Source organism: Pseudomonas sp. NEEL19 (assembly GCF_028751975.1).
GTDB lineage: Bacteria > Pseudomonadota > Gammaproteobacteria > Pseudomonadales > Pseudomonadaceae > Aquipseudomonas > Aquipseudomonas juntendi.
Map to the genome: position 1 here is coordinate 3,043,514 of NZ_CP081491.1, position 114,375 is coordinate 3,157,888.

96 protein-coding genes and 2 pseudogenes (2 of these 98 only partly in view) are annotated in these 114,375 nt (G+C 63.6%); 46 read left to right on the forward strand and 52 right to left on the reverse strand.

What is annotated here, in order from left to right:
- Nucleotides 1–107: the 5' portion of a LysR family transcriptional regulator gene (locus K4A76_RS13530; protein ID WP_274410467.1), read on the reverse strand. It extends 775 nt beyond the left edge of the window; the window shows 107 of its 882 coding nt (coding positions 1–107); its start codon is at nt 105–107; the stop codon falls past the left edge of the window.
- Nucleotides 108–298: 191 nt separating this feature from the next.
- Here K4A76_RS13530 and argC point away from each other — a divergent pair, with 191 nt between their 5' ends.
- Together argC and K4A76_RS13540 are read left to right on the forward strand one after the other, a co-directional pair.
- The gene (argC, locus tag K4A76_RS13535; RefSeq protein ID WP_236186345.1) at nt 299–1,240 is read left to right on the forward strand and encodes an N-acetyl-gamma-glutamyl-phosphate reductase; all 942 of its coding nucleotides are present in this window, start codon (nt 299–301) and stop codon (nt 1,238–1,240) included.
- Between the two features lie 81 nt (nt 1,241–1,321).
- Complete coding sequence (locus K4A76_RS13540; RefSeq protein ID WP_274410468.1) at nt 1,322–2,008, forward strand: GNAT family N-acetyltransferase; 687 nt, start codon at nt 1,322–1,324, stop codon at nt 2,006–2,008.
- A gap of 60 nt (nt 2,009–2,068) precedes the next feature.
- Here K4A76_RS13540 and K4A76_RS13545 read toward each other — a convergent pair whose 3' ends face one another.
- From K4A76_RS13545 to K4A76_RS13565, 5 genes are all read right to left on the reverse strand, one after another.
- Complete coding sequence (locus K4A76_RS13545; protein ID WP_274410469.1) at nt 2,069–2,824, reverse strand: ABC transporter permease; 756 nt, start codon at nt 2,822–2,824, stop codon at nt 2,069–2,071.
- Nucleotides 2,824–4,029 carry an ABC transporter substrate-binding protein gene (locus K4A76_RS13550; protein WP_274410470.1) on the reverse strand — a complete coding sequence of 402 codons (1,206 nt, stop codon included), beginning with the start codon at nt 4,027–4,029 and terminating at the stop codon, nt 2,824–2,826. The genes K4A76_RS13545 and K4A76_RS13550 overlap by 1 nt, the downstream gene beginning before the upstream one ends.
- A complete protein-coding gene (locus tag K4A76_RS13555) occupies nt 4,016–4,837 on the reverse strand; it encodes an ABC transporter ATP-binding protein (protein ID WP_274410471.1) in 822 nt (273 codons plus the stop codon). The genes K4A76_RS13550 and K4A76_RS13555 overlap by 14 nt, the downstream gene beginning before the upstream one ends.
- Complete coding sequence (locus K4A76_RS13560; protein WP_274410472.1) at nt 4,834–5,898, reverse strand: acyl-CoA dehydrogenase family protein; 1,065 nt, start codon at nt 5,896–5,898, stop codon at nt 4,834–4,836. Before K4A76_RS13560 ends, K4A76_RS13555 begins: the two co-directional genes overlap by 4 nt.
- Before the next feature lie 98 nt (nt 5,899–5,996).
- Entirely contained in the window at nt 5,997–6,557 is a 561-nt protein-coding gene (locus K4A76_RS13565; protein ID WP_009685599.1) for a carboxymuconolactone decarboxylase family protein, read from the reverse strand.
- Between the two features lie 101 nt (nt 6,558–6,658).
- Between K4A76_RS13565 and K4A76_RS13570 the strand changes: the two genes are divergently transcribed.
- Together K4A76_RS13570 and K4A76_RS13575 are read left to right on the forward strand one after the other, a co-directional pair.
- Complete coding sequence (locus K4A76_RS13570) at nt 6,659–7,570, forward strand: AraC family transcriptional regulator (protein WP_274410473.1); 912 nt, start codon at nt 6,659–6,661, stop codon at nt 7,568–7,570.
- A gap of 276 nt (nt 7,571–7,846) precedes the next feature.
- The gene (locus tag K4A76_RS13575) at nt 7,847–9,472 is read left to right on the forward strand and encodes a methyl-accepting chemotaxis protein (RefSeq protein ID WP_274410474.1); all 1,626 of its coding nucleotides are present in this window, start codon (nt 7,847–7,849) and stop codon (nt 9,470–9,472) included.
- Between the two features lie 247 nt (nt 9,473–9,719).
- Here K4A76_RS13575 and K4A76_RS13580 read toward each other — a convergent pair whose 3' ends face one another.
- Complete coding sequence (locus K4A76_RS13580; RefSeq protein ID WP_274410475.1) at nt 9,720–11,126, reverse strand: purine-cytosine permease family protein; 1,407 nt, start codon at nt 11,124–11,126, stop codon at nt 9,720–9,722.
- A 316-nt stretch (nt 11,127–11,442) separates the two neighbouring features.
- On the opposite strand from K4A76_RS13580, the gene K4A76_RS13585 reads away from it, so the two are divergent.
- The 10 genes from K4A76_RS13585 to K4A76_RS13630 all read left to right on the forward strand — a co-directional run bounded on the left by K4A76_RS13585 (nt 11,443) and on the right by K4A76_RS13630 (nt 20,661).
- On the forward strand, nt 11,443–11,928 hold the full coding sequence (locus K4A76_RS13585) for a flavin reductase family protein (protein ID WP_274410476.1): 486 nt from the start codon (nt 11,443–11,445) through the stop codon (nt 11,926–11,928).
- Between the two features lie 74 nt (nt 11,929–12,002).
- Nucleotides 12,003–13,043: an LLM class flavin-dependent oxidoreductase gene (locus K4A76_RS13590; RefSeq protein WP_274410477.1), complete on the forward strand. Its 1,041-nt coding sequence runs from the start codon at nt 12,003–12,005 to the stop codon at nt 13,041–13,043.
- A 253-nt stretch (nt 13,044–13,296) separates the two neighbouring features.
- Nucleotides 13,297–13,893 (forward strand): amino acid synthesis family protein, encoded by a 597-nt coding sequence (locus K4A76_RS13595; RefSeq protein WP_029613156.1) that lies wholly within the window; start codon nt 13,297–13,299, stop codon nt 13,891–13,893.
- A 68-nt stretch (nt 13,894–13,961) separates the two neighbouring features.
- Entirely contained in the window at nt 13,962–14,795 is an 834-nt protein-coding gene (locus K4A76_RS13600; protein ID WP_029887620.1) for an alpha/beta fold hydrolase, read from the forward strand.
- Nucleotides 14,792–16,273: an aldehyde dehydrogenase gene (locus K4A76_RS13605; RefSeq protein ID WP_054912259.1), complete on the forward strand. Its 1,482-nt coding sequence runs from the start codon at nt 14,792–14,794 to the stop codon at nt 16,271–16,273. The genes K4A76_RS13600 and K4A76_RS13605 overlap by 4 nt, the downstream gene beginning before the upstream one ends.
- 13 nt (nt 16,274–16,286) lie before the next feature.
- Nucleotides 16,287–16,772: a flavin reductase family protein gene (locus tag K4A76_RS13610; RefSeq protein WP_047150252.1), complete on the forward strand. Its 486-nt coding sequence runs from the start codon at nt 16,287–16,289 to the stop codon at nt 16,770–16,772.
- Between the two features lie 366 nt (nt 16,773–17,138).
- Nucleotides 17,139–17,528 carry a carboxymuconolactone decarboxylase family protein gene (locus tag K4A76_RS13615; protein WP_009683727.1) on the forward strand — a complete coding sequence of 130 codons (390 nt, stop codon included), beginning with the start codon at nt 17,139–17,141 and terminating at the stop codon, nt 17,526–17,528.
- Nucleotides 17,529–17,618: 90 nt separating this feature from the next.
- A complete protein-coding gene (locus tag K4A76_RS13620) occupies nt 17,619–18,365 on the forward strand; it encodes a GntR family transcriptional regulator (RefSeq protein WP_009683726.1) in 747 nt (248 codons plus the stop codon).
- A 22-nt stretch (nt 18,366–18,387) separates the two neighbouring features.
- Nucleotides 18,388–18,951, forward strand: a complete 564-nt coding sequence (locus tag K4A76_RS13625; protein WP_047150251.1) for an NUDIX hydrolase — start codon at nt 18,388–18,390, stop codon at nt 18,949–18,951.
- A gap of 297 nt (nt 18,952–19,248) precedes the next feature.
- Nucleotides 19,249–20,661: a purine-cytosine permease family protein gene (locus K4A76_RS13630; RefSeq protein ID WP_047150250.1), complete on the forward strand. Its 1,413-nt coding sequence runs from the start codon at nt 19,249–19,251 to the stop codon at nt 20,659–20,661.
- Nucleotides 20,662–20,799: 138 nt separating this feature from the next.
- Here the strand turns inward: K4A76_RS13630 and K4A76_RS13635 are convergent, their stop codons facing one another.
- A complete protein-coding gene (locus K4A76_RS13635; RefSeq protein ID WP_047150249.1) occupies nt 20,800–21,504 on the reverse strand; it encodes an NUDIX hydrolase in 705 nt (234 codons plus the stop codon).
- A gap of 138 nt (nt 21,505–21,642) precedes the next feature.
- Between K4A76_RS13635 and K4A76_RS13640 the strand changes: the two genes are divergently transcribed.
- Together K4A76_RS13640 and pncB are read left to right on the forward strand one after the other, a co-directional pair.
- Nucleotides 21,643–22,293: an isochorismatase family protein gene (locus tag K4A76_RS13640; protein WP_009683721.1), complete on the forward strand. Its 651-nt coding sequence runs from the start codon at nt 21,643–21,645 to the stop codon at nt 22,291–22,293.
- Nucleotides 22,290–23,489 carry a nicotinate phosphoribosyltransferase gene (gene pncB / locus K4A76_RS13645; RefSeq protein ID WP_054882070.1) on the forward strand — a complete coding sequence of 400 codons (1,200 nt, stop codon included), beginning with the start codon at nt 22,290–22,292 and terminating at the stop codon, nt 23,487–23,489. Before K4A76_RS13640 ends, pncB begins: the two co-directional genes overlap by 4 nt.
- Before the next feature lie 165 nt (nt 23,490–23,654).
- On the opposite strand, the gene K4A76_RS13650 is transcribed toward pncB, so the two are convergent.
- From K4A76_RS13650 to K4A76_RS13660, 3 genes are all read right to left on the reverse strand, one after another.
- Nucleotides 23,655–24,917: an OprD family porin gene (locus K4A76_RS13650; RefSeq protein ID WP_115294230.1), complete on the reverse strand. Its 1,263-nt coding sequence runs from the start codon at nt 24,915–24,917 to the stop codon at nt 23,655–23,657.
- A gap of 96 nt (nt 24,918–25,013) precedes the next feature.
- Nucleotides 25,014–26,366 (reverse strand): MFS transporter, encoded by a 1,353-nt coding sequence (locus tag K4A76_RS13655; RefSeq protein ID WP_029887978.1) that lies wholly within the window; start codon nt 26,364–26,366, stop codon nt 25,014–25,016.
- 758 nt (nt 26,367–27,124) lie between these two features.
- Nucleotides 27,125–27,997: a LysR family transcriptional regulator gene (locus tag K4A76_RS13660; RefSeq protein WP_274410478.1), complete on the reverse strand. Its 873-nt coding sequence runs from the start codon at nt 27,995–27,997 to the stop codon at nt 27,125–27,127.
- A gap of 110 nt (nt 27,998–28,107) precedes the next feature.
- Between K4A76_RS13660 and K4A76_RS13665 the strand changes: the two genes are divergently transcribed.
- On the forward strand, nt 28,108–29,169 hold the full coding sequence (locus K4A76_RS13665) for a YeiH family protein (RefSeq protein WP_274410479.1): 1,062 nt from the start codon (nt 28,108–28,110) through the stop codon (nt 29,167–29,169).
- 127 nt (nt 29,170–29,296) lie between these two features.
- Entirely contained in the window at nt 29,297–30,670 is a 1,374-nt protein-coding gene (ppnN, locus tag K4A76_RS13670; protein ID WP_054913755.1) for a nucleotide 5'-monophosphate nucleosidase PpnN, read from the forward strand.
- 349 nt (nt 30,671–31,019) lie between these two features.
- Here ppnN and K4A76_RS13675 read toward each other — a convergent pair whose 3' ends face one another.
- Nucleotides 31,020–32,165 (reverse strand): GGDEF domain-containing protein, encoded by a 1,146-nt coding sequence (locus K4A76_RS13675; RefSeq protein ID WP_274410480.1) that lies wholly within the window; start codon nt 32,163–32,165, stop codon nt 31,020–31,022.
- 285 nt (nt 32,166–32,450) lie between these two features.
- The gene (gene pssA / locus K4A76_RS13680) at nt 32,451–33,779 is read right to left on the reverse strand and encodes a CDP-diacylglycerol--serine O-phosphatidyltransferase (RefSeq protein WP_274410481.1); all 1,329 of its coding nucleotides are present in this window, start codon (nt 33,777–33,779) and stop codon (nt 32,451–32,453) included.
- Nucleotides 33,780–33,959: 180 nt separating this feature from the next.
- Here pssA and K4A76_RS13685 point away from each other — a divergent pair, with 180 nt between their 5' ends.
- Nucleotides 33,960–34,967 (forward strand): GlxA family transcriptional regulator, encoded by a 1,008-nt coding sequence (locus K4A76_RS13685; RefSeq protein ID WP_274410482.1) that lies wholly within the window; start codon nt 33,960–33,962, stop codon nt 34,965–34,967.
- Between the two features lie 58 nt (nt 34,968–35,025).
- Here K4A76_RS13685 and K4A76_RS13690 read toward each other — a convergent pair whose 3' ends face one another.
- The 3 genes from K4A76_RS13690 to katG form a co-directional block, all read right to left on the reverse strand.
- Nucleotides 35,026–36,360, reverse strand: coding sequence for an MFS transporter (locus tag K4A76_RS13690; RefSeq protein ID WP_274410483.1), 1,335 nt, complete (start codon nt 36,358–36,360; stop codon nt 35,026–35,028).
- Nucleotides 36,361–36,501: 141 nt separating this feature from the next.
- Entirely contained in the window at nt 36,502–37,713 is a 1,212-nt protein-coding gene (locus K4A76_RS13695) for a M24 family metallopeptidase (protein WP_274410484.1), read from the reverse strand.
- A 156-nt stretch (nt 37,714–37,869) separates the two neighbouring features.
- On the reverse strand, nt 37,870–40,128 hold the full coding sequence (katG, locus tag K4A76_RS13700) for a catalase/peroxidase HPI (RefSeq protein WP_154211648.1): 2,259 nt from the start codon (nt 40,126–40,128) through the stop codon (nt 37,870–37,872).
- Between the two features lie 363 nt (nt 40,129–40,491).
- Here katG and K4A76_RS13705 point away from each other — a divergent pair, with 363 nt between their 5' ends.
- Nucleotides 40,492–41,400: a LysR family transcriptional regulator gene (locus K4A76_RS13705; RefSeq protein WP_054913790.1), complete on the forward strand. Its 909-nt coding sequence runs from the start codon at nt 40,492–40,494 to the stop codon at nt 41,398–41,400.
- Nucleotides 41,401–41,412: 12 nt separating this feature from the next.
- Here K4A76_RS13705 and K4A76_RS13710 read toward each other — a convergent pair whose 3' ends face one another.
- Nucleotides 41,413–42,291, reverse strand: coding sequence for a DMT family transporter (locus tag K4A76_RS13710; protein WP_009682408.1), 879 nt, complete (start codon nt 42,289–42,291; stop codon nt 41,413–41,415).
- Between the two features lie 247 nt (nt 42,292–42,538).
- Here K4A76_RS13710 and K4A76_RS13715 point away from each other — a divergent pair, with 247 nt between their 5' ends.
- On the forward strand, nt 42,539–43,363 hold the full coding sequence (locus K4A76_RS13715) for an aldo/keto reductase (protein WP_054913791.1): 825 nt from the start codon (nt 42,539–42,541) through the stop codon (nt 43,361–43,363).
- A 22-nt stretch (nt 43,364–43,385) separates the two neighbouring features.
- Here K4A76_RS13715 and K4A76_RS13720 read toward each other — a convergent pair whose 3' ends face one another.
- The 6 genes from K4A76_RS13720 to tpx form a co-directional block, all read right to left on the reverse strand.
- Nucleotides 43,386–43,880, reverse strand: coding sequence for a GNAT family N-acetyltransferase (locus tag K4A76_RS13720; RefSeq protein ID WP_274410485.1), 495 nt, complete (start codon nt 43,878–43,880; stop codon nt 43,386–43,388).
- A 65-nt stretch (nt 43,881–43,945) separates the two neighbouring features.
- Complete coding sequence (locus tag K4A76_RS13725; protein WP_110679799.1) at nt 43,946–45,436, reverse strand: efflux transporter outer membrane subunit; 1,491 nt, start codon at nt 45,434–45,436, stop codon at nt 43,946–43,948.
- Nucleotides 45,433–48,540 carry an efflux RND transporter permease subunit gene (locus K4A76_RS13730; RefSeq protein ID WP_125855353.1) on the reverse strand — a complete coding sequence of 1,036 codons (3,108 nt, stop codon included), beginning with the start codon at nt 48,538–48,540 and terminating at the stop codon, nt 45,433–45,435. The genes K4A76_RS13725 and K4A76_RS13730 overlap by 4 nt, the downstream gene beginning before the upstream one ends.
- Nucleotides 48,537–51,635: an MdtB/MuxB family multidrug efflux RND transporter permease subunit gene (locus K4A76_RS13735; RefSeq protein WP_274410486.1), complete on the reverse strand. Its 3,099-nt coding sequence runs from the start codon at nt 51,633–51,635 to the stop codon at nt 48,537–48,539. Before K4A76_RS13735 ends, K4A76_RS13730 begins: the two co-directional genes overlap by 4 nt.
- Complete coding sequence (locus K4A76_RS13740) at nt 51,632–52,951, reverse strand: MdtA/MuxA family multidrug efflux RND transporter periplasmic adaptor subunit (protein WP_110679796.1); 1,320 nt, start codon at nt 52,949–52,951, stop codon at nt 51,632–51,634. Before K4A76_RS13740 ends, K4A76_RS13735 begins: the two co-directional genes overlap by 4 nt.
- 286 nt (nt 52,952–53,237) lie before the next feature.
- Nucleotides 53,238–53,738, reverse strand: a complete 501-nt coding sequence (tpx, locus tag K4A76_RS13745; protein WP_054881982.1) for a thiol peroxidase — start codon at nt 53,736–53,738, stop codon at nt 53,238–53,240.
- A gap of 564 nt (nt 53,739–54,302) precedes the next feature.
- On the opposite strand from tpx, the gene K4A76_RS13750 reads away from it, so the two are divergent.
- The gene (locus K4A76_RS13750; RefSeq protein ID WP_274410487.1) at nt 54,303–55,490 is read left to right on the forward strand and encodes a Bcr/CflA family efflux MFS transporter; all 1,188 of its coding nucleotides are present in this window, start codon (nt 54,303–54,305) and stop codon (nt 55,488–55,490) included.
- A 72-nt stretch (nt 55,491–55,562) separates the two neighbouring features.
- Here the strand turns inward: K4A76_RS13750 and K4A76_RS13755 are convergent, their stop codons facing one another.
- The 3 genes from K4A76_RS13755 to K4A76_RS13765 form a co-directional block, all read right to left on the reverse strand.
- On the reverse strand, nt 55,563–56,843 hold the full coding sequence (locus K4A76_RS13755) for a serine/threonine transporter (RefSeq protein WP_182390170.1): 1,281 nt from the start codon (nt 56,841–56,843) through the stop codon (nt 55,563–55,565).
- Between the two features lie 238 nt (nt 56,844–57,081).
- On the reverse strand, nt 57,082–58,278 hold the full coding sequence (locus tag K4A76_RS13760; protein WP_054912301.1) for an amino acid aminotransferase: 1,197 nt from the start codon (nt 58,276–58,278) through the stop codon (nt 57,082–57,084).
- A gap of 339 nt (nt 58,279–58,617) precedes the next feature.
- Nucleotides 58,618–59,643 (reverse strand): Ldh family oxidoreductase, encoded by a 1,026-nt coding sequence (locus tag K4A76_RS13765; RefSeq protein ID WP_274410488.1) that lies wholly within the window; start codon nt 59,641–59,643, stop codon nt 58,618–58,620.
- Nucleotides 59,644–59,785: 142 nt separating this feature from the next.
- Between K4A76_RS13765 and K4A76_RS13770 the strand changes: the two are divergent.
- The 7 genes and pseudogenes from K4A76_RS13770 to K4A76_RS13795 all read left to right on the forward strand — a co-directional run.
- A pseudogene (locus K4A76_RS13770) lies at nt 59,786–60,000 on the forward strand (hypothetical protein); the annotation flags it as partial.
- 88 nt (nt 60,001–60,088) lie between these two features.
- Nucleotides 60,089–60,205: pseudogene (gene glnQ, locus K4A76_RS23895) on the forward strand (glutamine ABC transporter ATP-binding protein GlnQ); the annotation flags it as partial.
- Between the two features lie 466 nt (nt 60,206–60,671).
- The gene (locus K4A76_RS13775) at nt 60,672–61,475 is read left to right on the forward strand and encodes a gamma-glutamyl-gamma-aminobutyrate hydrolase family protein (RefSeq protein ID WP_029886748.1); all 804 of its coding nucleotides are present in this window, start codon (nt 60,672–60,674) and stop codon (nt 61,473–61,475) included.
- Nucleotides 61,476–61,862: 387 nt separating this feature from the next.
- Nucleotides 61,863–62,774, forward strand: a complete 912-nt coding sequence (gene kdgD, locus K4A76_RS13780) for a 5-dehydro-4-deoxyglucarate dehydratase (protein ID WP_054912304.1) — start codon at nt 61,863–61,865, stop codon at nt 62,772–62,774.
- A 104-nt stretch (nt 62,775–62,878) separates the two neighbouring features.
- Nucleotides 62,879–64,243 (forward strand): MFS transporter, encoded by a 1,365-nt coding sequence (locus K4A76_RS13785; protein ID WP_009687017.1) that lies wholly within the window; start codon nt 62,879–62,881, stop codon nt 64,241–64,243.
- A 78-nt stretch (nt 64,244–64,321) separates the two neighbouring features.
- The gene (gene garD / locus K4A76_RS13790; protein ID WP_274410489.1) at nt 64,322–65,875 is read left to right on the forward strand and encodes a galactarate dehydratase; all 1,554 of its coding nucleotides are present in this window, start codon (nt 64,322–64,324) and stop codon (nt 65,873–65,875) included.
- A gap of 57 nt (nt 65,876–65,932) precedes the next feature.
- Nucleotides 65,933–67,513 carry an aldehyde dehydrogenase (NADP(+)) gene (locus K4A76_RS13795; RefSeq protein ID WP_274410490.1) on the forward strand — a complete coding sequence of 527 codons (1,581 nt, stop codon included), beginning with the start codon at nt 65,933–65,935 and terminating at the stop codon, nt 67,511–67,513.
- Nucleotides 67,514–67,534: 21 nt separating this feature from the next.
- On the opposite strand, the gene K4A76_RS13800 is transcribed toward K4A76_RS13795, so the two are convergent.
- Nucleotides 67,535–68,284, reverse strand: a complete 750-nt coding sequence (locus tag K4A76_RS13800) for a FadR/GntR family transcriptional regulator (RefSeq protein ID WP_009687013.1) — start codon at nt 68,282–68,284, stop codon at nt 67,535–67,537.
- 193 nt (nt 68,285–68,477) lie between these two features.
- Here K4A76_RS13800 and K4A76_RS13805 point away from each other — a divergent pair, with 193 nt between their 5' ends.
- Nucleotides 68,478–69,128 carry a DUF998 domain-containing protein gene (locus K4A76_RS13805; protein WP_274410491.1) on the forward strand — a complete coding sequence of 217 codons (651 nt, stop codon included), beginning with the start codon at nt 68,478–68,480 and terminating at the stop codon, nt 69,126–69,128.
- A gap of 74 nt (nt 69,129–69,202) precedes the next feature.
- Nucleotides 69,203–69,532 carry a hypothetical protein gene (locus K4A76_RS13810; protein WP_047149831.1) on the forward strand — a complete coding sequence of 110 codons (330 nt, stop codon included), beginning with the start codon at nt 69,203–69,205 and terminating at the stop codon, nt 69,530–69,532.
- Between the two features lie 121 nt (nt 69,533–69,653).
- On the opposite strand, the gene K4A76_RS13815 is transcribed toward K4A76_RS13810, so the two are convergent.
- The 3 genes from K4A76_RS13815 to K4A76_RS13825 all read right to left on the reverse strand — a co-directional run bounded on the left by K4A76_RS13815 (nt 69,654) and on the right by K4A76_RS13825 (nt 72,912).
- Nucleotides 69,654–70,868 carry a YeeE/YedE family protein gene (locus K4A76_RS13815; RefSeq protein WP_274410492.1) on the reverse strand — a complete coding sequence of 405 codons (1,215 nt, stop codon included), beginning with the start codon at nt 70,866–70,868 and terminating at the stop codon, nt 69,654–69,656.
- Between the two features lie 326 nt (nt 70,869–71,194).
- Entirely contained in the window at nt 71,195–72,487 is a 1,293-nt protein-coding gene (locus K4A76_RS13820) for a PQQ-dependent sugar dehydrogenase (protein WP_274410493.1), read from the reverse strand.
- Nucleotides 72,484–72,912 carry a DUF2231 domain-containing protein gene (locus K4A76_RS13825; protein ID WP_029885640.1) on the reverse strand — a complete coding sequence of 143 codons (429 nt, stop codon included), beginning with the start codon at nt 72,910–72,912 and terminating at the stop codon, nt 72,484–72,486. Before K4A76_RS13825 ends, K4A76_RS13820 begins: the two co-directional genes overlap by 4 nt.
- Nucleotides 72,913–73,309: 397 nt before the next feature.
- On the opposite strand from K4A76_RS13825, the gene K4A76_RS13830 reads away from it, so the two are divergent.
- Nucleotides 73,310–73,723, forward strand: a complete 414-nt coding sequence (locus tag K4A76_RS13830) for a histone-like nucleoid-structuring protein, MvaT/MvaU family (protein ID WP_232892957.1) — start codon at nt 73,310–73,312, stop codon at nt 73,721–73,723.
- A 234-nt stretch (nt 73,724–73,957) separates the two neighbouring features.
- Nucleotides 73,958–75,247, forward strand: coding sequence for an MFS transporter (locus tag K4A76_RS13835; protein WP_443218426.1), 1,290 nt, complete (start codon nt 73,958–73,960; stop codon nt 75,245–75,247).
- Between the two features lie 83 nt (nt 75,248–75,330).
- Here K4A76_RS13835 and K4A76_RS13840 read toward each other — a convergent pair whose 3' ends face one another.
- The 3 genes from K4A76_RS13840 to K4A76_RS13850 form a co-directional block, all read right to left on the reverse strand.
- Entirely contained in the window at nt 75,331–76,146 is an 816-nt protein-coding gene (locus K4A76_RS13840; protein ID WP_274410495.1) for a sugar phosphate isomerase/epimerase family protein, read from the reverse strand.
- 23 nt (nt 76,147–76,169) lie between these two features.
- Nucleotides 76,170–77,222 carry a Gfo/Idh/MocA family protein gene (locus K4A76_RS13845; RefSeq protein ID WP_274410496.1) on the reverse strand — a complete coding sequence of 351 codons (1,053 nt, stop codon included), beginning with the start codon at nt 77,220–77,222 and terminating at the stop codon, nt 76,170–76,172.
- Nucleotides 77,223–77,359: 137 nt separating this feature from the next.
- Nucleotides 77,360–78,136, reverse strand: coding sequence for an IclR family transcriptional regulator (locus K4A76_RS13850; protein ID WP_054912314.1), 777 nt, complete (start codon nt 78,134–78,136; stop codon nt 77,360–77,362).
- Nucleotides 78,137–78,331: 195 nt separating this feature from the next.
- Here K4A76_RS13850 and K4A76_RS13855 point away from each other — a divergent pair, with 195 nt between their 5' ends.
- Nucleotides 78,332–80,044, forward strand: a complete 1,713-nt coding sequence (locus K4A76_RS13855) for an FAD-dependent oxidoreductase (RefSeq protein WP_274410497.1) — start codon at nt 78,332–78,334, stop codon at nt 80,042–80,044.
- Nucleotides 80,045–80,082: 38 nt separating this feature from the next.
- On the opposite strand, the gene K4A76_RS13860 is transcribed toward K4A76_RS13855, so the two are convergent.
- Genes K4A76_RS13860 through K4A76_RS13870 form a run of 3 tightly spaced genes read right to left on the reverse strand, consistent with a single transcriptional unit; the run spans nt 80,083 to nt 83,877 of the window.
- Nucleotides 80,083–81,576: an aldehyde dehydrogenase gene (locus K4A76_RS13860; protein WP_274410498.1), complete on the reverse strand. Its 1,494-nt coding sequence runs from the start codon at nt 81,574–81,576 to the stop codon at nt 80,083–80,085.
- Nucleotides 81,577–81,611: 35 nt separating this feature from the next.
- Nucleotides 81,612–82,994 (reverse strand): aspartate aminotransferase family protein, encoded by a 1,383-nt coding sequence (locus K4A76_RS13865; RefSeq protein WP_009685103.1) that lies wholly within the window; start codon nt 82,992–82,994, stop codon nt 81,612–81,614.
- A 40-nt stretch (nt 82,995–83,034) separates the two neighbouring features.
- Nucleotides 83,035–83,877 (reverse strand): helix-turn-helix transcriptional regulator, encoded by an 843-nt coding sequence (locus K4A76_RS13870; RefSeq protein WP_054912317.1) that lies wholly within the window; start codon nt 83,875–83,877, stop codon nt 83,035–83,037.
- Nucleotides 83,878–84,156: 279 nt separating this feature from the next.
- Between K4A76_RS13870 and K4A76_RS13875 the strand changes: the two genes are divergently transcribed.
- Complete coding sequence (locus K4A76_RS13875; RefSeq protein WP_274410499.1) at nt 84,157–85,542, forward strand: APC family permease; 1,386 nt, start codon at nt 84,157–84,159, stop codon at nt 85,540–85,542.
- Nucleotides 85,543–85,611: 69 nt separating this feature from the next.
- Nucleotides 85,612–86,547, forward strand: coding sequence for a LysR family transcriptional regulator (locus K4A76_RS13880; RefSeq protein WP_009685106.1), 936 nt, complete (start codon nt 85,612–85,614; stop codon nt 86,545–86,547).
- On the opposite strand, the gene K4A76_RS13885 is transcribed toward K4A76_RS13880, so the two are convergent.
- Nucleotides 86,517–87,728: an MFS transporter gene (locus K4A76_RS13885; protein ID WP_274410500.1), complete on the reverse strand. Its 1,212-nt coding sequence runs from the start codon at nt 87,726–87,728 to the stop codon at nt 86,517–86,519. The two genes, K4A76_RS13880 and K4A76_RS13885, sit on opposite strands and share 31 nt — an antisense overlap.
- 194 nt (nt 87,729–87,922) lie before the next feature.
- Here K4A76_RS13885 and K4A76_RS13890 point away from each other — a divergent pair, with 194 nt between their 5' ends.
- Nucleotides 87,923–89,296: an 8-oxoguanine deaminase gene (locus K4A76_RS13890; protein WP_274410501.1), complete on the forward strand. Its 1,374-nt coding sequence runs from the start codon at nt 87,923–87,925 to the stop codon at nt 89,294–89,296.
- Between the two features lie 81 nt (nt 89,297–89,377).
- On the opposite strand, the gene K4A76_RS13895 is transcribed toward K4A76_RS13890, so the two are convergent.
- The 6 genes from K4A76_RS13895 to K4A76_RS13920 form a co-directional block, all read right to left on the reverse strand.
- Nucleotides 89,378–90,715 carry an MFS transporter gene (locus K4A76_RS13895; protein ID WP_274412295.1) on the reverse strand — a complete coding sequence of 446 codons (1,338 nt, stop codon included), beginning with the start codon at nt 90,713–90,715 and terminating at the stop codon, nt 89,378–89,380.
- 168 nt (nt 90,716–90,883) lie between these two features.
- Complete coding sequence (gene aroE, locus K4A76_RS13900; RefSeq protein ID WP_274410502.1) at nt 90,884–91,702, reverse strand: shikimate dehydrogenase; 819 nt, start codon at nt 91,700–91,702, stop codon at nt 90,884–90,886.
- Nucleotides 91,699–92,931 carry a CaiB/BaiF CoA transferase family protein gene (locus K4A76_RS13905; protein WP_125855225.1) on the reverse strand — a complete coding sequence of 411 codons (1,233 nt, stop codon included), beginning with the start codon at nt 92,929–92,931 and terminating at the stop codon, nt 91,699–91,701. The genes aroE and K4A76_RS13905 overlap by 4 nt, the downstream gene beginning before the upstream one ends.
- Complete coding sequence (locus tag K4A76_RS13910) at nt 92,928–93,383, reverse strand: MaoC family dehydratase (RefSeq protein ID WP_029886074.1); 456 nt, start codon at nt 93,381–93,383, stop codon at nt 92,928–92,930. The genes K4A76_RS13905 and K4A76_RS13910 overlap by 4 nt, the downstream gene beginning before the upstream one ends.
- Complete coding sequence (locus K4A76_RS13915) at nt 93,380–93,778, reverse strand: VOC family protein (protein ID WP_274410503.1); 399 nt, start codon at nt 93,776–93,778, stop codon at nt 93,380–93,382. The genes K4A76_RS13910 and K4A76_RS13915 overlap by 4 nt, the downstream gene beginning before the upstream one ends.
- On the reverse strand, nt 93,775–94,722 hold the full coding sequence (locus K4A76_RS13920; protein WP_274410504.1) for a ketopantoate reductase family protein: 948 nt from the start codon (nt 94,720–94,722) through the stop codon (nt 93,775–93,777). The genes K4A76_RS13915 and K4A76_RS13920 overlap by 4 nt, the downstream gene beginning before the upstream one ends.
- Before the next feature lie 92 nt (nt 94,723–94,814).
- Between K4A76_RS13920 and K4A76_RS13925 the strand changes: the two genes are divergently transcribed.
- The 3 genes from K4A76_RS13925 to K4A76_RS13935 all read left to right on the forward strand — a co-directional run bounded on the left by K4A76_RS13925 (nt 94,815) and on the right by K4A76_RS13935 (nt 96,975).
- Entirely contained in the window at nt 94,815–95,762 is a 948-nt protein-coding gene (locus K4A76_RS13925) for a LysR family transcriptional regulator (protein WP_274410505.1), read from the forward strand.
- A 74-nt stretch (nt 95,763–95,836) separates the two neighbouring features.
- The gene (locus K4A76_RS13930; RefSeq protein WP_274410506.1) at nt 95,837–96,427 is read left to right on the forward strand and encodes a biliverdin-producing heme oxygenase; all 591 of its coding nucleotides are present in this window, start codon (nt 95,837–95,839) and stop codon (nt 96,425–96,427) included.
- Nucleotides 96,428–96,600: 173 nt separating this feature from the next.
- Nucleotides 96,601–96,975, forward strand: a complete 375-nt coding sequence (locus K4A76_RS13935) for a hypothetical protein (protein WP_225786268.1) — start codon at nt 96,601–96,603, stop codon at nt 96,973–96,975.
- Nucleotides 96,976–97,000: 25 nt separating this feature from the next.
- Here the strand turns inward: K4A76_RS13935 and K4A76_RS13940 are convergent, their stop codons facing one another.
- Complete coding sequence (locus K4A76_RS13940; protein ID WP_009685121.1) at nt 97,001–97,156, reverse strand: DUF2986 domain-containing protein; 156 nt, start codon at nt 97,154–97,156, stop codon at nt 97,001–97,003.
- A 204-nt stretch (nt 97,157–97,360) separates the two neighbouring features.
- Between K4A76_RS13940 and K4A76_RS13945 the strand changes: the two genes are divergently transcribed.
- Nucleotides 97,361–99,112 (forward strand): phosphoethanolamine transferase CptA, encoded by a 1,752-nt coding sequence (locus K4A76_RS13945; RefSeq protein WP_274410507.1) that lies wholly within the window; start codon nt 97,361–97,363, stop codon nt 99,110–99,112.
- Nucleotides 99,113–99,142: 30 nt separating this feature from the next.
- Here K4A76_RS13945 and K4A76_RS13950 read toward each other — a convergent pair whose 3' ends face one another.
- Together K4A76_RS13950 and K4A76_RS13955 are read right to left on the reverse strand one after the other, a co-directional pair.
- Nucleotides 99,143–99,868: a hypothetical protein gene (locus K4A76_RS13950; RefSeq protein WP_274410508.1), complete on the reverse strand. Its 726-nt coding sequence runs from the start codon at nt 99,866–99,868 to the stop codon at nt 99,143–99,145.
- Between the two features lie 79 nt (nt 99,869–99,947).
- Nucleotides 99,948–100,250, reverse strand: a complete 303-nt coding sequence (locus K4A76_RS13955; RefSeq protein ID WP_274410509.1) for a DUF3077 domain-containing protein — start codon at nt 100,248–100,250, stop codon at nt 99,948–99,950.
- Nucleotides 100,251–100,441: 191 nt separating this feature from the next.
- On the opposite strand from K4A76_RS13955, the gene K4A76_RS13960 reads away from it, so the two are divergent.
- Nucleotides 100,442–101,065: a glutathione S-transferase family protein gene (locus K4A76_RS13960; RefSeq protein ID WP_009685126.1), complete on the forward strand. Its 624-nt coding sequence runs from the start codon at nt 100,442–100,444 to the stop codon at nt 101,063–101,065.
- Between the two features lie 14 nt (nt 101,066–101,079).
- Here the strand turns inward: K4A76_RS13960 and K4A76_RS13965 are convergent, their stop codons facing one another.
- Nucleotides 101,080–102,258, reverse strand: a complete 1,179-nt coding sequence (locus K4A76_RS13965) for an MFS transporter (RefSeq protein ID WP_274410510.1) — start codon at nt 102,256–102,258, stop codon at nt 101,080–101,082.
- Between the two features lie 96 nt (nt 102,259–102,354).
- On the opposite strand from K4A76_RS13965, the gene K4A76_RS13970 reads away from it, so the two are divergent.
- Both K4A76_RS13970 and K4A76_RS13975 read left to right on the forward strand, forming a co-directional pair.
- Complete coding sequence (locus tag K4A76_RS13970; protein WP_274410511.1) at nt 102,355–103,254, forward strand: LysR family transcriptional regulator; 900 nt, start codon at nt 102,355–102,357, stop codon at nt 103,252–103,254.
- Between the two features lie 66 nt (nt 103,255–103,320).
- The gene (locus K4A76_RS13975; protein WP_274410512.1) at nt 103,321–104,298 is read left to right on the forward strand and encodes a D-2-hydroxyacid dehydrogenase family protein; all 978 of its coding nucleotides are present in this window, start codon (nt 103,321–103,323) and stop codon (nt 104,296–104,298) included.
- A gap of 224 nt (nt 104,299–104,522) precedes the next feature.
- On the opposite strand, the gene K4A76_RS13980 is transcribed toward K4A76_RS13975, so the two are convergent.
- The 3 genes from K4A76_RS13980 to K4A76_RS13990 form a co-directional block, all read right to left on the reverse strand.
- A complete protein-coding gene (locus K4A76_RS13980; protein WP_029887815.1) occupies nt 104,523–105,518 on the reverse strand; it encodes an IS110 family transposase in 996 nt (331 codons plus the stop codon).
- Between the two features lie 409 nt (nt 105,519–105,927).
- Nucleotides 105,928–107,160: a 3-(3-hydroxy-phenyl)propionate transporter MhpT gene (gene mhpT / locus K4A76_RS13985; RefSeq protein ID WP_274410513.1), complete on the reverse strand. Its 1,233-nt coding sequence runs from the start codon at nt 107,158–107,160 to the stop codon at nt 105,928–105,930.
- 33 nt (nt 107,161–107,193) lie between these two features.
- Nucleotides 107,194–108,585, reverse strand: coding sequence for an alginate export family protein (locus K4A76_RS13990; RefSeq protein WP_274410514.1), 1,392 nt, complete (start codon nt 108,583–108,585; stop codon nt 107,194–107,196).
- 249 nt (nt 108,586–108,834) lie between these two features.
- On the opposite strand from K4A76_RS13990, the gene K4A76_RS13995 reads away from it, so the two are divergent.
- Both K4A76_RS13995 and K4A76_RS14000 read left to right on the forward strand, forming a co-directional pair.
- Entirely contained in the window at nt 108,835–110,517 is a 1,683-nt protein-coding gene (locus K4A76_RS13995) for an arylsulfatase (protein ID WP_274410515.1), read from the forward strand.
- The gene (locus K4A76_RS14000) at nt 110,514–111,536 is read left to right on the forward strand and encodes a formylglycine-generating enzyme family protein (protein WP_274410516.1); all 1,023 of its coding nucleotides are present in this window, start codon (nt 110,514–110,516) and stop codon (nt 111,534–111,536) included. The genes K4A76_RS13995 and K4A76_RS14000 overlap by 4 nt, the downstream gene beginning before the upstream one ends.
- On the opposite strand, the gene K4A76_RS14005 is transcribed toward K4A76_RS14000, so the two are convergent.
- Nucleotides 111,520–113,250, reverse strand: coding sequence for an acyl-CoA dehydrogenase family protein (locus K4A76_RS14005; RefSeq protein WP_274410517.1), 1,731 nt, complete (start codon nt 113,248–113,250; stop codon nt 111,520–111,522). The two genes, K4A76_RS14000 and K4A76_RS14005, sit on opposite strands and share 17 nt — an antisense overlap.
- 14 nt (nt 113,251–113,264) lie before the next feature.
- Nucleotides 113,265–114,375: the 3' portion of a thiolase family protein gene (locus K4A76_RS14010; protein ID WP_274410518.1), read on the reverse strand. 128 nt of this gene lie beyond the right edge of the window; 1,111 of the gene's 1,239 nt are visible here — the last part of the coding sequence; its start codon lies beyond the right edge, outside the window — the gene reads right to left on this strand; it ends in the stop codon at nt 113,265–113,267.

Here is a 114,375-nt window from a genome sequence, read left to right on the forward strand (position 1 = left end):
CTGATGGTGGGCGGCGCCAGGTTGAGCTGGCGAGCCGCCTCGGCAAATGAACCCAGGTCGCTGATGACCACCAGCGTACGCAGGCGGTCGAGGCTGATTTCGCGCATGGTCGCTGCGGCTTCCTCACAAAACAAAGACTGACGGCTGAGTGCCAAGGCAGCTTTCAGGGGCAGGTTCACCGCCAAAAGGCCAGCACATCGTTCAGAAAATCTGAATGCGGTGGTCATGATATTCAAATTTTCTTTATCAACGCCACCCGCGAACATAGGCCATCCCCTCCCCAACCCGGACCCCGACCATGCATACCCCTGTTGTCTTCATCGACGGCGACCAAGGCACCACCGGCCTGCAGATCCACGCTCGCCTGCAAGGCCGCAGCGACTTGCGCCTGCTGACCCTGCCCGAAGCCGAACGCAAAGACCCTCGACGGCGTGGCGAGGCGATCAACAGCGCCGACATCGCCCTGCTGTGCCTGCCCGATGCCGCCGCGCGCGAAGCGGTGGCCGCCATCCACAACCCGCAGGTGCGGGTAATCGACGCCAGCTCGGCACACCGCACCAGCCCAGGCTGGGTGTATGGCCTGCCCGAACTGGACCCGCACCAAGCCGAACGCATTGCCCAAAGCAAGCGCGTCAGCAACCCCGGCTGCTACCCCACGGGCGCCATCGCGTTGCTGCGCCCGCTGGTCAAGGCCGGCCTGCTGCCTGCCGATTACCCGCTGAACATCCACGCCATTTCCGGCTACTCCGGCGGCGGCCGCGCGGCGGTAGAACGGCATGAACAGCCCGCTGCCGACAAAGCCCCGGCCTTGCAACTGTACGGCCTGGACCTGGCGCACAAGCATGTGCCCGAGATCCAGCAGCACGCCGGGCTCTCGGCACGGCCCCTGTTCATGCCTGGCTACGGCGCCTACCGCCAGGGCATCGTGCTGAGCATCCCGCTGCAACTGCGCCTGCTGCCCGGACAGGTCAGCGCCGAACAGCTGCAAGCCTGCCTGGAACAGCATTACCAGGGAGCCCGCCATGTTCAGGTAATGCCTCTGCACCAACAAGGTGGCGCGGCCAACCTCGACCCTGAAGCCCTGAACGACAGCAACGACCTGCGCCTGGCGCTGTACGCCAACCCTGAACACGGCCAGGTACTGCTCACCGCCATCTTCGACAACCTGGGCAAAGGCGCGTCGGGTGCGGCGGTGCAAAACCTGGACTTGATGCTCGGCGCACTACAGGCGCGCGGCTGATGGGTCAAAACCGGTTAGACTGTACAGCCCGCGCCCTCCCGGTGCGGGCTGTACAGTCCAACCCCCGGAGCCTGCCCCCCGATGTTCATCCTGAGCCGCCTTGACAGCGTGCCGCCCGAGTCTTTCCAGAACCAGATCCGCGAGCTGGTGATTCACAACGTCGGTGAATTGAGCAGTGTCGCGATCAGTGCAGACAACCCGCTGTACCCGCTGTACCAGTACGGCGTCGGCATGGAGGTGCATCAGTACCTGCAAGCCCTGGACGGTAACCGCGGCCTGGCCGTGGCACTGACCCTGGCACTGGATGCCGAAGCGCCTGACCAGTTGTTGGGCTTTGCTTTGTCGCTACCCGCCGAGGACGATGAGCAGGCCTGTGCGCTGGCATTCATGGCCGTACGCGCCAGCCATCGCCGCCAGGGCATCGCCCGGGCGCTGTTGGGCGACCTGCAGGCGCGCCATGCCTGCGTCGAGCTGAACGCCTTCGCCAACCAGGTACCGTGGTTCGAAGCCATGGGTATGCAGGTGGTGGCCGCCAATGGTCCGCAGGTGCTGATGAGCAGCACCGGCCAGGCCAGCGGGGCACTGATCGGCCGCCTGGACATCGCCCCCATCTACCAGACCGCCGAGGTGCTGCAGATTCATACCTACCTGCTCAACCAGCAAGGCGAGGATGCGATGATCGAAGCGGAGCAGATGCGCGACGAGCGGCTGGACGCGCTGACCGCACAGGCGCAGGAGTGTGTGCGCCAGCGCCAGCACGTGCACTGATCGCACCGTCAAGCACAACGCTCAGGGCCGCACCGCTCAAGCTCGGCGCGGCCCGGCGGCTCAGCCATGCACCCAGCGCCGGTGCAGCCCGCGCGCCAGGGCATCGAGCAGAAAGCCCAGCACACCGATCAACAGCACCATGGCCATCAGCTCGGAGTACGCCAGGCGGTCGCGGGTATCGAGAATGAAATAGCCCAGCCCTGCACTGACCCCCAGCATCTCGCAGGGCACCAGCACGATCCACAGGATCCCGATGGCCAGGCGCACGCCCGTCAGCACATGGCCAATCACCCCCGGCACGATCACCTTGCACAAGGTTTCCCAGCGCGTGGCACTCAGGCTGCGGCTCAACTGCAGCCAGCGCGGGTCCAGTTGCCGCACCCCAGCGGCGGTGTTGAGCAGGATCGGCCACAACGCGGCGAACGCCAGCAAAAAGTAGATCGGCTGGTCACCCACGCCCATCAGCATCACCACCACCGGCATCCACGACAACGGCGAGATCATGCGCAGGAACTGGAATGCCGGCGTGGTCGCCGCCTCCAGGCGCCGGTAGCTGCCTACCAGCAACCCCAACGGCACACCAATCAGCAACGCCAGCAACAAACCGACCAGGATGCGCTTGAGGCTGACCCAGATATGCCCGTAGACCTCGCCCTGCCCCAGCAGCTCGACCAGGCTGGCCAACGTGGCCTGCGGTGCAAACCGGGCCGACAGGCCATCAGCCTGGCCGAACACGGCGACCCCGGCCCACCACAGTGCCAGCAAGCCCAGCAACCCGACCAGGCCCAGCCCGGCATGTACCACATGCGTACGCATCAGACGGCGAACTCCTCGCTGCGCTCGTAGTTGTCGGCTATGCCGAACACCGAGGGCCCGCCCACGGCGGCAATGGCGTTACGCACGAAACGGTCATCCACCAGGTCGCGGGCAGTCTGCGCCGGGTCCAGGCCGGCGAGGAACGCGTGGTCACCTTCGATCAGGGTGCGCTGCAAGCGCTTGACCAGTGCTTCGGTGTAGCTCGGGAACGGGTAAGGCTGGAAATCGATGCGCTTTTCGTCCCACTGCTGGTGGCGAATAGCGCCGCTGGCGATGTAGCCGGCACGGTCCTCGGCCGCCGGGGCAAGGACCTTTGCCAGCACCGCCGGGTCATGGGGCGTGTACTTGTTGGCGCCAGCACGCGACAGCAAGGCTGCTGCTTCGGCGCGGTGGTCGCGGGTCCAGTGCTGGGCCTTGACGATGGCATTGACCACCTTCTGCGACCACTCGGGGCGGTTGTCGAGGTCGTGTTCGTGCATGAACACCACGCAGCAGGCATGGTTGCGCCAGACATCGCCCGTGAAGCGCTGCACGCGGCCAACCTTGAGGTTCTCGGCCAGGGCGTTGAACGGCTCGGCGACGATGTAACCGGCTATGCGCTTGCTGGCCAGGGCCGGTGGCATGTCGGAGGGCGGCAACACCAGCAGGTTCACTTCATTGTCTGCCAATGCCGCACTGGCCGGCTTCGACACCGGTGTCAGGCCGTTGTCGTTGAGCATCTGCTGCAGCACGACATTATGGATCGAGTACCAGAAGGGTATGGCCACGGTCTTGCCACCCAGTTGCTTCATGTCGCTGATGTCGGGGGCGACGGTTAGGCCCGAACCGCCCACGTGGTTCCACGCCACCACCTTGGCCGGCACCTTGCTGGCATAGCGCGCCCACACGGTCATCGGCGACAGCAGGTGAATCACGTTCACCTGGCCAGAGATGAACGCCTCGATCACCTGTGCCCAACTGCGCAGCAATACCGGGCGTTCGGCCTTGATACCCTCGGCTTCGAACAGGCCGTTGTTGTGCGCCACCAGCAAGGGCGTGGCGTCGGTGATCGGCAGGTAGCCGATACGTACCGGCGCGTCCGGTTCGGCAGCGGCGCGGGCCTGCAGGCTCGACAGCAACGGCAGTGCACCGGCGGCGGTGAGCATGGCGCCCAGCTTGAGAAAATCACGTCGTGAAGACGAGGAACAGCAGTCATCCATGCACATGGACAGCCTCCGAGGCCTGTGGGGTTGGGGTGGGTTCGACCGTGCGGCTTGCTCGCCGGAGCGTCTTGAGGATTTCGATGCGCAAGGCGCCCAGTTCTTCTACCCGCTGCGTGCGCGGCTGCGGCAGGCCGATCTGCCACTGGCCGAGGATGTGCGCTGGATGGTCGCCCAGCAGCAGCACACGGTCGGACAGCAACAGGGCTTCGTCGATATCGTGGGTGATCAGTACCGCCGCCGTGTTGTGGGTGGCGATCAATTGCAGCAGCAATTGCTGCATGTCGGCACGGGTGACTTCATCCAGCGCGCCGAACGGTTCGTCGAGCAACAGCACTTCGGGCTGCCGTGCCAGGCAACGGGCCAGCGCGGTCCGCTGGGCCATGCCGCCAGACAGCTGCGCCGGGTAATGGCTGCGGGCGTGGCCCAGGCCCACGGCGGCGATAGCGTGGTCGATACGTGCACGGCGTTCGGCAGCCGCCAGCTTGGGCTGGCGGGCGAAGTCCAAGCCGAAGGCGACGTTTTTCTCCAGGCTCAGCCAAGGCAGCAGGCTGGGGTCCTGGAAGGCTACCGCCAGGCGCGGGTGTGGGCCCTGCAGCGGCTGGCCATGCAGCCGCACGCTGCCACCACTCGGCTGCTGCAGGCCGGCCAATACCCGCAACAGGCTGGACTTGCCAACGCCGCTGGGGCCCAGAATGCTCACCACCTCGCCGCGCCCCAACTGCAGGTCGAACTGCGCCAGCACTTGCTGCCAGCCGCCCTCGCCCGGGTAGCCCAGGCTGATGTCACGGGCTTCGAGCAACATTGCACTCATGCGGCGCCTGCCTGGCGGTGCAGCTCGGCCCGCAGCTGCACCAGGCTGGGCGTGACGATCGGCACGAACGCCGATTCGCGCCAGCGGCGGGCAAAGCCTTCGCCATACTCGCTGAGGTAGGCTTTGCCACCACTGGCCTGCAATTCCAGTTGCACCGCGTCGGCGGCACTTTCGGCCAGGGTGATACGCAGCTTGAACAAAGCTGCCGGTTGTTGCAGGAAGCGGCCGTCGAGCAAACCTTGCTTGAGTTCGCTGACGGTATTCTCCAGGCGCTCGCTGAGCACCTGGCGGGCTTCGTCCAGGAATGAGGCACGCCCCTGCAGGTGGGCCTGCACTTCGTCTAGTGCCCGGCGCGCCAGGCCAATGGCCATGCCGCACTGCAACGCCAGGAAGGCCGGGCGTACCTGCGGCAGGAACGCGCGGGCATTTTCGTGCAGCAACCAGTCACGTGCCAGCGGCACCTGGTGGAAGGCCAAGGCAGCGGTGTTGCTCGACTGCAAGCCCATCAGTTGCAAATCGTCGGAACGTTGCAGGCCCTGGGCATCCGAAGGAATGGCCAGTACGAACGGAGCACCGCCCGCGTCGTCCTCGATGGCCGCCGCTACCACGAACCCACTCTTGCGCAGGTTGGTCACCCAGTGCAGGCGGCCCTCCAGGTGCCAGCCATCGCCCGCCGGACGGCCGCGCACTTGCAGGGCTTCGATGCCAGAGAGGAACTTCATGGCATTGGACAGGCCGGTGGCACCGGCCAGCTCGCCGGCCAACAGCTGTGGCAGCAAGCGCGCGCGCAGCGGCTGGTTGGGGCTTTGCAACAGGTACTCGATAAAGGCGCGCTGGCCCCAACACACGAAAGCGGCAGCCAGCGAGCGGCTGGCAATGGCAGCGATGGCCTCGACGGCGTCGGTCACCTGCCCACCCGTACCCCCCAGGGCCGGGTCGACGCCCACGCGCAGCAGTTGCGATTCGGCGATTTGCGCCAGCACGTGCTGCGGCTCGCACAGGCCCCGATCTATGGCCTCGGCATTGGCATCCAGCCACTGTCGAAATGCACAATCCTGCATGGTCTTGCTCCTTTGAGAACGCCGGGCCGCCTAACGGCCCCTTTGCGGCACATGGCCACTCCTACAACTACCGCTGTACCGCCGCTAGCAGGGGCAGATCATGCAGTGGGCTGCCAGCGGTACTTGCCAAGCTCGTCATTGAGCGGCGTTTGGGCGAACACATTAGCAAAGTTGCACAGGGTTGCGAGGCTCACGCCAAGAATCACTTCCAGCGCATTGCCTTCGCTGAAGCCGGCATCCCGGAATGCCTGGTAAGTGGCCTGGCTCACATTGCCGCGGGTCGCGATCACTTCGCGGGCGAAGGCGGCCAGGGCTTCGTAACGGGCATTGGGCAGCTCGCCGCGGGCCCGCAGGGCATCGACCACCTCCTGCGGCAGCTTGGCCTTGTTCAACGCCACGGCGGTGTGCCCCGCCACACAGAAATCACAGCCATGTTGGGTGGCGGCAATCAGTTGCACCACTTCGCGGTCGGCCAGGCTCAGGTCGGACTTGCCGTTCAATGCCGAAACGGTCACGTAGGTTTCCAGTGCCGCTGGCGCGTTGGCCAGCACGCCGAGCAGGTTGGGGATGAAGCCCGAATTCTTCTGCGCGTTCTCAAGGAACGGGCGCGCTGCTTCCGGGGCGCTTTCCAGGGTGTGTAAGGTAATGCGCGAGGACATGGAGTGGTCTCCCTGATGGATGTCACTACAGTCTGGTGGTTATAAGAAGTACCCTCCATATTCATCAGTCGCCTTTCCTTGCTCCTGAGTCTTTGCATTAGATGATTTCGTCCGCCGCGCTCGTCGATTGGTTATTAGAAGGCCTGGAGCTGGATGCCAGCCTGTTTCATGTCGGCCGCTACTGTGGCGGCTGGCACGCCAGCACCCAGGGTATGGGCCATGCCAGCTTCCACTTGGTGGTGCAGGGCGATTGCTGGCTGCACCTCGACGGCCAGGCGCAGCCGGTGTGCCTGAGAAAAGGCGACGCCGTATTCCTGTTGCGCGACCTGGGTTATCGCCTGTCCAGCGACAAGGACGCGGCAGGCGCCTGTGCGCAACCGCGTCAAACCATGCAGGCGCTGGACAGCGCCGCCAGCGATGGGGTCGGCCTGGTCTGTGGCTTCTTCCGTTTCCAGTCGGGTTTGTCTTCGCTGATTGTCGAGGGCCTGGCCGACTGGATCCTGCTGCGTGCCGAAGACCCCGCCGGGAGCGCGGCGGGGGCGTTGTTCGGGCTGATCCTGGACGAATGCCAACGCCAAACCGGGCCTTCGCAAACCTTTCTGGAGCGCCTGACGCACTTGCTCTTTCTGTATGCACTGCGCCAGCAAGTGCATGCCGGGCAGCCCCTGGGCGGGCTGATCGCGCTTGCTCGGCAGCCGGCGTTCGCCGGGTTGCTCGAGCAACTGATCGAGCAACCCGGCCAAGCCTGGACACTGGAGAGCATGGCGGCCTGCACCGGGTTGTCGCGCTCGGCTTTCTTCAAACGCTTCAGCGAGCTGGCCGGGCAGTCGCCAGGCCAAGTGCTGCTGGCGTTGCGCATGCGCCATGCTTGCCGGTTGCTGCAGGCGGGCAACACGGTGGAGCAAGTGGGTGCACAGGTGGGGTACCAATCGGTGGCCGCTTTTACCCGGGCCTTCGCCAAGGCAGTAGGCATACAGCCAGGGGCCTACCGGCGCGGCCACGAAAGGCGTTAAGCGGCTCTACTGCGCCGCAAGCCGGCTTGCAAGGCGCCACGTTGAAGCTGATTTCCCGGATAAAACCGATAATTTTCCTTGGGTTTATCAGCAGATCCCGTAACTTGAATGCCTGTTCAAGAATGATGGCCATATGGCATCATCGCATCCAAAAACAGTAAAGAGGGTGAGACCTACAATCGACTTTGCGGTGCATCCCGAGCCTGGCGCCACTGCGGTGACACCGGTAGCCGCCTGCGTTCTCGAGGCCTGCACGCCACCATCAAGGAGTACCTCATGCAGTTAAGGAATTTGAAGATCGGCATTCGCGCAGCAAGCGCATTCACCCTGTTGGGCGTTCTGGTGCTGGTGATGGGCCTGATCGCACTTTACGAAACCCGGCAGATGGACAGCGCTACGGACGAGATCCGGGTGACCTGGATGCCGGCAGTGGTAGCCCTCAATGGAATCAGCACCGACCTGGGCCGCGCCCGCGCCCTTACGTTACGTGCCGCGCTCGACGACAACAGCGATGATCGCAAGCGCAACCTGCAGATGCTGGACAGCATCAACATCGAGCTTTCCAAGGGCTTGAAGCATTACGCTGGCATGGTAGCTGCCACCGATGACCAAACCCTGTTTAACGCTTTCATGACTGCCCATCAGCAGTATTCCGACGTACAGGGGCGTGTGCTGCAGGGGCTCACCAGCGGGCGGATGGACGACGCCAGGCAACTGATCAGCGGGCCGCTGACCCAAAGCGCCGATAGCATGATGCAGGCCATGACCGCGCTGATTGCCTACAACGGCACAAGTGCCGAGCAAGCCTCGCAGCGCAGCAGCGATGTGGCTGACGAAGCGTTCCAGGCGCTGATAGGCGCGCTGTTGGTGATTGTTCTGGCGCTTGCCGCCATCGCCACCCTGCTCACCCGCAGTATCGTGCGGCCGCTGGCCGAGGCCGTGGCCGTGGCTGAACGCGTGGCCACCGGCGACCTGACTCGCGAAATACAGGTGGTGGGCCGTGACGAACCGGCCTTGCTGCTGCGCGCGTTGAGCCGCATGCAGACCAGCCTGCGCGATACCATTCGGCAGATAGCCGCCTCGTCCGACCAACTGGCCTCGGCGTCCGAAGAGCTGCACACCGTTACCGAAGACACCAGCCGCGGCTTGCACCAGCAAAGTGCCGAAATCGACCAGGCGGCCACGGCCGTGAACCAGATGACCGCGGCGGTCGAAGAAGTGGCCAACAACGCGGTGAGCACCGCAGACGCTTCCAGAGGTGCCGACCAGACTACCCGCGATGGCCGCGACCGGGTCAACCAGGCGCTGGCCTCCATCCAGCACCTGGTGGCGGACGTGACCGGCACTTCCAGCGAAATCGAACAGCTGGCCAGCAATGCCAACGAGATCAGCCGGGTGCTGGATGTGATCGGTGCAATTGCCGGGCAGACCAACCTGCTGGCGCTCAACGCCGCCATCGAAGCCGCCCGCGCCGGTGAGGCAGGCCGTGGCTTTGCGGTGGTGGCGGACGAAGTTCGTGCCCTCGCCCACCGCACCCAGCAGTCGACGGCCGAAATCGAGCAGATGATTGCCGGGATCCAGAACGGCACCGAGCGCGCGGTGACCGCGATGCACAGCAGCCAGGGGCGTGCCACGGGCACGCTGGAAGTGGCCGAGGGCGCCGGGCAGGCGCTGGAGGTGATTGCCGAAGCGATGGCCTCGATCAACCAGCGTAACCTGGTGATAGCCAGTGCCTCGGAACAACAGGCGCAGGTGGCCCGTGAGGTGGACCGCAACCTGGTGAATATCCGTGACCTGGCCATGCAGACCTCGGCGGGGGCCAACCAGACCAGTGCGGCAGCGCAGGACCTGTCGCGCCTTGCCGTGGACCTGAATGGCATGGTGGCACAGTTCAAGGTCTGATCTGAAATAGCCGGGGCCGCATCGCGGCCCATCGCAGGCAAGCCAGCTCCTACAGAGGTTGCGTCAAGGCCAGGGTTTGCGCGGTACCTGTGGGAGATTCTATGGTTTCTGGCAAGGGTACCCGCAGCATCTCACAGGCACTGCATATCTTGTGACAAACACCTATCAGCCCTGATGCGACCCCTGTGGGAGCTGGCTTGCCTGCGATGGGCTGCGAAGCAGCCCCTGTTGCAGCCTCACGTGACTATCAGTCGTTCACACTCAAAACCCGCCCCGCCTTCTCGCCAGCCTTGCTGCGCGTGGCCAGGCAGTAGTACAGCGGCACCGTCACCAGCAAGCCGAACAGCCAGGACAGGTCGGCGCCTTCGACCAGGTTGGAGTACGGCCCGACATACAGCGAGGTATTGGCAAACGGCAGCTGCACCAGGATGCCGCAGGCATAGGCAACGATCGCATGGTGATTGAAGCGGCCATAGATGCCGCCGTCGGCACTGAAGATCGAGGCGATGTCGTACTGGCCCTTCTTGATCAGGTAGAAGTCGATCAGGTTGATCGAGGCCCACGGCACCAGCACCAACAGCAGCGCCAGGATCAGGCCGATGAACTGGCCGATGAAGTCTGCCGAGGCGTTCAGCGCGACCATACCGCAGCCCAGCAGTATGACCGAGGCCAGGATCACCCGAACCTTCACGCTGGGGGTCCACTGGGCAAAGAAGGTCTGGATTGCAGTCACGATCGACAGCACCGCGCCATACAGGTTGAGGGCGTTGTGGCTGATGATGTTGAGCAGGAACAGCACCATCAGGATCGGCCCCAGCCAGCCGGTGGCCTGCTTCACCGCGTCCATCGCATCGGTGCCTTGCGGCACGCACAGCACCGCCACCGCACCGAAGCTGAAGCACAAGATGGTGCCCAGGGTAGCGCCGAAATAAGTCGCCCAGAACGGCTTGGCAATGCCGACTTCACGCGGCAGGTAGCGTGAGTAGTCGGAGGTATACGGCGAGAAGCTGATCTGCCAGATCACACCCAGCGAGACGGTGGCGATGAAGCCCGACAGGTTGAAGGCGCCGCGGCTGAAGAAATCGGCAGGCAGGTCCTGGATGAACATCATGATGAAGCCGGCCAGCAGTGCCGAGCCCATCACCCAGGTGCCGATACGGTTGAGGATGTGGATGAAACGGTAGCCGACCACGCCGATGGCGGTGGCGCTCAAGGCGCCGATCACGATCGCCCCTGGCATCGGCACGCTCGGGCTGATGCCGTGGATGGTCTTGCCGGCCAACACGATGTTGGAAATGAAGAAGCCAACATAGATCAACGCCGTGAAGAACACGATCAGCAAGGCGCCATAGCGGCCGAACTGGCCACGGCTCTGCACCATCTGCGGAATGCCCAGCTGCGGTCCCTGCGCAGAGGCCAGGGCGATGACCACGCCCCCTACAAGATGGCCCAGCACGATGGCCACCAGCCCCCACAACAGGTTCAGGTGGAACACCTGTACCACCATGGCACCGGTGACGATCGGCAGTGGCGCAATGTTGGTGCTGAACCAGAGGGTGAACAGGTCGCGCGCCTTCCCATGGCGCTCGGCAGGTGGCACATAATCGACCGTGTGATTCTCGACAAACTGGTGTTGCGACGACGGTTGGGACATGGTTTTCAGCTCGAAAGGTCGTTTTTATCGTTGTAAGGAAACCGCATCTAGGCGGCCTCTCAGCTGCGGACCATATTATGGTATTCCAAACTTTTGACAACACTGATCCGCACGAAAAAGCGGCCACTGTTCTGCTTGAAAAACCCCTGCGACAAACCACCATACCGAGCAAAGCCCCGTATTCCGTGGCCTTGCGCCGCTCATCGTGAAAATGTGCGGCTGAAAATTCTGCTTGCAAAAAAGGTATTACGGTATACCATCAGACACATCAACGATAAAAACCGCGGACCACCGCAGCCTTTTAGAGGTAAACCCGATGATCGACGCAACCGTCTACAAGAACGTCCTGGGCTCCTTCCCGTCCGGCGTTACCGTCATCACCACCCTGGACGACGACGGCTCGGTCGTCGGCCTGACCGCCAGCGCATTTTCCTCCCTGTCGATGGAGCCGCCGCTGGTGCTGTTCTGCCCCAACTACAGCTCCGATTCCTACCCGATACTGATCAAGCAGAAGCGCTTCGCCATTCACCTGCTCTCGGGTGAGCAGCAGGCACACGCCTATGCGTTCGCCAAGAAAGGCAAAGACAAGGCCAACGGTATCGAGTGGACCCTCAGCGAGCTGGGCAACCCGATCCTGGCCGGCGCCACGGCGGTCATCGAGTGCGAACTGTGGCGCGAATACGAAGGTGGCGACCACGCCATCATGGTCGGCAAGGTGCACAACCTGATCGTTCCAGCCCAAGCGCCGCGGCCGATGGTGTATTGCCGCGGCAAGATGGCCAGCCTGCCGGCCTTGGCCTGAAGCCCATGGTGAATCGAGACAGCTGGCGCCACCCTGCCTGGCGCCAGCCCCTTTCAAGCGTTGAGGAAAGCCCCATGAAATTTTCGTTGTTCGTACACATGGAACGTTGGGATGAACAGGTCAGCCACCGCCAGTTGTTCGAAGACCTGACCGAACTGACCCTGATGGCCGAAGACGGCGGTTTCAGCACCGTGTGGATCGGCGAACACCACGCCATGGAATACACCATTTCGCCAAGCCCGATGCCGTTGCTGGCGTACCTGGCGGCACGCACCGAAAAGATCCGCCTGGGTGCCGGCACCATCATCGCGCCGTTCTGGAACCCGATTCGCGTGGCAGGTGAATGTGCCCTGCTCGACGTGATCAGCAACGGCCGCATGGAAGTGGGCCTGGCCCGTGGCGCGTACCAGTTCGAATTCGACCGCATGGCCGGTGGCATGTCGGCCACCGACGGCGGCAAGGCCCTGCGCGAGATGGTGCCGGTGGTGCGCAAGCTCTGGGAAGGTGACTATGCCCACGACGGCGAAGTCTACAAATTCCCCACTTCCACCAGCGTACCGAAGCCGTTCAACGCTACGCCGCCCATGTGGATCGCCGCCCGCGACCCGGACTCGCACAACTTTGCCGTGGCCAACGGCTGCAACGTCATGGTCACGCCGCTGATGAAGGGCGACGAAGAAGTACTCGACCTGAAGAACAAGTTCCAGGCCGCCCTGGACAACAACCCCGACGTACCGCGCCCGCAATTGATGGTGCTGCGCCACACCCACGTGCACAGCCCGGCCGAGCCGGACGGCTGGAAGGTCGGCGCCCAGGCCATTTCGCGCTTCTACCGCACCTTCGATGCCTGGTTCGGCAACAAGACCACCCCGGTCAACGGCTTCCTGGAGCCAAGCCCGGAGTCCAAGTTTGCCGAAGTGCCGGCGTTCCAGCTGGAGAACATCCGCAAGAACACCATGATCGGCACCCCGGAAGAGATCATCGCGCGTATCCGCTATTACCAGGAGCTGGGTGTCGACGAGTTCAGCTTCTGGTGCGACAACAGCCTGCCCCACGCCGAGAAGAAGAAGTCCCTCGAACTGTTCATCAAGGAAGTGGTACCGGCGTTCGCCTGAATTCCCATTGCCTGAAACATTGCGGGACACAGCCCGCTCCCGTGGGCCCATGCGGCTTGCGCGAGCGGGCTTTTTTAGCGGCAAGCTACAAGCAGAAGCAGAAGCAGATCTGCTTTCGACTTTCGACTTGCAGCTTACGACCAGCAACCTCCCGTCCCCCCCGCAAGAGAAATTTCCACCCCCCTCTTGCACAACAAATATTATGGTATACCATCAGACAACAAGAGCTGATAACCCTCACCAGGAGCCACCCATGAGTTTCGAAATCCGCAAGATCGTCACCTACTCCGAAGAGACCCGCATCGAAGGCGGCAAGGCCACCGACAAGCCGGTGACCATGGTCGGCCTGGCCGTGGTGATCAAGAACCCATGGGCCGGTCGCGGTTTCGTTGAAGATCTGAAGCCGGAAATCCGCGCCAACTGCTCGGAGCTGGGCGCGCTGATGGTCGAGCGCCTGACTGCCGCCATTGGTGGGGCCGACAAGATCGAGGCCTACGGCAAGGCCGCCGTGGTGGGTGCCGATGGCGAAATCGAGCACGCTTCGGCGGTGATCCACACCCTGCGCTTTGGCAACCACTACCGCGAAGCGGTACAGGCCAAGAGCTACCTGAGCTTCACCAACAAGCGTGGTGGCCCAGGCACCTCGATCCAGATCCCGATGATGCAGAAAGACGACGAGGGCCTGCGCTCGCACTACATCACCCTGGAGATGCAGATCGAAGACGCACCGCGTGCCGATGAAATCGTCGTGGTGCTGGGCGCTGCCGACGGCGGCCGCCTGCACCCGCGCATCGGCAACCGCTACATCGACCTGGAAGAACTGGCTGCCGAAAAAGCCAGCGCTCAATAACAACAACCAAGACGGGCCGGGGCGTGGCGTGCTTACCCGCCGCGCCCGACCTTCAAGGAGCGCCCTCCATGATTCAGCCTGTCGCTGAACGCACACCTGCCGGCACCAGCTACCTGTCCGTCGGCCAGGGCCAACCCGTGGTACTGATCCACGGCGTGGGCCTGAACAAGGAAATGTGGGGCGGTCAGTTCGTTGGCCTGGCCAACGACTACCGCGTCATCGCCTATGACATGCTCGGCCACGGGCAAAGCCGCGTGCCGGCTGCCGATACCCCGCTGGAAGGCTATGCCGACCAGCTCGCCGAACTGCTTGACCACCTGCAAATCGCCCAGGCCACGGTAATCGGCTTTTCCATGGGCGGCTTGGTTGCCAGGGCCTTTGCCCTCAACTACCCGCAGCGCCTGGCGGCACTGGTGGTTCTCAACAGCGTGTTCAACCGCAGCCCCGAGCAGAGCGCCGGCGTTATCGCCCGCGCCGCCCAAGCCGCAGAACTGGGCCCCGACGCCAACGTCGACGCCGCCCTCGAGCGCTGGTTCAGCCGTGAATACAAGGCCGCCAACCCGGCCCAGGTCGCCGCTATCCGCCAGGTACTGGCGAGCAATGACCCGCAGGGCTACCACACCACTTATTCGCTGTTCGCCACCCAGGACATGTACCGCGCCAGCGACCTGGGCAGCATCCAGGTGCCGACACTGATCGCCACCGGCGAGCTCGACTCGGGCTCCACACCGGCCATGACCCGCCAGCTCGCGGCGCGCATCCCAGGTGCGCACAGTGTGGTGCTGGCCGAGCAACGGCATATGATGGCGGTGGAAGCACCGCGTGAAGTCAACAAGATGCTGCTGGACTTCCTCGCGCAAGCCCGCACCCTTACCGAATCCGCCAAGGGGATTGTTGCATGACCCTCGTTCGTTTCCAGATGTGCATCGACGGCCAATGGCGCGATGCCCAGAGCGGCAAGACCTTCGACAGCCTCAACCCGGCCACCGCCCAGGCCTGGGCACAGTTGCCCGATGCCGACGAGGCCGATGTGGAGCTGGCCGTGCAGGCCGCCCAGCGTGCCTTCGACAGCAAGCAGTGGCGCAGCATCACGGCCACCGCGCGCGGCAAGCTGCTGCGTCGCCTGGGTGACCTGATTGCCGAGAACAAAGAGCACCTGGCGCAGCTGGAGAGCCGTGACAACGGCAAGCTGATTCGCGAAACCCGCGGCCAGGTCGGTTACCTGCCCGAGTTCTTCCACTACACCGCCGGCCTGGCCGACAAGCTCGAAGGTGGCACCCTGCCGCTGGACAAGCCCGACCTGTTCGCCTACACCGTGCACGAGCCGATCGGTGTGGTCGCCGGCATCATCCCGTGGAACAGCCCGCTGTACCTTACAGCGATCAAACTGGCCCCGGCCCTGGCGGCCGGCAACACCATCGTGCTCAAACCGTCCGAGCACGCTTCGGCGACCATCCTGGAGCTGGCCCGCCTGGCCCTGGAAGCCGGCTTCCCGCCGGGTGTCGTCAACGTGGTCACCGGCTACGGTCCAAGCACCGGCGCGGCGCTGACCCGCCACCCGCTGGTGCGCAAGATCGCCTTCACCGGCGGTGCAGCCACTGCCCGCCACGTGGTGCGCAGCAGTGCCGAGAACTTCGCCAAGCTGTCGCTGGAGCTGGGCGGCAAATCGCCGAACATCATCTTCGCCGATGCCGACCTGGACAGCGCCATCAACGGCGCTGTGGCCGGCATCTATGCCGCCTCAGGGCAAAGCTGCGTCGCCGGCTCGCGCCTGCTGGTGCAGGACGAGATCTTCGACGAGTTCGTCGAGCGCCTGATCGCCCGCGCCAAGCGTATCCGCATCGGCAACCCGCAGGACGATGCCAGCGAAATGGGCCCGATGGCGACCGCGCAGCAGTTGGCCGTGGTCGAAGGCCTGGTCGCCGCGGCCAAGGCTGAAGGCGCCAAGCTGCACATGGGTGGCAAGCGGGCCGAGGTCGAAGGCGAAGGCTGGTTCTACGAACCGACCCTGTTCGAGTGCGACAGCAACTCGATGACCATCATGCAGGAAGAAGTGTTCGGCCCGGTCGCGGCGGTCATCCGCTTCAAGACCGAGGAGCAGGCGCTGGAAATCGCCAACGACTCGCAGTTCGGCCTGGCGGCCGGTATCTGGACCCGCGACCTGGGCCGCGCCCACCGCCTGGCCCGTGACGTGCGCTCGGGCATCATCTGGGTCAACACCTACCGCGCCGTGTCGGCCATGGCCCCGATCGGCGGTTTCAAGAACAGCGGCTACGGCCGTGAGAGTGGCATCGATTCGGTGCTGGCCTATACCGAGCTGAAGACCGTGTGGATCAACCTGTCCACCGCGCCCATGCCCGACCCGTTTGTGATGCGCTAAGAGGTAGCACGAGATGATCGAACCTGGCATCTACAAAGACGTGATGGGCTCCTTCCCGTCCGGCGTCACGGTTGTCACCACCCTGGACGCCGACGGAGGCATCGTCGGCATCACCGCCAGTGCCTTCAGCGCCCTGTCGATCGACCCGGCGCTGGTGCTGTTCTGCCCCAACTACGCCTCTGACACCTACCCGATCCTGCGCGACAGCAAGCAGTTCGCGATCCACCTGCTGTCGGCCGAGCAAACCGCCGAGGCCTATGCGTTTGCCGGCAAGGGCAAGGACAAGGCCAAGGGCATCGAGTGGCACCTGAGCGAGCTGGGCAACCCGCTGCTGGCGAAGGCCACGGCGATCATCGAGTGCGAACTGTGGCGCGAGTATGACGGCGGGGACCATGCGATCATCGTGGGTGCGGTGAAGAACCTGGTGCTACCCGAGCAGCCGGTAACGCCGATGGTTTACCACAAGGGCAAGCTGGGCGCCCTGCCGCCTTTGGGCTGATAGACCTTTGAGCCGGCGTTGGCTTCTTCGCGGGCTTGCCCGCTCCCACAGGGACGGCGCAGTTCCTGAGACCTGCGCATTACCTGTGGGAGCGGGCAAGCCCGCGAAGAAGCCACCGCCGATGTCCCTGTTTCATTCCGGAGCACTGCGCATGAGCAATGCCAAGTACGATTTACCACAAGGGCAAGCTGGGCGCCCTGCCGCCTTTGGGCTGATAGATCTTTGAGCCGGCGTTGGCTGCTTCGCGGGCTTGCCCGCTCCCACAGGGACGGCGCAGTTCCTGAGACCTGCGCATTACCTGTGGGAGCGGGCAAGCCCGCGAAGAAGCCACCGCCGATGTCCCTGTTTCATTCCGGAGCACTGCGCATGAGCAATGACAAGTACGAGAAAGGCCTGCAAATCCGCACCCAGGTACTGGGCGAAGACTACGTCAACCGCTCGATTCAGAACGCCGACGACTTCACCAAGCCGTTGCAGGAACTGGTCACCGAATACTGCTGGGGCCACGTCTGGGGCCGTGAAGGCCTCTCGCTCAAAGAGCGCAGCATGATAAACTTGGCCATGATTTCCGCGCTCAACCGGCCCCACGAGCTCAAGCTGCACATTCGCGGCGCATTGCGTAATGGCCTGAGCCGTGAACAGATTCGCGAGATCCTGCTCCAGGTCGGCATTTATTGCGGCGTGCCCGCGGCGGTGGACAGCTTCCGCCTGGCCCGCGAAGCGTTCGCTGAAGCCGATGCGGAGCCAACCCGTTAACACCGGGCTGTTCGAACCCACGCAAGGAGCACCCAAGGTTCGTGGTGCTATTGCGGTTGCGGCCGGGCAGCCTCTTTAAGAGCGCACTTGATGAAACGCCAGCCACTCGACGACAGCTTCAAGGTCAACCGCAACCCCGTTACCCTGCGCGAAATCGTGCTAGACAAGCTGCGCGCGGCGATCATGAACTTCCACCTGCTGCCTGGCGACCGCCTGGTCGAACGCGACCTCTGCGACCGCCTTGGGGTCAGCCGTACCTCGGTACGCGAAGCGCTGCGTCACCTGGAATCCGAAGGCCTGGTGGAATTCGCCGACGCCAAGGGCCCACGGGTGGCCATCATCACCCTGGAAGACGCCCGCGACATCTACGAGCTGCGTTGCGTACTCGAAGGCCTGATCGTGCAGCTGTTCACCCTCAACGCCAAGGCCAAGGACATCCGTGCCCTGGAACGCGCGCTGGAGGTCAACCGCGAAGCCTTGGAAGAAGGCGAGTTGCAGCAGGTGCTGGACTCGGTTCAAGGCTTCTACGACGTGCTGCTGGAAGGCTCCGGCAACCAGGTAGCGGCGCAGCAGTTGCGCCAGTTGCAGGCACGCATCAGCTACCTGCGCGCCACCTCGGTGTCGCAGGAAAACCGCCGTGGCGCCAGCAACCGCGAGATGGAAAAGATGGTCGAGGCGATCAAGGGTGGCGACCCGCTGGTTGCCCACCAGGCCTCGGTCGACCATGTGCGTGCGGCTGCCAAGGTAGCCCTGGATTACCTGCGCCAGAAGCAGGAAGACCACGTCAAGGTGCGCGACATCGTCGAGCCCCTGGCGCTGAAGGATCCACGTATTTAACGCCACCCACAGGCCGCTGATCATGCCTAACGCCCCGCGCTACTGCCCGCACTGCACCAAGGAACTGGCCCGGGGCGTTCCTGCAGGTGACACCCACGAACGCCTGCATTGTGGCGGCTGCGGCTACATCCACTACATCAACCCGAAGATCATCGCCGGGTGCATCATCGAGCGCGACGGCAAGTACCTGCTGTGCCAGCGTGCCATCCCGCCACGCCCCGGCACCTGGACCTTGCCGGCGGGCTTCATGGAGGCTGGCGAGACCACCGAGCAGGCGGCGCTGCGCGAAGTGTGGGAAGAGAGCGGCGTGCGGGCCGACATCATTTCCCCGTACTCGATTTTCAGCGTGCCGAAAATCAGCGAGGTCTACATCATCTTCCGCGCCATCGTGACCGAAGAAACCGGGCAATACGGGCCGGAAACGTTGGCGTACAAGTTCTTCGCACCGGATGAGATCCCTTGGGATCAGATCTACTACCCGGCGATCCGGCAGATTCTCGAACGTTACATCCTGGAGCGGCAGGCTGGGGTGTATGGCATGTACATGGGTAATGACGATACCGGCAAGGTGCACTTCATGCGTTAGCCGGTGCTGGCCCTGTGCCCCAAAAATGCCCGGGTCGCACCAGCAAAGCTCACCCATCACCGCCCACACAACGCGCACCCCCTCTACCCCAAGCCCTTCAGCCAACTGGCACCCTCCTTGCTACCGTCAGCCGCTTAAGCTTTTGTCAGCCTTAGGTTTTTTAAGGCTTAAAGGTACATATTTACTAATTTCCCGTTACCCCAGCGGCCCGCATCATCGCTCCAACAAGAACGCGTCGCCCATCGCCGGCACGCACCCGGGCAGTTGCCAATGCCCTACCTTGCCTTGGAGTCAGTCATGACCAGTGCAGCCAATTCGGCACCCCTCATAGAAAAACACACGATCGGCTATGTGCCACCGCAAGACCGCCATGGAAAGGTAAGGGATCTGTTCACGCTGTGGTTCGGCGGCAACATTGCGCCGTTGCCCATCGTCACCGGCGCGTTGGGCGTGCAGCTGTTTCACCTGAACCTGGTATGGGGCATCGTCGCCATCCTGGTGGGCCACCTGCTCGGTGGCGTGCTGATGGCCCTGCACTCGGCCCAGGGCCCGCAAATGGGCATCCCGCAGATGATCCAGAGCCGTGCCCAGTTCGGTACCTTGGGCGCGCTGCTGGTGGTAGTGATTGCCGGGGTCATGTACATCGGCTTCTTCGCCTCCAACATCGTGCTCGCCGGCAAGTCTTTGCACGGTGTGGTCGACGCAGTACCGGTGCCGGTCGGCATCGTCATCGGCGCGCTGGGTTCGGGCATCATCGGCATCATCGGCTACCGCTTCATCCACGTCCTCAACCGCATCGGCACCTGGGTGCTGGGTATCGGCATCGTGGTCGGCTTCGGCTATATCTTCACCCATGTGCAGAGCGACGACTTCCTCAGCCGCGGCAGCTTCAACTTGGCCGGCTGGCTGGCCACCGTGTCGCTGGCGGCGCTGTGGCAAATCGCCTTTGCGCCCTACGTGTCGGACTACTCACGCTACCTGCCGGCAGACGTGAAAGTCAGCTCGACCTTCTGGACCACCTACCTGGGCTCGGCCCTGGGTTCGAGCCTGTCGTTCATCTTCGGCGCCGTGGCGGTACTGGCCATTCCGGCCGGCATGGACACCATGGATGCGGTCAAACTGGCCACCGGGACCCTCGGCCCCGTCATGCTGGTACTGTTCCTGCTCAGCGTCATCAGCCACAACGCCCTCAACCTGTATGGCGCGGTGCTGTCGATCATCACCTTGGTGCAAACCTTCGCCTACCGCTGGATCCCGACCGCCAAGAGCCGCGCGGTACTGTCGCTGATCGTGCTGTCGGCGTGCTGCGTGGTCGCCGTGTTCGCTTCGGCGGACTTCATTGGCCACTTCGTCGACATGGTGCTGGTCTTGCTGGTGGTGCTGGTGCCGTGGACGGCGATCAACCTCATCGACTTCTATGCCATCCACAAGGGCGACTACGACATCCAGTCGATCTTCCAGGTCGATGGCGGTATCTATGGCCGTTACAACCCGCAGGCACTGCTCGCTTATGCGGTGGGTATCGTGGTGCAGATCCCGTTCATGAACACGCCGCTGTACGTGGGGCCGATTTCCGAGCACATCAACGGCGCCGACCTGTCGTGGCTGGTAGGGCTGGCGGTGACTTCGCCGCTGTACTGGTGGCTGGCCAGCCGTGACAGTGCTTACCGGCGCCGGCAGCTGAGTGCCAAGTTGGCCATGGGGCACTGAGTTTGCTGCGCCGGCAAATCCCAGCAGATGGTTGTGCACCATCGCTGGGAGCTCCGATGCCGGAAGCTGACCCATACATGACCGAGCACCGCAGGTGGGGCGCTCGGTCGCAGCGCCCCCTGCCCCTCAAGCCGAACTCTAACCTCCCTCCGGCAACAAGCTGCGATCAAACATGAACACCCGCCCACCCAGCGGCGTGTGCTGATACAACTGCTGTGGCCGGCCCAGCCTGGGCTGGTTCTTCTCCCCGGTGTCCTTCACCCACCCCAGCTCACGCAAGCGCTCCAGGCGCTTACGCAGCGAGGTGCTGTTCACCGTCTGCCCCAGGCATGCCTGAACCGCCCCCAGGGCATCGAGCACGGTGAATTTCTCCGCCAGCAGGTACAGCGGCAGGCTGCTGTACACGGTCTTTGCCGCCAGCCGCTCGCGGGCCCGCTCCACCAGCAACGTGTGGTCGAAAGGCAAGAGCACCTTGCGCGCCAACACACTGTCCAGGTCGAAAAACGCCAACTGCTCACCCAAGGCTGCCTGCCCAGGGCCGATCAAGGCGAGGTAATAGGTGCTCAGCGACCAGCCCCGCGGATCGCGAAACGCATTGCCCTCGGTACCCACCTGCTCCATGTAGCACGGCACCAGCCGGGTTTTTTCGCGTAACGCGCGCTCGGCCGCGGCCTCCAGGCTGATGTCAGGGGTTCGACCATTGACGATCACCCCCGGCAACGCCCACTGGCCGGCGTGCGGCTCGCGCTCACGGCGGTGCAACAACACTTGCAGATGCTGCGCATCGGGGGCCAGGCGCAGGGTCACGATATCGACACTGGCCAGGACTTCAACTGTACTCACCGGGTTGCTCCTCGTTCACTGGCCTAATAATCCACCAGAGACACTAAGTAAATCAACAAGCAAATCCATAGGGATAGACGCTTGACATACTTAGATCACCAGGTAGATTATGTGGAGAGTCCAGCAAGGAGAACCGCCATGAAAATCGCCAGTTTCGATGTCGATGCGCAGAACGGCTTCACCGGCAACGCGCCGCAGGAACTCCCGGTTCCCGAAGGCCATGAAATTGCGGTTGACCTCAACACCATGGCCCTGCGCGCCGACCTGCGCCTGGGCAGCAAAGACGCCCACCCGGCCAATGCCGCCTGGGTTGTCGCCGACCCGGCGCACATGCTGCAGCCCCTGCAAATGGCCAACGCCGACCTGACCTGGGTCAGCCACTGCGTCCCCGGCACCCCTGGGTTCGAGCTGCTGCCTGGCCTGCCGGCGCCCATCGATTACGACTACTTCGTGTGGAAGGGTGTCGAGCCCGACCTGCACCCCTACGGCGCCTGCTATCACGACCTCGCCGAGCGCCGTTCCACGGGGGTCATCGAATACCTCAAGGTGCAGCAGGTCGGCGCGGTGATCGTCGGCGGCCTGGCCCTGGACTACTGCGTCAAGACCACCGCCCGGCAACTGCGCCAGGCCGGCTTCGAGGTGCTGCTGTACCTGCCGGCCTGCCGTGCGCTGACTCAGGCAGGCGCTATCGAGGCGTGCGGCGCCTTGGCCGCCGAGGGGGTCATCCTCTGCGGCGACGAAGCCGCGCTCGACCACCAGCTTGCCCTGATCAAGGAACAACGCCCATGAGCGAAAGTGTTTTCGGCCCACGCATCATCCAGAACCTGCTGGACACCGACTTCTACAAGATCACCATGATGCAGGCAGTGCTGCACAACTACCCCAACGCCGAAGTGGAGTGGGAGTTTCGTTGCCGCAACGACGAAGACTTGTCTCCCTACCTGGCTGAAATCCGCTACCAGGTAGAACAGCTGGCCGAGGTCACGGTGACCCACGACCAGTTGGCCTATCTGGAGAAAATCCCCTTCCTCAAACCGGATTTCATTCGCTTTCTAAGCCTGTTCCGTTTCAACCTGCGCTATGTACAGGTGGGCCTGGACGCCGCCGGGCAACTGGCAGTGCGCGTCCGCGGGCCCTGGTTGCACGTGATTCTCTACGAGATCCCGCTGCTGGCGATCATCAGCGAGGTGCGCAACCGTTACCGCTACCGTGACGTGGTGATCGAACAGGTCGGCGAGCGCTTGTACCAGAAGCTCGACTGGCTGAAAGCCGAGGCCAGTGCACAAGAGCTGGCCGGTTTCCAGTTGGCGGACTTCGGCACGCGTCGGCGCTTCTCCTACCGGGTGCAGGAAGAAGTGGTGCACATCCTCAAGCATGATTTCCCGGGGCGCTTCGTTGGCACCAGCAACGTGCACCTGGCGCGTGAGTTCGAGCTCAAGCCCCTGGGTACCATGGCCCACGAATGGTTCATGGCACACCAGCAGTTGGGCCCGCGCCTGGTCGACAGCCAGGCCGCTGCGCTGGAATGCTGGGTCAGGGAGTACCGTGGGCTGCTCGGCATAGCGCTGACCGACTGCATTACCATGGATGCCTTCCTCGGCGATTTCGATCTGTATTTCGCCAAGCTGTTCGATGGCTTGCGGCACGACTCTGGCGATCCACTGGCGTGGGCGGAAAAAGCCATTGCCCACTATGAGCGGCTGGGGATCGACCCAAAGAGCAAGACCCTGATTTTCTCCGATGGGCTGGATTTTACCAAGGCGCTGGGGCTGTATCGGGCGTTGCATGAGCGGATCAATGTGAGCTTCGGCATTGGTACCCAGCTGACGTGCGATATCCCGGGGGTAGCGCCGATGAACATGGTGATCAAGATGACCGCGTGCAATGGGGCGCCGGTGGCGAAAATTTCCGATAGCCCTGGCAAGACCCAGTGCCGGGACGAGAATTTCGTGGCCTATATGAAACACGTTTTCAAGGTGAATTGATGGCGGCTGTGCCGGCTTCATCGCGGGTGATCTTGCGCCCACCAGGCCGGCACTGTCAGTCCACCTGCGGCCCCTCCTGTCCCCCACCCTAGGAAGCTGCCAATAAACCCTCCGGCGGCATAAGCTGAAACGGGCCGACTAATCTGTGCGGCCCGCCTTAACACGTTAGAAATTGAAGGTATAACGCATGATCAATCGATTTTCATTGGCGCTGTCCGCATAGGTCGATCGGTTCGTAGCGTTACGCCATTGAAAAGAGACGCCTTTGGCTGGGCCACTCTGGATGACATAAGAGAGGTCGGTCACTCGCTCCCACTCTTCACCCTCGCTCCCATTTTGACGAAGTGAAGCGGCTTGGCGGGTTGTTAGCAGAGCAGGATCAATATCATCGCCTTTCGTATATCGGGTGGTGAAAAGCAATCCAGGCACGCCCAACGCGGCGAAGTCATAATCGTATCGGGCGAACCAGACACGCTCGTTGGGCGCAGTGAATGTACTGACCAGCGACTCACCGAACAGGTAGGTATCTGTGCCGTTTATGAACGCAAATGGCGTGTCGCCCCACGCCTTCTGATAGCCGCCCCCGATAATGTGCCCATTTATGCTATAAGCAACGTAGCTACTCAGTGTCCGGTTATCTACGCTACCCAGTTTTTTGGCGCCGGTTTCGCTGGCATCGAAAAAGCGAACATCCGCAATGACATCCCCCTTCAAAAACGGCCGACTGACTTTGATTTCGCCGAAGTAGGACTTGTAGAGATCATCAAGTTCGGCGGCGTGCAGGCTAAGTCGCATGTCCTTATCAGCTTTGTAATCGAAGGCAATGTAATTGTAATGGTCAGCTTCGACCGGGGCATAGCCAAATACCGTGAGTGATTCGAAATCGGTAGAGTTACGCTGTTTCACAGCGTTGACCCTTGTGGCCGTAACCGTCAATGCATCAATATCGTTGACCGTCAGAGAACCCCCGCGAAAAACCTGAGGCAAAAGGCGACTGTTATTGCTCCAGAGTAAAGGCATCAGAGGACTTAGCCCTCCTACTCTCAACTCAGTCTTGCCTACCCTGGCTTTGGCGGTGGCCACGAATTTTCCATACTCGTCTTCCACGTTTCTGTCGGAATCGAAGGGCAATAGTCCAGATCCCGTTCTGTCAGGGCTAGCGTCAAGCTTGACCCCCAACAAGCCCATGGCGTCGATACCGAAGCCCACGGGGCCTTCTGTGAAGCCGGATTGCAGGTTCAGGATAAAGCCCTGTGCCCACTCATCGCGCTTGGACTGCGCAGCCCCATCATTACGGAAATCGCGATTGTAATAAAAGTTTCGAAGTTCGAGACCACCTTTGAAATCTTCCACGAACGCAGCAGAAACATAAGGCGTCACCAGCAGAGCAGCAGAACAGGCTAATGACTTTTTATTAAAACCACCCATCACAGGCACCCTTATTATTGTTGTGTGTTTGTGCATGAGCCGCAGGTCACCCCCATGCAAATGATGAACGTTGACCCCCTGCCTACAGCGCCGATATCAGGTCAGATCGTGTGAAACAATGACCTTGTTCCTCACCACCGTGGAGTCCGCGCGCGACTGGTTGATCAGGGTCACAGCAACAGCACCTACCAGACCGGCAAGGCCGATTGCCATGAAGTTCTGCTCCAGCGGCAAGGCCATCGATACGAGTGCCCCAATCAAAACGGGCGCGACTATCGCTCCGATACGACCGACCCCCGACGCAAAGCCCACACCCGTTGAACGGATGGTGGGGGGGTAAAAATCCCCGGCATACGCATAGGCCAGAAGTTGGGTACCGAGCGTGGAGCCACCCACGATGAACACGACGACGAAGAGCAGTTCAGTAGAACGCGTGTAACCCATTAGCGTGAGTGCAACTGCACCGACCACGTAAAACACCACCAACACCTGCTTGATGCTGAATTTATCGCTGAGCCAGCCACCGAAAAGTGCACCGAATATCGACCCGAGGTTGAACACAATAACGAAATTCAGGGCGGAACCGAGGCTGAAACCCGCCATGGCCATGAGCTTGGTGAGCCATGAGTTGAGCGCATATACCATGAAAAGCCCAGTAATGAACGCCAGCCAGATCATGACGGTGCTGTAGGCACGCCCTTCCTGGAAAAGGCTTCGTACAGGCTTGTCTTGCTCGGCAACAATATGAGGGTTACCGACAAGCGTAGTGTCATCCTTGATCATAAGTTCGGGACGAAGACGACGTGCAATGATTTTCAACTCGTCTTCCCGACCTTGCTTCAACAGGAAGCCGATAGAGTCGGGCATGGTCTTCAATATGAAAGGAATCAAAAAGACTGGTAGGGCTGCTACGTAGAAAACATATTGCCAGCCGTAGCTTTCAATCAGTTGCTTACCCGTGAGCGCTACCAAAATTCCGCCCACCGAATAGCCCGCGAAAACGAGGGTCACCAAGCGGGTGCGAACCTTCATGGGCGAGAACTCTCCCATCTGCGCCGTGCAGATAGGCAACACACCGCCGATCCCCAACCCTGCGATAAAGCGCAGGATGCTAAAGGTTAACGGATTGTCAGTAAAACCGGCGGCAGCAGTGAATAGGCTGAAGAGAGCCACACAGATTGCAATCATCTTTGGCCGACCTATACGGTCTGCCAGCGTCCCCAGGAAAATTGCCCCCAGCATGGTGCCAAACAAGGCTGAGCCAGCCATAACGCCGGCACTGGTTGCGTCAATTTGCATATCAACCATGATGGCTGGCAGTGCTGCCCCCACCACCGCCAAGTCGTAACCATCAATGATCAGTATCAGCACGCACCAAAAAAGAATCAACCCATGAAAGCGATTGAACTTAGACTCTCCGGCCAACGTGAACACATTCAAAGCACTCATACCGTATCTCCTTCAATCTTATTTTTTTCTACTGAAGTGTACTTACGTGTCGCGATCGCAGGCCAATCCAACATGCTCGACTGTCTGGATGAAACTGCCAGGACTGTCTTTCAGACCAGGCACAATTTACGCACCAGCCCCATGCCTGAAGCCGAAGTACTTGCGGTAACTATTTTGATAAACGCGAGGTAGCGAGCCAGCACTTGGCGCTGACACGGTCAGGGACATTCTTTCCGGCCACCACAACCACTCACGTCACGCCTGTTGGTCTCGAACGGTGATGATGGAGAGGCAGAAGTCGAGTTCGCCTAATTCGGGCGTTTGGGAGAGCAATCATTAAAACGGGTGCGGGCAATCAGGTCTTCAAATGTGCAGTGTGTACTGACACCGTGAGAGCCTTCGCCAAAGAGGTCGCTTTGGTCAGCTTGAGCATTGCAATCACAGCGTTCAATACATGCACTCACAGACAACCAGGGTCCACATGTCTGAAGATCAACAACATGCTGATAGCCAAAGCTAGGTAACGCAGGAAAGTTACAAGGCATCACGATGCGTCCCTCTGATTTGTTCTTATTGGGGAGAAGTCGCTGAAGCGTCAGAAAAATAATCGCCTTCGAATGACGTGCGTGACAATGGTAAAAGCGCCCAAAATCTGTGACCGGATTTGCCACTCACGATCGATAACTTCAGAAGGATTGTCCACTCACTTGCAGTGATAGAGCGGTGAGGGGGAGTATCGGTGCGGGCGACGTTTTGTGCTATGCCATGCACAACGCCAGAAACCGCGCCGCCGCCCGCGAGGGCGTAGCGGCGTGCGGCATCAATATGGAAAAACGACGCACCAATGCATGGGGATGCACCTGCAACCGTTGCAAAGCACCGTCTTCGTGGCGTATGGACATGGCTGAAACAAAGCCGATGCCCATGCCGGCACGCACCGCTTCCTTCACCCCCTCCACACCGGCGATTTCCAGCGCCACACGCATGGCTACGCCATCACGTGCGAATGCCCGCTCAACGACCTGCCGCACCCCCGAGCCGCTTTCACGCAACACCAACGGATAGGCCCCCAGCGCCGCCAATGGCTGCTTGCGCGTGCCTGCCAGGGGATGCCCGCGCGGCACGATCGCCACGATTTCGTCCTCGTGCCACGGCGTGGTGTGCGTGCCCAGGGGCAACTCATGGCCGGGTGGCCCCTCGATCAGGGCGATATCAACGCTGTCCAGTGCCGCCACGATCTCCGCCGTGTTGCCATGCGAGGTCGTCACCAGCACGTCCGGGTACTGCCGATGAAAATCGGCAATCAGGTAAGGCAACAGGTAACTGGCGGGCGTGGTGCTGGCGCCAATGCGCAAGGTGCCGCGCTCCAACCCGCGCATGGCCTCGCGCAGGGCTTGGGCCTGGCGGAAGGTATCGCGCAGGCGCTCGGCGTGTGCGAGCAGTTGCTCGCCAGCCGCTGTCAGGCGCACGCCACGACCGGCCCGTTGGTAGAGGGGTTCGCCGAACGCCTCCTGCAGCAGCTTGAGCTGCCCGGAAACCGCAGGCTGCGACAGGTGCAGGGCCTGGGCCGCATGGCTGATGTTGCCATGCTCGGCAACGGTGGCGAATGTTATCAGCTGTTCTGGGGTCATGAACTCAAAATATCAGCAAAGCGGATATTTGCCATCCCAAATTACGATTTTTTATAAGCTTATAACCGGATTAACGTAGGCCTCGTCGAATCATTGCCCGGAGGACTCACATGGCCACGGTACCGTCCCATCCTGCCTACACCCCTACCCTTTCTACCAAAGGGCGGCTCAATGGCATCCTGTTCGTCGCGCTGTTCGCACTGGCTGTCACGCAACTGGCGGCCATACCCGCCATCGCCAGGCTTGGCATCAGCCCGCTGATTGTCGGCATCGTCGCCGGTGCGCTGTATGGCAACGCGCTGCGTGACGGCGTGCCGGCAAGCTGGGCCGCGGGTATCAATTTTTCCGCTCGCGGCTTGTTACGCATTGCCGTGGCGTTCTTCGGCCTGCGGGTGAGCCTGCAGGAAATTGCCGAGGTAGGCTGGTCGGGGCTAATCGTCTCGCTGCTGGTGGTTGGCAGCACATTGCTGATCGGCCTGTGGTGCGGCATGAAAGTCTTCAAGCTCGACCGCGACACCGCGCTGCTGACGGCCGCCGGTAGCGCCATCTGCGGGGCAGCCGCCGTGCTGGCATTCGAATCGGCGCTGCGCAGCGCCCCGCACAAGAGCGCCATGGCGGTGGGCAGTGTGGTGCTGTTCGGCACCTTGTTGATGTTCGTCTACCCCTTGGCGATCAACGCTGGCTGGCTGCACCTGGACACCTTGGGTGCCGGCCTGCTGCTGGGCGGCACCATCCACGAAGTGGCCCAGGTGGTCGGCGCCGCCAGCAACGTCAGCCCGGAAGTCACCCACATCGCGACCATCGTCAAGATGACCCGGGTCATGCTGCTGGTACCCGTGCTGCTGGTGGTCGGCCTGTGGATCAGCCGTTCGCGCCAGGCTGGCCAGGGCAAAGGCAACGGCCGCATCGCCATGCCCTGGTTCGCCTTCGGCTTTCTCGGCCTGGTGCTGGTGAACTCGCTGCAGGTGCTGCCCGACAGCGTGACCCAGGCGCTCAACGGCCTGGACACCTTCGCCCTGACCATGGCGATGACCGCGCTGGGCATGGAGACGCGCTTGAGCCAGATTCGTCAAGCCGGGCCACGGGCGCTGGCGACCGGGGCGCTGCTCAACCTGTGGCTGGTTGGCGGCGGCCTGGCAATCACCCTCGGGGTGCAGAAGTTGTTGAGCTGATCGGCAACCGGGCGGCGAAGCAGGCGTAGCCCTGCAAAGGTTTTTCACCGCCCCCCTCGTGGCCGCCCACATTTCTCGGTATGGTGTTGTCCAAGAAGGATGTTTTACCCGCACAGGAAAGACTTAGATGCCTCAACGCCATGTCATCAATGCATCCGTCAGCCCCAAAGGCAGCCTGGAGACGCTGTCACAACGTGAAGTGCAGCAACTGAGTGAAGTCGGTACCGGTAGCCTTTACACCTTGTTCCGCCAGTGCGCCCTGGCCATCCTCAACACCGGCGCCCATGTCGACAACGCCAAGACCATCCTCGAGGCTTACCGGGATTTCGAGGTGCGTATCCACCAACAGGACCGTGGCGTGCGCCTGGAGCTGCAGAATGCCCCGGCCGACGCCTTTGTCGATGGCGAGATGATCGCCAGCACCCGCGAAATGCTGTTCAGCGCCCTGCGTGACATTGTCTACACCGAAAGCGAACTGGCCAGCCAGCGCATCGACCTGGAAAGTTCCCAGGGCATCACTGATTACGTGTTCCACCTGCTGCGCAACGCCCGCACCCTGCGCCCGGGTGTGGAGCCGAAGATGGTGGTGTGTTGGGGCGGCCACTCGATCAGCAGCGAGGAATACCAGTACACCAAAAAGGTCGGGCACGAACTGGGGCTGCGCAAGCTGGACGTGTGCACCGGTTGCGGCCCGGGCGTGATGAAGGGCCCGATGAAGGGCGCGACCATTGCCCATGCCAAGCAGCGCATGCATGGCAGCCGCTACCTGGGCCTGACCGAGCCGGGCATCATTGCTGCCGAAGCGCCCAACCCGATCGTCAACGAACTGGTGATCCTGCCGGACATCGAGAAGCGTCTGGAAGCCTTCGTGCGGGTCGGCCACGGCATCATCATCTTCCCCGGTGGCGCCGGTACGGCAGAGGAATTCCTCTACCTGCTGGGTATCCTCATGCACCCGGACAACCACGACCTGCCGTTCCCGGTGGTGCTCACCGGCCCACGCAGTGCCGAACCCTACCTGCAGCAGTTGCATGCCTTTGTCGGTGCCACGCTGGGCGAGGCGGCACACCGCTTGTACGAGATCATCATCGACGACCCGGCAGAAGTTGCCCGGCACATGGTCGACGGGCTCAAGGCGGTTAAGCAGTTCCGCCGCGAGCGCAACGATGCCTTCCACTTCAACTGGTTGCTGAAGATCGAGGAGAGCTTCCAGCGCCCCTTCGACCCTACGCATAAGGCGATGGCAGAACTGGACTTGCGCCGCGATCTGCCACCGCACGAACTGGCGGCCAACCTGCGCCGGGCGTTTTCCGGCATCGTGGCCGGCAACGTCAAGGACAAGGGTATCCGCCTGATCGAGGAGCACGGCCCTTATCAGATTCGTGGCGACAGTGCTGTGCTCGATCCGCTGGGGCGGTTGCTGCAGGCGTTCGTCGACCAGCACCGGATGAAGTTGCCGGGCGGGGCGGCGTATGTACCGTGCTATCAGGTCGTGACCTGACAGCGACGTGTTTACCACAAGATATGCAGCGCCTGTGAGGTCGAGCGCCGCCCGCGCGGCGCTTCGCGGGTAAACCCGCTCCTACATTTGTTTCGGGCCAATTATGCCTGTGGGATTTGCGCGCGAACGCCTTGGCGCCCACCACGATATCGCGTCGTAAAAACAAGGCGGTCGCGCGCGCCTGTCACAGGCAATACTGGCCCGAAACAAATGTAGGAGCGGGTTTACCCGCGAAGCGCCGCGCGGGCGGCGCTCGATCTCACAGGCGCTGAAGATGCTCCGGCTACCCTTGCCAGAAACCATAGAATCTCCCACAGGGATCGCCTCAGGGCTGACCAAGGCTGAAGCCTCACTGGCCAACCCCCGCCATCGACCGCTCGACAAAACGAATACTGTCCCGCCCACCCCGCTTGGACTGATACAACGCCACATCACCCTGCTCGATCAGTGCCGCCAGACTCGCCGGCGGCTGGTCGAACAGGTTGGCGCCAATACTGAGCGTCACCGCCTCCGGCGTCGGCACCGTCTTGCCCGCATACAGCTGGAACTGTTCCCGCAAGATCCCACCCAGGTCCAACACCCGCTCATTGCTGGTGCCACTGAGCAATATGACAAACTCGTCCCCGCCCAAACGCGCCGCCAACGAGCGCTCCGGCAGCACCGTACGGATCATCTCGCTCAAGGCGACCAGCAACCGATCCCCGGCAATATGCCCATGCAGGTCATTGACCAGCTTGAAATTGTCGATGTCGATCAGCAGCAATGCACCAGGTTGGTTTGGGCTGACGTCCTTGAAAAAAGGTGCTGCCCGCACTTCCAGGGCCCGCCGGTTGTACAGCGCGGTCAGCGGGTCGCGTGCCGCCAACCGGGCAATCCGCTCCTCGCGTCGGTAACGCACGGTGCCAGTCATCGACAAGGCAATCAGCATGATCGCCATCGCCCCCTCCACAAGCGAAACCTGAATGATCAGCCCGCCAAACGTGACCAGGTCGATCAAGGTACCCGGTGCAATCGCAATGATTGCCTTGACCACGTAGAACACACCATGGAGCAACAGCACGTAGCGCAGCTGCACCGCGCCAACGCTCAACGACTTGCCATGCGGCCGCAACAGGAAGCTCGCCTTGAGGGTCAGCGCCGCTACCAGCAACGAGTTGACCATCAACATCACCTTCGACCACTGCGGCCCCACGGGCAACAGCAGCAGGGCGAACCAGACCAGCACGATGACCAGCCAGGCCCGTGACAAACGCTCCTGGGTAAAGCGCAGCACACCCCACAAGAAGAACCCATGGGCCACTACCAGCAAGCCATTGGCGAACCAGATGCCAATGAACAGCAAACCGATCCCGCGCAACAAGGCCAGCACGCAACCGACCGTGATGGTGGCGAAGCCTGCGCTCCAGAACAGTAGCGAGGACTCGCGAACACTGCGCCACTCAATTGCCAAATACAGGGCAGCCGCTGCTGCCAGGGCAACCGAAATGGTCAGCATCGTAGGTGGATCTAGCGCCATATACGCTTTGGCCTATCTGGTTAACAAGGAAAAGGGCGCGATTGTATGCGCTTGTGATGACTTTTCAGAGGGGCCCTGGTCGGGAGCCCGTAAATCATAGCTCAACCGCAGGAACGCCTGCGGTAGCATCATATTGATATCATCGCAGGCTGAATAGCTGACCTGACGATCAGTCAGCTTCCCTTCATGAAGCCCTCGGTCAGGCCCAGGCAGCCATTTCCTTGCGCCAGATCGTTGCGCTACCGCGCCGTGCTTCAGCCGGTGTCACAACACCCGCTTGATCAACGGTTCCAGGCGGCTGTAGCGCAAACGCCGCAGGAACCGGCGCACTTCCTTGGGGTGTTCGGCCTTCACCCCCAGGGCCTCCAGCGAATCGATCGGCGGCGCGAAATGGCGCAACCCGTCGAGCTCCGCTTCACGCGGCGCCAACCATTGCCCATGCGGGTCGTCGATCAGCAAGCCGTTCTCCAGGTCCAGGTTGAACCCCCGCGGGTTCAGGTTGTTGCCGGTCAGCAGCGAATAACGCTGATCGACCCACACCCCCTTGGCATGAAACGTATGCCCCGGATCGTTCCAGATGCGCACTTGTAGCTGCCCGCTGGCTATCGCCGCCTGGCGGCGCCGAACGAAGGCGCGCAAGGTGTCCTCGTACAGGTAAGGCAACGCGCCACTGGCGCTGAATGGTTCGCCTGGGGGGATATAGAAGTCGTTCGCTGTGCGGTCGCCGACAATCAACTCAACCCGCACCCCACGTGCCAACGCCTGGTCAAGCTCGCGCATCACGACACGTGGCGGGTTGAAATACGGCGTACTGATGATGATCTGCGCCTGCGCCGCCGCCAGTAATGCGCACACGGCCCGGTTCAACCGGTTGCCTCGACCCACGCCCAGCAGCGGTATGACCCGCAGGCCCTGCCCTGGCTCAGGGGCCGGGGCCTGATAGGCCATGCGCCGCATCCGCGCGCGCAGGCGCCGGATGTCACCGCGCAGGCTACGGGTAGAAGGTGGCGCCGGCAGATCGAGACGCGGCGTGGCGGCCGGATGCAGCAGGCGCTGCACCAGGTCGGCCATGGCGTCCGCCAGTGCCGGTGACTGGAACAGGTGATAGCGGTCCAGGCGGTAACGATCGAAACGGTGCAGGTACACGTTGTTCAGGCTGGCACCGGTATAGATCACACAGTCGTCGATGATGCTGCCCTTGAGGTGCAACACCCCAAACAGCTCGCGGGTCTGCACCGGCACCCCATGGATGGCGATCTCCAGCCCGTGCAACTGGCGCTGGGCCTGGTACCAGGCCGCATTGCCCGGCTGACGCCCGGCCCCCAGCAGCCCGCGGCGGGCGCGGAACCAGTCGACCACGACGGTGATTTGCAGGCCTGGGCGCGCGGCCTTGGCCTGGTACAAGGCGTCCAGTACTTCCTGGCCTGCCTCGTCTTCCTGCAGGTACAGGGCCACGATGACAATGCGCCGGGTGGCCATGCCGATACGCTCGAGCAGGCAGGCACGGTAGGCCTTGGCATCGGGCAGCACCTGAATCGACTCAGGTGCGATAGCGTAGCCTGGCAGGCTTGCCAGCAAGGTTTCGGGGTTCACTGACAATCACCTTCTCTATGCGATCACTGTCGGCCCTGCCAACGGGCAGAGCCATTCCTGGCCGCTGCGCCCTGGGTGTAAGATCGACCCGGCAACGACCTATAACAACAAGCACCACGCGAGGCCCTGTTTTTCACTGCCCCTGACAAACCACGGCTCAGCTTGCACAGGTACAGCGCAATGGTCCACCCCGTTTCTGCAAACCCGCCGCTTTCAAGTGTAAAGCGTTGTTCGGTCAAGACCTTCGGCTTTCTGATTTTGCCCAATTTCACCACGATCGGCCTGGCATCGGCCGTCGAACCCCTGCGCATGGCCAACCTGGCCGCACATCAAACCTTGTTTCGCAGTGTGTTGATTGCGGCGGATGAGGCACCGGTGGTGGCCAGCAACGGCATGCGCGTACTGCCCGACTACAGCATCGCCAACGCCCCTGCCCTGGACACGCTGCTGGTGGTAGGCGCCAACCCGATCGACCGTGGCCGCGGCAACCGCCCGCTGATCGAATGGCTGCGCCACCTGGCACGGCAACACCTGCCCCTGGGCGGTATCTGCACCGGCAGTTACCTGCTGGCCAGGGCCGAGCTGCTCACCGGCTACCGCTGTACCATCCACTGGGAAGACCTGCCAACCCTGCAAGCGCATTTTCCCGGCATTGTCATCTCCAGCCAGCTGTTCGAGCTGGACCGCGACCGTTATACCTGCTCGGGCGGGGTGGCGGCGATGGACATGATGCTGCAACTGGTAGCCCGCGAGCCCGGTGGCCAGGCTATCGCCGCCAAGGCGGCAGAACTGCTGCTGTGCGATCGCGTGCGTGGCGAGCGCGACCGCCAACGGGTGCCGTTGCGCACCCTGCTCGGCAGTGCCCAGCCCAAACTCAGCCAGGTGGTGGCGATCATGGAGGCCAACCTCGAGGAACCGCTGACCCTCGAAGAGCTGGCCAGCCTCAACGAGGTGACCGTGCGCCAGCTCGAAAGGCTGTTCCACAAATACCTGCAACGCACCCCCAGCCAGTACTACCTGGAACTGCGCCTGTCACACGCACGGGAGCTGCTGCTGCGCAGCGATGTGCAGGTGCGCGAAGTGGCGCTGGCGTGCGGGTTCAGTTCGCCAGCGCATTTCTCCAAGAGCTACAGCCGGTTCTTCGGCTTGTCACCACTGGGCGAGCGGCGGCAGGCCTCGTTGCACTGACCGGGGTCATGGGCTAGGTCAGGTTCGCACCCTTTGCGCGATGTGGGGGCCAGGTGATTCAATCTTCCAGCGCAGCGTGGGCTGTTTCCCGGCACATCAGCATGGCCACCAGCGCCACCAGTGCCGCTGCCAGCAAGTAACCCGCCGGCGCCAGTTTGCTGCCGGTCACCTGGATCAGCCAAGTGGCAATGAACGGTGCAGTGCCGCCAAACAGCGCATTGGCCGCATTGAAACTCAAAGCAAAACCGCTGAACCGCACCCGCGTGGGAAACAGCTCTGCCAGCAGGCACGGCAAGGTCCCGTCGTTCATCGCCAGCATCGCACCGAACAGGATCTGAATCGCCAGGATCACCAGCAGCGGTTGCCCGTCCAGCAGGCTGAACAGCGGCACGGTCAGGCCAAGGAACAACAGCGATGCCACCACCAGCATGGTCTTGCGTCCAAACAGGTCAGACAGCCGCCCCATCAGGAAAACAAGGCCGATATAGGTGGCCAGCGACACCGTCGACGCAATGAATGAATCCCGCTCGCTCATGCCCATTTCAGTGGACAGATAGGTCGGCATGTAGCTGAGCAGCAAATAGAACGCCACCGCGTTGAGGCAGGTAACCCCCATGCCGATAGCCAGGCTGCGGCGATGCTGGCCGAGCAGTTCGCGCAAGGGCGCCGGAGCCATGCCGGCCTTGTTTTCCAGGCGCTGCTCCATTTCCAGGAACTTGGGCGTGTCCTGCAAGCTGATGCGGATATAGCGCCCCACCAGGCCAAATGGCGCCGCCAGCAGGAACGGGAGGCGCCAGCCCCAGGTGTGCAAGGCTTCACTGCTGAGCCCTTCATGCAACAGCGCGACGAACGCTGCCCCGAACAACAGGCCCGCCGCGGTACTGGCCGGCACAATGCTGGTGTACAAGCCACGCCGGCCCGGCGGCGCGTACTCGGCCAGGAACGCTGCTGCACCGGCATACTCACCCGAAGCGGAAAACCCCTGCACCAGGCGAATCAGCAACAGCAGCGCCGGTGCCCATAGACCGATCTGGGCGTAACCGGGTAGCAAGCCGATGCAGAAGGTGGACAGCGACATGATCAGGATTGACCACGACAGCGCCGTGCGCCGGCCATACCGGTCGCCGAAATGGCCCCAGACGATGCCGCCCAATGGGCGTACCAGAAACGACAGGGCGAACACTGCAAAGGTTGCCAACAGGCTGGTGGCCTTGTCGGCCTGCGGGAAGAAGGTGGCGGCGATGATGGTGGCCAGGTAGCCATAGGCTGCGTAGTCGAACCATTCGACGAAGTTGCCCATGAAACTGGCCCGGGCAGCCCTGCGCAGGGCTTGGCGTTCGGCGCTGTGCGAAACGCCAGCGACGGCGGATGGGTCAAGGGTGGTGCTGGACATGACGGGTACCCCATGGTTGTTCTAATTGGAGGCAGGGCGTGGTGGTCATACGGGATATTGTTGTTGTGTGTAGTGGCTTTGGCCCCGACACACCGGCGCCCACAGGGCGCTGGGGTGCCGGCGCCAAAGCCGGCATCAGTCTTATTTGCGAATGATGTTGTGCTCCGGCCCATACGGGAACCGGGTGATGTTTTCGGCACCGCTGTCGTGGACGATCAGGATGTCATGCTCGCGATAGCCACCAGCCCCAGGCCGGCCTTCGGGCAGCATGATCATCGGCTCGATCGACACCACCATCCCCGGCTCCAGCACTGTGTCGATGTCTTCACGCAGTTCAAGCCCGGCCTCGCGGCCGTAGTAATGGCTCAAGGTGCCGAATGAGTGGCCATAGCCGAAGGTGCGGTATTGCAGCAGGTCATGGCGCAGGAAAATGTCATTCAGTTCACGGGCAATGTCGCTGCAGCGCATGCCTGGGCGCACCAGTTTCAGCCCGGCTTCGTGCACCTCGACGTTGGCCTGCCATAACCGCAGGTGCGCCTCCGGGCAGTGGTCGAGGAACAGCGTACGCTCCAGTGCGGTGTAGTAGCCGGCGATCATCGGGAAGCAGTTGAGGCTCAGGATCTCCCCCTTGCCGACCCGGCGGCTGGTGACCGGGTTGTGTGCACCGTCGGTGTTGAGCCCGGACTGGAACCAGGTCCAGGTGTCCATCAGTTCGGCATCCGGGAAGCGTCGGGCAATCTCGCGCACCATCGCCTGGGTCGCGTGCAGCGCCACCTCGTACTCTGGCACCTGGTCACGCAGTGCCTCGACCACCGCAGCCCCGCCGATATCGGCTACCTGTGCACCGTGGCGGATCAGCGCCTGTTCCTCGGCCGACTTGATCATGCGCATGCGCATGCAGGGCGCGCCGATATCGACCAGTTCGGCTTTCGGATAGCAGGCCGCGAACTTGGCGTGGTTCTGCAGGTTGAGGTGGTCGTACTCCACCCCGATGCGCGAGGCCAGGGGCAACGCCTGCTGGATCGCGACGAAGTAGTTGTCACGTTGCCAGTCGGTGTAGACGATGTTGTCGGTACCGACCGTACGCCGCCACGGTTGCCCGCCATCGATATTGGCGCTGACCGAGACAACCTTGTCCTGGGTAACGACCAGCGCATAGGGGCGGCCGAACGAGCAATAGAGGAAGTCGCTGTAATAGTTGACGTTGTGGTACGAGGTGAAAATGGCCGCTTCGATGTCGTGTTCCGCCATGTACGCCCGCAGCCGGGCGTGGCGGGCGGCATATTCCTGGGCAGAAAAGGTCGGCTGCACCTTGTTGCCGTTGCGGATTTTCAGGGTCTTGGGCATTTGCATGGTCGGGTTTCCTTGTCGATGTGAGCACGCTGTTCAGGCCGGCCGCCTGAGAAGCATTGCAACAGAACCGACAAGGGCACTTTTGTATCTATCCGACCTGGAATTGGCGGGATCGCCAATGGCAAAGGGGGCTGCCCAGCAGCCCCCGCAGGTTCCTCACTTCAGGTCAAAACGGTCCAGTTCCATGACCTTCTCCCAGGCGGCAACGAAATCGCGCGCGAACTTGGCGCCGCCATCACTGCTGCCGTACACCTCGCTCAACGCCCGCAATTGCGCATGCGACCCAAACACCAGGTCAACGCGGCTTGCGCTCCATTTCACTTGCCCGCTCTTGCGGTCGCGGCCTTCGAACGCTTCGTTGTCTGCCGAAGTCGGCTTCCACTCCACGCCCATGTCCAGCAGGTTGCGGAAGAAATCGTTGCTCAGGGTACCGACCTTGTCGGTGAACACGCCCTGTTGGCTCCCCGCATGGTTGGCACCCAACACGCGCAGCCCGCCGATCAGTACGGTCATTTCCGGCGCGGTCAAGGTCAACAGCTGCGCCTTGTCCAGCAACAACTTCTCGGCTTTGACGCTGTAGCGGCCCTTGCTGAAATTCCGGAAGCCGTCTGCCAGCGGCTCCAGCACGGCGAACGATTCCACGTCGGTCTGTGCCTGCGTAGCATCGGCACGGCCCGGGCGAAACGCCACGCTCAGGTCATGACCGGCGTCCTTGGCGGCCTTCTCCACGGCAGCGGCACCGGCCAGCACGATCAAGTCGGCCAGGGAAATGTGCTTGCCGCTGGCAGCGAACTCGGCCTGGATGTGCTCAAGCGCGGCAACGACCTTGCCGGTACCCTGGTTGGCCACCCAGTCTTTTTGCGGTGCCAGGCGCAAGCGACCACCGTTGGCACCGCCGCGCTTGTCAGAGCCCCGGAAGGTCGATGCTGCAGCCCAGGCCGTGGCCACCAGCTCGCCCACGCTCAGGCCCGTGGCCAGCACCTTGGCCTTGAGCGCGGCAATGTCCTGCTCGCCCACCAGCGGGTGGTCGACTGGCGGGATCGGGTCTTGCCACAGCAGCTCTTCATTGGGCATTTCCGGGCCCAGGTAGCGCGCCAGCGGGCCCATGTCGCGGTGGATCAGCTTGTACCAGGCGCGGGCGAAAGCATCTGCCAGTTGCTCAGGGTTGTCCTTGAAGCGCTTGGCGATAGGCCCATAGACCGGGTCGAAACGCAGCGCCAGGTCGGACGTGAGCATCGACGGCGCGTGGCGTTTGGCCGGGTCGTGGGCATCCGGTACGGTGCCCGCACCTTTGCCCTCCTTCGGTGTCCACTGGTGGGCACCTGCGGGGCTTTTGGTCAGCTCCCACTCGAAGTCGAACAGGTTGTTCAGGTACTCGTTGCTCCACTTCGTCGGCGTCGAAGTCCAGGTCACTTCAAGGCCGCTGGTGATGGTGTCGCCGCCCTTGCCGGTACCCAACCTGTTGGCCCAGCCCAGGCCCTGCAGCTCCAGCCCAGCGGCTTCCGGCTCGGGGCCGACATTGTCGGCCGGGCCGGCACCGTGGGTCTTGCCGAAGGCATGGCCGCCGGCGATCAGCGCCACGGTTTCTTCATCGTTCATGGCCATGCGGCCAAAGGTTTCACGGATATCCCTGCCCGAGGCGACCGGGTCGGGGTTGCCCTCCGGCCCTTCCGGGTTCACGTAGATCAGGCCCATCTGTACGGCGGCCAGCGGGTTTTCGAGGTTACGCTCGCCACCGAGGTCTCGGCTTTGTTCCTGTGGGTGCTTGGCGGGCTCTGCCACCAGGTCCCCTTGCCCGGGCGGCTGGGCCTTGACCTGCTCCTTGCCATAGCGGGTATCGCCACCCAGCCAGACCTTTTCCGAGCCCCAGTAGACATCTTCGTCCGGCTCCCACACATCGGCGCGGCCGCCAGAGAAGCCGAAGGTCTTGAAGCCCATCGACTCCAGCGCCACATTGCCCGTGAGCACGATCAGGTCGGCCCAGGAAATCTTGTTGCCATACTTTTGCTTGATCGGCCACAGCAGGCGCCGGGCCTTGTCCAGGCTGACGTTGTCTGGCCAGCTGTTGAGCGGTGCGAAGCGTTGCTGGCCAGAGCCTGCGCCACCGCGGCCATCGGCAATGCGGTAGGTGCCGGCGCTGTGCCAGGCCATGCGGATGAACAGCGGGCCGTAGTGGCCGAAATCGGCCGGCCACCAGTCCTGCGAATCGGTCATCAACGCGGTCAGGTCTTGCTTCAGGGCCTGGAAATCCAGGCTTTTGAAGGCCTTGGCATAGTCGAAGTCCGGCTCCATCGGGTCAGACTTGGACGAGTGCTGGTGCAGGATTCTGAGGTTGAGCTGGTCAGGCCACCAGTCACGGTTGGTGGTGCCGCCACCTGCGGTTTGATGGAACGGGCATTTCGATTCGTTCGACATCTGCGGGTACCTTTAGGTCGATTATCCAGATTTCCGGTCTGTGCCAGATGTTCGCTCAGCCGAGCAGGCGCGCGTGCCATGCCTGATCAGGTGTAAACGGGGGCTCGCGAAGCTGTCACAACGGGTGGGTGCGGTCTTGCACAGGCGTGCTGCCCCCACCGGTGCGCGGAATTCGCGGGGCCAGGAGAAAGACTAGCCGAGCCTGGGCGCAGGTCTAATAGAGCGGCTGTTTGGCCGCGATAGGTTGGCTCTTTCAGCGCCGCAGCTTCAGCCACCAGGCCGCCGGCACATCCATACAAGGCACGACGCGGCGGCCCATGCTTCAATACAGCGCAAAACCCTTAGCTCCGGAACCCAAGCCTCATGAACCGCAACGACCTGCGCCGCGTCGACATGAACCTGCTGGTGCTGTTCGAAGCCTTGATGATCGAACGCAACCTCACCCGCGTCGGTGAAAAGCTGTTCATCACCCAGTCCACCGTCAGCGCCGCCCTCGCCCGCCTGCGCGAACTGTTCGACGACCCCCTGCTGATCCGCAACGGGCGCGCCATGGAGCCCACGCCACGGGCGATGCAGATCTTCGCGGAGCTGGGCCCGGCCATGGATGTGATTTCCGCGGCCATCAGCCGCGCCCGCGAGTTCGACCCGGCCAGCAGTTGCAACGTCTTCCGCCTGGGGCTGTCGGACGATGCCGAGTTCGGCCTGTTTCCGGCCTTGCTGCAAGCCCTGCGTGAAGAAGCGCCGGACATCAGCGTGGTGGTCCGGCGGGCCAACTTTCTGTTGATGCCGGGCTTGCTGGCCAGCGGCGAGATCTCGGTGGGGGTAAGTTACACCACCGACCTGCCGGCAACCGCCAAGCGCCGCAAGCTGCGCGATATCGGCGTGCGAGTGCTGCGCGCCGACGATCGGCCGGGGCCGCTGACACTCGACGAATACTGTGCCCGGCCGCATGTGATGGTGTCGTTTTCCGGTGACATGAGCGGCAACATCGACCTCGACCTGGCGCGGATCGGTCGATCCCGCAAAGTGGTGCTGGCCGTGCCGCAGTTCGGCAGCCTGCGCGCCCTGCTGCGCAACACCGAACTGATCGCCACGGTACCTGACTACGCTGCCTGTGCACTGGTCGAGGACAGTTGTCTACGCGCCGACCCTGCACCGTTCGAGATCACCGAGGCCGAGCTGTCGATGGTCTGGAGTGGCGCCCAGGACAACGACCCGGCCGAGCGCTGGCTGCGCGAGCGCATCATGCAGTTCATGGCCAGCCAGCCTTGACGATGGCCAGGCTTACTTGCCCCGCTGCATCCACGCCGCCCCCAGGCCGCTGAGGCAGATCACCGCGATACCCACCAGGCTCAAGGTATCCGGTACCTGGCTGTACACCACCAGGCCAAGCAAGCCGGCGAACACGATCTGGCAATAGCTGAACGGTGCCAGCAACGCGGGTGCCGCATGGCGGAATGCCTGGGTCAGCAACAGGTGCGCGGTCATGCCGAAACCGCCCAGCGCCAACATCAGCAAGGCATGGTCCCAGCGCGGCACTTCCCAGAAGAACGGCACCAGCGCACTCATCGCCAGCGTATTGCACAGCCCCGCATAGAAGTTGCTGGTGGTGGGGCTGTCATGCGCGGCCAGGATACGCGTCAGCAACTGATAGAAGCAGAAGCCCAACGCCGAGCCGAACGGGTACAGAATCGCCGGGGTAAACATGGCCCCACCCGGGTGCACCACCACCAGCACGCCGATGAAACCCAGCACCACCGCCACCCACTGCGCCACGGTAACCCGCTCTTTGAGCAATGGCGCCGACAGTGCGGTGACCAGCACCGGGGCCAGGAAGTTGACCGCCGTTGCCTCGGCCAGTGGCAGGTACTGCAAGCCCGTGGTGAACAGCAGGCTGGTGCTCAGCAGGCTCAGGGCACGCAGGGTCTGCAACAGCGGGCGGCGGGTACGCAGGACGTTCAGGCCGGCCTTGGGCAGGAAAATGCCGGCCATCAGCAGGGTATGCACCACATAGCGCGCCCATACCACCATCACGATCGGGTACAGGCCGCCGAGGAATTTGGACAAGGCATCGTGGCTGGCGAACAGGAACGTCGCAACCACCACCAGGGCGATGCCACGCAAGGGTTTGTTGACGCCGGACAACGGTGTACTGGAACTCATGGCTCTCTCGATGACGACGCCGCCATAGGCCGCGCCAGGGGGATGACCGCGCAGGCGGAGCCTGGCGGATGCAACAGCTGGGATTCTAGAAGAGATGCCGCAACATAAGGAAGTTCATTTGCCCCAGGCCGGGGCCGAACGCATTTTCCGTTCGCTGATCGACCACTTTGCGCGCCGCGCGCATGGCCCGTGCCGCAGTGATCATCGACCATGGGGCCTCACCCGGCACACTGTAAAAGGAATTGACATGCAAAGGCTCACAACCCGTAACGGCCTGAAACTGCCTGCCCTGGGCCTGGGCACCTGGCCAATGACCGGCAGCGCGTGCACCCAGGCCGTGCGCCAGGCATTGGAGTTAGGCTACCGGCACATCGACACGGCCACCGCCTACGAGAACGAAGCCGCCGTCGGCCAGGCCCTGCGCGACAGCGACGTCCCGCGCGAGCAGGTCCACCTGACCACCAAAGTCTGGTGGGACCGGCTGCAACCCAAGGCCATGCGCGCGTCGCTGGAAGCCAGCCTGCGGGCACTGGGTACCGAGCAGGTGGACCTGTTCCATATTCACTGGCCCGGCCAGCATGAAGACCTGGCCCGCAGTATCGAGACCTTGGTAGCCCTGCGTGAAGAAGGCAAGGCACGCCACATTGGTGTGGCCAACTTCCCCTTGGGCTTGCTACGCGAGGTCGTGGAACAGCACGGGGCGCCGTTGTCGGCGATCCAGGTGGAGTACCACGTGCTGCTCGGCCAGCAGCCGCTGCTGGATTACGCCCGTAGCCATGATCTGCTGCTCACCGCCTATACCCCGCTGGCCCGCGGCCAGGCGGCGGCGCACCCGGTGATCCAGGCGATTGCCGGCAAGCACGGCGTACTGCCCAGCCAGGTGGCGCTCAAATGGTTACTGGACCAGGACGGTGTGGCGGCGATCCCCAAGGCCAGCAGCCGCGAAAACCAGTTGGCCAACCTGGCGGCGCTGAACCTGCAACTGGATGACGAGGACCGCGCTGCGATTGCCGAACTACCGAAAGACCAGCGTGTGGTCAGCCCGCCCTTTGCCCCGGACTGGAATAGCTGACCGGGGGCCACGCCGGTGGCGCTCAGTGCCGGGCGCCACTCACCAGGTAATTGAGCAATGCGGGCTCATCTGCCAGGTCAATGGCCCGCACTGGGCGCGACAGGTTCGCCACGACTGCGTTGCAGAATGCCACCGCGGTTGGGTCCTGGGCATAGCAACGCAGCAGCCAGTCGCCCCCGTCGCCGAGCAACTGCAGCGCCACTGCCCGGCCGATGCCTTGGCGGCGGTATTTCTTCAAGATGAACAGGTCGGCCAGCTCCAGGGCGTGAATGCCAGGCAGCTCGCTGCGCTCGACTAGCACGAAACCGGCGATGAAACCGTCGGCCAGCACCAGGTAGGCACCCCAGCCGGCAGCCTGCCAATAGCGCTGCAGGTGTTCGTCATGAATGTAGAAGCGGCCGTCCAGTTCCACATCTTCCTCTTCCCAGTCGGAGGATTCATAGGCATAGAACTGGTACAGGTTGCGGATCAGCGGCGCCTGGTCGGCAGTGGTTGGCAATAGCGTGATAGGCGGCATGATGCGGCGCTCGGCTAAAACGGCGGATTCTAGATCATCCCGCCATTGCTGGCCTGCATGTGCGGTCAATCCTGCTCGGCAAACGCCTGCCCTGCATCCCAGCCACCGCCTAGCGCGGCCACCAGTTGCACACTGGCCACCAAGCGCCCTTGCAGCAGGTTCAGCACACTGCGCTCGTTACTCAACGCGGTGGCCTGAACGTTGACGACGTCCAGGTAACCGATCAAGCCTGCGCGGTACTGGTTTTCGGTCAGGCGCAGCGATTCGCGGGCGGCATCCAGCGCTTCCTGGCGCACCACCGCTTCATCACCGTAGACCTTCAACTGCACCAGCAGGTTTTCCACTTCCTTGAAGCTGTCCAGCACGGTCTGCCGGTACTGCGCCACGGTCTGGTCATACACTGCCACGGTGCGGTCAACCTCGGCGCTGCGCTTGCCGGCGTCGAACAGGGTCAGCGCCAGTTGCGGCCCCACCGACCAGTAGCGGTTGGGCAATTCGATCCAGTTGTTGAAACTGCTGCTGGAATACCCCCCATTCATGCTCAGGCTGAGGTCCGGGAAGTACGCCGCCCGCGCCACGCCGATATTGGCGTTGGCAGCCATTACATTGCGCTCGGCCGCAGCAATGTCTGGCCGACGCTCGAGCAATTGCGAAGGCAGTGACACCGGAATGCGCGGCAGCGCGGGGATAGCCTTGCTGTCGGCCAGGTTGAAGTCGGCCGGGGGCTTGCCCAGCAACACCGCAATGGCGTTCTCGAACTGCGCACGCTGCCAGATCAGGTCGATCAGGTCAGCCTGGGTGCTTTTCAGCTGGGTGCGCGCCTGGGCAACCGCATCGGGGCCGGCAACGCCGGCGCGGTACTGGTTTTCATTCATCCGCAACGAACGCTGGTAAGCGGCCACGGTCGCCTCGAGCAAGCGCTTCTGCTCGTCGATCACCCGCAGTTGCAGGTAGTTCTGCACCAGTTCCGATTGCTGGCTCAAGCGGATCGAGGCGAGGTCGGCGAGGCTGGCTTGGGCACTGGCCTGGTTGGCACTCAGGGTTTCCCGCAACTTGCCCCACAGGTCGATTTCCCAGCTCACGCCCAACTGCGCATTGTAGGTGTCGCGTATGCCGCTGCTGTTGTTGGACAGGCTGGAGCTGGAGCTGCCAGTACCCTGCGCCGAGCGGTTCTTGCTGGCGCTCAGGTCAAGGCTGGGGAACAGCGACGCACGGCTGCTGCGCACCAGCGCCTGGGCCTGGCGGTACTGGGCTTCGGACTGCGCCACGGTCTGGTTGCTGCGGTTCAGTTCCTCGACCAGCGCATTGAGCCCGGCGTCGCCATAGATTTCCCACCAGGCGCCACGGGCGATGGCATCGGACGGTGTGGCCTGGGTCCAGCCCTCGGCGTGTTTGAACTGCGCCGCCGTGCTGTCCAGCGCCGGGCGCTGGTAGTCCGGGCTCAGGGTGCAGGCACTGAGCATGGCTACGCACAACCCGGCGCTGAGCAAGCGCGAGCCACGCCCGCGGGTCAACGCCTGCAGGCCACGATGCAGTGGGGAGTGGGCAAATGTCATAGCGGGGTTTCCATGGCGGCGTCGGTGCGCACACCGCGCCAACGGTTGAAGCGGTGGCGCAGGCGGTCGAGGTACAGATAGACCACCGGCGTCGTGTAAAGGGTCAGGATCTGGCTGAACACCAGGCCACCGATGATGGTCAGGCCCAGCGGCTGGCGCATTTCGGCGCCTTCGGCCTGGCTCAGCAGCAGCGGCAAGGCACCGAGGATGGCCGCCAAGGTGGTCATCAGGATGGGCCGCAGGCGCAGCAGGCACGCGCGGCGAATCGACTCCTCCGGAGACAGGCCCTGATGACGCTCAAGTTGCAGGGCCAGGTCGATCATCAGGATGGCGTTCTTCTTCACCACACCAATCAGCAGGAACAACCCCAGCAGCGAGATCAGGCTGAACTCGCCACCGGTCAGGTACAGCGCCAGCAAGGCCCCGACGCCGGCCGACGGCAACGTGGAGAGAATGGTCAGCGGGTGAATGTAGCTTTCATACAGAATACCCAGCACCAGGTACACCAGCAGCAATGCACCCAGGATCATGAACGGCTGGCCCTGCTGGGTCTTGGCAAAGGCATCGGCGCTACCGCCGAGCTTGGCGATCACCCCCTCCGGCAGGCCCAGGGCCGCCACTGCCCGCTCCACCGCGGCCAAGGCCTGGTCGGGGCTATAGCCTTCGGCAATGTCGAAGGCGATGTCTTCGGCAGCGAACTGGCCTTCGTGGCTGACCCTGTCGTTGGCCAGGGTATTTTCGTAGTGGGCGATGGTCGACAACGGCACCCGGGCACCGTCAGCGGTGATCACCTGCACTTGTTCGAGGGTGCTGGGGTCCCAGGCGTATTTCGGGTTGATTTCCAGCACCACCTGGTACTGGTTGAGGCTGTCGTAGATGGTGGAGATCTGGCGCTGGCTGTAGGCGTTGTTCAGCACCGTGGTGACCATGTCCATGTCGATCCCCAGCCGCTTGGCCTGGTCGCGGTCCACCACCAGCGTCACCTGCTGGGTGCCACCCCCATCGCGGGCGTCGATGGCAGTCAGCTGCGGCAGCGCGCGCAGCGCCGCCACCACCTTTGGGAACCACTCGCGCAACGCCGCCAGGTCGCCGCTTTGCAGGGTGTACAGGTACTGCGACGAGGTCTGGTCACGCCCGCCACCCCCCAATTGCAGGTCCTGGTCGGCCATCAGGAACAGCCGCCCACCCGGCACCTTGGGCATCTCTTTGCGCAGGCGCTCGATCACTTTTTGCGCGTCCAGCTTGCGCTCGCTGATCGGCTTCAGGCGCACCAGTATCATGGCGTTGTTGGTACCGCTGTTGCCGCCGATGAAGCCGGCAACGCTCTGCACCGCAGGGTCGGCGAGCAAGGCGCGACGGTAGGTTTCCATCTTCGGCTGCATCACGCTGAAAGACAGGCCATCGTCACCGCGGATAAAGCCCATCAGTTGGCCGGTGTCCTGCTGGGGCATCAGCGTCTTGGGCACCACCACATACAACGCGATATTCAGGCCAATGGTTGCCAGCAGGCTGAACAGGGTCAGGCGCTTGTGGCGCAGGGCCCAACCCAGGCTGCGGTCATAGGCGTCGACCATGCGCAGGTGGAGCTTGTCGCTCCAGCGTTGCAGGCGGGTCTGCTCGGCGTTGTGCGGCCTGAGCCAGCGCGCGCAGAGCATCGGCGTAAGGGTCAACGACACCACCAGCGACACGATGATTGCCGCCGCCAAAGTGATGGAAAATTCCTGGAACAGGTTGCGCACGATGCCGCCCATGAACAGGATGGAAACGAACACCGCCACCAGCGAGACGTTCATCGACAGCAAGGTGAAGCCGACTTCCTTGGCGCCCAGGAAGGCCGCCTTCATGGGTGGCTGGCCGTCTTCGATGTGCCGGGAAATGTTCTCCAGCACCACGATGGCGTCGTCCACCACCAGGCCGGTGGCAAGGATCAGCGCCATCAGTGACAGGTTGTTGAGCGAGAAACCACACAGGTACATGACAGCGAAAGTCCCCACCAGCGATACCGGCACCGCCAGGCTGGGGATCAGCGAGGCGCGCAGGCTGCCGAGGAACAGGTAGACCACCAGGATCACCAGCACCACCGCGATCAGCAGGGTGTGCTCGGCCTCCTTGAGGCTGGCATTGATGACCGGCGACCGGTCCATGGCCACGTTCAGTTGCACGCTGGCGGGCAACAGCGACTGCAGGGCCGGCAACTGCGCCTTGATCTGCCCGACTGTCTCGATGATATTGGCGCCAGCCTGGCGGTTGACCACCAGCAGCACTGCCGACTGGTCATTGAAGAAGCCACTGTTGTAGCGGTTTTCGACCCCGTCGGTAATCGCAGCCACGTCGGACAGACGCAGAATGGTCCCATTCTGCTGGCGAATGACGATGGGCTCGTAGTCCTTGGCCTTCTCCAACTGGTCATTGGCGCGCACCTGCCAGTTGCGCTCGGCGTCTTCGACAAAACCCATGGGCCGGCGCTGGTTGGCGTTGGCCACCGCGGTGCGCACTTCATCCAGTGACAGGCCGTACTGGTTGAGCAATTGCGGTTCGACGGCAATGCGCACCGCCGGCAACGAGCTGCCGCCGATCTGCACCTCCCCTACCCCGGACACCTGGGCCAGGCTCTGCGCCAGAATGGTGTCGGCCAGGTCGTACAGCTGCCCCTTCTGCAACACGTCCGAGGTCAGCGAAAGCACCATGACCGGCGCCTGCGATGGGTTGATCTTCTTGTAGGTAGGCATGCTGCGCATGCCGCTGGGCAGCAGGTTGCGGGTGGCATTGATGGCCGCCTGCACTTCACGCGCCGCACCGTCGATATCACGGCCTATCTCGAAACCGATGATCACCCGCGTCGAGCCCTGGTTGGAGCTGCTGGTCAGGGTGGTCACGCCAGCGATGCTGCCCAGCTTGCGCTCCAGTGGCGTGGCCACGGTAGAGGCCATGACCTCGGGGCTGGCACCGGCCAGGTTGGCCGACACCACAATCACCGGGAAATCCATTTCCGGCAGTGGCGCAACCGGCAGCAGCTTGAAGCTGACCCCACCCAGCAGCATGATCGCCAGGCTCAGCAGCATCGTCGCCACCGGGCGACGAATGAACGGCCCCGACAGATTCATGCTTCGGCCTGCTTCGCGCTATCGGCCGGGCGCCAGCGGCGCGCCAGGCGGTCGAAATACAGGTAGATGACCGGCGTGGTGAACAACGTCAGCACCTGGCTGACCAGCAAGCCACCGACCATCACCAGGCCCAGCGGCTGTCGCAGCTCGGCGCCGGAGCCTGTGGCCAGCATCAGTGGCACGGCCCCGAACAGCGCCGCCAGGGTGGTCATCAGGATTGGCCGGAAGCGCAACAGCGCCGCCTGGTAGATGGCGTCCCGCGGGCTCATGCCTTGATGCCGTTCGGCTTCGAGGGCGAAGTCGATCATCATGATCGCGTTCTTCTTGACGATACCGATCAGCAGGATGATGCCGATGATCGCGATCATGCCCAGGTCGTTGCCGCTGATGAGCAAGGCCAGCAAGGCGCCGACGGCCGCCGACGGCAGCGTCGAGAGGATGGTCACCGGGTGGATGTAGCTCTCGTACAGCACGCCCAGCACGATGTACATGGTGACCACCGCTGCCAGAATCAGCAGCAAGGTGCTCGAAAGCGAGGCCTGGAAGGCCTCCGCCGCCCCCTGGAAGCGGGTTTGCACCCCCAGCGGCATGCCGATGTCCTGCTGTACCTGCTCGATCACCTGCACCGCTTCACCCAGCGACGCGCCATGGGCCAGGTTGAAAGACAGGGTCACGGCCGGGAACTGGCCAATGTGCGAGATCGCCAACTGGGCCTGGCGCTGCTCGATGCGCGCCAATGCCGACAGGCGTACCTGGCCGCCATCGGCAGCCTTGACGTGGACCGACTCCAGCGCCTGCGGGCCGATGACCGCGGCATCTTTGGCCTGCAGCACCACGCGGTACTGGCTGGCCTGGGTGTAGATGGTCGAGATCTGCCGCTGGCCAAACGCGTCGTACAAGGCGTTGGTGACCTGCGACACGGTGATGCCCAAACGGCTGGCCATGTCGCGGTCGATGACCATGTATACCTGCAGGCCTTTGTCCTGCAGGTCACTGGCCACATCGGCCAGCTCGGGGCGCTGTTGCAGCGCCTGCACCAGTGTGCCGCTCCATTGCGCCAACAGGTCGGCATCGGGCGACGACAGGCTGAACTGGTACTGGGTGCGGCTGACGCGGTCTTCGATGCTCAGGTCCTGCACCGGTTGCATGAACAGGCGAATGCCCACCAGGCGGTCGACTTGCGGCTGCAGCCGGCTGATCACTTCGCTGGCCGTGACGTCGCGTTCGCCGTGGGGCTTGAGGTTGATCAGCAAGCGGCCGCTGTTGAGCGTGGCGTTGTCACCATCGACACCAATATAGGACGACAGGCTTTGTACGGCCGGGTCCTGCAGGATCACCTTGCTCAAGGCCTGCTGGCGCTCGCTCATGGCGGCGAACGAAGTGGACTGCGGCGCTTCGGAGATGCCCTGGATGACCCCGGTGTCCTGCACCGGGAAGAAGCCCTTGGGCACCACCATGTAGAGGAATACCGTCAACCCCAGGCTTGCCACCGCCACCAGCAACGTCAGCGGCTGGTGCCTGAGCACCCATTGCAGGGCGCTGCCGTAGTGTTTGATCAGCCAGTCGATCCAGGCGCCACTGGCACGGTAGAACCGGCCCTGCTCTTCTTCCTTGGGTTCACGTTTGAGCAGGCGCGCGCACATCATTGGCGTCAGGGTCAGCGACACCACCAGGGAAATCAGGATGGCCACCGCCAGGGTGATGGCGAACTCGCGGAACAGGCGGCCGACCACGTCGGCCATGAACAGCAGCGGGATCAGTACCGCAATCAGCGAGAACGTCAGCGATATCAGGGTGAAGCCAATTTGCCGGGCGCCCTTGAGCGCGGCCTGCATGGGCGTTTCGCCCTCTTCGATATGGCGGGAAATGTTCTCCAGCATGACGATGGCGTCGTCGACCACGAAGCCGGTGGCGATGGTCAGCGCCATCAGCGTGAGGTTGTTGACCGAGAAGCCGGCCAGGTACATCACGCCGAAGGTGCCGATCAGCGACAGCGGTACCGCGATAGACGGAATGAGGGTGGCGCTGGCCCGGCGCAGGAAGACGAACGTGACCATGACCACCAGCACGATGGCGATCAGCAGTTCGTGCTGGACATCCTTGACCGCGGCGCGGATGGTCTGGGTACGATCGGTGAGCACCGACACATCCAGGCCCGCAGGCAGGTTGTCGGTGATCGACGGCAGCAGCGCCTTGATGCGGTCTACCACTTCGATCACGTTGGCACCCGGCTGGCGCTGGATGTTCAGCAGTACCGCATGGTTTTCGTTGGCCCAGGCTGCCAGGCGCTCGTTCTCGGCACCGTCGACGATTTCGGCCACGTCCTTCAGGCGCAGCGGCGCACCGTTGTTATAGGCCAGGATCAGGTTGGCGTATTCCTCGGGGGAGCGCAGCTGGTCGTTGGCGTCGAGCATCGACACGCGGGTGGGCCCGTCGAAGTTGCCCTTGGGCTGGTTGACGTTGGACGCGCCGATCAGCGTGCGGACATCTTCAAGGTTCAGGCCATTGGCCGCCAAGGCATCGACATTGACCTTGATCCGCACCGCCTGGCGCTGGCCCCCGGCGATGCTCACCATGCCCACGCCGCTGATCTGCGCAAGCTTCTGCGCCACCCGGGTATCGACCAGGTCGTTGAGCTTGGGCAGCGGCATGGTCTTGCTGGAAATGGCCAAGGTCAGCACCGGTGTGTCGGCCGGGTTGACCTTGTTGTACACCGGCGGCGCCGGCAGGTCGCTGGGCAGCAGGTTACTGGCGGCGTTGATCGCGGCCTGTACCTGCTGCTCGGCAACGTCCATGTTCATGTCCAGGTTGAAACGCAGGGTGAGCACCGATGCGCCGCCGGAGCTGGTCGAGGCCATTTGCTCAAGCCCGGGCATCTGGCCGAACTGGCGCTCCAGCGGCGCGGTCACCGCGCTGGTCATGACCTCCGGGCTGGCGCCGGGGTACAGGGTCATGACGCGGATGGTCGGGTAGTCCACCTGCGGCAAGGCAGAAACCGGCAGCAGCTTGTAGGCGATCAGGCCGGCCAGCACGATGGCCAGCATGCTCAGCGTGGTGGCGACCGGCCGCAGGATGAACAGGCGCGAGAGGTTCATGCGCCCGCCTTGCCTGCTGCGGCACCAGGCTGCGCTTGCCCTGGCTGGCCCTCACCGGCATGTGCCGACCCTTTGGCATCCTGGCCCTGCAGTTTCTGGCCTGGGGTCGTCGGCACCTGCGAGCTGTTTTCGACCACCTCGACCTTGGTGCCCTCGCGCAGGCGGTCGGTACCTTCCAGTACCAGGCGGTCGCCGGCCTTCAGGCCATCGAGGATAACGCTGTGCTCGCCATCACTGGCACCGACCTTGAGCTTGCGTACATTGACCGTACTCTGGTCGTTGACGACGTAGGCGAACGTGCCGTCGTTACCGAACTGAATGGCTGCCGCCGGGGCCATGACCACCTGCTTGAGGGTGTCGGCCAGCAAACGCACGTTGACGAACTGGTTGGGGAACAGGGCCAGGTCCTTGTTCTCGAAGCGGCCCTTGAATTTCAGGGTGCCGGTGGTGGTGTCGATCTGGTTGTCGATACTGGCCAGTACCCCCTTGGACTGCAGCTTGCTGTCACTGCGGTCCCAGGCCTCGACCGGCAGGCTGGCGCCGCTGCGGTAACGCTGCAGCACGGTGTCCAGTTCGGTTTCCGGCAAGGTGAAGGCAACGCTGATGGGCTCGGTCTGGGTGATGACCACCAGGGCATTGGTGTCGTTGGCCGCTACCAGGTTCCCCAGATCGAGCTGGCGCAGGCCCACCCGGCCGTTGATCGGGGCGCGGATCTGGGTGAACTCCAGGTTCAGCCGGGCATCGTTGACTTGCGCCTGGTTGGTCTTGACCAGGCCCTGAAACTGCGCCACCTGGGCCTCGGCCGTGTCGAGGGTCTGCTTGGCGATACTGTCTTCGGCGTACAAGCCTTTGTAGCGGGCCAGGTCGACCTGGGCGTTCTTCAACTGCGCCTGGTTCTGTGCCAGCGTGCCTTCGGCCTGCTGCAGCGCGATCCGGTAGGTGCGCGGGTCGATTTCGGCGAGCAGGTCGCCGGCCTTGACCTGCTGGCCTTCCTTGAAGTGGATTTTGACCAGCTCGCCTGCCACGCGGCTGCGCACGTTGACCGTGTTGGTCGCAGTCACTGTACCCAGCGCCTTGTAATACAGCGGGAAGTCACCCACGGTCACGGGTTCGACGCGCACAGGCACCGGATCGGTTGAACCACCGAAGCCCGGGCGGCCGCCCATGCCCATGCCTTTGCCACCACGCCCGCCGCTGGCATCCTTATGCCCAGGCGTTGCTGCAGGCCACAGCCACCAGGCCAGCGCAGCCACCAGCAGCAGGATCAGCAGGCCGAGCAGCCAGCGACGAGGGGAACGGGAATTGGACGCTTGCATGGGTTGAACGAACCTTGTTCGGAATGACGGCTTGGGGAGGGTGAACGATAAGCACTGACATCGTTTTAGCAAAGGGCCTTTACCAGAGGTTTACCTTTGGCTGACGTTGCCAAGATGCGGAATTTTAAATGAAAACGGCCCGGAACGTGTTCCAGGCCGTTACAGGGTGTTGCTTGGAGCGCGCTGAGGGCTGTGGGGTTCCACAGCCTGCGCCGGCCCATTCGCGGCTAAGCCTGCTTATACAGGGCTGCCACGACCTGCAAGCGCTCCGCGACAGGCGCGCTGCTTACTTCAGTACCGCCAGTGCAGCTTCGTAGTCCGGTTCTTCAGCGATTTCGCCGACCAGCTCGCTGTGCAGCACTTTATCGTTCTCGTCCAGCACCACCACGGCGCGGGCGGCCAGGCCAGCCAGCGGGCCATCGGCGATGGCCACGCCGTAGTTTTCGAGGAACTCGCGGCCGCGCAGGGTCGACAGGTTCTTCACGTTCTCCAGGCCCTCGGCGCCGCAGAAACGTGCCTGCGCAAACGGCAGGTCGGCGGAGATGCACAGCACCACGGTGTTGGCTACATCGTTGGCCTGGGCGTTGAACTTGCGCACCGAAGTGGCACAGGTTGGGGTGTCGACGCTCGGGAAGATGTTCAGCACCTTGCGCTTGCCGGCGTAGTCTTTCAGCGACTTGTCAGCCAGGCCTTCACCCACCAGGGAAAAAGCCGGAGCCTGGGCGCCGGCCTGTGGCAGGTTGCCGTTGACCTGAACCGGGTTGCCTTTGAGAGTCACTTGAGCCATGACGAAATCCTTATGCGGGGTTTGAAAAGGACACCGAGTTAAGCATGAAGGCGGCCTAGTGCCTATGGGGGCGGGTGAAATTCTTCTATGGCCAGACTTTTTATGTGGATAAAAGCGGATACCCCTAACGCAGGACAGCAACCGCCCTTATCGCTCACCTTTAAAAGCCTGATAACAATGTCTGTTGTTTAGGCTCGCACAATGGAAGGAGCTTGGTTTCCAACATGCTCGCAAGGCCTGTGGTAGAGGCGATCCGGCCCAACTAATCGCCCACTCGCAGATAGCAAGGTAAATAATCCTACAAATCTATCGGAAATTTCGCCTGCGCGAATATCTTGTACATCTTAAAAGAGGCGCTACTATCGGAGGGGCCATAATAAAACGAACCTGATGGATATTTATATCAAGCCTATCAAGATGGAGTCCGCAAAACTTGCCAACAAGCCCCAACGAGCCAGCGAGAGCGATGCCTAATTGCGCACCGACGCTGCGAGCTATTGAGCGTACCGAATTGCTAGCCAACAAAGATTATTTCTTGCTATTTAAAGCTTCCGGGTTGGTAGCATGATCGCTTACTCAGCTAAACTGCGCCACCCTCTGTACTCGACATTGCTGGTTCTGATATCCCTGCTAGGGGTATTTCCGCTGGACGTGATCCTACCCTCATTCCCTACGCTGGCAGATAGGTTTCGGGTCGGTGCAGAGCAGATAGCCTACTCGGTGAGTTTCTTTGCTGTCGGCGTTGCAATGGCGCAACTCGTCATCGGCCCTCTGTCGGATAGTATCGGGCGCAAACGTCTGTTGCTGGGCGGGCTCGGATTAGCCATTCTAGGGGCGCTCGGTTGCGCATGCTCTACCACCTTTCAAATGTTCATGGCATTCCGTTTACTACAGGCGCTGGGGTGTGGCAGCCTCGTCTTAGGCCAAGCGCTAGTGCAGGATCTGTACAGAGATGAACATCGTAATACCATGCGAATCCTCTTAACCAGCTCAAGCGGGTTGTTCATCTCAATATCACCGCTGGTAGGTGCGCTCCTCCAGCAGTCCTTTGGCTGGCAGGCAAGCTTTATAAGCTTCGCTATTATCGCTTCCATAGTTTCACTTCTGGCGTATGTACTCCTACCAAGTACAACTGCCTTGCAACGCAAAGCGTCCGGTATTTCCAGTTATCGTATAATGCTGCGAGACACGACCTTCCTCGCCTATACACTGCAGACCAGTCTCGCCTTCTCCTGCCATTTTTCCTTTATCGTGATAGCACCACTCCTCCTGATGAGCAGGTTGGGGCTGACGACCTATCAATTTTCCATTGTATTTATTGGCTACGGGGTGGCATACATCGCCGGGGGAGCGGCTGCGACCTATCTGAGCCGACGTGTTAGCCCACAGGCTCAAATAAAAGCGGGCTTTCTGCTCATCAGCGCCGGGGGCATAACCCTTGTTATCTGGGAACGGTTATCGGAGCTATCTGTGGCAGGCATTATGCTAGCTGTGCTCATATGTACTACAGGGACAACGCTGGTGCGCCCGGCCGCGACGACGCAGGCCTTGGCACGCTATCCATGTCAAGCGGGTGCTGCAGCATCGCTTAACACGACATTCCTGTTCGCTGGGGCTGGCGGTATAAGCAGTGTGGTAGCAGGCGTCGAGCGTACGCTTCCAGGGGGCTTGGGGCTGCTGTTCGTGCTAGCGAGCTTGTGCGGGGGGTGGCTACTTGCTTACACCAAGGTCGATGAGATCCCATGTAGGTGAGACCCTGATTTCACGCGCAAAAAACCCGGGCGGCGCCAGCCAACCCGGGCTTGTTTGATTGCCAGCCGGGAATCAGCCCAGCAGGCCGTACACCACCGAAGTCAGCGCAACCAGGCCCACCACTACCACGAATACGTTGGACGCCGCGCCGCTGTACTTGCGCATGGACGGTACACGGCGGATGGCGTACATCGGCATCAGGAACAGCAGCACCGCAAGGATCGGGCCGCCGAGCGATTCGATCATGCCGAGGATGCTCGGGTTGAGGGTGGCGACGATCCAGCACACTACCAGCATCAATCCTGCAACCACCCGGTCCAGGGCCTTGGCGCCCGGGCGCGCGCCGGTCTTGGCGATAATGCCCTTGAGGCCTTCACTGGCACCGATGTAGTGGCCGAGGAACGACTTGGCGATGGCCACGAAGGCAATCAGCGGCGCGGCAAACGCGATGGTGGGGTTGCTGAAGTGGTTGGCCAGGTACGACAGGATCGACAGGTTCTGCGCCTTGGCTTCAGCCAGCTGCGCGCTGCTCAGGGTCAGCACGCAGCTGAACACGAAGAACAGCACCATCACCACCATCAACAGGTGGGCACGGCGCAGAATCTGCCCGCTGCGCTCATCGGCGTGGTCGCCGTAGCGGCGTTTCTGGTCCACGGCAAAGGCCGAGATGATCGGCGAGTGGTTGAAGGAAAACACCATCACCGGAATGGCCAGCCACAAGGTGTGCAGGAAGGCCGAGGCCGGTGGCACCTGGGTGGCGCTATCGAGGATACCACCGGTCCAGTGCGGTACCAGGTACAGGCCCAGCAGCGCCAGGGCAACGATGAACGGGTACACCAGCAGGCTCATGACCTTGACCGTGGCCTGCTCGCCGCAGCGCACGATGGCCAGCAGGCCAAGAATCAGCACGAACGACAGCATGGCCCGTGGCGGTGGCTGCAGGTGCAACTGGTGCTCGATGAAGCTGGACACGGTGTTGGTCAGCGCCACGCTGTAGATCAGCAGGATCGGGAAGATGGCGAAAAAGTACAGCACGGTGATCGAGGTGCCCGCAGTGCTGCCGAAATGCTCCTTGACCACCTCGGTGATATCACCACCGGTGCGCCCGGAAAGCACGAAACGGGTCAGCCCACGGTGGGCGAAATAGGTCATCGGGAATGCCAGCACGGCCAGGATCAGCAGCGGCCAGAAGCCGCCAAGGCCGGCGTTGATCGGCAGGAAAAGGGTGCCAGCACCGATGGCGGTGCCGAACAGGCCCAGCATCCAGGTGGTGTCGTGCCGCGCCCAGTTACCGAGGGTGGCGGGGGTCGATTCTGCAAAGCGTTGTTCAACGCTTGGGGCCTGCTCATTCATTCCGGGTGAAGCTCCACTCGCAAGACTGCAACAGGCTGAGAATGGCGAAACAGTGCGTTCGCCCAACTCAACCGGAAAAGAGGGGCGCGATTGTGCACGGAAAGGTTGCACTTGCGAAGCCCTTTTCCGAGGGGCGGTTGCACTTGTCTTTACAAGTGGCAGGCATCGCGGGTGTTGCGCGGTGGATGCAAGAGCGGCCTTGCAGCGCGAACGGGGTGCTCAGCACCCCGATGCAGGGTTACTTCTGCACGGCAGCAAACGCCTCGGCTACCCGTTGAAGGTTGGCCGGGCGCAGGCCGGACATGCACACGCGGCCGCTATCGATCAGGTACACGCCAAATTCGTCGCGCAGGCGGCGGACCTGCTCGACGCTGAAGCCGGTGTAGCTGAACATGCCACGCTGGCGCAGGAAGAACTGGAAGTCCTGGCCTGGAAGCAGCACGGCCAGGGCATCGACCAGCGCCTGGCGCATATCCAGAATGCGCTTGCGCATCACTTCGACTTCCTCGGCCCACTGGGCATTCAGGCCGGCATCGCCGAGCACACCAGCCACCAGTTGGGCACCGAAGTTGGGCGGGCTGGAATAGTTGCGGCGCACGGTGGCCTTGAGCTGGCCCAGCACGCTCTGTGCGGTGGCCGCGTCGTCGCACACCACTGACAAGCCACCGACCCGCTCGCCATACAGCGAGAAGATTTTCGAGAACGAGTTGCTGACCAGGCACGGTACGCCGGCACGGGCCATTTCGCGGATGGCGTAGGCGTCTTCGACCAGGCCCTCGGCAAAGCCCTGGTAGGCGATGTCGAGGAACGGGATCAACTGGCGGGCCTTGACCACTTCGACCACCTGCTGCCACTGGTTCTGGGCCAGGTCGGCACCGGTCGGGTTATGGCAGCACGGGTGCAGCAGGACCACGCTATTGGCCGGCAGCGCTTGCAGGGTGGCCAGCATGCCGTCGAAGTCCACGCCGCGGGTGGCCTGATCGAAGTACGGGTAGGTGTGCACCTTGAAGCCGGCACCCTCGAAGATGGCGCGGTGGTTGTCCCAGGTCGGGTTGCTCACCCAGACTTCCGACTGCGGGAAGTAGCGCTTGAGGAAGTCGGCCCCGACCTTCAACGCGCCTGAGCCACCCACGGTCTGCACCGTGGCCACGCGCCCACCCGTCACGGCCGGGTGATCGGCGCCGAACAGCAGCGCCTGAATCGCCTGACGGTAGCTGGCCAGGCCTTCCATAGGCAGGTACAGGGACGCTTCATGGTCCTGGCCGGCGATGCGCTTTTCCACCGCATCCACCGCCGCCAATTGCGGCACCACGCCGGCCTCATCGTAATACAGGCCGATGCTCAGGTTGACCTTGTCGGCGCGCGGGTCGGCCTTGAAGGTTTCCATCAACGAGAGGATCGGGTCGCCGGCATAGGCATCGACATGTTTGAACACAGCGTGCAGCTCCTTGGATCAGGACAGTACGAAAAGTCAGCCCTGAGCATACCCGCACACACGGCTCAGGAACATCCACTAATGTGCAAGGTTGTCTATGCAACATTGCATGGCCAGGGTTTTATGCTGGCAGTGATGGCCCCATCGCCGGCAAGCCAGCTCCCACAGGGATCGCATCAGGGCTGGCAGGTGTTTGTCAGAAGATATGCAGCGCCTGTGAGATCGAGCGCCGCGCGGGCGGCGCTCGATCTAACAGGCGCTGCAGATGCTACGGCTACCCTTGCCACAAACCCTAGAATCTCCCACTGTGGGAGCTGGCTTGCCGGCGATGAGGCCGGATCAGCCAAGCAACGCTTTCAGGTCTTGCAATTCCTGCTCGGTCAGCGCCACTCCCTCCTCTTCGGCCACCTCGCGCTCGCGGTAACGCCGTTCACCCGGCATGCGCGTCAACCCCGCCGCCTGCATCTGCTCCACCAGATCGCGGCTGCGCTGGGCAAAGCGCTCGCCCTCGGCCTTGCCCGGGTCGATGACGATGATCAGTTGCCCGGTCCATGGCGTTTTCGCCCCCGGGTGCTCCGACCAGTCGAATTCCCAGGAGAAGTGCCCGCCTGTCAGCGCCGCCGCCAGCAATTCGACCATCATCGACAGCGCCGAGCCCTTGTGCCCGCCAAATGGCAGCAAAGCACCGCCCTCGAGAATCGCCTTGGGCTCGGTGGTTGGTTCGCCATTGGCATCGACACCCATGCCTTCGGGAAGCGGCTGGCCGGCACGCGCGGCAATCTGCACGTCGCCGTGGGCCATGGCGCTGGTGGCCATGTCGAAGACGATCGGGTCATGCTCGGCGCAGGGTGCTGCAAAGGCGATAGGGTTGGTGCCGAACAGAGGCTTGCGGGCCCCATGCGGCACCACACAGGTCATGCTGTTGACCACGCTGAGGGCCACCAGGCCCTCTTCAGCGAACGGCTCCACGTCTGGCCACAAGGCGGCGAAATGGTGCGAGTTGTGGATCGCCAGCACGGCAATGCCGGCGTTGCGCGCCTTGGCCACCAACAGGTCGCGGGCCGCCGCCAGTGCGGGCTGGGCGAACCCGCCAGCGGCATCGACGCTGACATAGCCGGCGGCAAGGTCACTGACCTTGGCCACGGCCCGCCCATCGACCCAGCCGCTGTTCAGCGTGGACACATACCCCGGCATGCGGAACACCCCATGGCTATGGGCACCATCGCGCTGGGCGCTGGCACAATTGTGGGCCAGCACCCTGGCCACGCTGTCGCTGCAGCCATGGCGCTGGAAGATAGCCTGCAGCAGGCCTTGCAGCTCGGTAAACGGCACGCGCACGACGGTGCCGGTGGACGGTGCGGACATCTGAAGCTCCTTGTTGATTTTGGAGTGGCTACAGCGTTGCAACGGCAAAACTTACCCGCGAGTGACAGCGATCTGTCAAATTTTGACCTAATGACAGGAAACATTCATTTTCTTCTAAAGCCTTACCTTCTGGAGCCGCAGCATGAGCCAACCGATCAAGCAACGCCTGGAAGCCAGCCTCGACGGGGCCGCAGCGTCAGGCCGCAAGGTCGCCACCTACATGCTCGCCAACCTGCCGCCGGATCTTTGTTTCAGGCTTTCAGACCGAGCGCGGCCTGGCCATGTGCATGGCCCACTTGCTGCAATACCTGCGGTGCAACTGCCGGGCACTTTGGCGACGTGCTGCTCGGTAACGCCGCTCTGCATAACGCGTTCGTCGGCTACACCACGTGGTCGGCGGGCAATCAACAATAGCAAACACCTGGAAGCCCGCGGGCGCCAGGTGGTACTGCTCGACCGCGACGGACCGGGCATGGCTATGCTTTGCCTCACCCACGAAATGGGCTTTGCCCGGCAGGTGTCCGAGCGGGCCAAGGGGTTCCTGGCGCAGATCCTGCACTGATTGCAGACCTGTCACTGAACTTGTAGGAGCGGCCTTGTGTCGCGAAAGGGCTGCACAGCAGCCCCGGCAATGTATGCACCAGTGCTGAAATCCGGGGGCCGCTATGCGGCCCTTTCGCGACACAAGGCCGCTCCCACAACGACCGCGCTGACTTCAAGCCACCTATTTCATTGCACGGCTGCAAAGACCCGACTGCGTCGTTAAATATTATTGACCGAACCTCCCGCCAAACCCACGCCGCCACAGGCCCGCATCGGTTCAACCCACCCAAAACCGGCGCATTTCCCGCCTTGCAGCCCCTTTGAGTCGTTTGACATATCGAACGGCTCTGGCAAGCTATCTACAGGCCCCGACCGGCATCGTCAGCTCGACGAGCCGGCAGTGCTCGGGGCTCCAGGCGCCACTCAGAGCCCCGCGCCGTGCGCCTGCACAACAACGACAGGTCGAACCTGTCCCAAGGTGACATATGTCCAACAGCAACATTGGCAACAAGCAACCTTCTCTGCGCAAACCCGTCGTCCTGATGACCATGGGCAGCCAAGAGCGCAAAGGCCATGACTACCAGGTCATGACCCACAAATACATCACCCCGCTGGTCGAGTTCGCCGATTGTGTCCCGGTGCTGGTGCCCACCTGCTGCGGCATTGACGACCTCGAGACCTATCTGGACATGGCCGACGGCGTTTACCTGACCGGCGCTGGCAGCAACATCGACCCGGCGCTGTACGGCCAGGAAAACCAGACCCCAGGCAAAGGCCAGGACCAGAACCGCGACCTGTTCGACATTCCGCTGGTCAAGGCGGCGCTCAAGCGTGGCCTGCCCATCTTCGGCATCTGCCGGGGCATGCAGGAAATCAACGTGGCGCTGGGTGGCGACATCTACCAGAAGGTGTACGCCGAACCGGGTTTCAATGACCACCGGGAAAACCCGGAAGACCCGGTCGAAGTGCAGTACGCCCAGGTTCACAGCGTGAAGATCAAGCCAGGCAGCTGGCTGCGCGACACTTTGGGTTGCGACGAAATCCGCGTCAACTCGCTGCACGGCCAGGGCCTGCACAAGCTCGGCGCCGGCATCGAGGCCATCGCGCATGCGGAAGACGGCCTGGTCGAGGCCATTCATGCGCCAAGCATTTCGCCGTTCCTGTTCGCCGTGCAATGGCACCCAGAATGGCAAGCCGCGCAGAACCCCGACTCGATCAAGATCTTCCAGGCGTTCGGTGACGCGTGCCGCGCCCAGGTTCGCAAGGCGCAGGTCAAGCGCGCTGCCTGACCTACAGTTTCCCCTGCTTTGATCGCGGGGCGGCGCAAGGCCGCCCCCGCCTCCCCCGGTCACCCTCTGCTGGTCCCAGAATATCTGCCGTGGAATCGGGCGGCGGGTTTTTGCCTGTCTTTGCGATCGTTTTTTTCGTTTGGCCTTGAGAGATACGATGACTACCGGGTGGTGGTCGTCGGTTTTTCAGCGCCTGTGAGATCGAGCGCCGCGCGGGCGGCGCTCGATCTGCAACCCACCACACATATCGAGGCGGGCACCCGGAGGCGTACACCCTCGCGAAAAACAAAATTCCAAGAAAGAACTGGTCATCCCCAAGGTTGTACGATAACTTACTTCCAACGCAAAACAACACCTCCACCCAAGCGCCACAGGATGCCAACAACAATGAACCCACAAGAACTCAAATCCATCCTCTCCCACGGCCTGCTGTCTTTCCCGGTCACCGACTTCAACGCCCAGGGCGACTTCAACCCGGCGGGCTACATCAAGCGCCTGGAGTGGCTGGCCCCGTATGGCGCCAGTGCCCTGTTCGCCGCCGGTGGTACGGGTGAGTTCTTCTCTCTGGCTGCCAGCGAATACAGCCAGGTCATCAAGACCGCAGTCGATACCTGCGCCACTTCGGTACCGATCCTCGCCGGCGTGGGTGGCTCCACCCGCCAGGCCATCGAATATGCGCAAGAAGCCGAGCGCCTGGGCGCCAAGGGCCTGCTGCTGCTGCCGCACTACCTGACCGAAGCCAGCCAGGACGGTGTTGCCGCCCACGTGGAGGCCGTGTGCAAATCGGTGAAGATCGGCGTGGTGGTGTACAACCGCAATGTCTGCCGCCTGAACGCCGACCTGCTGGAGAAACTGGCCGAACGCTGCCCTAACCTGATCGGCTACAAGGACGGCCTGGGCGATATCGAGCTGATGGTGTCGATCCGCCGCCGCCTGGGTGATCGCTTCAGCTACCTGGGCGGCCTGCCAACCGCCGAAGTGTATGCTGCTGCCTACAAGGCCCTGGGCGTACCGGTCTACTCCTCGGCAGTGTTCAACTTTGTGCCGAAGACAGCGATGGACTTCTACAACGCCATCGCCCGCGACGACCACGCTGCCGTGGCCAAGCTGATCGATGATTTCTTCCTGCCCTACCTGGACATCCGCAACCGCAAGGCTGGCTACGCCGTAAGCATCGTCAAGGCCGGCGCCAAGCTGGCCGGTTACGACGCAGGCTCGGTGCGTACCCCGCTGACCGACCTCACTGCCGAAGAGTACGAAATGCTCGCCGCGCTGATGGACAAGATGGGCCCGCAGTAAGCGCTGCCTGCGGCCTGCCATATGCCGCGCCCGGAGTGGGCCTGCCCCGCTCCGGTTACCATTCGTGAGCCCGCACAAAAATAACTAGTGGGAGTACAACCAGCATGCAAGCGACTAAAAAGACGCATGTGCGCTACCTGATCCTGTTCATGCTGTTCCTGGTGACCACGATCAACTATGCCGACCGCGCGACCATTGCAATCGCAGGCTCCAGCCTGCAGAAAGACCTCGGCATTGACGCCGTAACCCTCGGTTATATCTTCTCCGCCTTCGGATGGGCTTACGTGGCTGGCCAGATTCCTGGTGGCTGGCTGCTCGACCGCTTCGGTTCCAAGAACGTCTACGCCTTCAGCATCTTCACCTGGTCGCTGTTCACCCTGTTGCAGGGCTTTGTCGGCGGCCTGCCGGTTGCCTGGGCAGTCGTGACCCTGTTCACCTTGCGCTTCCTCGTCGGCTTTGCCGAAGCCCCGTCGTTCCCGGGTAACGCCCGTATCGTCGCGGCCTGGTTCCCGACCCAGGAACGCGGCACCGCCTCGGCCATCTTCAACTCCGCGCAGTACTTCGCCACCGCCCTGTTCGCACCGATCATGGGCTGGATCGTGTTCAGCTTCGGCTGGGAGCACGTGTTCGTGGTGATGGGGGCGCTGGGCATCATCTTCTCGATGGTGTGGCTGAAAACCATCTACAACCCGCGCCAGCATCCACGCATCAGCCCGGCCGAGCTCGAACACATCGAGCAGAACGGCGGTCTGGTCGACATGGACCACAAGCGCGGCAACGATGGCCCAAAATGGGGTTACATCAAGCAGCTGCTGACCAGCCGCATGCTGCTGGGCGTGTACCTGGGCCAGTATTGCATCAACGCCATCACCTACTTCTTCCTGACCTGGTTCCCGGTATACCTGGTGCAGGAACGCGGCATGACCATCCTCAAGGCCGGCTTCATCGCCTCGCTGCCGGCGGTCTGCGGCTTTATCGGCGGCGTGCTGGGCGGGGTGATCTCGGACTGGCTGCTGCGCCGTGGCAACTCGTTGACCTTCTCGCGCAAGCTGCCGATCGTCTGCGGCCTGATGCTGTCGACCACCATGGTGTTCTGCAACTACGTAGACGCCGAGTGGATGGTCGTCGGTTTCATGACCCTGGCCTTCTTCGGCAAAGGCATCGGCGCGCTGGGCTGGGCGGTAGTGGCAGACACCTCGCCGAAGCAGATCGCCGGGCTGTCGGGCGGCCTGTTCAACACCTTCGGCAACATCGCCTCGATCACTACGCCTATCGTCATCGGCTACATCATCAGCGCCACGGGTTCGTTCAAGTGGGCCCTGGTCTACGTAGGCGCCAACGCCCTGGTAGCGGTGTTCAGCTACCTGGTGATCGTTGGCCCGATCAAGCGTATCGAACTGCGCGACGACGCCCCAAAACCACAGGCTGAGCCTGCTGCCAACGGCGAACTGGCCAGCTCGCGTCATTGAGTGACACGCCCGCGCCGGCTCTTTCGGTGCGGGCGGATGTACAAAAAAGCCTGAGAACCTGACAAGTAGGGCCCAAACATGCAGTTGATCGAACATTCCGACTCGCCCCGCTACGTGCGCCTGCACGACGATGACAACGTCGTGGTCGTGGTCAATGACGGCGGCCTGGGCGAAGGTGCCCGCTTCGCCGACGGCCTGACCCTGGTCGAGGGCGTACCGCAAAGCCACAAGGTTGCCACCGTGACCATCGCCAAGGGCGAGCCGGTGCGCCGCTACGGGCAAATCATCGGTTATGCGCTGGAAGACCTGCGCCAGGGCAGCTGGGTACAGGAAAGCCAGCTGGCCATGCCCGCTGCCCCGGAACTGGACAGCCTGCCACGCTGCGATGCCGTGCCACAGCCGCTGCCGCCACTGGAAGGTTTCACCTTCGAAGGCTACCGCAACGCCGACGGCACGGTCGGCACGCGCAATATCCTTGGCATCACCACCACCGTGCAGTGCGTGACCGGCGTGCTGGAGCACGCGGTCAAGCGCATCCGCAGCGAACTGCTGCCCCAATACCCCAACGTCGATGACGTGGTAGCCATCACCCACAGCTACGGCTGCGGCGTGGCCATCAACGCCCGCGACGCCTATATCCCGATCCGCACCGTGCGCAACCTGGCGCGCAACCCCAACCTGGGCGGCGAAGCGCTGGTCATCAGCCTGGGCTGCGAAAAGCTGCAGGCCGGCCAGGTGATGCACGACAACGACCCGTCGGTAGATCTCAGCGACCCGTGGCTGTACCGCCTGCAGGACGCTAGCCTGGGCTTTGTGGAAATGATCGAGCAAATCATGGCGCTGGCCGACACACGCCTGAAGAAACTCGACCAGCGTCGACGCGAAAGCGTACCGGCCAGCGAGCTGATCCTGGGCATGCAATGCGGTGGCAGCGACGCCTTTTCGGGCATTACCGCCAACCCGGCGCTGGGTTATGCCGCCGACCTGCTGGTACGTGCCGGTGCCACCGTGCTGTTCTCGGAAGTGACCGAGGTTCGCGACGCCATCTACATGCTGACTTCGCGCGCGCAAAACCAGGCAGTGGCCGACGCGCTGATAAGCGAAATGGACTGGTATGACCGCTACCTGCAGCAAGGCGCCGCCGACCGCAGCGCCAATACCACACCTGGCAACAAGAAAGGCGGCCTGTCGAACATCGTCGAAAAGTCGCTGGGTTCGATCGTCAAGTCCGGCAGCGGGGCCATACAGGGCGTGCTTGGCCCAGGCGAGCGGGTCAAGGGCAAGGGCCTGATCTTTTGCGCCACCCCGGCCAGCGACTTTGTCTGTGGCACCCTGCAACTGGCCGCAGGCATGAACCTTCATGTCTTCACCACGGGCCGCGGCACGCCGTATGGCCTGGCCATGGCGCCCGTAGTCAAGGTGTGCACCCGCAGCGAACTGGCGCAGCGCTGGCCCGACTTGATCGACATCGACGCCGGGCGCATCGCCAGCGGCCGCGCGACCATCGAGGAACTGGGTTGGGAGCTGTTCCACTACTACCTCGACGTTGCCAGTGGCCGCAAGCAGACCTGGGCCGAGCAGCACCGCTTGCACAACGACATCACCCTGTTCAATCCGGCGCCAATTACCTGATGCCTTGGGCAGGCTCGCCCAGCACTCTTCATTCAGCCACCCTCACAGGAGCACCCCATGCCTGAAATCCTCGGCCACAACTTCATCGCCGGCCAGCGCAGCGCCGCTGGCGCACAGCGCCTGCAGAGCCTGGACGCCAGCACTGGCGAAGCCCTGCCGTACAACTTTGCCCAGGCTACCGAGGGCGAAGTCGACCAAGCCGCCAAAGCCGCGGCCGCCGCTTTCGCCGAATTCCGCCAACTGGCCCCGGCGCGCCGCGCCGAATTTCTGGATGCCATCGCCGCCGAACTGGACGAGCTGGACGATGCCTTCATCGCTATCGTCTGCCGCGAAACCGCACTGCCCGCCGCACGTATCCAGGGTGAGCGCGGCCGCACCAGCGGCCAGATGCGCCTGTTCGCCCAGGTGTTGCGCCGTGGCGACTACCTGGGCGCACGCATCGACCTCGCCCTGCCCGAACGCCAGCCACTGCCACGCGTGGACCTGCGTCAGATGCGCATTGGCGTTGGCCCGGTCGCGGTGTTCGGCGCCAGTAACTTCCCGCTGGCGTTCTCCACCGCAGGTGGCGACACCGCCGCGGCGCTGGCCGCCGGCTGCCCGGTGGTGTTCAAGGCGCACAGCGGCCACATGGCAACCGCCGACCTGGTCGGCTGCGCCATCACCCGCGCAGCCGAGCGTACCGGCATGCCCAACGGGGTGTTCAACATGGTGTTCGGTGGCGGCGTGGGCGAGTGGCTGGTCAAGCACCCGGCCATCCAGGCTGTAGGTTTCACCGGTTCGCTGAAAGGCGGCGACGCCCTGTGCCGCATGGCCGCAGAGCGCCCCCAGCCGATTCCGGTGTTCGCCGAGATGTCCAGCATCAACCCGGTGATCATCCTGCCGGGCGCCCTGGCCAAGCGTGGCGACGCCATCGCCCGAGAGCTGGCCGGTTCGGTGTGCCTGGGCGCAGGGCAGTTCTGCACCAACCCGGGCCTGGTCATCGGGCTGCAATCGCCACCGTACAGCCAGCTGTTGGCTGAGCTGGGTCAGCACCTGGGCCAGCAGGCCGGCCAGGTCATGCTCAACGCCGGCGGCCTACGCAGTTATGTCGCTGGCCTGGAGCACCTGCACGCCCATGCCGGTATCGAGCACCTGGCCGGCCAGGCACAGCAAGGCAGCCAGGCCCATGCTCAGTTGTTCAAGGCCGATGCCCGGTTGCTGGTCGAGTCCGACCCATTGCTGCAGGAGGAAGTGTTCGGCCCCACCACCGTGGCCGTGGAAGTTCAGGATAACGACCAGTTGCGCGCTGCCGTGCTTGGCCTGCGCGGCCAGCTGACCGCCACACTGATCGGCGAGCCTGAGGACTTTGAAGCCTTTGCCTGGCTGGTACCACTGCTGGAAGAGAAAGTCGGGCGGATTCTGCTCAATGGTTACCCGACAGGTGTCGAGGTATGCGATGCCATGGTCCACGGCGGGCCGTACCCGGCAACTTCCGACGCCCGCGGAACCTCGGTCGGCACCCTGGCTATCGACCGCTTCCTGCGCCCCGTGTGCTACCAGAACTACCCGCAGGCGCTGTTGCCCGAAGCCCTGCGTGACAGCAACCCGCTGGAGCTGCGGCGGTTGGTGAATGGGCAGTGGCGCGACGGGGCGATCTGACGCCCCTTTGCGGCACAGGCCTCAGGCCCCTTGCGCCTCAGCCTCTTCATGCACCTGACGCAAACGCTCACGGCTATTGCTCAGGTGCATGCGCATGGCCATTTTGGCCCCTTCGCTGTCTCGCCGTGCAATGGCTTCATAGATGGCTTCATGCTCATGGCGCAACCGGCTCATGTAATGGGCCTGGTCATCACGCGCCAACCGCGCTGAATTCAACCGGGTCCGGGGGATGATGCTGGTGCCCAGGTGGTTGAGGATGTCGGCGAAGTAATGGTTGCCACTGGCCTGGGCAATGCGCAGGTGAAACTGGAAGTCGGCCGACACGGCATCGGTGGCGTGCGCCGCCCCCTCGTTCAGCTCATCCAGCGCCGCGCGCATGCCGGCCAGCTCGTCATCGCTGCGGCGTTGTGCGGCAAGCCCCGCCGATTCGATCTCCAGGGCAATGCGCAACTCCAGCACCGCCAGCACCTCACGCAGGGTAACGACGGTAGCCGGGTCGATCCGGAAGCCCCCGGTCGCCGGCGCATCCAGCACGAACGTACCGATGCCGTGGCGGGTTTCCACCTGCCCGGCGGCTTGCAGCCGCGAAATGGCCTCACGCACCACCGTGCGGCTGACGCCCTCTTCGACCATGATCTGCGATTCGGTCGGCAGCTTGTCGCCGCGCTTGAGCTGGCCGCTGCGAATACGCTCGGTCAGCACCGTAACCAGTTCCTGGGCCAGACTGCGTGGCTTGCGCCGGGTCCTTGCCTGTACCTGCTGCTCTGTCATCGCCCTGTGTTTCACCTTGAAAGACAGCGCTTATCATAGCGCAAGCAGTTGTACGATCACATATGCCGCGTGCGGATTTCATTGCCTGCCTGGGGCTGCACCTACCCGACAAACCTGGAAGTGCTGGCACAGAGCCTGCGCTGCAGGATACTGTGCGTTTCCACCTCACGCATCCATGGAAGGAACTGCCAGTATGAAAACCTATGACCGCCTTTTGCTCGGCTGCGGCTTACTGATCCCCTTGTGGCTGTTGGGCGGGGTCTGGCTCACTGCACTGGCGTACCCCGGCTACGACCATTTCCAACAAGCCATGAGCCAGCTCGGCGCGGTTGGCTCGCCCGTGCAGCGCTGGTCGCCATGGGTCAACAATTATCCTCTCGCGGTCTTGTTCATCTTGTTTGCCTTGGGCCTGGCGCGGCGCTGGCACGGCTCGAAGGTAGCGTTGTCGAGTGCAGCTCTGGTATTGGTGCACGGCCTCGGTAGCCTGGGCACAGGCTGGTTCGCTTGCGACCCAGGCTGCGCTCCGGCGCAACCTTCCAGCTCACAGCTGCTGCACAACCTGTCGGGGTTGCTGATGTTCCTTTCACTGACCCTGGCGAGCGCCCTGTGGGCGTGGCTCGGGACGCGTCTGGCCGGCAGCCAGGCCGTCGCGCTGCTGTCCGCCACCAGCCTGATACTGGCCATCGTCACCGTCGCACTCATGGCCCAGGCGGCACAAACCGGGCAGCTGTTCGGCCTGTACCAGCGCCTCAACTACGGGGTGTCGGTACTGTGGATCGCCTGCCTTGCCTGGGCTAGCCTGCGCAACCCGGCTGCTGGGTCATTGCACAGGGCCACCCGCTGACGGCAATTTGCTGGCCCCCTACCTTTGCAAGTGAGGGCAAACTTCGTTCCCCTTCAATTGCTTAGGACAGCAATATGCGAGTACTTCTAGCTACGATGGCCGGCTGCCTGCTCGCCACATTCGCTTTCGGCGCCCAGGCCAGGGCGCTCAGCCAGAATGATCGCCACACCTGCCAGTGGGGTGCGCAGATAGCCGGTGAAGCCCAGCAAGCCAAGCTTGCCGGGGTCACCCTGTACGCTACGCGCAAGAAGCTGCAGGTGCGAAAGTTCGCCAAACCGTGGATGCGCATGACCGCCTTCGGCATTACTGAACAAACCTATAACAGTCGCTCCAGGCTCAAGCCTGCGGCGATCCGGCAGACCTATTACGAGCAGTGCGTGCACCATGCAGTTGCGAAGAGATAGGTGTTTTATTTCAAGCACTTATGAATCAAATCTAAAGTACTTTATGAATTTAAAAACGCCGCCACGGGGCCCCTGCCGTGAAGCAAGCTTCAAGCAGCCCCGGACGGCGCCCAGTGCGGAATCAGCAGCCGCTCAGCACCGCCGGGCGGCGTTCCCCGGCAAAGAACAGCGGCCGCAAGCGCACCCCGAGCAGGTTGCCGGCGTAAGCCGCCACCAGCCACAGCCAGCCATGCACGCTGCCCGAAGCAATACCGCTGAAGTACGCTCCGATATTGCAGCCATAGGCCAGGCGCGAACCATAGCCCAGCAGCAGCCCGCCGATCACCGCAGCCAGCAATGACGGCAGCGGAATTTTCAGGCTGGGCGCAAAACGCCCGGCCAACCCTGCTGCCAGTAGCGCACCGAGCACGATGCCCAGGTCCATGACCGTGGTGATGTCCTGCCACAACGGCGAAGCCAGCGCCTTGGCGTTGGCCGGTGCCTGCCAGAACACCCAACTGGCGACATTCACACCCAGGCCTTCAAGCACCTTGGCGCCCCACAAGGCGAAGGCCGAGGTGATGCCCCACGGCCGCCCCGCCAGGGCCAGTGTCGCGTAGTTCAACACGGCCAAAGCGATGGCGCCCCACAGCAGCGGCCAGGGGCCCCGCAGCAATCGCCGCAGGCCGTGCTGCGCACTGCCCGCAGGCGCCTCCAGCACGCCATGCCGGCGCTTTTCCAGCACCACGCTGGCCCACGCGATCAGGCCGAATACGCTCAGGCTCACCAGCAGCGCCGGCGCCACGCCCCACGCCTGCACGATCGAGGTGGCCGGGAACGACGGTAAGGCGAACCACCAGTCGGCGTGGTGGGTAGCGCTGACCGAACCGATGATGAAGAACAGCAAGGTCACCAGCATGCGTGCATTACCCCCGCCAACGGTGAACAGCGTGCCCGAGGCACAACCGCCGCCCAGTTGCATGCCGATGCCGAAAATGAACGCACCGAACACCACCGAAACACCGGCCGGGGCCACAAGGCCGGTCACGGGTGAGCCAAACAGGCTACCTGCCGACAGCGCCGGGAAGAACAACAGCACCGCCAGCGCCAGCATGAACATCTGCGCGCGCAGGCCCGCGCCCCGGCGTTCGTTGATGAACACCCGCCAGGCTGAGGTGAAACCAAAGGCCGCGTGGTACAAGGTCAGGCCAAGTGCGGCGCCGACCATAAGCAGCAAGGCCTGCTTGAAACCGGCGTTGAGGTTCAGGAACCAGGCACCAGCCAGCAGCACAAGCAAGGCGACAAGGGGCACGCCGAAGCGGCGCGGTGCGGGTGTTGCGATTGCGGAAAGACCCATCTAAATACTCGGATAACAGTGAAACGGTTGGCGAGTATACCCGCAACTGTCAAGCGGGGCTGCGTATGGCCAGGGCATTTGTTAAGCCGTTCAAAGCTGCCAGCTCTCACATACTGCACAGCACTCAAGCCATGCGCCGCACCTGAGGGAGATTCTATGGTTTCTGGCGAGGGTAGCCGCAGCATCTTTAGCGCCTGTGAGATCGAGCGCCGCCCGCGCGGCGCTCGATCTCACAGGCGCTGCATCTCTTCTGACAAACACCTGTCAGCCCTGATGCGATCCCTGTGGGCTTGCCGGCGATGAGCCGCACGCGTAACCGGCCACCCTCACCGATTGCGCGTAACCCGCCACACGGTATTGGCCAGGTCATCCGCAATGATCAAAGCACCGCGCGGGTCCACCGTCACCCCCACCGGGCGACCGCGGGTCTTGCCATCTTCACCGCGGAAACCCGTCGCGAAGTCAATCGGTTCCCCAGCCGGCTTGCCATTGCTGAACGGCACGAAGATGACCTTGTAGCCCACCGGGTTCGGCCGGTTCCAACTGCCGTGCTCGCCCACGAATACCCCGTCAGCAAAACCCTCCCCCATGGCCGGGATGGAGAAGTCCACCCCCAGTGCCGCCACGTGCGAGCCCAGGCTGTAGTCGGGTTTGATCGCCGCGGCGACCTTGTCCGGGGCCTGCGGCCTTACCCGCTCATCGACGTTCTGCCCCCAGTAGCTGTAGGGCCAGCCGTAGAAGCCGCCGTCACGCACCGAGGTGAGGTAGTCAGGCACCAAATCAGGCCCCAACTCATCGCGCTCGTTGACCACTGTCCACAACTGCCCGGTCTGCGGCTCAATGGTCAGTGCAGTGGGGTTGCGCAGGCCCGTGGCGTAAGGCCGGTGCGCGCCGGTTTCGGCATCCACCTGCCAGACCATGGCGCGGTCGATCTCCACCTCCAGGCCGCGCTCGGTGATATTGCTGTTCGAGCCAATGCCCACATACAGGTAGCGCCCATCGGGGCTGATCGTCAGCGCCTTGGTCCAGTGGTGGTTGATCTGCGCTGGCAGGTCGGTGACCTTGGTCGGCGGGCCGTCGGCCTTGGTCTGGCCTTCGGTGTAGTTGAAGCGCACCAGGGCGTCCTGGTTGGCCACGTACAACTTGCCGTCGGCAAAAGCCAGGCCATACGGCGCGTTGAGGTTTTCCGCGAATACCGTCTGCACCTCGTACTTGCCGTCGCCGTCGGCATCGCGCAGCAAGGTCAGGCGGTTGCCGCCTTTGACCTGGGTGTTGCCCTTGGCCTTGATCTGGCTGGCAATCACATCCTTGGGCTTGAGCTTGGCCGCGCTGCCGCCCCTGCCTTCGGCCACCAGGATGTCGCCATTGGGCAATACCAGGCTCTGGCGCGGGATCTTCAGGTCGGTGGCAATGGCCGTGACACTGTAGCCTTCGGGAACGGTCGGTTTCTGCTCACCCCAGGCCACCGGCTGAGCGATCTTCATACTCGGCAACAAGCCACGTTGTGGCTCGGGCAAGCGCGGGTCCGGGCCATGGGCCTGGGTAGGCTCGCCATCGCCACCACAAGCACTCAACAGCAGCGCCACACTCAATACACTCAACGCGTGCAAGGGCTTCATGCTTCACCTCCAGAACGCAGGTTGCTCAGGCCGGTCCAGGCTGCGGCCAACGCCAGTACGCTCACGACCACCGACAGCACCAGCCCTGCCGGCATCACCGCCCAGGCGTCCTTGGCATGCTCGAAGGCATTGATCAGGCCAAGCACCCAGGTCACCAGCAGCAGCACGAAATACAGCGTCGGGCGCCCGCCTTTGCGCTCAGCGCGGATCAGGTTGGCCAAGGCAAACAGCAGCGCCAGCCCGCAGAACAGCAAAGCCCCGGCGATCAGCCAGGCGGCGAAGTTGCTCCACTGGATCTGGTAGCTGTTGTAGTAGGCGATATCGCTCAGCAGCGCGCCCAGGAACAACGGCACACTGCCGGCCAACAACAGGGCGTGCAGCGGGCTGGGGGTGCGCCGGTATAGGGTGTGGTCGGATGTGGTCACGGTGCCTCCTTTTCATTCAGTGACCCAGGCTGACGGGGGGCCATCAGCCGTGCGCAGGGTGCGCCTAGCAAAGGAGCCCTGCGCATCGCCAATAGTTCACCGCTTCGCTGCAATGAAACATCTTGTAAGAACCGATCCCCCCAGCGTGCACACCATTGGGCTCAAGCAACCAGCAGCGCCTCAGCAGATGCCCTGACAGGCAAAACCCCAGGCATTCATTGATTGAAGTTATTGAAGGCAACCGCTGTAGGAAGTTACTGACAACCCAACTTAGAACTGGACTTTCGTACAACCCAACAACGAACAATGCCCTGCAAAAATCTCAAATTATTTCCCCACTTGCGTTGCTCTGACCGGCGCGCTAACACTGGTGCCATCACGCACTGGAGGAAGCCCCATGTCTCATCTTGCCCAGTTCCGCGCCCTCGAATGGCTACTCGCCAACAAGAAAGACGAACTTCAGTTCATCAAGGTTGACCCCCAGCTTCGCCGCGAACTGGAATTCGAAAGCAAACTGCACGACCTGCTGGCCGAATATCAATTCGGTTTAAGGCAGGTGCTGAGCATCATGGCACCTGAGCAGCGCCACACGTTCGACCTGTTCACCCGGCAACCCCACGCACTGGTTTCACCGACCGGTTTCCGGGCGCGGCTCAGCAAGTTTTATCAAAACCCCTATACCGGTGAAGTCGTCGAAGCCAAGAGCACCTTGCACAAGACCTTGCGCCAGTGGATCAGGCAGTACAGCCGCGCCGAAGTGGAAAGCTGGGTAATACCAGGTGCCCTGCTACCACGCAGCCCGCGCGAATAGCCAGCGCCGGCTCAGCGGTAATTCTGCTGCCTCGCCGGCACACGCAAGCGTTCGGTAACCGAACATTAGACCGCCTCTTGAATTGACGCTGCCGCCCGCACTGCTCACCATGCACCGGCCTTGCGTGCACCCTTGCCTGGGAAATGGTCACGCATCCGCAGCACCGCAGTTGAATACAATTTCAAGAAACGAGCCGTCATGCACAACTCCAAGACTCACCCCGCCGCGCCCCGGATGCCCCAGGGTTCGATCGGCGACAAGCTTCGCGCCGCCTTCGGCGTTGGCAAGACCCGCTGGGGCATGCTGGCCCTGGTGTTCTTCGCCACCACCCTCAATTACATCGACCGCGCCGCCCTTGGCATCATGCAGCCTGTCTTGGCCAAGGAAATGAGCTGGACGGCGATGGACTACGCCAACATCAACTTCTGGTTCCAGGTCGGTTACGCCATCGGCTTTCTGTTGCAAGGCCGGCTGATCGACAAGGTCGGCGTCAAACGGGCCTTTTTCTTTGCCGTGCTGCTCTGGAGCCTGGCCACCGGCGCCCATGGCCTGGCCACCTCGGCTGCCGGTTTCATGGTTTGCCGCTTTATCCTTGGCCTGACCGAAGCCGCCAACTACCCGGCTTGCGTGAAAACCGTGCGCCTGTGGTTTCCGGCCGGCGAGCGGGCTATCGCCACCGGTTTGTTCAACGCCGGTACCAATGTCGGCGCCATGGTAACCCCAGCGCTGCTGCCACTTATTCTGGCCGTGTGGGGCTGGCAGGCCGCATTCATCGCCATGGGCTGCCTGGGCCTGGTGTGGGTAGCGCTGTGGCTGCTCAAGTACTACAACCCTGAAGACCACCCGACAGTGCGCCAGAGCGAGGTGCAGTACATCCAGCAAGATGTCGAGCCCGAGCCGACCCGGGTGCCGTTCAGCCGCATTCTGCGCCTGCGCGGGACCTGGGCGTTCGCGGTGGCCTATGCGATCACCGCACCGGTGTTCTGGTTCTACCTGTACTGGTTGCCGCCCTTCCTCAACCAACAATACAGCCTGGGCATCAATGTGACCCAGATGGGTATCCCACTGATCATCATCTGGCTGACGGCAGATTTTGGCAGCATCGGCGGTGGCATTCTGTCGTCATGGTTGATCGGCCGCGGCGTGCGCGCCACGACGGCGCGGTTGCTGTCCATGCTGGTCTTCGCCTGCACCATGGTCAGCGTGGTGTCGGCTGCCAACGCCAGCGGCCTCTGGGTCGCGGTGGCGGCCATTTCGCTGGCGGTGGGGGCGCACCAGGCCTGGACGGCGAACATCTGGAGCCTGGTGATGGACTACACGCCCAAGCACCTGGTGAGTACCGTGTTCGGCTTCGGCAGCATGTGCGCAGCCATTGGCGGGATGTTCATGACGCAGATCGTCGGCAGCGTGCTGACGGCTACCCACAATAACTATGCCGTGCTGTTCACCATGATCCCGGCCATGTACTTCCTGGCGCTGGTATGGATGTACTTCATGGCGCCGCGCCAGGTCGAAAGCGCCTGAGGCGCTGCTCAGTTACCTCTACGGGGCCCTTGCGGGCCCTTTTTTTGCGCCCGGTCAACCAAGACGCGGCGCACTGGCCACTATCAGACCTTGGCCAATACCGCCCTGGCGTGGTCCAGCGCCATGCGCGCACGCTGTTCGCCGCTGATCCCTTGTTCCAGCAACTGCCGGGTAGGGATTTCCAGGCTCAGCGGGAGGGTGGCCGGTAGCGCGCGCAGCAGCCCGACCAGATCGGCATCGCCATCACCCGGGAAGCGCCGTTCGTTACGCGCCTGGCGCAGGATTTCGTCCATGTCGGCCGGCACTGGCCCCGCCACGTCGCACAATTGGGCATAGCGCATGCGTTGCGGTGCCAACTGCGCCAGGTCGCTCAGCGCAGAGCCGGAGCGGTTGAAATGGAACGCGTCCACCAGCACGCAACCATTGGCCTGATCGGCGTTGGCTACCACGCGCATGGCCTGGCGCAAATCGCGTACGTCGGTCCAGGGCATGAACTCCAAGTGCGGGTGGATGCCATGGCCCGCCGCCAGTTCGCACAACGCGGCAAAGCGCTCGGTGAGCCGTGCTTCGTCCGGGTCGTTGCCGGCCACCAGCAGTTCGGTGCCCCCCAGCTCGGCACCCACCGCCAGGATGGCTTCGAAATCCGCCACGCAGGTGTCCGGCTTAAGGCGCAGGATCTCCAGGTCCAGCACCTTGATGCCGGTATCGCGCAGGCGTGCCTGGGTCTGCCTGCGCAGATCGGCATCGGCCACCAACGGGTAGTGCTGTTCCTGCTCGGTGGCCGGCACCAGGCGCAGGCCGACATGGCTGTAGCCAGCGCGGGCAGCAGCCTCGACCATGTCTGGCGGGGACAGTTCGAGTACCGTCAGGGCCGCGAGGGAAAATATTCGATCAGTCATTCGTCGTCACCAGAAAGAGGGTATCAGGCAATGTGCTCGGGAGCACAGGCGCGGCCGCTGGCGGCAGCCTGGCGGATCGCTTCGATCAGTGCCAGGGTGCGGCCAGCGTCGGCGGCATCGACCAAAGGCGGCTGTTCACCGCGGGCGACCCGCACGAAGTGCTGCAACTGCAGGGTCAATGCTTCGCCGGCGGGTATGCTGTGCTGGTGCTGCAACAACGGTGTGTGCCACCCCGAACCCGGCTCGGCGTAGTGCCAGTGCTTGAGCTGAGGAATGCTCAGCGAGCCCTGGGTGCCGGCCAGCAGATAACACGGCTGGCCATCCTGGCGCGGGTAGACCGGGCTTTCACCCGAGTCGAGCTCCCAGCTCCAGGGCGCCGCTACGGCGTCCGAGCCGGTCAGGCTACCCAAGGCGCCATTGGCGAACTGCAACAGCACGGCGGCACTGTCTTCGTTGGCGAACCCCCGCACGTCGTTGCGGGTTAAGGCCTGCACCTGTACCACCTCGCCGCACAAGTAGCGCAGCAGGTCGAGGTCATGGATCAGGTTGGTCAGCAAAAAACCCGCCCCCGGCTCGCGGCGCCAGGCGGTGTCGAAGTAGCTGTCGGGCTTTTGCAACTGCCACAGTGCGGTGACATTGATCAGCCGGCCCAACTTGCCTTCGCTGATCACCTGGTGCGCCTTGGCGATCAATGGATTGTGCCGACGATGGTGGCCGACCAATACCGGTACCTTGCACCGCCGTGACGCCTCGACCAGCGCCCGCACCTCCTGCAGTTGCACGCCCACCGGTTTTTCCACCAGTACCGGCACGCCGGCTTCGACGCAATCCAGCGCAGTGGCCACGTGCTGGTTGTTCGGGTTGGCGATGATCACCGCCTCGGGCTGCACGCGTTGCAGCATCTGCCGATGGTCGGCAAAGTACGGCACGCCACAGTCGACGGCGAAGGCTTCGGCCTGCGGGCCGGGGTCGGCCACCGCGCACAACTGGGCCTGGGGTACATTGCGCAAGTGCTGGTAATGCTGGCGGCCCATAATGCCAGCGCCGACCAGGGCGATACGAAGGGGTGCGTTCAACAGCCTGTCCTCTTGTCATTGTTGTGGTGCGAATATGAAACAGCGTTCCACAATTCACCCTCAGCAATTTAGAACCAGGTTCAACTTTTCAGAAGAGCCTGCTGAACAGACTGTGCGGTAATCGACCGGAATATCCCTCAGGCAAACAGTTCGCTGGCGTGGCTGGCGGCAGACAGTTCCTCGGTGGCCGCCAGCAATAGAGGGGCCAGCTCGGCCAAACGGCTTGGCGCCAGGCGTGCACTGGGCCCCGCAATGCTCAGCACGCCAATCACCTCGCCGCTTTGCGGGCGCCGTACCACCGCAGCCAGCGCCGAGGTGCCCACCGCCGAGGTTTGCTCGACCCAGGCATAACCCCGCTCGCGGGCGCGGTGCAGGTAGGCGAGCAACTCGTCGGTGGTGCGCGGCGCATTCGGGCCGAACTGGCCCGGGTCGGCGATGCCTTGGCGCAGCACCATCTGCAGCGCCTGCTCATCGTCCAGGCTGGCCAGCCAGGCGTGCCCGGAAGCGGTGTAGAACAGCGGCGCGTCGCGCCCCATGTCCGGGTCGTAACGCAACCCGGAGCGCGCGCCCTGGGACTTGGCGATCCAGGTCTGCCGCCCCCCATCGATGACACCAAGGCGCACCAGCTCACCACTGTCCTGGGCCAGGCGGTCGAGAATCGGCTGAATGACATCGGCACCACTGCTGGCCAGGTAACGGAAGCCTTGGGCGACCAGCTTGGCCGACAGCTGATAGCGGCTGTTGTCACGGTTCTGCCGTACGTAGCCCAGCCGCATCAGCTCGGCCAGCATGCGGTGCGCGGCGCTTTTTGGAATATCCAGGCGCTCGGCCAGGGTTTGCAATGCCAGGCCCTGGGGCTCACCGGCAAGGCTCTCAACAAGATTGAAGGCGCGTTCGATCTGACTACCAGCCATGACACAGGTCCTTGCTACGTTTTGCGAATTCTAGAAGATGATTCCACATTCCCGGTAGCGTACACATGCAATGCCCTGCCAAGTGTTCGATTATCGCCCGCTCGTTGCGCGGGCGGCCAGCCGTGCCCTTGCGGATCCAGGCGGGCCAAATAAGAATATGGAACCACGTTCCAATAACAATACAGGATTAGTGCGATGCCCCCTGCCCCCTTCGAAACCGAATGCGATGTACTGGTGATAGGTTCAGGCGCCGCCGGGCTGGCCGCCGCTGTAACAGCTGCCTGGCATGGGCAAAAGGTGATTCTGGTAGAAAAGGAGCCAGTGCTGGGCGGCGCCACGGCCTGGTCCGGTGGCTGGGCCTGGGTCCCGCGCAACCCGTTGGCACGCCGCGCCGGCATCGACGAAGACATCGAGCAGCCCCGGACCTACCTGCGCAATGAGCTGGGTGCCCATTACGATGCCGAACGGGTGGACGCTTTCCTTGAAGCCTGCCCGCACATGGTGGCGTTTTTCGAGAAGCATACGGCGCTGCAGTTTGCCGACGGCAATGCGATACCGGACATGCACGGCCACACCCCTGGCGCCGCCGAAGGTGGGCATCAGGTGATTGCCGCACCGTACGATGCCCGCGAGGTGGGTGCACTGCTGCCACGCCTGCGCCAGACCCTGCGCGAAACCTCGTTCATGGGCATGCCGATCATGGCCGGCGCCGACCTTGCCGCGTTCCTCAACATGACCCGTTCGCCCAAGGCCTTGCTGCACGTGTGCAAGCGCTTCGGCCGGCACCTGTACCACCTGGCGCGCCACGGCCGGGCCATGCACCTGGTCAACGGCGTGGCACTGGTGGCGCGGCTGGCCAAGTCGGCGCAGGACCTGGGCGTGCAGCTGCAGGTGTCGGCGCCAGCCAAGCATTTGCTGGTCGAAGCGGGCCAGGTGTGCGGCGCGCTGGTGATGACCCCGCAGGGCGAGCAGCGTATCCGCGCCAAGGCAGTGGTACTGGCAGCGGGCGGCTTCCCTCACGACGCTGCCCGCCGCCGGCAGCTGTTCCCCCGCGACGCCAGCGGCCACGACACCCTGGCCCTGCCGCCAAAGGGCTGCTCTGGCGATGGCCTGCGCCTGGGCGAGGCAGCAGGTGGCGTGGTGGCCACCGACCTGCAGTCGCCGGTGGCCTGGGCGCCGGTTTCGCAGGTGCCGCATGGCGATGGCACTGTCGGCCATTTCCCGCACATCATCGAACGGGGCAAACCGGGCATCATCGGGGTGCTGGCCAACGGCAAGCGCTTCGTCAATGAAGCGCACGGTTACTATGACTATGTGGCAGCCATGGTCGCGGCAGTGCCAGCGGACCAGGAGGTGTGTTCGTGGCTTGTGTGTGACCACCGTTTCCTGCGCCGTTATGGCTTGGGCCATGCCCGCCCGGCGCCACTGCCGGTGTGGCCGCATGTGCGCAGTGGCTACCTGAAACGTGGCGCCACACTCGAAGCGTTGGCGGTTGCCTGCGGCATCGATGCGGCCGGGTTGCGCGCCACCGTCGAGGCCTTCAACAGCCCTGCACGCCACGGCCAGGACCCGGCCTTCGGCCGCGGCTCCACCGCATTCAACCGCAAGCAGGGCGACCCGCAACACCCAGGCCCCAACCCGTGTGTGGCGCCGATCGAACAGGGCCCGTTCTACGCGGTGAAGGTGAAGCCGGGTTGCTTTGGCACCTTTGCCGGGTTGCGCACCGATGGCCAGGCACGGGTACTGGATGCCAGCGGCCAACCGATCACCGGGCTGTACGCGGCAGGTACCGACATGGCCAGTGTGTTCGGTGGCTGGTACCCGTCTGGCGGCATCAACCTGGGGCCCGCGTTGACCTTCGGCTACGTGGCCGGGCGGCATATTGCCGGGGTGCAGGCGTATGAGTGAGCGGCCGGCGGCAGGTCGTGCTTGCCGCCGGCCCGGGTTCAGCCGCGCAGCTGGTACCAGGTGGTCTTGAGCTGCGTGTACTTGTCGAACGCATGCAGCGACAGGTCGCGGCCGAACCCCGACTGTTTGCCGCCACCGAATGGCACCGTGACATCCAGTGCATCGACCGTGTTCACCGACACGGTACCGACTTTCAGCGCCCGTGCCACGCGGTGCACCTGGTTGAAGTCGTCGCTCCACACCGAAGCCGCCAGGCCATAGATGCTGTCATTGGCCAGGCGCACCGCCTCCTCTTCACTGTCGAAGGCACTCACTGCCAGTACCGGCCCGAACACTTCTTCCTGCGCCAGGCTCATGCTGGCATCGACCTCGGCGAAGATGGTCGGCTCGATGTAGTTGTCCGACCCGCCGATATGCAACCGCCGACCGCCACACACCAGCCGCGCGCCCTCTTGCCGCGCGCGGTCGATGGCGGCCTGGATACGCGCTGCCTGGCCAGCATCGACAATCGCCCCGGCGCGGCTGGCCGGGTCCAGCGGGTTGCCAGGCTGCCATCGCTGGGCCTTGGCCTGCAGGCTCTCGATGAACTCATCGTGGATGGAACGCTGCACATACAGCCGCGAGTTGGCGGAACAGACCTCACCCTGATTGAAGAAAATACCAAAGGCCGCCTTTTCCGCAGCCAGGTCCAGGTCCTGGCAGTGCTCGAACACCAGGTTGGGGCTCTTGCCACCGCACTCCAGCCATACCTGCTTGAGGTTGGACTGCGCCGCGTATTGCATGAAGTACTTGCCCACCTGGGTGGAGCCTGTGAACACCAGGCAATCCACGTCTGGGTGCAGGCCCAGGGCCTGCCCGGCCTGCTCGCCCAGGCCCGGCACCACGTTCAGCACGCCTTCGGGCAAACCGGCTTGCAGGGCCAGTTCAGCCAGGCGCAAGGCCGAGAACGGCGACTGTTCGGCCGGCTTGAGCACCACGCTGTTGCCCGCGGCCAAGGCCGGGGCCAGCTTCCAGGCGGCCATGTCCAGCGGGAAGTTCCACGGCACCACCGCCGCCACCACGCCCAGGGCCTCACGGGTGATGGTGGCCAATGCATTGGCGGCCGTCGGCGCCACTTGGTCGTAGAGCTTGTCCAGCGCCTCGCCGTACCAGGCAAATACCTGCGCCGACCCGGGCACATCGATGTTGTAGGCGTCCATGACCGGTTTGCCCATGTTCAGCGAGTCCAGCAATGCCAGCTCTTCGCGGTGGGCCATGATCAGTTCGGCCAGGCGCTGCAGCACTTGCTTGCGCTGCCCGGGGGCCATGCGTGCCCACGGGCCCTGCTCGAAGGCCTGCCGTGCGCTGGCCACGGCCAGGTCGACGTCGGCCTGGGCGCAGGCGGCGACCTGCGCCAGCACCTGGTTGGTGGCGGGATTGATGGCGGCAAAGGTCGCGCCACTTTGGGCCTTCACGGCTTTGCCAGCGATCAGGGCGCTGGCCGGCAAGTACAGGTCCGCCGCGCGCTGTTGCCAGAATTCGAGGGTGTACATTTGTACTCCTTTCAAGCGGTTGTGCTGACGGACTGTCAGAGCTTGCCAACCAGGCGCGCCGTGCGGTCAACGGCGATGCGGGTTTTCTCCACCAGCTCATCCAGCTCGCTGTGGTTGGCGATCAAGGCCGGCGCCATGATCATCCGCCCCAGGGTGGAGCGAATGATCACCCCCTCCTCGAAGCCGAAGGTCCGGCACTGCCAGGCCAGGTCGTTTTCATTGGCAAAGCGCTTGCGGGTAGGCTTGTGCTCTGCCAGTTGCAGCGCCGCCACCAGGCCTGCGCCCTGCACCTGGCCAATCAGCGGGTGGTCGGCAAACACCTCACGCAGGATGCGCTGCAGGTAGGGGCCGGTGTCGTCCTTCACCTGGCGCACGATGCCTTCGTCACGCAGGGCTTTCAGGTTGGCGATGGCCACCGCCGCTGCCACCGGGTGGCCGGAATAGGTCAGGCCGTGGGCGAACACCCCGCCCCGCTCCACCAGGGCTTCGGCTATGCGCTTGCTCAGCACCAGCCCACCCATGGGCACATAGCCGCTGGTCAGGCCCTTGGCAATGGACAGGGTATCGGGCTGGAAGCCGAAGTATTCGTGGGCAAACCATTCGCCGGTACGACCAAAGCCACCAATCACCTCGTCGGCACACAGCAGCACATCGTACTGGCGGCAGATGCGCTGGATTTCTGGCCAGTAGCTTTCCGGCGGGAAGATCATGCCGCCTGCGCCCTGGAACGGCTCGGCAATGAAGCCAGCAACGTTTTCGGCGCCCAGCTCCAGGATTTTTTCTTCCAGCTGCAAGGCACAGCGGCGGCCGAACTCGGCCGGGCTCAGCTCACCGCCTTCGGCGTACCAGTAAGGCTCGTCGATGTGCGCCACATCCGGGATCAGCCCGCCCATTTCGTGCATGAACTTCATGCCACCCAGCGCCGTGGCCGCCAGGGTCGAGCCGTGGTAGCCGTTCCAGCGGCCGATCATGATCGTCTTGCTTGGCTGGCCGACCACCTGCCAGTAGCGGCGCACGGTGCGGATCAACACCTCGTTGGCCTCGGAGCCGGAGTTGGTGTAGATCGCGTGGCTGTAGTGCCCGGGCAGCAGGCTGAACAGCAACTCCGAAAGCTCGATCACCGCCGGGTGGGTGGTGTGGAAGAACATGTTGTAGTACGCCAGCTGGTCCATCTGCCTGGCGGCAGCGGCGGTCAAGTCGCGGCGGCCGTAACCGAGCTGGGTGCACCACAGCCCGGACATGCCATCCAGGTAACGCTTGCCCTCGCTGTCCCACAGGTGCAGGCGCTCGCCACCGACGATCACCCGCGGCCCTTCGGCGTTCAGCGCCTTCTGGTCAAGGAAGGCATGGATGTGGTGCGCGGCGTCGGCTGCCTGGTAGTCACGGGTCTGGCGTTGCGGGGCGAAAGGCGCATTCATTGTTGGTTTTCCTTTGCGGTGGGGTGCACGGCAGCGGCGCTCAGCGCCGCTTGCCCATATAGCTTTCCAGCGGGTCCTTGCCCAGCACGCCCTGGGCATTGGCCAGCGCGTCGATGAACAGGGAAAACAGCTCGGACTGGGTGCCGATATCGAGCTTGGCGTAGACGTTCTTGCGGTGCGACTTGATGGTGTCTTCCGACACGCCCAGGCGCTCGGCCAGCGACTTGGTCGAATGGCCGCGCAAGATCAGTTGGGCAATGCGGCATTCGCGCTCGGTCAGCAACGAGCTGCCGAAGTTGTTCAGCGCAGCGTGAATACGCTGCTCAAGGATGTTCTCGAAGCGCCCGGCACGGCTGTCGACGCCGGCGAAATGCTTGCCGAGTAGCGCCAGCACCCAGGGCGTGATGTGCCCGAACAGCGCCCGGGTTTGCGGGTCGAGCTTGTCGGTGAAGGCCAGCGACACGGCCAGGCTCTGGCCGGGGGCCAGCTGCAGGATGTAGTTGAGTTCGTCTGCCAGGTGCGAGTGGCGGTAGAACGACTGGTAGTACTCGCTGACCTCAAAATGGTCGGGGGCCACCTCGAAGAGGCCGTAGCAGCCAGACCCCAGCTGCTCCACGCAAGCACCGTAGAACGGGTCGAGCAGGTAGAAACCCGACAGGTAGCGGCTGACGTTGCCCTCGGGCTGCCAGGGCGCCTTGTCGTCCTGCTCGAACAGCGCGCAGGGCATGCCGTGGTGCGGGTACAGGTACACCGTGGTGGCCTGGATCGGCCGAATCACGCCCAGTGCTGCAAACAGGTTGGCGGCAAAGCCAGGCCGGCCGATTGCCTCGGTGACCTTGGCCTGGTGCTCGAACCACTGTTCTGAAAGCAATTGGATAGTCACAGTCGGCCTGCCATATGGAGTAAGGCACCGCCGCCAGTGCGGTGCGTGGTTGGGCAGATACTCCCATGGCAGGGGAACCTGCGGAATCACCCTTTGGGGTGAGCCGGCTGGCCGCTGCCTGGGCTCACCCCAAAGGGTGATTCCGGGTGCTGGCGGGGTGTGGGAGCATCAACCCGCCCCAGCGCTGCGAGCCTTGCGCTCGACCTCCTTGCACGACACCCCCGGTAACGAGCCTGCTCGCCTGCCGCGGTGGCCTGCATCCCTTTCCAGGAGTTAGCAATGCATACAACAACAAGTACAGCTCACCCCACCACCCCACCCGCCACCGCGCAACCTGCCGCCAGCAGCGGGCGTTTGCGCCAGTCCATGAGCATGACCGCCCTGGTGCTGTTCGGCCTGGCATACATGGTGCCGCTGGCGGTCTTCACCACCTATGGGCTGGTCACCCAGATGACCAAGGGGCACCTGCCCACTGCCTACCTGCTGACCCTCGCCGCCATGCTGCTCACCGCCTACAGCTACGGCCGCATGGTCCAGGCCCACCCCTACTCCGGCTCGGTCTACACCTATACCCGCAAGGCCTTTGGCAGCCACATCGGCTTCATCACCGGCTGGACCCTGCTGCTCGACTACATTTTCCTGCCACTGCTGAGCTACCTGCTGATCGGCATCTACATGTCGGAATACTTCCCGGCCATTCATGCCTGGGTGTGGGTGGCAGGGTCCATTGCGCTGGTCACCTTCCTAAACCTGATCGGCATCGAGTCGATCACCCGCGTCAACTGGATCCTGGTGGTGACGCAACTGGTGTTCATCGTGGTTTTCGTCGGCCTGGCCTTGCTCAGGCTCAGCGGCCAGGCCGAACCCGTTTCGCTGCTGGCGCCGTTCCACCACGACGGTTTCAGCGTGCCGTTGGTGATGACCGGCGCAGCCGTACTGTGCCTGTCATTCCTGGGCTTCGATGCGGTCTCGACCATGGCCGAGGAAACCAGCAACCCGACCTACCGTATTCCGCTGGCGATCCTTGCTGTGTCCCTGATCGGCGGCTTGCTGTTCCTGGTGGTGTCGTATTTCGCACAACTGGTCTTCCCCGACTGGGGCAGCTTTGCCAACCCGGACTCGGCCTCGGTGGACGTCATGCGCCGGGTAGGCGGCGAACTGCTGGTCAGCGCATTCACCGCCACTTACGTGGCCGGCTGCTTCGCCTCGGCCATGGTGTCGCAAGCCAGCGTGTCACGGGTGCTGTTCGCGATGGGCCGTGACGGCGTGCTGCCGCGGGCGTTTGGCCAGCTTGCAACGAAAAAGCGCGTACCGGCCACCGCCATCCTGGTGGTCAGCCTGCTGTCGCTGATTGCCTTGGTCATTACCCTCGACACCGTGGCCAACATGATCAGTTTCGGCGCACTGTTCGCCTTTTCGGCGGTGAACCTGGCAGTGGTCAAGCACTACCTCATCGACCGCAAGCTGCGCGGTGCCGGTAATGTGGTGCTGTACGGCGCCATACCGGGGCTGGGTTTTCTCAGCACGCTGTGGCTGTGGAGTAGCCTGACCAGCCTGTCGTTCAGCATTGGCCTGTGCTGGATGGGCATGGGCCTGCTGGTACTGCTGGGGCTCACCCGGGCGTTTCGGGTAACGTTGCCGGCCAGGCCAGGCGAAACTCATTGATGAAATCCACGTGCGAGGCTTCAATAGGCACACCCGAACCGGGAACCCAGTTCATCAAAGAAGCCACCCATGTACTCTTCCGAACGCCTCAAAGGCATTGACGTTTTCGTCGCCGTCGCTGACTTGGGCAGTTTCACGGCAGCTGCCGAGCGGCTCAACCTGACCAGCTCGGCCATCAGCAAGAGCGTGGCCCGGCTGGAGGCCCGCCTGGGCGCCCGGCTGTTCAACCGCACCACGCGCAGCCTGTCGCTGAGTGAAGCGGGCGTGGTGTTCTATCGCACTTGCACCTCGGTCCTGGCCGACCTGGAAGAAGTCGAGCACACCCTGGCGGCCAGCGATGACCAGCCCCATGGCAAAGTGCGGATCGAACTGCCCGCCTCTTACGGTCGCCTGCATGTACTGCCGCTGATCCTCGACTTCATCCGCCTGCACCCGTTGCTGCAGCCGCATGTGTCGTTCTCCGACCGTTTCGTCGACCCGGTGCACGAGGGCATCGATATCGTGGTGCGCATCGGTGGCCCGGATGCCTGGCCGGCGGCGCTGGGCCACCAATACTTCGGTGCCCAGCGCCTGATGTTCTGTGCCGCGCCTGGCTACCTGGAAAAGCATGGCGTACCGCAACACGAGCGCGACCTGGAGCACCACCACTGCGTGGGTTATGGCCACACCGACGGCCTGGTCAGCCCGTGGTACTTCAAAGGCCGCCACCCCGGCGAAATGGAGCGGCGTACCGTGCAGCCGCGCATTGCCGTGGGCGATGGCGAAGGCGAAGTGGCAGCGGTGCTGGCCGGCCATGGCATCGGCCAGCTACCCACCTGGCTGACCCAACAGTACCTCGACCAGGGGCGCCTGGTCGAAGTATTGCCGGCGCTGGCCACCGACGGCTTGCCAATGAACCTGGTGTGGCTGAAAAGCCGCGAAGGGCTACCCAAGGTTCGCGCCTTGCTCGACTATCTGCTACCGCGCCTGGCGCCTCACGGCAGCCGGGCCTGCGCACCGGGCTGAGGCGCCAGCCGGCCCACCACGGGCACCAACGCCAGCGACAGCAAGGCGATGCCAGCCGCCACGTAGCCCACGTAGCCGACCCCCAGGTGGGAGATGGTCATGCCACCCAGCACGGCCCCCAGGCCGATACCGGCGTTGGCCGCCGATACATTGGTGGTACCCGCCAGCGCTTGGGCATGGGTGACCGAACTCATCACCCGCACCTGGCTCACCGGGTACAGTGCCGTGTTGGCAACGCCCCACAGCGCCAGCGCCAGGCAGAACAGCACCACCCCCTGGGCCAGCGGCACCAGCGCCGCCATGCCAATGGCCAACAGCACCAGGAACAGCGCGCTGGCCCTGAGCGGTGAGCGGTCCACGGCCCGCCCGCCGATCCAGTTGCCAAGCAAGCCGACCGCGCCAAAGCCCATCAGCCACCAGCCGGTATGCGCCGGGGCCACGCCCGCTACCCGCTGCAGCAGATCGGCCAGGTAGGTGTAGCCCGTGAACATGGCCGTGAACACCACCACCGACAGCAGCACATTGGCCAGGAAAAAACGCTCTTTGAAAATGCGCGCCTGCTGCATGAAGTCGACTTTCGCCGTGCGCGCCACGTGCGGCATCCATACCCACATCGCCAGCGCCATCAGCAGCGACAAAGCAGCCAGGATCCAGAATGCACCGCGCCACCCCACCGCCGTTGCTGCCACGGTCCCCAACGGGATACCCAGCAACATCGCCGCCGAGATACCCAAGTAGACCTTGGCAATGGCCTGCCCGGCCCTGTCGCGCCCAGCCAGGTGGCCGGCGGTTTCACTGGCGGTGCCCCAGAACACCGGCAGCGCCAGTGCCGGAATCACCCTGGCGACGGCCAGCACCCAGAAACTGCCGGAGGCAGCAGCCAGCGCATTGGCTGCGGCGAAGACCAGCAAAATGCCGATGAACAGGCGCTTGCGGTCCAGGTGCGCCAACGCCGCCGTCAATACCGGGCCGGCCAGCATCACGGTGAATGCGAACAGGGTGACCAACTGCCCCGCCAGCGATATGGAAATACCCAGGTCCTGGCTAAGCGCGGGCAGCAAGCCAACGATCAGAAATTCAGTGGTCACGATCAAAAAGGCTGAAAACGCCAGAATGGCAATGCTGATCGCAGCGTGCCGGCTCGGGGTGGCGACCACAGGGCTTGGTTCGAAAGCGGACATCAAGACAGGCTCCAGAAATAAGGTCACCAGTCTATTGGTAAAATGAATTCGTATTTCTGGTGTTATTTCACTAATAGGATGACTCTATTTCATCAATCGACCGTTGATGTATACAACTTTCAGGATTCCTGATTACATACGCGTTCGCCTACGACCTCGGTAATCGCCCAGGCGTATTGCGACAGGCTTAAGCCATGTCATTTACCGCTACCAAGAAAACCCTCCTCGTCAAAAACGCCCAACTGCTGGTCACCATGGACAGCGAACGCCGCGAAATCAAAAACGGCGGCCTGTACATCGAAGACAACCTGATCAAGCAAGTGGGCCCCAGCGATAGCCTGCCACAGCACGCTGACGTGGTGCTGGACATGGCCGGCAAGGTGGTCATCCCGGGCCTGGTCAACACCCACCACCATATGTACCAGAGCCTGACCCGCGTGGTGCCGGCGGCTCAGGACGGTGAGCTGTTCAACTGGCTGACCAACCTGTACCCGCTCTGGGCTCGGCTGACCCCGGAAATGATCGCGGTGTCGACCCAGACCGCCATGGCCGAGCTGCTGCTGTCTGGCTGTACCACCTCCAGCGACCACCTGTACATCTACCCCAACGGCTGCAAGCTCGACGACAGCATTCATGCCGCCAGCGAGATCGGCATGCGCTTCCATGCCGCGCGCGGCAGCATGAGCGTAGGGCAAAGCCAGGGGGGCCTGCCGCCGGATGCGGTGGTCGAGAAGGAAGCCGACATTCTGAAAGAGTCGCAGCGCCTGATCGAGGACTACCACGATGCCAGTCACGGGTCGATGCGCCGCATCGTCGTGGCGCCCTGCTCGCCGTTCTCGGTCAGCCGCGACCTGATGCGCGAAGCTGCGGTGTTGGCGCGCCAGTATGGCGTTTCGCTACACACCCACCTCGCCGAGAACGTCAACGACATCGCCTACAGCCGTGAAAAATTCGGCATGACGCCCGCCGAGTATGCCGAAGACCTCGGCTGGGTCGGCCACGACGTCTGGCACGCCCACTGCGTACAGCTCGACCAACATGGCATCGAGCTGTTCGCCCGCACCGGTACCGGGGTTGCCCACTGCCCTTGCTCGAACATGCGCCTGGCCTCCGGCATTGCCCCGGTGCGCAAGATGCGTGACCACGGCGTTGCGGTTGGCCTGGGCGTCGACGGTTCGGCCTCCAACGACGGCGCCAGCATGATCGGCGAAGTGCGCCAGGCCCTGCTGCTGCAGCGGGTTGGCTTCGGCCCCGACGCCATGACCGCCCGTGAAGCGCTGGAAATCGCTACCCTGGGCGGCGCCAAAGTGCTCAACCGCAACGACATCGGCGCCCTGGCACCGGGCATGGTCGCCGACTTCGTCGCGTTCGACCTGGGCCATGTGGCTTACGCCGGCGGCCACCACGACCCGTTGGCCGCGCTGGTGTTCTGCACCCCGACCCAGGTCCACACCAGCGTCATCAATGGCCGGGTGGTGGTCAAGGACGGCCAGTTGGCCACGGTCGACCTGCCGCGGGTGCTGGAACGCCACAACCAGCTGGCCCTGCAATTGGTCAGCGGCGCCTGAACGCGACGGCAAGCCAGCCGTTTGCGCTGCACCCGCGTGCTGTGGGCTCGCCGGCGATGGACTGCAACGCAGCCCGTTGCCTCAGTTGCGCAACACCTGGTCGCCGGCATTGGCCGGCAAACGCAGGGCGTCCAGCAGGGCCACACCGGCAATCAGTGCAAGGCCAAGCAACGCCCAGTGGAAGTCGGCAACGGTCAACCCGCTCTCGCCGCCACGCAGTTGCATGGCCACGCGCAACAGCAGCGCCACCACCGCCACCCCCAAGGCCATGGCCAGCTGGAAGCACATGCTGAACAGCGTCGATGCCTCGGCCATCTGCTGCTGCGGCACATCGGCAAACCCCACCGCGTTGTAGGTGGTGAACTGCATCGACCGTGACAGCCCGCCCATGAACAGCACCAGCGCCATCCAGTACCACGCCATGCCCTGCTGCAACCCCAGGCAGGCCAGGATACAGGCCACGCCGACCAGGCCGTTGCCCAGCAACACGCGGCGAAAACCAAAGCGCCGCAACAACCCGCTGGTGAAGGGCTTCATCGCCAGGTTGCCGGCAAAGATCGCCAGCACCAAGAGGCCGGCGTCCAACGGTGGCAGGCCGAAGCCGACCTGCAACAGCAAAGGGATCAGAAACGGTAACGCGCTGATCGACAGGCGGAACAGGGTGCCGCCCACGATGCTGACCCTGAAGGTACGGATGGCCAGGGTGTGCAGGGGCAACAGGGGGGCCGGGTGGCGCCGACCGTGACGGATGGCCAACCCGGTCAGCACAGCCCCAAGCACTACCAGTGCCAGCCCTGCCCCCAGGCTGTTGCCTGCCAGTGACCCGAGCAGCTCCAGGCCCACCAGCCAGGCCGCACAGGCCGAGGCCAACCAGACGAAGCCCAGCGTGTCGAAGCGGCGCGGCGCCTCGCAGCGGGTGTCGGGTATCAACAGCCAGGCGGCGGCAAGGGCCAGCAAACCGAGGGGAATGTTCAGGTAGAAGATCCACGGCCACGACCCGTGCGTGACGATCAGGCCACCGAGCGGCGGGCCCAGTACCGGTGCCACCAGGCCCGGCCAGGTGATGACCGCGAGCTGCTTCACCAGGTCTTTTTTCTCGGTGGTGCGCAACACCACCAACCGCCCCACCGGAACCATCAGGGCGCCGCCGATGCCCTGCAACACCCGTGCAGCCACAAAGGTTTCCAGGCTGGCGGCCAGCCCACACAGCAACGAAGCGGCAGTGAACAAGGCGATAGCCCCGGCGAACACCTGGCGCGGGCCAAAGCGCTCGGCGAGCCAGCCACTGAGCGGGATGAACACCGCCACGGCCAGCAGGTAGGCACTGATACCGATGTTCAGGCTGACCGCGCTCTGGCCGAAGTCGCTGGCCATTTGCGGCAGCGCGGTGGCAATGACGGTGGCGTCTAGGTTCTCCATGAAGAACGTGATGGCCACCAGCAAGGCAATGCAGGTGGTCTGGCGCGAGCGCTGGGCGGCTGCCGGGTGGGCCAGGGTGCCAGGGCGTTGCGTTGGCTGCCCGGTCATGGGCAACCGAGCCGCCGTTCGTGGGCGCGGAGCTGCACGGGCACGTTGGCAACCATAGGCCTACTCCAGCGGGATGGTCAGGCGATCGATCACGGCACCGGTTTCGGGGCGCACCCCGCGCCACCAGGCAAACGCCTCTGCCGCCTGCTCGACCAGCATGCCCACACCATCGGCCAGGCGCGCAACACCTTGTTCACGGGCCAGGTGCAGGAACGGCGTGAGGCCTTTGCCATAAGCCAGTTCGTAGGCCAGCCGGGCCTCGGCCAGGGCCTCGGCAGGCAGCGGTGGCAACTCAGCGACCAGGCTGGCAGAGGTGGCGTTGACCACGATATCGAAAGCCTGCCCCGGCAGTTCTTCGTACCGGCTGATACGCAGCCGCGGGTGATTCAGCTCATTGCGCAGCGCCACGGCCTTGGCCATGTCGCGGTTGGCGATCACCAGCTCGGCAGGGCCGGCCTGCAGGAACGGCAGGAGCGCCCCACGCACCGCGCCACCCGCCCCCAGTACCAGCACACGACGCGCATGCAGCGGCTCCCCGAGGTTGACCTCGATATCGCGCAGCAGGCCAATACCATCGAAGTTCTCTGCCACGATGCCGCCGTTCTCGAACTTCAGGGCGTTGGCAGCGCGGGCCAGTTGCGCTCGTTCGCTGCAGCGCTCGGCCAGTTCGAAGGCGCGCAGCTTGAACGGTGCCGTGATGTTCATGCCCAGCCCGCCCTCACCGCGGAACGCCAGCACCTGGGCCTCGAAGCCCTCCAGAGACCCCTCGATTGCGCCATATTCCAGCTGCTGGCCACAGGCTTGGGCGAACAGCCCGTGGATCAGCGGAGACTTGGTGTGGTTGATCGGTCGGCCGATCACTGCATAGCGGTCGCTCATCGTGCCTCTCCATGGGTGAACAGCACCCCGTCTGCCTGCATGGCGGTGATTTCTTCGGCGCTGAAGCCAAGCCCGGCGGCGACTTCGGCGTTGTGCTGGCCCAGGTCCGGGGCCACCTGGTGGATGGTGGTGTCGCAGTCGGAAAAACGGAACGGCAGGTTGGGCAGGCGCAGTGTGCCATAGCGCGGGTGATGCTGTTCGACGACCATGTTGCGCGCCTGAATCTGCGGGTCGGCCAGCACCTCGTCGATGCGCTGTACCTTGGCGCTGGGCACGTCGATGGCATCGAGCAAGGCCAGGATAGCCGCCACTGGCCGCGCGCCTACCCAATCGCGCACCACCGCCAGAATTGCCTCGCGGTGGGCATTGCGGCCATTCACACTGTGGTAGCGGCTGTCGCTGGCAAAACCTGCCGGGCCACCATTGGCTTCAAGCATGGCGGCAAAGCGCCGCCAGGCGTCATCGACCTGGGCAGCGATCACCAAGTCGCCGTCGGCGGCACGGAACACCCCATACAACGTCGAGGTGGGCATGTCATGGCCGGTCTGCTCGGGCAGTACGGTGCCGTTGGACAGCGTGAAGCACTGCACCGCGTACTCATGCATCGACACCAGCGTGTCGTACAAGGCCATGTCGATGTGCTGGCCACGGCCACTGCTGACGCGCCCCAGCAAGGCGGCATTGATGGCTGCCACGGCGTGGATGCCGGTGTACATGTCGCCCAGCGAAATGCGTAGCAACGGCGGTGCTTCGCCCGGTACGCCAACCATCTGCATGATCCCGCTCTTGGCCTCTGCAATCAGCCCGAAGCCGGCGCGGTGTGCATCCGGCCCCGTGTGGCCATAGGCCGAAATCGAGCAGTACACCAACCGCGGGTTGCGCGCCGCCAGCTCGGCATAGCCCAACCCCAGCTTGTCCAGCGCGCCCGGCCGGTAGTTTTCGATGAACACGTCGGCCGAATCGGTCAGGCGCTGCATGAAGGCCTTGCCCCGTGGGTCCTTCATGTTGACGCTGACGCCCTGCTTGCCCATGTTCAGTTGCAGGAAGTAACCGCTTTGCTGGTCATCCAGGGTGAACGCGTGCTGGCGACCGGCGTCGCCGCTGCCTGGCCGTTCAACCTTGATCACCTCGGCGCCGAGCGCCGCCAGGCAACGCCCTACATAAGGCCCGGCAAGAAAATGGCTGTAGTCGATGACGCGGATACCCGCCAATGGCAATGCCTGGCTCATGCTGCCCCCTTGCACGGCACCATCAGCCGGTGCTCGCCGCGTTGCACGACCTGGCCGTGCTGGTTGATCAGCTCCGACGGCAGGACCACGATGCCCCAACCCGGGCGGCTTTTACTCAGGCGCATCGCGCCAACGCGCATGCGCACATGCAGCACATCGTCGACCTTGATCGGCAACACGAAGTCCCAGGTCCAGCCCAGTGACATGCCCGGCACGAAGCGGTAATCGCATTGGGTCTTCAAGCCATCGGCGATCGACAGGCCGAACAGGCCGTGGGCAACCAGGCAGCCAAAGTGGCTGGCATTGGCATACGCCTCATCGACATGCACCGGGGTATGGTCACCGGTCAGGTCGGCATAGGCCAGGATGCGTTCGCGGGTGACGGTGTAGCTCGGGCTGATGCATTCATCGCCCTCGCGGGCGTCGTCCCAGTACTTTTCAGTCACGCTCATGGCTGCACCTGCGCACGTGGGTTGATAGCCAGTGCCTGGGCGACCGTCGCCTTGGGCAATGCCTGGATGAACTCCACGGCCAGGCCGTCGGGCAAGCGCAGCCAGTTGTGGCCCTGCGGCATTGCACTGACGCCGAAACGCTGTGCTGCCGCCAGCACGGCCTCCAGGTCTTCGCACATGATCCCCAAGTGCGCCATGCGCCCTTCAGGCCCTGCAAAGTCGGGCTGGTGGATGAACTGCAGGCCGCCGAGGGTCCAGTACTGGGTCGGCTGCTCGGGGTCACCCTGCGACTCGCGCAGGGTCATGCCGCACACCTCGCTGAAAAAGCGGATATGCCAGTTGATGTCACGCACCCAGAAGGCGACGTGTTCGAGGTAGGCTTTCGGCTGGCTCATGGGTTGTCCTTGTTCTGCTGGTCGGCCATCGCGCGTTCGATGCCTTTGATACACGCCACCAGGGTGGCGTTGACGGGGGTGGCGACGCCGTGGCGCTGGCCCCAGCGCACGACGGAACCGTTGATGAAGTCAATTTCAGTGATCGAGCCTTTTTCCAGGCTCTGCAGCATCGAGGTGCGAAAGCTCGCCGGCAGGCCTTCGGCGGCCAGCTGCCAGGCTGCCTCGGGGCTGGTCAGGCTCAGGCGGATACCGGCGTGCTCGGCCACCGCGATCGCTTCGGCAACGGCCGCCTTGGCGGTGCTCGCCAGCAGCGGCTCGCTGTACAGCTGGCCATAGCTGAGCCTGGTGATGGCGCTGAGCGCACCGGTGGCGACGTTGACCAGCAGCTTGTCCCACATGGTGCCGAGGATGTTGTCGCTGACCGTGGTGGCCAGGCCTGCACCGTTGAATACCTCGGCGATAGCCTGCACGCGGGCGCTGCGCTCGCCGTCCAGTTCACCGATGTAGGTCTGCTTGCCGTCCACCCCGGCGCGGATCGCCCCCGGCGCCAGCAGCACGCCGCCGACATAGGTCTTGCCAGCCAGTACCCGCTCGCGCCCGGCCGCCTGCGCCAGGATATCCTCGTGCCCCAGGCCGTTCTGCAGCGACAGCAGCAGCGTTTGCGGGCCCAGAAGCGCCTTGGCCCCGGCGATCGCCTCGGCGGTGTGGAACGACTTCACCAAGACCACCACCAGGTCGGCCACCCCCACCTCATCGGCGCACGTCGCCGCATGCACGCGGACCCGGCGCTGGCCGCGCTCATCCTGCACCTGCAGGCCGTGCTGGTTGATGGCCTCGACATGCGCACGGCCTCGGTTGAGCAGCCAGGTTTCATGCCCGGCTTCGCTCAATGCCGCGCCGATGGCGCAGCCCAGGGCGCCGGCACCCAGAATGCAGATTTTCAAATCGCAGACCTCCGTGGTTTGCGATCACCTTATGCAGCCACGCTTATTAGCGCTATACAATGCAGCAAATAGCCCCATTGAGATTCACAATAATGACCACTGCCCCGGTACTGCCCGAACCCAAGCTGCTGCAACTGTTCGATATGCTCTACCACTGCCGTAGCGTTACCCGCGCCGCTGAACTGCTGGGGCAGAGCCAGCCGACCATCAGCATCTGGCTGGGCCGCCTGCGCGAACAACTGAACGACCCGCTGTTCGTGCGCACCCCTGGGGGCATGGCGCCTACCCCGCGCGCCGACCAGTTGATCGGGCCGTGCCGCGAAGTCCTCGAATCACTGCGCCGGCTGGCGGCCTGGGAACCGCAGTTCCAACCCGCTACCGCACAACGGCGCTTTCGCCTGTGTGTGAGCGACGCCAGCCACATCACCTTGCTGCCCAGCATCCTCAACCACGTGCGCAGCCACGCGCCCGGCATTCGCCTGGAGGCGGTACGCATCGATGGCAACAGCGAAAGCGCGCTGGAATCGGGTGAAGCTGACCTGGCGATCGGCTTCGTACCGTGGCTGGGCGGTGGCATGTACCAGCAAGTGCTGTTCGACCAGGACTGGGTGTGCCTGAGCGCACGCGGGCACCCGCGCCTGGCCGGCGGCCTGAGCATGGCCTGCTACTACGCCGAAGGCCATGTGCAGATCAGCGCCGGCACCGGCCAGAAGCTGCTGGAAACGGCACTGGCGCGGGCCGGCATCGAGCGCCGTATCGTGCTGGAGCTACCGGCGTTCCTGGGCCTGGGCATGATCCTCGGGAGCACCGACCTGATCGCCACCCTGCCCCGCCATATCGGCCAGACGTTGGCCGACATGCATGACTTGCAGGTGCACGACTGCCCGTTCGCGGTCGAGGGTTTCACGGTCAAGCAACACTGGCACGCCCGCTACCACCAGGACGGGGGTAACCGCTGGTTGCGCGCAGTGGTCCATGGGCTGTTCGCCCGCGACGGCTCAGCCGGCTCGCGCAAGGGCTCCAGCCAGACAGGCGCCTGACACCGCGCAACGCTTGCTGCTGGCCGGGGTGCCAAGCATGATGGGCGCATTACGTTCATGCCACGGATATGCCGATGACCGCAGCACCCCCCTTTGTTTCGCAGCCAGGCCGCTGCCAACGCTTGAAAGCGGCCAGCAGCCGCGACCATGACAGCGTCGATCAGCTGGTCATGGCGGCACGGCCGTTCGAGAGCCGCGAGCGCTACGGCCGGTTCCTGCAGGTGCAGCATGGTTTTCATGGCAGCCTGCTGGCGTTGTATCAGGACCCGCAGCTCAACCGGCAACTGCCGGGGCTGTCGGCCTTGTCACGGTTTGCCGCGGTGCAGGCCGACCTGCTGGACCTGGGCCTGCCCGCGCCACCGCCACCACCTGCGGTGTGCGCCAGCCCGGCGCAGGCGTTGGGCTGGCTATATTGCAGCGAGGGGTCGAACCTGGGGGCTGCGTTTCTGTTCAAGTACACCCAACGCCTGGGCCTGGGTGAAGACCAGGGCGCCAGCCACCTGGCCCCGCACCCTGATGGCCGTGCGCTGCATTGGCGTGAGTTCGTGGCCCGTGTGGACGCCCTGGCGCTGGATGAACAGCAAGAGGCCGAGGCGATAAACGGCGCAATCGCTGCATTCGAGCATTACCGCAGCCACCTGCGCGCAGTGTTTGCCGAACGCTGATCCGGTTTGGGCGGCGCGGGTTGCATGCCGCATAATTGTACAAGTTATTGCTGCAGCGAACTTTTTCCTGGTTGCTGGTCTATGAGGGTGGCACAGAACGGTCACGGCAGGCGAAGCAGCTTGCCTCACCGCTGGCCTGATAGCTCAATTGTGATCAGAGGTGGGCTTCGCTCATGAAAATACAAGTCGCCAGGTGGATGCTGTTCGGTCTGTTCTCGCTTGCAGCAGCGGGCACGGCTTCGGCCCTGCCACTGAAACCGGCCGAGGTCGCGGCCCCGGCCGTTCAGCCAGCGTTGCCTGCGGCCAACAACCCTTGGTCGAGCGTGGCCAGTGCGGCCGCTGTTCAGCCGGCGACCCTGCTGGCCCATGATGACCACCGCTGGCACGACCACAGGGGCGACTGGCGCCGCGAGCAGTGGCGTCGCGAGCAGGCCCGGCGCGACTGGGAGCGGCGACGTGACTGGGAACGCCGCCGGGATTGGGAGCGCCGCCATGAGCGGGCGATGCACCAACGCCACTATGACGAGCACCGGCACTACCGCCGCTGAAGCCGACCCACCGGCTGCTGGCGCTTCAGTCAGCCTGGGGTGGGGCCGCCTCCACCCCTTCTGTTTCCAGCTTCAAACGGTCAGCCTTGCAGATGTACCTGGGCTTGCGCGGCGCAAGTTTGGCGCTGGCTTTCTTCTGGTGCGCCTGCAGCAGCTGCTTGATCTTCTTACGACGGTTCATGGTCCACACGGCCTTTGAGTACGGTTTAGCGGCCGCCATCATACCCGTGCAAGCAACCCGCTGCGCACGGCTGCTGCGCAGCGGGCTACGACCAAGGCCCGATGGCTGCTCGCCTTGACGTTATTTTCACAGTCCACAGATTAGCGTCACGCCCTTTCCGGCCACGCACACCGTTGCGGGCTACCAAGGTACGACGAGGCACACGTGTCACACACCACTTCCCCTTCCCGCGTGGACTGGGCCGGCCTGGGCTGGCTCTTGCTGTTCTTCTGGTATTTCTCTGGCGTCACCCAGGCACTGCTGCTGTTCAGTGGCACTACCGGTTTCTCGGGTTTCCGTGATGCGTTCTTCCTCAGCAGCCTGTGGCTGGCCCCGGTGCTGCTGCTGCCCCGCCTTACCCGCGCCACTGCGGCGCTCATCGGCCTGCTGCTGTGGGCTGCTTCGCTGGTTGGCCTGAGCTATTTCGGCATTTATCGCCAGGAGTTTTCGCAGAGCGTCATCTTCGTGATGTTCGAGTCCAACACCGCCGAGGCCGGTGAGTACTTCAGCCAGTACTTCAGTGCCTGGCTGGGCCTGGCGTTGCTGCTGTACACCGTGGGGGCAGTATTGCTGTGGCGCCGCGTACGCCCGGTCTACCTGCCGCTGCGCAGCCGCCTGCCAGTGGTGGTGCTGTTGCTGGCAGCCAACCTGGTGCTGCCGTTCTACAAGCAAATGGTCACCCAGGAGCGCAATTTTGCCGATGCGCTGGAAAAGGTACAGCAGCGCATGGAACCTGCAGTGCCTTGGCAATTGCTGGTCGGCTACCGCCAGTACCGCCAGCAACTGGACAACATGCAGGCGCTGCTGGCGCAGAATGCTGCCCTGCCGCCCCTGCAGAACCTGCGTGACCACAGCGGTTCGGCACCGCGTACGCTGGTTCTGGTGCTGGGTGAATCGACCACCCGCGAGCACATGCACCTGTATGGCTACAACCGTGACACCACCCCCAACCTCGACGCGCTGGCTGCCAACGACAAAGGGCTGACGGTATTCCGCGATGTGGTGTCGCCACGCCCCTACACCATCGAAGTGATGCAGCAGATTCTGACCTTCGGCGATGAGCAGGCCCCGGACCGGTTCCTCACCGACCCCTCGCTGATCAACCTGATGAAACAGGCAGGCTACAAGACCTTCTGGATCACCAACCAGCAAACCATGACCAAGCGCAACACCATGCTCACCACCTTCTCGCAGCAGACGGACGTGCCGGTGTACCTGAACAACCAGCGCAACCAGAATGCCAGCCAGTACGATGACGTGGTGCTCGCGCCGTTCGAGAAGGCCCTGCAAGACCCGGCCCCCAACAAGTTCATCATCGTGCACCTGCTGGGCACCCACATGGACTACCGCTACCGCTACCCGGACACCTATGCCCACTTCACCGACAAGCAGGGCGCACCGAGTGCACTGACCGATGACCAGGTGCAAACCTACAATTTCTACGACAACGCAGTGCGCTACAACGACTTCGTGGTGTCGAGCCTGATCAAGCGCTACGCTGCCGGCAGCCCGAATGGCTTCCTGGTCTACCTGTCCGACCATGGTGAGGACGTATACAGTTCTGGCAACCACGACCGCCTGGGGCGCAACGAAAGCGCGCCGACCCGGCCGATGTACACCATTCCGTTCCTGGTGTGGACCTCACCCAGCTGGCAGGCCCAGCACCCGCGGGACCTGCAGGCGATGGCCAAGCGCCCGTACAGCAGCTCGCACCTGATCCATACGCTGTCGGACCTTGCCGGTTTGAGCTACGACGGCTTCGAGCCGGCCAAGAGCCTGGTGAGCGCGCAGTTCCTGGCCGCGCCGCGCTGGATCGGCGACCCCTACCGCAAAGACGGCTTGCACCCGTTCGATCAGCTGCCTGGGGGCAAGGCAGCGGGCGAGCAGCAGACGGCCAGCCGCGAGGTTCAACAGTAAGGCAGGCGCCTGGGCCCTGCGGCGCAGCGCCTAACGCTGCGCTGAGCGGCGCGCCAGCAGCGCGTAACCCAGGCCCAGCACGCCCAGCGCCAGTACCACCAGCAGCCCCATGAGCTCGCGGCTGTAGCGGGCCACGGTTGCCGGGAAGCCGATCACTTCGTGATACACCTGCACATTGGCTGCGCCGTCGGCATGGGTAATGCTGACGCCGCCCTGGCGGATCTGGGAATAATCGGCGTCGAAATACACCCACACCTTGCACCGGCTACCCGGCTCGATGACAGGGATGTCGACTTGCGCGGTAGCCTGCTCCAGCAGTGTGTCGTTGCCAGCAGCATCGCGCACCTGCACCAGGCCTTTGCCTGGCAGGCGCACTTTGATTTGGCGCACCGGCGCATCGCCACTGTTGTGCAGCTCGATGAGCAAGCCGGTACGGTGGTCCACCAACCCCGCCTCGAACGGTTTGGCGAACAGCTGGGCGTACGGCAACTGAGCCAGTTCGACCAGGCGCTCGACCTGATCGTGGCTCAACTGCCCCTGGCTGATGCTGTTGATGCGCCCCTGCAACTGCTCATACTTGAGCTGGTCGCTGGCTTTGCTGATGCGCTCGCTGAACTGGCCAGGATAGGTGAGGTAGGCATACGTCAGTGACGCTTCCAGCCGCGGGTTGCCCCTGAACAAGGCGTAGGCGGCCGACAGGACCATCAGGCCAACCAGCACCGCGACCAGGAGCTTCCCCACCTTGTCCCAACTCAATGCGAACCTCCTTTTGAGGTGATGCAGACGATTCAAACCGCCCAAGGGTGCCAAGTTCATGGCCCCCAGGCAACCCTGTCTACTCGATGCCCTCCTTCTCGCGGGCCTGGCGCATCTGCAGCAACTGGCCATCGACCAGTGCCTTGGCCATGCCCGCCAGGTAGAACGTGGCCTTGATCATCACCTTGCGGTCACTTGGCCGGTCGATGGCCTTACGCGTGATTTCAGTAATGCAGCCCATGATGGCCGAGGCTTCCGTCAGCGCGGTTCGTATCGGCAACTGCGGCCGCATGTGCACCAGTTCGGCATCGGGGTGGCCGAAACGGCTGGCCGCCGCCACCACATTGAGCGTGTTGCTGTCTTCGGGGGTGTCGTTTTCCATGTTCATTCCTCGGGGGGGTGAGCGTGCCGAGACTAGGCGGCGGCCTGGGCCACCACAATGACTTGAGCCTGCAACGGCTCATTTTCGGAAATGCCCTACAAAACTACCGTGCCAAACCCCCTTGCACCCTGCCCCTTGACCGAGACCGGGCAGTGGCGGACGATCAACCACCCCCATTCAGGACGAACATCATGCTACGGATATTGGGCAGAGCTTCTTCCATCAACGTGCGAAAAGTCCTGTGGGCCTGCGCCGAATTCGAGGTCGCCTTCGAACGCGAAGACTGGGGTACGGGCTTCAAGGCCACCGACACCGCGCAATTCCTGGCGCTGAACCCCAACGCCATGGTTCCGGTGATCCAGGATGGCGACTTCACCCTGTGGGAGTCCAACAGCATCATCCGCTACCTGGCCAACCGCTATGGCGCCACCGCGTTCTACCCAGGCGAAGCACAGGCACGGGCCAGGATCGACCAGTGGATAGATTGGCAGGCGTCAGACTTGAACCGCGCCTGGAGCTACGCCTTCATGTCGCTGGTCAGGCATTCGCCCGCCCACCAGGACCCTGTGGCGCTGGCGGCGGGTTGTGCGGACTGGGCGCGTTACATGCACATCCTCGACCGGCAACTGGCCGCTACCGGCGCCTACGTGGCCGGTGCCCAGTTCACCCTGGCCGATATTCCTATCGGCCTGTCGGTCAACCGCTGGTTCGAAACGCCGTTCGAGCACCCGCACCTACCGGCTGTGCGCGATTACTACGAGCGCCTGAGCGAGCGCCCGGCTTACCACCTGCATGGCCGTAACGGCACCCCGTAAAGCCCCCGGCGCGGTCAGCCTGGCACATTGCACTGTGCCATGGCCGCCGCCCGGCCACGCCAGGCAAACAGCAGCACCAGCACCAGGCCCAGCGCCGCCATCGCCGCCCCTGCCAGGGCAATCGCCGCGTAGCCCAACCCCACGTTGATCACCGCGCCGCCCAGCGCCGCGCCGATCGCATTCCCCAGGTTAAATGCACCGATGTTCACCGCCGAGGCCAGGTTGGGGGCATCCTTGGCCGCTTCCATCACGCGCATCTGCAGCGGTGGCACCAAGGCGAAGCTGGCCGCCCCCCAGACCAGGATCGCCAGTGCCGTGGGCAGTGGCCAGTCCAGTACCAGCGGGAACACCAGCAGCACGGCAATCAGCACCGCCAACGACAGGATCAAGGTGCGCTCGACCGAGCGATCCGCCGCATTGCCGCCCCACACGTTGCCCAAAGTCAGGCCGACACCGAACAGCACCAGCATGGCGGTGACGAACGTGGTGGACGCGCCAGCCTCGTTCTGCAGGATCGGCGCAATGTAAGTGAACACCGTGAACATGGCGCTGGAGCCCACCACGGTCAGCAACAACGCCGCCAGCACCGGCCCCCGCACGAGCACGCGGATTTCGGCCATGGCCCCGTCGCCTTTGGGCGAGGGTACGTTCGGCAGTGCATACCACAGCGTGGTCATCGCGATCAGGCCAAGCCCGGCGATGCCCCAGAATGCCGTGCGCCAGCCCAGCATTTCACCAAACCAGGTGGCCAGCGGCACCCCGCCGATGGTGGCCAGTGTGAGGCCCATGAACATCGCTGCCACCGCCCCGGCGCGCTTCTCGGGCGGTACCACGCTGGCGGCGACGATCGAGCCGATGCCAAAGAACGCGCCGTGGTTCAGTGACGTGACCACGCGGGCAACCAGCAAACTGGCGTAGTCACTGGCCAGTGCCGACATCAGGTTGCCCAGCGTGAAGATCGCCATCAGGCCGATCAACAGGTAACGCCGCGGGATCCTTACCGTGGCCAGGGTCATCAGCGGTGCGCCGATCAGCACACCGAGGGCATAGGCACTGACCAACAGCCCGGCAGCAGGTATGGAAACGCCAAGGTCAGTGGCGATACTGGGCAACATGCCCATGGGGGCAAATTCGGTGACACCGATGCCGAAGGCACCGATGGCAAGTGCGACCAGAGGTGGATTGATACGCATGGCAAAAACTCCTTGGCTATGCGGCAAATGCTACGATCTGCTTCCCTGGCGCACTAGACAGCCTTTTTGCCAATCACCTTTGCTTACGAGGCACAAATGGACTTCAGCGGTAGATCCGGTGAAATGGCGGTTTTCGCCAAGGTGGCGGACGCGGGCAGCCTGTCTGCCGCCGCCCGCGCCTTGAACCTGACCCCTTCGGCAGTCAGCCGCATTCTCGCCCGCACCGAGCACCGCCTGGGCACCCGCCTGCTGCTGCGCACCACCCGGGTCCTGACCTTGACCCCCGAGGGCGAGGCATACCTGCGCGGCGCGCGGCGGGTGCTGGCCGACCTGCAGGAAGTCGAGGATGCGATCGCCGACCAGGGCGTGCCGCGCGGGCGCTTGCGCATCAGCGCCGCGCAAGGGCATGCCCGCTTGACCGTGGTGCCGCTGTTGGCGGCGTTCAGCGCGCGTTACCCGCAGGTACTGGTCGACCTGACCATCAGCGACGAGGTGGCCGACATTCACGCCGGCCAGGCCGACGTTGCACTGCGCTTTGGCCACCTGCCCGACAGCTCGCTCAGCGCCCGCCCAATTGGCGAAACCGGCCAGGTGGTCGTGGCCTCGCCCGAGTACCTGGCGCGCTGCGGTACGCCGCTGGTGCCTGAAGACCTGGCCGGCCACAACTGCCTGCACTTCAACTTTCGCCGGGCCGTAGCAGACTGGCCGTTCCGCCGCGACGGCGAGGTCTTTGCGTTGAAGGTGCGGGGCAACATCGAATGCAGCAGCGGCGAAGCGCTGGCACAGCTGGCCAGGCTGGGGGCAGGCGTGGCTCGCATCGGCACCTTCACGGTGGCCGATGACCTGGCCAGCGGGCGCCTGCTTCCGCTGCTGGAAGCCTACAACCCTGACGACCGCGAGCCGATCCATGCCGTGTTCGTGGGCGGGCCGTCGATGCCGGCGCGGGTGCGGGTGTTCGTGGATTTTCTGGTGGAGCAGCTATCACCCCCTTTGTAGGCACTTGAACGAAGGTCAGGTTGGGGTATCGTGGGTCCCCCATAGTACTGCCAGGGCTCGACCACCATGCGCATTGTCATCCCCGACGACTATCAGGACGTGATCCGTACCCTCGACTGCTTCAGTCGCCTGCACGGGCACGATGTCCACGTACTGCGTGCCCCCCAGCCAGCCACGCTCGAGCAATTGGCGGCACGCTTTGCCGACGCTGACGCGCTGGTACTGACCCGCGAACGCACCCGCATCGACGCAGCCCTGCTCGATCGCCTGCCAAGCCTCAAGCTGATCAGCCAGACCGGCAAGGTCTCCAGCCACCTCGACCTGGCCGCCTGTACCGCCCGTGGCATCGTGGTGACAGAGGGCCGGGGCTCGCCAGTCGCCCCAGCGGAGCTGGCCTGGGCGCTGATACTCAATGCCCGCCGCCAACTGGTGCCGGCCATCGATGCCTTCCGCCAAGGCCACTGGCAAGTCAACCTGGGGCAGGCACTGGCTGGCCAGGTGCTGGGTATCTGGGGCTACGGCAAGATCGGCCAACGCCTGGCCCGCTATGCGCAGGCGTTCGACATGCCGGTGCTGGTGTGGGGCAGCGACAGCAGCCGGGCCGCCGCCGCGGCGGATGGCCACCGGGCCGCGGCGTCACGCGAGGCTTTTTTTGCCGAAGCGGATGTTGTCAGCCTGAACCTGCGCCTGTCCGAGCAAACCCGGCACCGGGTGACGTTGGACGACCTGACACGCATGAAGGAGGACGCCCTGCTGGTGAACGTGAGCCGCGCGGAACTGATTGCCCCAGGGGCGTTGCTGCAAGCGCTGGATACAGGCCGGCCAGGTTACGCGGCGGTGGATGTATACGAGCAGGAACCGGTGCTCGACCCCGGCCACCCCCTGCTGCGCCACCCGCGCGTGCTGGCCACGCCCCACCTGGGGTATGTGGAAAAGACCGGCTACGAGCTGTATTTCGGTGATGCCTTCGACAATGTGCTGGCGTTTTTCGGGGGGGCACCGCAGAACGTGGCCAACCCGCAGGTGCTGGCAGCAGGGAACTGAGTGTTTGCCAGCAGATATGCAGCGCCTGTGAGATCGAGCGCCGCCCGCGCGGCGCTTCGCGGGTAAACCCGCTCCTACGTTTGTTTCGGGCCAGTATTGCCTGTGCCGGACGCGCGCGACCGCCTTGTTTTTACGACGCGATATCGTGGTGGGCGCCAAGGCGTTCGCGCGCAAATCCCACAGGCATAATTGGCCCGAAACAAACGTAGATACTCTGTTGGCGGTCAAGCTTTTCTGAGGTGTTCAGAGCTGAAAAGCTTGGCCGTATCAAATGGCTCATCTCCGCTCATGCACGCCCAGATGCCTGTCAGGTACTTGCGCATGACAGCGGCGATCGCTTGCATTTTTTTCTTGCCCCTGCTGATCAGCGACTCATAAAAAGCCTTCGCATAAGGATCGCAGCGCACCGCCGTCAGCGCAGGCATGTACATGGCTGCCCGTAAATAGGCATTCCCGCTTTTGCCGAGCCGACCAGGTTTATCAATGCTTGTTCCAGACTGTGTCTGTCGAACATCAAGGCCAGCATGACGAGCGACCTGAGAGGACTTGAGCGTTTCGGGCAGCGTGGTCAGCTCAGCCAGGGCGGCCAGCGCCGAGACCTCTCCAATCCCAGGGCCTGCGAGGAGTTGCTCGTACTGTCGAGTTAGCCTTGGACACTGGGCGATTAACTCGCGCCCTGCCTTACGAAAGCGCTCGATTCGATTACTTAGTGAAGCAATCTCTTCTTCTTGATCCTCGATCAACATCGAGGCAGTCGTGGCGGTCGCCTGCAATGCATGCAGCTCGTTCTTCGCCCTGATACGGTGTCCCACCAAACGATTGATGTGCCGGCCAAGGCCTCGGAGTTCAAGCTGTACAGTGCTTGGAGGTGTCCACAAACGCGGGGTCATACGCTCCCCGTACTCGGACAGCAGCTGAGCATCTATTGCGTCAGTCTTGCTGTTCACCAGCATCAGTTTGGCGAAGTTGTGGAAGCTCTTGGGGTTGATCACGGAAACAGGTAGGTCAGCAGCGTGCAGCTCAATGGCCAAGTCCAGGTAATAGATCCCGGTCGCCTCCATCACGATCGACGTAGGCTTGAGCGCCTGCAGCTTTTTCACCGCAGCCTTGCGACCGGCAGGGGTTTGAGCGATATCCCACTGACCGGCAGTGCGCCCATCTTTACGCACCCCAACGACCGAAGTCCGTGAGCCGATATCGAGGCCAACCCAGACACTCATTCTTCCCTCTCCCAAGCGAATTAGGTAACAATGGCCTCCGGTTCCCCGACCTCGAACTTCATGCCGCTGCAACCTTGTGATGCGAAGTCCGACTTGTCGGCTTCTCGATACTCTTCGTGGTGGGCAATGAGGCGGGGGGCCTCTCTACGTACAAGGTCAGGGGCAAACCCTGCCTTCAGGAGCGATCGGCCTCCCCGGAAGTGCTTCTTCAGCCTGACGAGAATAACTTCTCCCGCCAGGCCAGTCACAACATACAAGGAGCGGGTTTACCCGCGAAGCGCCGCGCGGGCGGCGCTCGATCTCACAGGCGCTGCATATCTTCTGACAAACACCTGTCAGCCCTGATGCGATCCCTGTGGGAGCTGGCTTGCCTGCGATGGGCCGCAAAGCCCCTGCACTACAGGCAGGCCTACGGCGCGGCGTTCTGCGCCGCAGCAGGCAGAACTGCGCGTTTACGCTGCCCCAGCAACGCGCGCGCTGCCAACGCAGCCACCACCAGGCCGGGTGAGGCCGCGAGCAGCAAGCCCCCTACCCCCGCCCCCGCCGCCAGGATTTGCCCGGCAGCCAACGGCCCGGCCATCGAACCCAGTCGGCCTACCGCCACCGACGCGCCAACGCCTGTGGCGCGCACGTGGGTGGGATACAGCGTGGGTGCCAAGGCATACAGCACCAGTTGCCCACCAATGGCGCAATAACCGGCGGTAAAGCCCGCCACCAGCATCAGCGCAAAACTGCTCGACAGCCCCAGCCCAGCCAGTGAGGCCAGCATCCCGGCGTAGGCGATGAACACCGCACGCCCGGCATGCCCGCGGTCCATCATGCGCCCGGTCAGGAACGAGCCTGCTGCGCCGCCAAGGTTGAACAGGATCTGCACCGCACCCGCCTGCGGCCGGCTGTAACCCTGGCCCATCAACAACGACGGCAACCAGTTCAGGAGCATGTACAGCACAGTCAGGGTGAAGAAACACGCCAGCCAGAGCAGCAGCGTGCGGCTGACCTGCCCCGGCCCGAACAGCTGGGTCAGCAACCCCGCATCACCCGCGCTGGCAGCAGGCCGGGCGCGAAACGCCTGGGACTCTTTCAGCCACAGCATCAGCACCAGGGCAATCATGATCGGCGCAATACCGCCCACGTAGAACACCACTCGCCAGTCTTCACCCAACCCGGCCATGCCGATCACCGAAGCGATCGCCCCACCCAGCGGCACGCCGCAGTAGGTCACACTCACCGCCGTGCTGCGCAGGTGCTCCGGCGCAGCCTCGCTGGCCAGGGCGATCAGGATCGGCAGCGCTGCACCAAGCCCCAACCCTGTCACCAGCCGTGCGATCAACAGCGTGCTGTAGCTGTCGGCATGCGCAGTGCCAAGCGAAAAACCACCGAACAGCAATACCGCGACGATCAACACCGCTTTTCGGCCCAGCCTGTCGGCCAGCCAGCCGCCAATGAACGCGCCCGGCAACAGCCCGAGCAACCCGGCGCTGAATACCCAGCCGAGCATCGCCGAGGTCAGCGCGAATTCCTTGGCCATGTGCGGTGCGGCGACGCCGGTGGCCTGAAGGTCCAGGCCCTCAAGCAACGCCACCAGAAAACACAGGCCGATGGTGCGCACCGGCTTGCTTGCAGCTTTGGATGAATGACTCATGTGTGGCCCCTGTTGTTGTTATGGGTCGTGAAGTCAAAGCCTGAATGTGGCACGCAAGGAAACGATTGAAGAATCATCGCCGCCGGCCTCCTTGATGCCAGCGCCAACGTCGTAGTACTTGAGGTCCAGGTCCAGCGTGAGATTGGGTGTGGCCAGCCAACGGGCGTTGGCCCGGTAGATAGTGCCGACATGGCGCCCGGTTCCTCGGGTGTTGGCCAGCATGCTCATGCCCGGCATGTACACCCCGTCCTCTTCGCGTTGCTTCCACACCGCCAGCACGGCCGGCTCGAAACGTACCGTGCGCGAAGGCGAAAACGCGAACGTGGGCCCGACCACGATCAAGTTGCTCAAGGTGGTCAGGCTGGCTTCGCCATACACGCCGTTGCGCGGGAACAGCGGGTCGAACGTACCGACCTTGCCATCGCCTGGCTCGCCATCGCCGCTGGCAACATCGACGCGCAGCCCCAGCCGGGGTTGCCAGGGGTGGGCGAAGGTATAGCCACTGTCACTCGACAGCGCCCAGGCGCGGATCGATGCGCCGCCCAGGTGGCCCCGCTGGCCAGCCAGGTTCCAGCTCCAGTCAAGCGCTTGATAGCGGCCGAACAGGCGAGTGCCGAAGGTGTAGCGCTGCTCGTCGCCGACCTCGCCAGCCAGGCTGCGCGCGTCGGTCTGCAGGCCAAAGCCGAACAGGTCCATGTTCCAGCTGGGGGTCAGCGGCAACGTGCCGTAGAGCCCATAGAACTTCACCGCGTTGTTGCTGCCGTCATCCCAGCTGTCCTCACCGGTTTTCAGTGGCCTGACGGCGAAGGCATCGAGCTTGTAGCCGCGCTTGAGGTTGAGGCTGGCGCGCACGCCATCGAAGCTCAGGCGCAGGTTCGGCGCGTCTCGGTAGGTGACGAAGACTTGATCGCCGTAGGCCATTTCCTGACGACCGACGCGGGTGGTGTACCGGCCTGCGGCAAAGTCATGATTGAAGTCGATGAACGCCTGACGGATTTCGTTGCGGCCTTCGTCGTTGGGCGAATACAGGTCCTTGCCGAAGGCGCGGGTGTTTTCCACCTGCAAGAACGTGCGCAGCCTGTCATCGAACAGGTGCAGATCGGCATGCGCCTGCAAGCGTTGCAGCAGGTAGGAGTCGTCTTTCAGGCCCCGCAAACCGAAGAAGGGTTGGTCCAAGGCATCGGCACGGTAGCGGGCCTCCGCGCCGAGCTGCAGCCAGGCCGACTCGGACAACCGGTGGTAGCGCAGCCCATCGAACGGGTCCCTGGCCTTGGCGGGGTCATCGAGGAAGCGGTAGTCCTCGACCCAGCGCGGCGCGCCGGGCCGGCCTGGCCGGCTCTCTTCCAGCAGGTTCGCAGCATACGTGTACTGGCATAGCGAAAGCAGCACAACGGGCACCCATGCCCGGTTCAACGGCTTGGTCATCAGAAGTTTCCTTTACTTGTTTTTATAAAATTGGATAACTCTGTTAACTATTATTTTTGTTAACCATATTGCCGTCAATGGTTAAATGGCGCCAGCAAGGGGCCTGGGCGCATAAGCGTTCGCTGATCGAACGCTTATGCGCCAACCGCCTGCGCAAACCCGCCCTTGGCCGCTACCATCGACGCTGGGTGGTGCCTAACCTGCGGGTAAGCACCGCCCTTCACCTACCAAAACAACAAGAGCACCTCAATGAACTGCCTAAAATCCCTTGCCGCGCTCGGCCTGCTGATGCTCGGCACCAGCCAAGCCATGGCCGCCCCTATCGTTAAACAACCAAACATTCTGCTCATCGTGGCTGACGACCTCGGGTTCTCTGACCTGTCAGCACTGGGCAGCGAAATTCAGACCCCCAACCTGGACAGCCTGCTGGCCGACGGCCGCCTGATGCTGGACTTTCATGCCGCGCCCAGTTGCTCCCCGACCCGGGCGATGCTGATGTCCGGCAACGACCCGCACCTGGCCGGGTTGGGCATGATGGCCGAGGCACGCAAGCGCCTGCCGCCAGGCACTGAAGTGCGCCCCGGCTACGAGGGTGTGCTGGCAGGCAATGTCGCCACCCTTGCCGAGCTGCTGCACGATGCCGGCTACCGGACCTTCATTTCCGGCAAATGGCATTTGGGCATGCAACCTGCGCAACAGCCGCAGAACCGCGGGTTCGACCAGGCCTACGTGCTGCTCGAAGGCGGCGCCGCGCACTTCAAGCAAGCCAACATGGACTTGCTGCCGAACTACAGCGCAACCTTCCTGCACAACGGTGAGCCCATCGCGCTGCCCAGCGACTTCTACTCGAGCACCTGGTTCACTGACCGCCTGATCGGCGCCATTGACCAGCCCAACCCTGGCAACAAACCGTTCTTCGCCTTCGCCGCCTATACCGCGCCGCATTGGCCGCTGCAGGCACCGGACCAGTACCTGGCGCAATACCGCGGCCGCTATGACCAGGGCTACGAGGCCATCGCCAAACAGCGCCTGGAGCGCCAGCGCAAGGCCGGCCTGGTGCCGGCAGACTTCCCGCTGGACCCACAACTGGAAGGGGTGCCGAGCTGGGCATCGCTCAGCGCCGAGCAGCAACGCCAATCGGCGCGCACCATGGAGGTCTACGCCGCCATGGTCAGCGCCCTGGATGCCGAGGTGGGCAGGCTGGTAGCGCACCTGCGCCAGCGGGGCGAACTGGAAAATACGCTGATCCTGTTCATGTCCGACAATGGCCCGGAGAACGCCTCACGGGTGGACCCGACGTGGATCAGCCAGCACTTCGACAACCGCCTGGACAACTACGGCCGACGCGACTCGTTCCTGATGATCGGCTCGGCCTGGGCGCAGGTCAGCGCCTTGCCCAGCCGCCGCTACAAGATGACCACCTACCAGGGCGGCATCCGCGTGCCGGCCTTTGTCTACTACCCGGCCACGATCAAAGCGGGGCGCAGCGAAGCGCTGGCCAGCGTGCGCGACATCATGCCCACCCTGCTGCAACTGGCCGGTGCGCCAATGCCCGGCATCAAGTACCGCGACCGCGATATCGTGCCGCCGCAGGGCAGTTCGGCACTGGACTACCTGCAAGGCGACGACACGCTCATCCATGCCGGTGACGAAGCTCTGGGCTGGGAAATCAACGGCAGTGCTTCGCTGCGCAAAGGCCCGATGAAGCTGCTGTGGGATGCCACCGACGGCAAACCGGCGTGGCACCTGTACGACCTGCGCAAAGACCCAGGTGAGCACCACGACATCGCCGCTGCGCACCCCGAGCAAGTGGCACAGATGCTGCGCGACTGGAAGGCCTACGCCCAGCGCAGCAATATCCTGATCGATGCCGAAGGCCGCCCCGCCAGCCCTGCCAGAGTGGCGAGCCCGGCGGTGGCCAGCAAGCAATGATCGGGCGTGCAGCCGGCTGCGCACTGCTCGCCGCCGGTTTGCTCGCCATTGGCTACAGCGCCTTGCCGCAAGCGGCGGCCCCGGCGCTGCTGTGTGATGGCTATGGCGGTGTACCCGCACCCCGTGAAGGCCCCTGGCGGGACGGCATGGTGCAACTGCCCGGCGGCAAGTTCAGCTTCGGCTCGGACCGCTACTACGACGAGGAGGGCCCCGCCCACCTGGCGCAAGTGTCGGCGTTCTGGATCGATGTACACCCGGTCACCAATGCCCAGTTCGCGCGCTTCGTCGCGGCGACCGGCTACCTCACCCATGCCGAGCGGGGGATCGACACGGCCGACGACCCCAGCCTGCCCCAGCACCTGCGCGTGCCGGGGGCAATGGTGTTCAAGCAAGGGCCGGATGTGCTGCACCCGGGTTGGCAGTTCGTGCCCGGGGCAAGCTGGCGCCACCCGCAAGGCCCGGGCAGCGACTTGCAAGGGCTGGATAACCACCCGGTGGTGCAAGTGGCACTGGAGGATGCACAAGCATATGCACGCTGGGCCGGGCGCAGGCTGCCCAGCGAGGCCCAGCTGGAATATGCAATGCGCGGCGGCCTGCAGGATGCCGACTTCAGCTGGGGCATGACCGAACTGCCCAAGGGCAAAGCCATGGCCAATACCTGGCAGGGCCAGTTTCCGTACCACAATGCCGCCACCGACGGTTTCACCGGCACTTCGCCGGTGGGCTGTTTCCCGGCCAACGGCTTTGGCCTGTTCGATGCCGGGGGCAATGTCTGGGAGTTGACCCGCACGGGTTACCGCCCAGGCCATGCGCCGCAGCGCGACGCTGGCCTGGACCCGCCCGGGCCAAGCCTGGACGACAGCCACGACCCCGCTGACCCCGGCGTGAAAGTGGCAGTGATCAAGGGCGGTTCGCACCTGTGTTCGGCAGACCGCTGCCTGCGCTACCGGCCTTCGGCGCGGCAACCTCAGCCGGTGTTCATGGCCACTTCACACGTGGGTTTCAGAACGGTGCGGTAATGCTGGGCAACGGGGCAGCGGCCGCCGCCACGGCCGCTACCTGGCGGTCGAAATCGAGCATCAGGTAGTTGCAGAAAAAGCCGATGCTTTCCTGCTTTTGCAGGCGCAGTGGCGCGTCCACCGGCAAGGCCTGCAGGCAACGCTCGGTGCGCGCCCAGGCAAACGCCTGCAACGCCGTGGCACACAGTTGCAGGAAGTCGCCGGCCGCGCGGTACGGGTACTCAGGGTCAGCGGCCGCCTTGGACATAACCTCGGCAAGTAGCCCTTGCAGCACCGCACATACCTTCTGCAGAACCGCAGTTGCCATGCCGGTGCCGGCTTCTTTACGCAGTTCGCCCAGAAGCAGTGCCATGCCCGCCCCGCCGTCACCCAGCACCTTGCGCAGCAGCAGGTCGTTGGCCTGCACCTCGTTGGTGCCCTCGTAGATCATGGCGATGCGGCTGTCGCGCAGCGTTTGCTCGATACTGAACTCGCAGGTGTAGCCATAACCGCCGAACACCTGCAGGGCCTTGCTGGCCAGGGTGAAACCTTGCTCGGTGAAGGCGGCCTTGATGACCGGTGTCAGCAGCGCCGCCAGCGTCGACGCCTTGGCCCGTTGGCCGGGGTCAGTGGCCGCTGCGGCCACATCCAGCCAGTGCGCCGCCCAGTAGCCCAGTGCGCGCATACCTTCGCTGCGCACCCGCAGCTCAAGCAGCACCCGGCGCATGGCGGGGTGCAAGTGAATGGGGTCGGCTTGGCCCTTGGGCTGCCCGGGCGCATTCATCTGCCTACGCGCCATGGCGTATTCCCGGGCGCATTGCCAGGCGGCCTCGGCGTGCGCCAGCCCTTGCAAGCCAACGTGCAGCCGGGCCGAATTCATCATCACGAACATCGCCGCCAGGCCGCCGTGCGCCTGCCCCACCAACCAGCCACTGGCCGCTTCGAAGCGCAATGCACAGGTGGCGCTACCGCGGATACCCAGCTTGTGCTCCAGGCCTTCGCACTGCACCGCATTACGCTGACCGTCTTCCAGCCATTTGGGGACCAGCAGCAGCGACAAACCGCGGCTGCCGGCCGGCGCGCCCGGCAGCCGCGCCAGCACCAGATGCACGATTTGGCGGGTCAGGTCGTGGTCGCCGCCGGAGATGAACAGCTTGTTGCCCGTGATGGCATAACGGCCGTCGCCCAACGGCTCGGCGCGGCAGCGCAACAGGCCCAGGTCGCTGCCGGCTTGGGGCTCGGTCAGGCACATGGTGGGCAGGATCTCGCCACTGACGATACCGGGCAGGTAGCGTGCCTGCAGTTGTTCGCTGGCATGCGCCTGCAGGCATTGATACGCGCCATGGGCGATACCGGTGTACATGGCCCAGGCATGGTTGCTGGCGAAGAGCATTTCCTGCAGCGCAGCGTCGAGCACCAGCGGCAACCCTTGGCCGCCGAACTGCGGGGTACAGGCCAGTGCCGGCCACCCTGCCTCGACATAAGCCCGGTAGGCGGCCGGGAAACCGTGCGGGGTCCGCACCTGCCCCGCCTCCATACGGCAACCCTGGCGATCACCTGTGGCGTTCAGCGGCACCAGCACCTGCTCAGTGAAGCGGGCGGCTTGTTCCAGCACCTGCCACGCCAGTTCCAGGTCCAGGTCGGCATGAGGCGGCATTGCCTGCCAGGCCTTATCAGCCTGGAGCCAATGTTGCAGCACGAATTGCATGTCCAGCAGGGGGGCCTTCCAGGCCATGGAACACCTCTTGTTCAGGCAGTGAAACGGGGGTTTTCGATGAGCAGCGCCATGCCTTGGCCGCCGCCTATGCACGCAGCAGCCACCCCATAGCGCAGGTTGCCCTGCTGCAGTTGCCGGGCCAGTGTGTGCACCAGCCGCAACCCGGTGGCGGCCAGCGGGTGCCCGAGGGCAATGGCGCCGCCGTGAACGTTGAGCTTTGCCACATCGAGCCGTAGCGCCTGGGCCACCGCCACCACCTGCGCGGCTTGCGCTTCGTTGATTTCGAAGCGGTCTATCTGGTCTGCGCGCAAGCCGCTGCGGCGCAGTAGCAGCTCGATGGCCGGCACCGGCCCGATGCCCATGGTGTGCGGCGATACGCCCACCGCCGTGGCCATCAACAGTTTCGCCAGGGGCGGTCGCGTGCAACTGGCGTAGGGCGCCACCACTGCCGCCGCCGCCCCATCGGCCACCGCGCAACTGTTGCCTGCGGTTTGTACCCCACCAGGGTGCACGGTACGCAGCCGCGCCAGCGCTGCAGCATCGGTGGGCCGTGGGTGGCTGTCGCGGCTCACTTCGGCGAGCCCGCGTGGCAGTTCGATAGCGCGTGGCTGGTAGCCGTCGGCGAAGAAGCTTTCGCTGCTGATGCTGACGATTTCCTCAGCGAACCAACCCGCCCGCTGGGCCTGTAAAGCGCGCTGATGGCTGCGCAAGGCCCAGGCATCCACGGTTTCCCGCGCCAGGCCATGCTCACGGGCCAGGTTGTCTGCGGTGCCGATCATGTCCACATCGGCAGCCGGGTCGTACAACGCCTCCCAGAGGAAGTCCTTGAACCCGACCGGCGCCCCCAGGCGGAAGCCGCCCCGGTGTTCATAGGCCGCGATCGGGTTGCGTGACATGGATTCGGCACCTACGCACAACACCTGCGGCGCCCCGCTGCGCAGTTGCTCGGCAGCCTGGCGCAACAGCTCGAGCCCCGTGCCACAGATGCGCTGTACCGCCAAGGCCGGCACAGCCAGCGGCACGCCACAGTAAAGGCCGACATGCCTTGGCAGGAAATAGGCATCGAAGCTGGCCTGGGCCATGCTGCCGGCCAGCACGCTGCCCACGGCCTGCGGATCGCTACCGGCACGCGCCAGCACCGCC

What these genes read in the sequence shown, in the direction of transcription:
- K4A76_RS13855 (WP_274410497.1), top strand. Translation starts at nt 78,332, where the DNA reads ATGCCCCCTGCCCCCTTCGAAACCGAATGCGATGTACTGGTGATAGGT.
- K4A76_RS13630 (WP_047150250.1), top strand. Translation starts at nt 19,249, where the DNA reads ATGACCAGTGCAGCCAATTCGGCACCCCTCATAGAAAAACACACGATC.
- K4A76_RS13550 (WP_274410470.1), bottom strand. Translation starts at nt 4,029, where the DNA reads ATGTGCATGGATGACTGCTGTTCCTCGTCTTCACGACGTGATTTTCTC.
- aroE (WP_274410502.1), bottom strand. Translation starts at nt 91,702, where the DNA reads ATGAGCGACCGCTATGCAGTGATCGGCCGACCGATCAACCACACCAAG.
- K4A76_RS13650 (WP_115294230.1), bottom strand. Translation starts at nt 24,917, where the DNA reads ATGGGTGGTTTTAATAAAAAGTCATTAGCCTGTTCTGCTGCTCTGCTG.
- K4A76_RS13805 (WP_274410491.1), top strand. Translation starts at nt 68,478, where the DNA reads ATGAAAACCTATGACCGCCTTTTGCTCGGCTGCGGCTTACTGATCCCC.
- K4A76_RS13930 (WP_274410506.1), top strand. Translation starts at nt 95,837, where the DNA reads ATGACCGCAGCACCCCCCTTTGTTTCGCAGCCAGGCCGCTGCCAACGC.
- K4A76_RS13970 (WP_274410511.1), top strand. Translation starts at nt 102,355, where the DNA reads ATGGACTTCAGCGGTAGATCCGGTGAAATGGCGGTTTTCGCCAAGGTG.
- K4A76_RS13925 (WP_274410505.1), top strand. Translation starts at nt 94,815, where the DNA reads ATGACCACTGCCCCGGTACTGCCCGAACCCAAGCTGCTGCAACTGTTC.
- K4A76_RS13890 (WP_274410501.1), top strand. Translation starts at nt 87,923, where the DNA reads ATGTCATTTACCGCTACCAAGAAAACCCTCCTCGTCAAAAACGCCCAA.
- K4A76_RS13785 (WP_009687017.1), top strand. Translation starts at nt 62,879, where the DNA reads ATGCAAGCGACTAAAAAGACGCATGTGCGCTACCTGATCCTGTTCATG.
- K4A76_RS13895 (WP_274412295.1), bottom strand. Translation starts at nt 90,715, where the DNA reads ATGGAGAACCTAGACGCCACCGTCATTGCCACCGCGCTGCCGCAAATG.
- K4A76_RS13830 (WP_232892957.1), top strand. Translation starts at nt 73,310, where the DNA reads ATGTCTCATCTTGCCCAGTTCCGCGCCCTCGAATGGCTACTCGCCAAC.
- K4A76_RS13960 (WP_009685126.1), top strand. Translation starts at nt 100,442, where the DNA reads ATGCTACGGATATTGGGCAGAGCTTCTTCCATCAACGTGCGAAAAGTC.
- K4A76_RS13905 (WP_125855225.1), bottom strand. Translation starts at nt 92,931, where the DNA reads ATGAGCCAGGCATTGCCATTGGCGGGTATCCGCGTCATCGACTACAGC.
- K4A76_RS13850 (WP_054912314.1), bottom strand. Translation starts at nt 78,136, where the DNA reads ATGGCTGGTAGTCAGATCGAACGCGCCTTCAATCTTGTTGAGAGCCTT.
- K4A76_RS13815 (WP_274410492.1), bottom strand. Translation starts at nt 70,868, where the DNA reads ATGGGTCTTTCCGCAATCGCAACACCCGCACCGCGCCGCTTCGGCGTG.
- K4A76_RS13800 (WP_009687013.1), bottom strand. Translation starts at nt 68,284, where the DNA reads ATGACAGAGCAGCAGGTACAGGCAAGGACCCGGCGCAAGCCACGCAGT.
- K4A76_RS13540 (WP_274410468.1), top strand. Translation starts at nt 1,322, where the DNA reads ATGTTCATCCTGAGCCGCCTTGACAGCGTGCCGCCCGAGTCTTTCCAG.
- K4A76_RS13605 (WP_054912259.1), top strand. Translation starts at nt 14,792, where the DNA reads ATGACCCTCGTTCGTTTCCAGATGTGCATCGACGGCCAATGGCGCGAT.
- K4A76_RS13975 (WP_274410512.1), top strand. Translation starts at nt 103,321, where the DNA reads ATGCGCATTGTCATCCCCGACGACTATCAGGACGTGATCCGTACCCTC.
- K4A76_RS13585 (WP_274410476.1), top strand. Translation starts at nt 11,443, where the DNA reads ATGATCGACGCAACCGTCTACAAGAACGTCCTGGGCTCCTTCCCGTCC.
- katG (WP_154211648.1), bottom strand. Translation starts at nt 40,128, where the DNA reads ATGTCGAACGAATCGAAATGCCCGTTCCATCAAACCGCAGGTGGCGGC.
- K4A76_RS13690 (WP_274410483.1), bottom strand. Translation starts at nt 36,360, where the DNA reads ATGTCCAGCACCACCCTTGACCCATCCGCCGTCGCTGGCGTTTCGCAC.
- K4A76_RS13940 (WP_009685121.1), bottom strand. Translation starts at nt 97,156, where the DNA reads ATGAACCGTCGTAAGAAGATCAAGCAGCTGCTGCAGGCGCACCAGAAG.
- K4A76_RS13545 (WP_274410469.1), bottom strand. Translation starts at nt 2,824, where the DNA reads ATGCGTACGCATGTGGTACATGCCGGGCTGGGCCTGGTCGGGTTGCTG.
- K4A76_RS13840 (WP_274410495.1), bottom strand. Translation starts at nt 76,146, where the DNA reads ATGACTGATCGAATATTTTCCCTCGCGGCCCTGACGGTACTCGAACTG.
- K4A76_RS13775 (WP_029886748.1), top strand. Translation starts at nt 60,672, where the DNA reads ATGTCCAACAGCAACATTGGCAACAAGCAACCTTCTCTGCGCAAACCC.
- K4A76_RS13565 (WP_009685599.1), bottom strand. Translation starts at nt 6,557, where the DNA reads ATGTCCTCGCGCATTACCTTACACACCCTGGAAAGCGCCCCGGAAGCA.
- K4A76_RS13580 (WP_274410475.1), bottom strand. Translation starts at nt 11,126, where the DNA reads ATGTCCCAACCGTCGTCGCAACACCAGTTTGTCGAGAATCACACGGTC.
- K4A76_RS13765 (WP_274410488.1), bottom strand. Translation starts at nt 59,643, where the DNA reads ATGTCCGCACCGTCCACCGGCACCGTCGTGCGCGTGCCGTTTACCGAG.
- K4A76_RS13980 (WP_029887815.1), bottom strand. Translation starts at nt 105,518, where the DNA reads ATGAGTGTCTGGGTTGGCCTCGATATCGGCTCACGGACTTCGGTCGTT.
- K4A76_RS13615 (WP_009683727.1), top strand. Translation starts at nt 17,139, where the DNA reads ATGAGCAATGACAAGTACGAGAAAGGCCTGCAAATCCGCACCCAGGTA.
- K4A76_RS13880 (WP_009685106.1), top strand. Translation starts at nt 85,612, where the DNA reads ATGTACTCTTCCGAACGCCTCAAAGGCATTGACGTTTTCGTCGCCGTC.
- K4A76_RS13735 (WP_274410486.1), bottom strand. Translation starts at nt 51,635, where the DNA reads ATGAACCTCTCGCGCCTGTTCATCCTGCGGCCGGTCGCCACCACGCTG.
- K4A76_RS13820 (WP_274410493.1), bottom strand. Translation starts at nt 72,487, where the DNA reads ATGAAGCCCTTGCACGCGTTGAGTGTATTGAGTGTGGCGCTGCTGTTG.
- K4A76_RS13575 (WP_274410474.1), top strand. Translation starts at nt 7,847, where the DNA reads ATGCAGTTAAGGAATTTGAAGATCGGCATTCGCGCAGCAAGCGCATTC.
- K4A76_RS13695 (WP_274410484.1), bottom strand. Translation starts at nt 37,713, where the DNA reads ATGCAAATGCCCAAGACCCTGAAAATCCGCAACGGCAACAAGGTGCAG.
- K4A76_RS13935 (WP_225786268.1), top strand. Translation starts at nt 96,601, where the DNA reads ATGAAAATACAAGTCGCCAGGTGGATGCTGTTCGGTCTGTTCTCGCTT.
- K4A76_RS13955 (WP_274410509.1), bottom strand. Translation starts at nt 100,250, where the DNA reads ATGGAAAACGACACCCCCGAAGACAGCAACACGCTCAATGTGGTGGCG.
- K4A76_RS13915 (WP_274410503.1), bottom strand. Translation starts at nt 93,778, where the DNA reads ATGAGCCAGCCGAAAGCCTACCTCGAACACGTCGCCTTCTGGGTGCGT.
- K4A76_RS13750 (WP_274410487.1), top strand. Translation starts at nt 54,303, where the DNA reads ATGATCGCTTACTCAGCTAAACTGCGCCACCCTCTGTACTCGACATTG.
- mhpT (WP_274410513.1), bottom strand. Translation starts at nt 107,160, where the DNA reads ATGAGTCATTCATCCAAAGCTGCAAGCAAGCCGGTGCGCACCATCGGC.
- K4A76_RS13555 (WP_274410471.1), bottom strand. Translation starts at nt 4,837, where the DNA reads ATGAGTGCAATGTTGCTCGAAGCCCGTGACATCAGCCTGGGCTACCCG.
- K4A76_RS13875 (WP_274410499.1), top strand. Translation starts at nt 84,157, where the DNA reads ATGCATACAACAACAAGTACAGCTCACCCCACCACCCCACCCGCCACC.
- garD (WP_274410489.1), top strand. Translation starts at nt 64,322, where the DNA reads ATGCAGTTGATCGAACATTCCGACTCGCCCCGCTACGTGCGCCTGCAC.
- K4A76_RS13600 (WP_029887620.1), top strand. Translation starts at nt 13,962, where the DNA reads ATGATTCAGCCTGTCGCTGAACGCACACCTGCCGGCACCAGCTACCTG.
- K4A76_RS13885 (WP_274410500.1), bottom strand. Translation starts at nt 87,728, where the DNA reads ATGTCCGCTTTCGAACCAAGCCCTGTGGTCGCCACCCCGAGCCGGCAC.
- K4A76_RS13730 (WP_125855353.1), bottom strand. Translation starts at nt 48,540, where the DNA reads ATGAATCTGTCGGGGCCGTTCATTCGTCGCCCGGTGGCGACGATGCTG.
- K4A76_RS13965 (WP_274410510.1), bottom strand. Translation starts at nt 102,258, where the DNA reads ATGCGTATCAATCCACCTCTGGTCGCACTTGCCATCGGTGCCTTCGGC.
- kdgD (WP_054912304.1), top strand. Translation starts at nt 61,863, where the DNA reads ATGAACCCACAAGAACTCAAATCCATCCTCTCCCACGGCCTGCTGTCT.
- K4A76_RS13860 (WP_274410498.1), bottom strand. Translation starts at nt 81,576, where the DNA reads ATGTACACCCTCGAATTCTGGCAACAGCGCGCGGCGGACCTGTACTTG.
- K4A76_RS13560 (WP_274410472.1), bottom strand. Translation starts at nt 5,898, where the DNA reads ATGCAGGATTGTGCATTTCGACAGTGGCTGGATGCCAATGCCGAGGCC.
- K4A76_RS13595 (WP_029613156.1), top strand. Translation starts at nt 13,297, where the DNA reads ATGAGTTTCGAAATCCGCAAGATCGTCACCTACTCCGAAGAGACCCGC.
- K4A76_RS14000 (WP_274410516.1), top strand. Translation starts at nt 110,514, where the DNA reads ATGATCGGGCGTGCAGCCGGCTGCGCACTGCTCGCCGCCGGTTTGCTC.
- K4A76_RS13590 (WP_274410477.1), top strand. Translation starts at nt 12,003, where the DNA reads ATGAAATTTTCGTTGTTCGTACACATGGAACGTTGGGATGAACAGGTC.
- K4A76_RS13665 (WP_274410479.1), top strand. Translation starts at nt 28,108, where the DNA reads ATGGCCACGGTACCGTCCCATCCTGCCTACACCCCTACCCTTTCTACC.
- K4A76_RS13655 (WP_029887978.1), bottom strand. Translation starts at nt 26,366, where the DNA reads ATGAGTGCTTTGAATGTGTTCACGTTGGCCGGAGAGTCTAAGTTCAAT.
- K4A76_RS13725 (WP_110679799.1), bottom strand. Translation starts at nt 45,436, where the DNA reads ATGACATTTGCCCACTCCCCACTGCATCGTGGCCTGCAGGCGTTGACC.
- K4A76_RS13715 (WP_054913791.1), top strand. Translation starts at nt 42,539, where the DNA reads ATGCAAAGGCTCACAACCCGTAACGGCCTGAAACTGCCTGCCCTGGGC.
- K4A76_RS13835 (WP_443218426.1), top strand. Translation starts at nt 73,958, where the DNA reads ATGCCCCAGGGTTCGATCGGCGACAAGCTTCGCGCCGCCTTCGGCGTT.
- K4A76_RS13675 (WP_274410480.1), bottom strand. Translation starts at nt 32,165, where the DNA reads ATGCTGACCATTTCGGTTGCCCTGGCAGCAGCGGCTGCCCTGTATTTG.
- K4A76_RS13990 (WP_274410514.1), bottom strand. Translation starts at nt 108,585, where the DNA reads ATGACCAAGCCGTTGAACCGGGCATGGGTGCCCGTTGTGCTGCTTTCG.
- K4A76_RS13610 (WP_047150252.1), top strand. Translation starts at nt 16,287, where the DNA reads ATGATCGAACCTGGCATCTACAAAGACGTGATGGGCTCCTTCCCGTCC.
- tpx (WP_054881982.1), bottom strand. Translation starts at nt 53,738, where the DNA reads ATGGCTCAAGTGACTCTCAAAGGCAACCCGGTTCAGGTCAACGGCAAC.
- argC (WP_236186345.1), top strand. Translation starts at nt 299, where the DNA reads ATGCATACCCCTGTTGTCTTCATCGACGGCGACCAAGGCACCACCGGC.
- K4A76_RS13995 (WP_274410515.1), top strand. Translation starts at nt 108,835, where the DNA reads ATGAACTGCCTAAAATCCCTTGCCGCGCTCGGCCTGCTGATGCTCGGC.
- K4A76_RS13685 (WP_274410482.1), top strand. Translation starts at nt 33,960, where the DNA reads ATGGTCCACCCCGTTTCTGCAAACCCGCCGCTTTCAAGTGTAAAGCGT.
- K4A76_RS13620 (WP_009683726.1), top strand. Translation starts at nt 17,619, where the DNA reads ATGAAACGCCAGCCACTCGACGACAGCTTCAAGGTCAACCGCAACCCC.
- K4A76_RS13625 (WP_047150251.1), top strand. Translation starts at nt 18,388, where the DNA reads ATGCCTAACGCCCCGCGCTACTGCCCGCACTGCACCAAGGAACTGGCC.
- K4A76_RS14005 (WP_274410517.1), bottom strand. Translation starts at nt 113,250, where the DNA reads ATGGCCTGGAAGGCCCCCCTGCTGGACATGCAATTCGTGCTGCAACAT.
- K4A76_RS13660 (WP_274410478.1), bottom strand. Translation starts at nt 27,997, where the DNA reads ATGACCCCAGAACAGCTGATAACATTCGCCACCGTTGCCGAGCATGGC.
- K4A76_RS13740 (WP_110679796.1), bottom strand. Translation starts at nt 52,951, where the DNA reads ATGCAAGCGTCCAATTCCCGTTCCCCTCGTCGCTGGCTGCTCGGCCTG.
- K4A76_RS13810 (WP_047149831.1), top strand. Translation starts at nt 69,203, where the DNA reads ATGCGAGTACTTCTAGCTACGATGGCCGGCTGCCTGCTCGCCACATTC.
- K4A76_RS13910 (WP_029886074.1), bottom strand. Translation starts at nt 93,383, where the DNA reads ATGAGCGTGACTGAAAAGTACTGGGACGACGCCCGCGAGGGCGATGAA.
- K4A76_RS13570 (WP_274410473.1), top strand. Translation starts at nt 6,659, where the DNA reads ATGATTTCGTCCGCCGCGCTCGTCGATTGGTTATTAGAAGGCCTGGAG.
- K4A76_RS13720 (WP_274410485.1), bottom strand. Translation starts at nt 43,880, where the DNA reads ATGCCGCCTATCACGCTATTGCCAACCACTGCCGACCAGGCGCCGCTG.
- K4A76_RS13710 (WP_009682408.1), bottom strand. Translation starts at nt 42,291, where the DNA reads ATGAGTTCCAGTACACCGTTGTCCGGCGTCAACAAACCCTTGCGTGGC.
- K4A76_RS13755 (WP_182390170.1), bottom strand. Translation starts at nt 56,843, where the DNA reads ATGAATGAGCAGGCCCCAAGCGTTGAACAACGCTTTGCAGAATCGACC.
- ppnN (WP_054913755.1), top strand. Translation starts at nt 29,297, where the DNA reads ATGCCTCAACGCCATGTCATCAATGCATCCGTCAGCCCCAAAGGCAGC.
- pncB (WP_054882070.1), top strand. Translation starts at nt 22,290, where the DNA reads ATGAGCGAAAGTGTTTTCGGCCCACGCATCATCCAGAACCTGCTGGAC.
- K4A76_RS13795 (WP_274410490.1), top strand. Translation starts at nt 65,933, where the DNA reads ATGCCTGAAATCCTCGGCCACAACTTCATCGCCGGCCAGCGCAGCGCC.
- K4A76_RS13640 (WP_009683721.1), top strand. Translation starts at nt 21,643, where the DNA reads ATGAAAATCGCCAGTTTCGATGTCGATGCGCAGAACGGCTTCACCGGC.
- K4A76_RS13705 (WP_054913790.1), top strand. Translation starts at nt 40,492, where the DNA reads ATGAACCGCAACGACCTGCGCCGCGTCGACATGAACCTGCTGGTGCTG.
- K4A76_RS13865 (WP_009685103.1), bottom strand. Translation starts at nt 82,994, where the DNA reads ATGAATGCGCCTTTCGCCCCGCAACGCCAGACCCGTGACTACCAGGCA.